This window comes from Neorhizobium sp. BT27B, assembly GCF_050455485.1.
Lineage (GTDB): Bacteria > Pseudomonadota > Alphaproteobacteria > Rhizobiales > Rhizobiaceae > Neorhizobium.
The window spans coordinates 55,254-168,893 of record NZ_JBCIYT010000010.1 but is presented as its reverse complement, the minus strand read 5'-3'; the positions used below and the strand labels follow the sequence as shown (position 1 = coordinate 168,893).

The 113,640-nt window shown below is 60.0% G+C and carries 105 protein-coding genes (2 of these 105 running past the window's edge); 48 read left to right on the top strand and 57 right to left on the bottom strand.

Annotation, left to right across the window (positions count from 1 at the left end; translation table 11 throughout):
- Nucleotides 1–258, top strand: the final stretch of a protein-coding gene (locus AAIH70_RS23895; RefSeq protein WP_132278164.1) for a Wzz/FepE/Etk N-terminal domain-containing protein. It extends 1,392 nt beyond the left edge of the window; 258 of the gene's 1,650 nt are visible here — the last part of the coding sequence; its start codon lies off the left edge, out of view; the stop codon is at nt 256–258.
- Nucleotides 259–470: 212 nt separating this feature from the next.
- Here the strand turns inward: AAIH70_RS23895 and AAIH70_RS23890 are convergent, their stop codons facing one another.
- A complete protein-coding gene (locus AAIH70_RS23890) occupies nt 471–1,913 on the bottom strand; it encodes a lipopolysaccharide biosynthesis protein (RefSeq protein WP_132278166.1) in 1,443 nt (480 codons plus the stop codon).
- 496 nt (nt 1,914–2,409) lie between these two features.
- On the opposite strand from AAIH70_RS23890, the gene AAIH70_RS23885 reads away from it, so the two are divergent.
- Together AAIH70_RS23885 and AAIH70_RS23880 are read left to right on the top strand one after the other, a co-directional pair.
- Entirely contained in the window at nt 2,410–3,393 is a 984-nt protein-coding gene (locus tag AAIH70_RS23885) for a hypothetical protein (protein ID WP_245519297.1), read from the top strand.
- A 389-nt stretch (nt 3,394–3,782) separates the two neighbouring features.
- Nucleotides 3,783–4,979, top strand: coding sequence for a glycosyltransferase family 4 protein (locus AAIH70_RS23880; protein ID WP_245519298.1), 1,197 nt, complete (start codon nt 3,783–3,785; stop codon nt 4,977–4,979).
- Between the two features lie 330 nt (nt 4,980–5,309).
- Here AAIH70_RS23880 and AAIH70_RS23875 read toward each other — a convergent pair whose 3' ends face one another.
- A complete protein-coding gene (locus AAIH70_RS23875) occupies nt 5,310–6,227 on the bottom strand; it encodes a LysR family transcriptional regulator (protein WP_132278168.1) in 918 nt (305 codons plus the stop codon).
- 120 nt (nt 6,228–6,347) lie between these two features.
- On the opposite strand from AAIH70_RS23875, the gene AAIH70_RS23870 reads away from it, so the two are divergent.
- Both AAIH70_RS23870 and AAIH70_RS23865 read left to right on the top strand, forming a co-directional pair.
- Nucleotides 6,348–6,959 (top strand): glutathione S-transferase family protein, encoded by a 612-nt coding sequence (locus AAIH70_RS23870; RefSeq protein WP_132278170.1) that lies wholly within the window; start codon nt 6,348–6,350, stop codon nt 6,957–6,959.
- 56 nt (nt 6,960–7,015) lie between these two features.
- Entirely contained in the window at nt 7,016–9,082 is a 2,067-nt protein-coding gene (locus AAIH70_RS23865) for a pyridoxamine 5'-phosphate oxidase family protein (protein WP_132278172.1), read from the top strand.
- Nucleotides 9,083–9,236: 154 nt separating this feature from the next.
- Here the strand turns inward: AAIH70_RS23865 and AAIH70_RS23860 are convergent, their stop codons facing one another.
- The 5 genes from AAIH70_RS23860 to AAIH70_RS23840 all read right to left on the bottom strand — a co-directional run bounded on the left by AAIH70_RS23860 (nt 9,237) and on the right by AAIH70_RS23840 (nt 13,408).
- Nucleotides 9,237–10,058, bottom strand: coding sequence for an alpha/beta fold hydrolase (locus AAIH70_RS23860; RefSeq protein WP_132278174.1), 822 nt, complete (start codon nt 10,056–10,058; stop codon nt 9,237–9,239).
- 260 nt (nt 10,059–10,318) lie between these two features.
- The gene (locus tag AAIH70_RS23855) at nt 10,319–10,945 is read right to left on the bottom strand and encodes a LysE family translocator (protein ID WP_132278176.1); all 627 of its coding nucleotides are present in this window, start codon (nt 10,943–10,945) and stop codon (nt 10,319–10,321) included.
- Nucleotides 10,946–11,310: 365 nt separating this feature from the next.
- Entirely contained in the window at nt 11,311–12,033 is a 723-nt protein-coding gene (locus tag AAIH70_RS23850; protein ID WP_207908296.1) for an aspartate/glutamate racemase family protein, read from the bottom strand.
- A 45-nt stretch (nt 12,034–12,078) separates the two neighbouring features.
- On the bottom strand, nt 12,079–12,885 hold the full coding sequence (locus AAIH70_RS23845; protein WP_207908297.1) for a helix-turn-helix transcriptional regulator: 807 nt from the start codon (nt 12,883–12,885) through the stop codon (nt 12,079–12,081).
- Between the two features lie 22 nt (nt 12,886–12,907).
- Nucleotides 12,908–13,408 (bottom strand): MarR family transcriptional regulator, encoded by a 501-nt coding sequence (locus tag AAIH70_RS23840; RefSeq protein WP_207908305.1) that lies wholly within the window; start codon nt 13,406–13,408, stop codon nt 12,908–12,910.
- A 55-nt stretch (nt 13,409–13,463) separates the two neighbouring features.
- Between AAIH70_RS23840 and AAIH70_RS23835 the strand changes: the two genes are divergently transcribed.
- Entirely contained in the window at nt 13,464–14,345 is an 882-nt protein-coding gene (locus AAIH70_RS23835) for an EamA family transporter (protein WP_430035856.1), read from the top strand.
- A gap of 1 nt (nt 14,346) precedes the next feature.
- Entirely contained in the window at nt 14,347–14,586 is a 240-nt protein-coding gene (locus tag AAIH70_RS23830) for an MFS transporter (RefSeq protein WP_207908298.1), read from the top strand.
- 250 nt (nt 14,587–14,836) lie between these two features.
- On the opposite strand, the gene AAIH70_RS23825 is transcribed toward AAIH70_RS23830, so the two are convergent.
- Entirely contained in the window at nt 14,837–15,445 is a 609-nt protein-coding gene (locus AAIH70_RS23825; protein ID WP_132278184.1) for a GntR family transcriptional regulator, read from the bottom strand.
- 61 nt (nt 15,446–15,506) lie between these two features.
- Between AAIH70_RS23825 and AAIH70_RS23820 the strand changes: the two genes are divergently transcribed.
- On the top strand, nt 15,507–15,971 hold the full coding sequence (locus tag AAIH70_RS23820) for an OsmC family protein (protein ID WP_132278186.1): 465 nt from the start codon (nt 15,507–15,509) through the stop codon (nt 15,969–15,971).
- Nucleotides 15,972–16,219: 248 nt separating this feature from the next.
- On the opposite strand, the gene AAIH70_RS23815 is transcribed toward AAIH70_RS23820, so the two are convergent.
- Together AAIH70_RS23815 and AAIH70_RS23810 are read right to left on the bottom strand one after the other, a co-directional pair.
- Nucleotides 16,220–16,906 (bottom strand): HAD family hydrolase, encoded by a 687-nt coding sequence (locus tag AAIH70_RS23815; RefSeq protein WP_132278188.1) that lies wholly within the window; start codon nt 16,904–16,906, stop codon nt 16,220–16,222.
- 75 nt (nt 16,907–16,981) lie between these two features.
- Nucleotides 16,982–17,665 (bottom strand): ArsR/SmtB family transcription factor, encoded by a 684-nt coding sequence (locus AAIH70_RS23810; RefSeq protein ID WP_132278190.1) that lies wholly within the window; start codon nt 17,663–17,665, stop codon nt 16,982–16,984.
- 106 nt (nt 17,666–17,771) lie between these two features.
- Here AAIH70_RS23810 and AAIH70_RS23805 point away from each other — a divergent pair, with 106 nt between their 5' ends.
- The 6 genes from AAIH70_RS23805 to AAIH70_RS23780 all read left to right on the top strand — a co-directional run bounded on the left by AAIH70_RS23805 (nt 17,772) and on the right by AAIH70_RS23780 (nt 22,452).
- A complete protein-coding gene (locus tag AAIH70_RS23805) occupies nt 17,772–18,101 on the top strand; it encodes an NIPSNAP family protein (protein ID WP_132278192.1) in 330 nt (109 codons plus the stop codon).
- On the top strand, nt 18,098–18,445 hold the full coding sequence (locus AAIH70_RS23800; protein ID WP_132278195.1) for an antibiotic biosynthesis monooxygenase family protein: 348 nt from the start codon (nt 18,098–18,100) through the stop codon (nt 18,443–18,445). The genes AAIH70_RS23805 and AAIH70_RS23800 overlap by 4 nt, the downstream gene beginning before the upstream one ends.
- Nucleotides 18,446–18,507: 62 nt before the next feature.
- Nucleotides 18,508–18,729: a hypothetical protein gene (locus tag AAIH70_RS23795; protein WP_132278197.1), complete on the top strand. Its 222-nt coding sequence runs from the start codon at nt 18,508–18,510 to the stop codon at nt 18,727–18,729.
- A 551-nt stretch (nt 18,730–19,280) separates the two neighbouring features.
- Complete coding sequence (locus tag AAIH70_RS23790; protein ID WP_132278199.1) at nt 19,281–20,414, top strand: site-specific DNA-methyltransferase; 1,134 nt, start codon at nt 19,281–19,283, stop codon at nt 20,412–20,414.
- A 281-nt stretch (nt 20,415–20,695) separates the two neighbouring features.
- A complete protein-coding gene (locus AAIH70_RS23785) occupies nt 20,696–21,622 on the top strand; it encodes a prohibitin family protein (RefSeq protein ID WP_430035851.1) in 927 nt (308 codons plus the stop codon).
- A 2-nt stretch (nt 21,623–21,624) separates the two neighbouring features.
- Nucleotides 21,625–22,452 carry a hypothetical protein gene (locus AAIH70_RS23780; RefSeq protein ID WP_132278203.1) on the top strand — a complete coding sequence of 276 codons (828 nt, stop codon included), beginning with the start codon at nt 21,625–21,627 and terminating at the stop codon, nt 22,450–22,452.
- Between the two features lie 39 nt (nt 22,453–22,491).
- Here AAIH70_RS23780 and AAIH70_RS23775 read toward each other — a convergent pair whose 3' ends face one another.
- Nucleotides 22,492–23,106: an HAD family hydrolase gene (locus tag AAIH70_RS23775; protein WP_132278205.1), complete on the bottom strand. Its 615-nt coding sequence runs from the start codon at nt 23,104–23,106 to the stop codon at nt 22,492–22,494.
- A gap of 21 nt (nt 23,107–23,127) precedes the next feature.
- Nucleotides 23,128–24,204, bottom strand: a complete 1,077-nt coding sequence (gene mutY / locus AAIH70_RS23770; RefSeq protein ID WP_132278207.1) for an A/G-specific adenine glycosylase — start codon at nt 24,202–24,204, stop codon at nt 23,128–23,130.
- A 97-nt stretch (nt 24,205–24,301) separates the two neighbouring features.
- On the opposite strand from mutY, the gene AAIH70_RS23765 reads away from it, so the two are divergent.
- The 8 genes from AAIH70_RS23765 (at nt 24,302) to AAIH70_RS23730 (ending at nt 32,349) form a co-directional block, all read left to right on the top strand.
- A complete protein-coding gene (locus AAIH70_RS23765; protein ID WP_165932102.1) occupies nt 24,302–25,528 on the top strand; it encodes an O-antigen ligase family protein in 1,227 nt (408 codons plus the stop codon).
- Nucleotides 25,525–26,046: a DUF721 domain-containing protein gene (locus AAIH70_RS23760; protein ID WP_132278211.1), complete on the top strand. Its 522-nt coding sequence runs from the start codon at nt 25,525–25,527 to the stop codon at nt 26,044–26,046. The genes AAIH70_RS23765 and AAIH70_RS23760 overlap by 4 nt, the downstream gene beginning before the upstream one ends.
- Nucleotides 26,047–26,216: 170 nt before the next feature.
- Nucleotides 26,217–26,942 (top strand): DsbA family protein, encoded by a 726-nt coding sequence (locus AAIH70_RS23755; protein WP_245519299.1) that lies wholly within the window; start codon nt 26,217–26,219, stop codon nt 26,940–26,942.
- 279 nt (nt 26,943–27,221) lie between these two features.
- Nucleotides 27,222–30,683 carry a chromosome segregation SMC family protein gene (locus AAIH70_RS23750; protein ID WP_132278213.1) on the top strand — a complete coding sequence of 1,154 codons (3,462 nt, stop codon included), beginning with the start codon at nt 27,222–27,224 and terminating at the stop codon, nt 30,681–30,683.
- Nucleotides 30,684–30,755: 72 nt separating this feature from the next.
- Nucleotides 30,756–30,956 (top strand): hypothetical protein, encoded by a 201-nt coding sequence (locus tag AAIH70_RS23745; RefSeq protein WP_132278215.1) that lies wholly within the window; start codon nt 30,756–30,758, stop codon nt 30,954–30,956.
- A gap of 94 nt (nt 30,957–31,050) precedes the next feature.
- Complete coding sequence (locus tag AAIH70_RS23740; protein WP_132278217.1) at nt 31,051–31,275, top strand: hypothetical protein; 225 nt, start codon at nt 31,051–31,053, stop codon at nt 31,273–31,275.
- Complete coding sequence (locus AAIH70_RS23735; RefSeq protein WP_132278219.1) at nt 31,272–31,835, top strand: hypothetical protein; 564 nt, start codon at nt 31,272–31,274, stop codon at nt 31,833–31,835. The genes AAIH70_RS23740 and AAIH70_RS23735 overlap by 4 nt, the downstream gene beginning before the upstream one ends.
- A 76-nt stretch (nt 31,836–31,911) precedes the next feature.
- On the top strand, nt 31,912–32,349 hold the full coding sequence (locus AAIH70_RS23730; protein WP_245519305.1) for an Ivy family c-type lysozyme inhibitor: 438 nt from the start codon (nt 31,912–31,914) through the stop codon (nt 32,347–32,349).
- A 378-nt stretch (nt 32,350–32,727) separates the two neighbouring features.
- Here AAIH70_RS23730 and AAIH70_RS23725 read toward each other — a convergent pair whose 3' ends face one another.
- A complete protein-coding gene (locus AAIH70_RS23725) occupies nt 32,728–33,711 on the bottom strand; it encodes a VOC family protein (protein WP_132278223.1) in 984 nt (327 codons plus the stop codon).
- A 206-nt stretch (nt 33,712–33,917) separates the two neighbouring features.
- Here AAIH70_RS23725 and ppdK point away from each other — a divergent pair, with 206 nt between their 5' ends.
- Nucleotides 33,918–36,593 (top strand): pyruvate, phosphate dikinase, encoded by a 2,676-nt coding sequence (gene ppdK, locus AAIH70_RS23720; RefSeq protein ID WP_430035846.1) that lies wholly within the window; start codon nt 33,918–33,920, stop codon nt 36,591–36,593.
- On the opposite strand, the gene AAIH70_RS23715 is transcribed toward ppdK, so the two are convergent.
- Entirely contained in the window at nt 36,585–36,833 is a 249-nt protein-coding gene (locus AAIH70_RS23715) for a type II toxin-antitoxin system RelE/ParE family toxin (protein WP_430035844.1), read from the bottom strand. The genes ppdK and AAIH70_RS23715 overlap by 9 nt on opposite strands.
- Between AAIH70_RS23715 and AAIH70_RS23710 the strand changes: the two genes are divergently transcribed.
- Complete coding sequence (locus tag AAIH70_RS23710) at nt 36,832–37,113, top strand: hypothetical protein (protein ID WP_430035842.1); 282 nt, start codon at nt 36,832–36,834, stop codon at nt 37,111–37,113. The two genes, AAIH70_RS23715 and AAIH70_RS23710, sit on opposite strands and share 2 nt — an antisense overlap.
- A gap of 12 nt (nt 37,114–37,125) precedes the next feature.
- On the opposite strand, the gene AAIH70_RS23705 is transcribed toward AAIH70_RS23710, so the two are convergent.
- Nucleotides 37,126–37,398, bottom strand: a complete 273-nt coding sequence (locus tag AAIH70_RS23705; protein ID WP_132278229.1) for a hypothetical protein — start codon at nt 37,396–37,398, stop codon at nt 37,126–37,128.
- Between the two features lie 94 nt (nt 37,399–37,492).
- Nucleotides 37,493–38,050 carry an NADPH-dependent FMN reductase gene (locus AAIH70_RS23700; protein ID WP_132278231.1) on the bottom strand — a complete coding sequence of 186 codons (558 nt, stop codon included), beginning with the start codon at nt 38,048–38,050 and terminating at the stop codon, nt 37,493–37,495.
- Nucleotides 38,051–38,110: 60 nt separating this feature from the next.
- On the opposite strand from AAIH70_RS23700, the gene AAIH70_RS23695 reads away from it, so the two are divergent.
- The gene (locus AAIH70_RS23695; RefSeq protein WP_132278233.1) at nt 38,111–39,697 is read left to right on the top strand and encodes a VOC family protein; all 1,587 of its coding nucleotides are present in this window, start codon (nt 38,111–38,113) and stop codon (nt 39,695–39,697) included.
- Between the two features lie 7 nt (nt 39,698–39,704).
- Here AAIH70_RS23695 and AAIH70_RS23690 read toward each other — a convergent pair whose 3' ends face one another.
- The 6 genes from AAIH70_RS23690 to AAIH70_RS23665 all read right to left on the bottom strand — a co-directional run bounded on the left by AAIH70_RS23690 (nt 39,705) and on the right by AAIH70_RS23665 (nt 44,721).
- Complete coding sequence (locus AAIH70_RS23690) at nt 39,705–40,013, bottom strand: type II toxin-antitoxin system YafQ family toxin (RefSeq protein ID WP_207908299.1); 309 nt, start codon at nt 40,011–40,013, stop codon at nt 39,705–39,707.
- 33 nt (nt 40,014–40,046) lie between these two features.
- Nucleotides 40,047–40,313, bottom strand: coding sequence for a type II toxin-antitoxin system RelB/DinJ family antitoxin (locus tag AAIH70_RS23685; protein ID WP_207908300.1), 267 nt, complete (start codon nt 40,311–40,313; stop codon nt 40,047–40,049).
- A 97-nt stretch (nt 40,314–40,410) separates the two neighbouring features.
- Nucleotides 40,411–41,796, bottom strand: a complete 1,386-nt coding sequence (locus AAIH70_RS23680) for a histidine kinase dimerization/phospho-acceptor domain-containing protein (protein WP_430035839.1) — start codon at nt 41,794–41,796, stop codon at nt 40,411–40,413.
- Nucleotides 41,793–42,455 carry a response regulator gene (locus tag AAIH70_RS23675; protein WP_132278237.1) on the bottom strand — a complete coding sequence of 221 codons (663 nt, stop codon included), beginning with the start codon at nt 42,453–42,455 and terminating at the stop codon, nt 41,793–41,795. The genes AAIH70_RS23680 and AAIH70_RS23675 overlap by 4 nt, the downstream gene beginning before the upstream one ends.
- A gap of 125 nt (nt 42,456–42,580) precedes the next feature.
- On the bottom strand, nt 42,581–43,063 hold the full coding sequence (locus AAIH70_RS23670) for a diacylglycerol kinase (RefSeq protein WP_430035837.1): 483 nt from the start codon (nt 43,061–43,063) through the stop codon (nt 42,581–42,583).
- Nucleotides 43,060–44,721 carry a phosphoethanolamine transferase gene (locus AAIH70_RS23665; RefSeq protein WP_132278241.1) on the bottom strand — a complete coding sequence of 554 codons (1,662 nt, stop codon included), beginning with the start codon at nt 44,719–44,721 and terminating at the stop codon, nt 43,060–43,062. The genes AAIH70_RS23670 and AAIH70_RS23665 overlap by 4 nt, the downstream gene beginning before the upstream one ends.
- Nucleotides 44,722–44,805: 84 nt before the next feature.
- On the opposite strand from AAIH70_RS23665, the gene AAIH70_RS23660 reads away from it, so the two are divergent.
- On the top strand, nt 44,806–45,033 hold the full coding sequence (locus AAIH70_RS23660; RefSeq protein WP_132278243.1) for a hypothetical protein: 228 nt from the start codon (nt 44,806–44,808) through the stop codon (nt 45,031–45,033).
- 101 nt (nt 45,034–45,134) lie between these two features.
- Nucleotides 45,135–46,049 (top strand): DUF1499 domain-containing protein, encoded by a 915-nt coding sequence (locus AAIH70_RS23655; protein WP_132278245.1) that lies wholly within the window; start codon nt 45,135–45,137, stop codon nt 46,047–46,049.
- A 3-nt stretch (nt 46,050–46,052) separates the two neighbouring features.
- Here the strand turns inward: AAIH70_RS23655 and AAIH70_RS23650 are convergent, their stop codons facing one another.
- Entirely contained in the window at nt 46,053–47,006 is a 954-nt protein-coding gene (locus tag AAIH70_RS23650; RefSeq protein ID WP_132278247.1) for an MBL fold metallo-hydrolase, read from the bottom strand.
- Between the two features lie 291 nt (nt 47,007–47,297).
- Here AAIH70_RS23650 and AAIH70_RS23645 point away from each other — a divergent pair, with 291 nt between their 5' ends.
- A complete protein-coding gene (locus AAIH70_RS23645) occupies nt 47,298–47,990 on the top strand; it encodes a pentapeptide repeat-containing protein (protein WP_132278251.1) in 693 nt (230 codons plus the stop codon).
- A gap of 1 nt (nt 47,991) precedes the next feature.
- On the opposite strand, the gene galE is transcribed toward AAIH70_RS23645, so the two are convergent.
- Together galE and AAIH70_RS23635 are read right to left on the bottom strand one after the other, a co-directional pair.
- Nucleotides 47,992–48,984 carry a UDP-glucose 4-epimerase GalE gene (gene galE / locus AAIH70_RS23640; protein ID WP_132278253.1) on the bottom strand — a complete coding sequence of 331 codons (993 nt, stop codon included), beginning with the start codon at nt 48,982–48,984 and terminating at the stop codon, nt 47,992–47,994.
- Nucleotides 48,985–49,090: 106 nt separating this feature from the next.
- Nucleotides 49,091–50,005 carry a LysR family transcriptional regulator gene (locus AAIH70_RS23635; RefSeq protein WP_132278255.1) on the bottom strand — a complete coding sequence of 305 codons (915 nt, stop codon included), beginning with the start codon at nt 50,003–50,005 and terminating at the stop codon, nt 49,091–49,093.
- Nucleotides 50,006–50,114: 109 nt separating this feature from the next.
- Between AAIH70_RS23635 and AAIH70_RS23630 the strand changes: the two genes are divergently transcribed.
- Nucleotides 50,115–50,942, top strand: a complete 828-nt coding sequence (locus AAIH70_RS23630; RefSeq protein ID WP_132278257.1) for an SDR family oxidoreductase — start codon at nt 50,115–50,117, stop codon at nt 50,940–50,942.
- Between the two features lie 34 nt (nt 50,943–50,976).
- On the opposite strand, the gene AAIH70_RS23625 is transcribed toward AAIH70_RS23630, so the two are convergent.
- Complete coding sequence (locus tag AAIH70_RS23625; protein ID WP_430035833.1) at nt 50,977–52,500, bottom strand: EF-hand domain-containing protein; 1,524 nt, start codon at nt 52,498–52,500, stop codon at nt 50,977–50,979.
- Between the two features lie 188 nt (nt 52,501–52,688).
- Nucleotides 52,689–53,516: a pseudouridine synthase gene (locus AAIH70_RS23620; protein WP_132278261.1), complete on the bottom strand. Its 828-nt coding sequence runs from the start codon at nt 53,514–53,516 to the stop codon at nt 52,689–52,691.
- A 389-nt stretch (nt 53,517–53,905) separates the two neighbouring features.
- Between AAIH70_RS23620 and prmB the strand changes: the two genes are divergently transcribed.
- Nucleotides 53,906–54,832 carry a 50S ribosomal protein L3 N(5)-glutamine methyltransferase gene (gene prmB, locus AAIH70_RS23615; protein ID WP_132278472.1) on the top strand — a complete coding sequence of 309 codons (927 nt, stop codon included), beginning with the start codon at nt 53,906–53,908 and terminating at the stop codon, nt 54,830–54,832.
- A 57-nt stretch (nt 54,833–54,889) separates the two neighbouring features.
- On the opposite strand, the gene msrB is transcribed toward prmB, so the two are convergent.
- Nucleotides 54,890–55,297, bottom strand: coding sequence for a peptide-methionine (R)-S-oxide reductase MsrB (gene msrB / locus AAIH70_RS23610; protein WP_132278263.1), 408 nt, complete (start codon nt 55,295–55,297; stop codon nt 54,890–54,892).
- Nucleotides 55,298–56,006: 709 nt separating this feature from the next.
- Here msrB and AAIH70_RS23605 point away from each other — a divergent pair.
- From AAIH70_RS23605 to AAIH70_RS23595, 3 genes are all read left to right on the top strand, one after another.
- Nucleotides 56,007–56,435, top strand: coding sequence for a MucR family transcriptional regulator (locus AAIH70_RS23605; protein ID WP_132278265.1), 429 nt, complete (start codon nt 56,007–56,009; stop codon nt 56,433–56,435).
- 286 nt (nt 56,436–56,721) lie between these two features.
- Entirely contained in the window at nt 56,722–57,132 is a 411-nt protein-coding gene (locus AAIH70_RS23600; RefSeq protein WP_245519302.1) for a helix-turn-helix domain-containing protein, read from the top strand.
- A complete protein-coding gene (locus AAIH70_RS23595; protein WP_430035830.1) occupies nt 57,125–57,937 on the top strand; it encodes a DUF6456 domain-containing protein in 813 nt (270 codons plus the stop codon). Before AAIH70_RS23600 ends, AAIH70_RS23595 begins: the two co-directional genes overlap by 8 nt.
- Nucleotides 57,938–58,005: 68 nt before the next feature.
- Here the strand turns inward: AAIH70_RS23595 and AAIH70_RS23590 are convergent, their stop codons facing one another.
- From AAIH70_RS23590 to AAIH70_RS23580, 3 genes are all read right to left on the bottom strand, one after another.
- On the bottom strand, nt 58,006–60,567 hold the full coding sequence (locus AAIH70_RS23590; protein ID WP_132278269.1) for a GcvT family protein: 2,562 nt from the start codon (nt 60,565–60,567) through the stop codon (nt 58,006–58,008).
- 184 nt (nt 60,568–60,751) lie between these two features.
- Complete coding sequence (locus tag AAIH70_RS23585; RefSeq protein WP_132278271.1) at nt 60,752–61,618, bottom strand: WecB/TagA/CpsF family glycosyltransferase; 867 nt, start codon at nt 61,616–61,618, stop codon at nt 60,752–60,754.
- Complete coding sequence (locus AAIH70_RS23580; RefSeq protein WP_165932104.1) at nt 61,575–62,924, bottom strand: O-antigen ligase family protein; 1,350 nt, start codon at nt 62,922–62,924, stop codon at nt 61,575–61,577. Before AAIH70_RS23580 ends, AAIH70_RS23585 begins: the two co-directional genes overlap by 44 nt.
- Before the next feature lie 205 nt (nt 62,925–63,129).
- Between AAIH70_RS23580 and AAIH70_RS23575 the strand changes: the two genes are divergently transcribed.
- A complete protein-coding gene (locus AAIH70_RS23575; RefSeq protein WP_132278275.1) occupies nt 63,130–64,191 on the top strand; it encodes a glycoside hydrolase family 5 protein in 1,062 nt (353 codons plus the stop codon).
- 6 nt (nt 64,192–64,197) lie between these two features.
- Here the strand turns inward: AAIH70_RS23575 and AAIH70_RS23570 are convergent, their stop codons facing one another.
- Together AAIH70_RS23570 and AAIH70_RS23565 are read right to left on the bottom strand one after the other, a co-directional pair.
- Nucleotides 64,198–64,956, bottom strand: a complete 759-nt coding sequence (locus AAIH70_RS23570) for a polysaccharide deacetylase family protein (protein WP_165932105.1) — start codon at nt 64,954–64,956, stop codon at nt 64,198–64,200.
- A 94-nt stretch (nt 64,957–65,050) separates the two neighbouring features.
- Nucleotides 65,051–66,211 (bottom strand): glycosyltransferase, encoded by a 1,161-nt coding sequence (locus AAIH70_RS23565; protein ID WP_165932106.1) that lies wholly within the window; start codon nt 66,209–66,211, stop codon nt 65,051–65,053.
- A 98-nt stretch (nt 66,212–66,309) separates the two neighbouring features.
- On the opposite strand from AAIH70_RS23565, the gene AAIH70_RS23560 reads away from it, so the two are divergent.
- On the top strand, nt 66,310–67,767 hold the full coding sequence (locus tag AAIH70_RS23560) for a lipopolysaccharide biosynthesis protein (RefSeq protein WP_132278281.1): 1,458 nt from the start codon (nt 66,310–66,312) through the stop codon (nt 67,765–67,767).
- On the opposite strand, the gene AAIH70_RS23555 is transcribed toward AAIH70_RS23560, so the two are convergent.
- Together AAIH70_RS23555 and AAIH70_RS23550 are read right to left on the bottom strand one after the other, a co-directional pair.
- Nucleotides 67,764–68,840, bottom strand: a complete 1,077-nt coding sequence (locus tag AAIH70_RS23555; RefSeq protein ID WP_132278283.1) for a glycosyltransferase family 4 protein — start codon at nt 68,838–68,840, stop codon at nt 67,764–67,766. The two genes, AAIH70_RS23560 and AAIH70_RS23555, sit on opposite strands and share 4 nt — an antisense overlap.
- 137 nt (nt 68,841–68,977) lie before the next feature.
- Nucleotides 68,978–69,781 carry a class I SAM-dependent methyltransferase gene (locus AAIH70_RS23550; protein ID WP_132278285.1) on the bottom strand — a complete coding sequence of 268 codons (804 nt, stop codon included), beginning with the start codon at nt 69,779–69,781 and terminating at the stop codon, nt 68,978–68,980.
- A 115-nt stretch (nt 69,782–69,896) separates the two neighbouring features.
- On the opposite strand from AAIH70_RS23550, the gene AAIH70_RS23545 reads away from it, so the two are divergent.
- The 6 genes from AAIH70_RS23545 to AAIH70_RS23520 all read left to right on the top strand — a co-directional run bounded on the left by AAIH70_RS23545 (nt 69,897) and on the right by AAIH70_RS23520 (nt 76,824).
- On the top strand, nt 69,897–71,027 hold the full coding sequence (locus tag AAIH70_RS23545; protein WP_430035826.1) for an ABC transporter substrate-binding protein: 1,131 nt from the start codon (nt 69,897–69,899) through the stop codon (nt 71,025–71,027).
- A gap of 4 nt (nt 71,028–71,031) precedes the next feature.
- On the top strand, nt 71,032–72,114 hold the full coding sequence (locus AAIH70_RS23540) for a FecCD family ABC transporter permease (RefSeq protein ID WP_132278289.1): 1,083 nt from the start codon (nt 71,032–71,034) through the stop codon (nt 72,112–72,114).
- Nucleotides 72,108–72,860, top strand: a complete 753-nt coding sequence (locus tag AAIH70_RS23535; RefSeq protein ID WP_132278291.1) for an ABC transporter ATP-binding protein — start codon at nt 72,108–72,110, stop codon at nt 72,858–72,860. The genes AAIH70_RS23540 and AAIH70_RS23535 overlap by 7 nt, the downstream gene beginning before the upstream one ends.
- A gap of 251 nt (nt 72,861–73,111) precedes the next feature.
- Complete coding sequence (locus AAIH70_RS23530; protein ID WP_132278293.1) at nt 73,112–73,432, top strand: hypothetical protein; 321 nt, start codon at nt 73,112–73,114, stop codon at nt 73,430–73,432.
- Nucleotides 73,433–73,783: 351 nt separating this feature from the next.
- On the top strand, nt 73,784–75,358 hold the full coding sequence (locus AAIH70_RS23525; protein ID WP_132278295.1) for a Re/Si-specific NAD(P)(+) transhydrogenase subunit alpha: 1,575 nt from the start codon (nt 73,784–73,786) through the stop codon (nt 75,356–75,358).
- Between the two features lie 20 nt (nt 75,359–75,378).
- Complete coding sequence (locus tag AAIH70_RS23520; protein ID WP_132278297.1) at nt 75,379–76,824, top strand: NAD(P)(+) transhydrogenase (Re/Si-specific) subunit beta; 1,446 nt, start codon at nt 75,379–75,381, stop codon at nt 76,822–76,824.
- A gap of 56 nt (nt 76,825–76,880) precedes the next feature.
- On the opposite strand, the gene AAIH70_RS23515 is transcribed toward AAIH70_RS23520, so the two are convergent.
- From AAIH70_RS23515 to AAIH70_RS23460, 12 genes are all read right to left on the bottom strand, one after another.
- Complete coding sequence (locus AAIH70_RS23515) at nt 76,881–78,461, bottom strand: SulP family inorganic anion transporter (protein ID WP_132278299.1); 1,581 nt, start codon at nt 78,459–78,461, stop codon at nt 76,881–76,883.
- A gap of 5 nt (nt 78,462–78,466) precedes the next feature.
- Entirely contained in the window at nt 78,467–79,168 is a 702-nt protein-coding gene (locus AAIH70_RS23510; protein WP_132278301.1) for a carbonic anhydrase, read from the bottom strand.
- Nucleotides 79,169–79,655: 487 nt separating this feature from the next.
- Nucleotides 79,656–81,605, bottom strand: a complete 1,950-nt coding sequence (locus tag AAIH70_RS23505; protein WP_132278303.1) for a MacB family efflux pump subunit — start codon at nt 81,603–81,605, stop codon at nt 79,656–79,658.
- A 13-nt stretch (nt 81,606–81,618) separates the two neighbouring features.
- On the bottom strand, nt 81,619–82,830 hold the full coding sequence (locus AAIH70_RS23500) for an efflux RND transporter periplasmic adaptor subunit (RefSeq protein ID WP_132278305.1): 1,212 nt from the start codon (nt 82,828–82,830) through the stop codon (nt 81,619–81,621).
- A gap of 194 nt (nt 82,831–83,024) precedes the next feature.
- Complete coding sequence (locus AAIH70_RS23495) at nt 83,025–84,761, bottom strand: M14 family metallopeptidase (RefSeq protein WP_132278307.1); 1,737 nt, start codon at nt 84,759–84,761, stop codon at nt 83,025–83,027.
- A gap of 29 nt (nt 84,762–84,790) precedes the next feature.
- Nucleotides 84,791–85,639 (bottom strand): ABC transporter permease, encoded by an 849-nt coding sequence (locus AAIH70_RS23490; RefSeq protein ID WP_132278309.1) that lies wholly within the window; start codon nt 85,637–85,639, stop codon nt 84,791–84,793.
- A gap of 6 nt (nt 85,640–85,645) precedes the next feature.
- Nucleotides 85,646–86,569 (bottom strand): ABC transporter permease, encoded by a 924-nt coding sequence (locus AAIH70_RS23485; protein WP_132278311.1) that lies wholly within the window; start codon nt 86,567–86,569, stop codon nt 85,646–85,648.
- Between the two features lie 75 nt (nt 86,570–86,644).
- Nucleotides 86,645–88,180 (bottom strand): ABC transporter substrate-binding protein, encoded by a 1,536-nt coding sequence (locus tag AAIH70_RS23480; RefSeq protein WP_132278313.1) that lies wholly within the window; start codon nt 88,178–88,180, stop codon nt 86,645–86,647.
- Between the two features lie 43 nt (nt 88,181–88,223).
- Nucleotides 88,224–90,041 (bottom strand): ABC transporter ATP-binding protein, encoded by a 1,818-nt coding sequence (locus AAIH70_RS23475; protein ID WP_132278476.1) that lies wholly within the window; start codon nt 90,039–90,041, stop codon nt 88,224–88,226.
- Between the two features lie 2 nt (nt 90,042–90,043).
- Nucleotides 90,044–91,810, bottom strand: coding sequence for an acetyl/propionyl/methylcrotonyl-CoA carboxylase subunit alpha (locus AAIH70_RS23470; protein ID WP_132278315.1), 1,767 nt, complete (start codon nt 91,808–91,810; stop codon nt 90,044–90,046).
- Complete coding sequence (locus AAIH70_RS23465) at nt 91,807–93,408, bottom strand: urea amidolyase family protein (protein WP_132278317.1); 1,602 nt, start codon at nt 93,406–93,408, stop codon at nt 91,807–91,809. The genes AAIH70_RS23470 and AAIH70_RS23465 overlap by 4 nt, the downstream gene beginning before the upstream one ends.
- A 45-nt stretch (nt 93,409–93,453) precedes the next feature.
- Nucleotides 93,454–94,221 carry a LamB/YcsF family protein gene (locus AAIH70_RS23460; protein ID WP_207908301.1) on the bottom strand — a complete coding sequence of 256 codons (768 nt, stop codon included), beginning with the start codon at nt 94,219–94,221 and terminating at the stop codon, nt 93,454–93,456.
- 304 nt (nt 94,222–94,525) lie between these two features.
- Between AAIH70_RS23460 and AAIH70_RS23455 the strand changes: the two genes are divergently transcribed.
- A complete protein-coding gene (locus tag AAIH70_RS23455) occupies nt 94,526–95,200 on the top strand; it encodes a GntR family transcriptional regulator (RefSeq protein WP_207908306.1) in 675 nt (224 codons plus the stop codon).
- Nucleotides 95,201–95,347: 147 nt separating this feature from the next.
- Here AAIH70_RS23455 and AAIH70_RS23450 read toward each other — a convergent pair whose 3' ends face one another.
- The 8 genes from AAIH70_RS23450 to AAIH70_RS23415 all read right to left on the bottom strand — a co-directional run bounded on the left by AAIH70_RS23450 (nt 95,348) and on the right by AAIH70_RS23415 (nt 105,699).
- On the bottom strand, nt 95,348–95,605 hold the full coding sequence (locus AAIH70_RS23450; RefSeq protein ID WP_132278319.1) for a transcriptional regulator: 258 nt from the start codon (nt 95,603–95,605) through the stop codon (nt 95,348–95,350).
- 99 nt (nt 95,606–95,704) lie between these two features.
- Entirely contained in the window at nt 95,705–96,613 is a 909-nt protein-coding gene (locus AAIH70_RS23445; protein ID WP_245519303.1) for a glycine betaine ABC transporter substrate-binding protein, read from the bottom strand.
- A 164-nt stretch (nt 96,614–96,777) separates the two neighbouring features.
- The gene (locus AAIH70_RS23440) at nt 96,778–97,584 is read right to left on the bottom strand and encodes a glycine betaine ABC transporter substrate-binding protein (RefSeq protein ID WP_430035864.1); all 807 of its coding nucleotides are present in this window, start codon (nt 97,582–97,584) and stop codon (nt 96,778–96,780) included.
- A 167-nt stretch (nt 97,585–97,751) separates the two neighbouring features.
- Nucleotides 97,752–98,633, bottom strand: coding sequence for an ABC transporter permease (locus tag AAIH70_RS23435; protein WP_430035819.1), 882 nt, complete (start codon nt 98,631–98,633; stop codon nt 97,752–97,754).
- Nucleotides 98,634–98,677: 44 nt separating this feature from the next.
- Nucleotides 98,678–99,910: a glycine betaine/L-proline ABC transporter ATP-binding protein ProV gene (gene proV / locus AAIH70_RS23430; protein WP_132278325.1), complete on the bottom strand. Its 1,233-nt coding sequence runs from the start codon at nt 99,908–99,910 to the stop codon at nt 98,678–98,680.
- Between the two features lie 501 nt (nt 99,911–100,411).
- The gene (locus AAIH70_RS23425; RefSeq protein ID WP_132278327.1) at nt 100,412–103,888 is read right to left on the bottom strand and encodes an ATP-binding protein; all 3,477 of its coding nucleotides are present in this window, start codon (nt 103,886–103,888) and stop codon (nt 100,412–100,414) included.
- The gene (locus tag AAIH70_RS23420) at nt 103,888–105,153 is read right to left on the bottom strand and encodes a metallophosphoesterase family protein (RefSeq protein ID WP_132278329.1); all 1,266 of its coding nucleotides are present in this window, start codon (nt 105,151–105,153) and stop codon (nt 103,888–103,890) included. Before AAIH70_RS23420 ends, AAIH70_RS23425 begins: the two co-directional genes overlap by 1 nt.
- A 57-nt stretch (nt 105,154–105,210) precedes the next feature.
- Entirely contained in the window at nt 105,211–105,699 is a 489-nt protein-coding gene (locus AAIH70_RS23415) for a gluconokinase (protein ID WP_132278484.1), read from the bottom strand.
- A 246-nt stretch (nt 105,700–105,945) separates the two neighbouring features.
- Here AAIH70_RS23415 and AAIH70_RS23410 point away from each other — a divergent pair, with 246 nt between their 5' ends.
- From AAIH70_RS23410 to kdpC, 6 genes are all read left to right on the top strand, one after another.
- Nucleotides 105,946–107,082 carry a sensor histidine kinase gene (locus AAIH70_RS23410; protein WP_132278331.1) on the top strand — a complete coding sequence of 379 codons (1,137 nt, stop codon included), beginning with the start codon at nt 105,946–105,948 and terminating at the stop codon, nt 107,080–107,082.
- A 303-nt stretch (nt 107,083–107,385) separates the two neighbouring features.
- Complete coding sequence (kdpF, locus tag AAIH70_RS23405; protein WP_132278333.1) at nt 107,386–107,475, top strand: K(+)-transporting ATPase subunit F; 90 nt, start codon at nt 107,386–107,388, stop codon at nt 107,473–107,475.
- Between the two features lie 33 nt (nt 107,476–107,508).
- Complete coding sequence (kdpA, locus tag AAIH70_RS23400; RefSeq protein WP_132278335.1) at nt 107,509–109,212, top strand: potassium-transporting ATPase subunit KdpA; 1,704 nt, start codon at nt 107,509–107,511, stop codon at nt 109,210–109,212.
- An 11-nt stretch (nt 109,213–109,223) separates the two neighbouring features.
- Entirely contained in the window at nt 109,224–109,379 is a 156-nt protein-coding gene (locus tag AAIH70_RS23395; protein ID WP_165932108.1) for a hypothetical protein, read from the top strand.
- 40 nt (nt 109,380–109,419) lie between these two features.
- Entirely contained in the window at nt 109,420–111,507 is a 2,088-nt protein-coding gene (gene kdpB, locus AAIH70_RS23390; RefSeq protein ID WP_132278337.1) for a potassium-transporting ATPase subunit KdpB, read from the top strand.
- A 12-nt stretch (nt 111,508–111,519) separates the two neighbouring features.
- The gene (gene kdpC, locus AAIH70_RS23385) at nt 111,520–112,086 is read left to right on the top strand and encodes a potassium-transporting ATPase subunit KdpC (protein ID WP_132278339.1); all 567 of its coding nucleotides are present in this window, start codon (nt 111,520–111,522) and stop codon (nt 112,084–112,086) included.
- Between the two features lie 70 nt (nt 112,087–112,156).
- On the opposite strand, the gene zigA is transcribed toward kdpC, so the two are convergent.
- Both zigA and AAIH70_RS23375 read right to left on the bottom strand, forming a co-directional pair.
- On the bottom strand, nt 112,157–113,362 hold the full coding sequence (zigA, locus tag AAIH70_RS23380) for a zinc metallochaperone GTPase ZigA (protein ID WP_132278341.1): 1,206 nt from the start codon (nt 113,360–113,362) through the stop codon (nt 112,157–112,159).
- A gap of 206 nt (nt 113,363–113,568) precedes the next feature.
- Nucleotides 113,569–113,640 carry the 3' portion of a hypothetical protein gene (locus AAIH70_RS23375; RefSeq protein WP_132278343.1) on the bottom strand. The gene runs 114 nt beyond the window's last position, so the window shows 72 of its 186 coding nt (coding positions 115–186); its start codon lies beyond the right edge, outside the window — the gene reads right to left on this strand; it ends in the stop codon at nt 113,569–113,571.

Genomic DNA, 113,640 nt, shown 5'->3' with positions numbered 1-113,640 from the left:
AATTCGGCGATTGATTTCTGCAGTCCGAAGGCTCGGGAAACAATCGACGTTGCCAGGCTCAATGGGGATGTGATCCTCGACGTCATGTCGATGGATATCTCGATGGATGCTATCGCGCTCGCAAGATATGCCGATATCGTGATCATCGTGACGCAGTTTGCCCGTACCAGCAGGGATGATGTCATTGCTGCGGAAAGCCGCCTCAAAAAGGCGGGCCTGCAGATCATGGGGTACGTGATAACCCGTAGCAAAGCTTGAGGCACTTACTTTCAAGTCCGTTGCAAGCAATCATGCTCACGGCAGGCTGGTGATTGTCGCCGTTTGAAGGGTGAGGGGCGCGCGGGCCGCGCGAACGGAAGCTCAATGAGGCTTTTGTGCCCAGCCCTTGAACGTAACACGGCAACACCGATCTCATGAACAATAGATGAAAGACAGTTTGCCGCCGGTCTTCATGAACTCAACGCCAGTGTTCAACCTATATCGGCGATCTCAAAGCGCCCGCCTGTAAGCCGAAGTCGCACGCGCAACATCAGTAGCAGGGAACAATAAGTCGCTGCACCGATCGAGGCGATTAGTCCCATTTGCAGAATGTCAGGAAATTGCAATTCACTTATGTAAAGCCGCGCGAATGACACGACGATGGCCATCAACGGGCCTGCGACTGCGATTTTCCAGAGATTTAGCAACTGCCGCATTATGCTTATGCTGAGAAGTCTTCGAACTTCATCGAGATATACCACGAACATCAATAGGGACAGCAAAAGCCGCGCATACAATACGCCCTCGATGGAAGCCAGATAGAAACCGATCGCGATGCTCGTGACCCGTAAAACCAATTCGACAATGCTGATACGAAAGACCACGGAGGGGCGATCTGTTGCAAGGCTGACGGCATTGATGGTCTGATAATATGGAGCAGGCATGACTGATATTGCGAGCAAGGCCAGATATGGAGCCGCACCAAGCCACTTTGTTCCCAGTAGCAACTGTGTCAGCAGATCGGAAGTCAACGCGATGCCGATGCTGGCGGGGACGGAGATCAGCATCACCAGTCTAACCGCCTTGAGAAAAGCGGCGGCAAGCCGGACGCGGTCGGTGCTCATCTGGGAAAAGGCAGACATCATCGGCTGATAGGCCGGTGCGATCAAACTCTGCGACGGAATGAGGGATATGTCGCTTGCAACCGTGTAGCGGCCAAGCACCGCCTTGTCCCCGGCATAGGTGCCGATCAACAAGCGATCATATTGCCAAGCCAGGGCAGAAATGACCTGAGCAGACGTGAACCAGCCCATGAAGCCAGCAAAATCTTTGATGCGGGAGAACGAAAAGACCGGTCGATAGCGCGCGAAAACATAGGACATGATCGTGGCGGCCACCGCGGCGCCAATATAATTGGTCACGATTGCCCAATAGCCTCCACCGTTGAAGACCACGAGCATCGCGCAGCCGAGACCGCATATCTTGCTGATGACTTCCAGGAGGAATGTCGGGCGGAAATCGATCATCCGTGCAAGATGCACCATCGCCGGACTGTAGAGGCCTTTGACGGCAGGCCCGATCGCCAGCACGCAGACGACGGGAACTAACGCGGGGTCATTGTTCAGCCACGCATACGGCCACGCGCAGGCCAGCGCCGCGCCGGTAATTGCAAAGCTTCTTAAAACGGCAAGCGTGAAGCCGGTATCAAGATGCTGCTTGTTGATCTCGTCCAGACGGATCAGGGCCTGCGTTACCGGTACGTCGAGGATGGTGTCGAGGAGCATGACCAGCGCCATCGCCAACGCAGTCAAGCCAAAATCGGCAGGGGAAAGCAGTCGTGCCAAGATCAGAAGATTGAGAAAATCGATTGCGCGCCCGAAAAGACGCGAGAAAATCAGCCAGCCAGTCCCTTTCAGCATTGCAAGTGCAAGCATGCACGGTCCCATCTCTTGAGCTTGCAACAATCGCTGCTTCCGACTGTCGGGACCGTTTCCGGTACGTCGGACGCCCGTTACTGAATCTTGGATGATGCAGGGTCCGGACATCGTCGATGATCAGCATGTCGACTGCGATAGAATGATCAGTATTGGTAATCCCGGCTGTAAAAGGAATAACTGTTCACATGGGCGCTGTCTCTGCCGGCTCTTATAAGAGCAGACAACACTAATTTTCTCCAATCGGCAAGACTGGTTCTATCCGATGCGTTTGGACGTGCGGCATTATTCGGAGTCTGTAATAAAAAATAAGTTCAGATATCGACACCGACAATAAAATAATTGAAACTGAAATTCAGAGAGAGTTTATATGCAAAAATAACTTCTCTATATTGAAAGCCGAATTTGACTTGGAAAGGTCAGATTATATCATCGTGTGCAGGGATTTCCGCGTAATTTTTCACATTGGTTCGCATCTATAGAGAGGTTGTACTGGATGATCGTGCCTGGCGAAATGAAACCTGATCATATCGGCGCTCGCCCGAACTTCTCTTCCGATCCTTTGATTCCTACAATTTTTCATGAGCCATGGTGGCTTGATATCGCGACAAAGGGCACCGTAGACTATGTCGAGGTCACCGATGGCGGACGGGTCGTTGGTCGCATGCCCTACATCGTCACCACCAGATTCGGCCTGTCTAGCAGCAACATGCCGACGCTCACCCATTTCCTGGGGCCAGGCATCAACGACGGCACGGGAAGTGCGCCGAACCGTTTCATCAAACGCCATTCCATTGCTCGTGAGCTGATCAAAAAATTGCCGCCGCTGTCAGCGTTTCGGCAGAAGATGCATCGCGGCGTCAATGACACGCTGTCATTCCAGGCGGAGGGGTTCAACGTCGGCGTCCAGTTCACCTTCGAGGTGCATCCTGCACCCGCGACCGTCATGTGGAAGGCGATGCGAGACAAAACGCGCAACGTCATCAGGCGAGCCGAAGAAACGTTGAATGTTGAGGTCTCGGTTGATCCCGGCATATATTTTGACCTGACCACCAAGAACCTCAAGGCGGCCAATGCCGATAGCAACGTCGATTTGGACGTATGCGAGAAAATCGTCGTCAAGGCACTCGACCTTGGCCGCGGGCGTATCTGGGTCGCACGCGATAAAAATGGCGACGCGAAATCAGCCATTTTTTGCGCCTGGGACAGCACGACCTTCTACTACATCATGTCAACAAGAGCGTCCGATAGCGGCAACGGTGCCATACCCCTGTTGCTCTGGCACGCCATGAAATCGGCGGCCTCAATGGAACTGGTTTTCGATTTCGACGGCATAGGCAGCGCCGGCGCCGTCTTGCTTTATGCCGGATTCGGCGGCAACGTTGTGCCACGTTACATCGTCGGCCGGTCATCAATGACATACAGATTGTTGAGGCAGATCCGCCGTCTCAATCCCACTCTTGAAAACAAGTTCACCTGATCACGAAGCGTCGGAAATCCACATGCAGTGGCCACAAGCGACGTGGCCGAAGATTAGGGTGACCGTTTCGACCAGGCCAGCGGACTGCTGGAATTGATACGCTTTCTGCCGCGGATGAATGATTTCCTGTCGTTTTCGAACTATTTGAAAGGGAGTGGGGCGACTTGTATAGACATGGTAGAAATTCGGAATAAGATGTATTATTGCATGGCTTGGAAACGAGTTTTGCAGATGTAACCTGGTCTTGTAACTTGCTGTAAATGCTTGTGCGCGCACTATTGGTATTGCACTCGCATCTTTACTCACTGGAATCTGCGAAGTCTGGATTTTCGTCTTAGTCCAATGCGTCCAATGGTCCAACAAGCGGTCAATTTAAATTCGCGCAACTCATGCGCGTGCACGATTTTCTGCTGGATTTAGCTCAGATCGAACGCTCTTGCTCCGTCGTGGTATCGGTTATCCGTCTCCCGACTGGTCATAAAATTCTGTCAACTCGATTCACCCGCCACAAGTATTCAAGTTCGGAACAATCGATGAAGATATTACATCTGGCCAATCATTGCCATTTTGGAAACGGCAATGTCCATGCGGCGGTCGATCTGGCATGTGCGCAGGCCAAGGAGGGGCATGAGATAGTTTATGGCAGCTCCGGCGGCGATTTCGTGGAGTTGCTTTCAGAAAATCACGTGCGCCATGTCTGTGTGCCACAGCATAGCCGAAGCCCACAGGTTTTGCTGCAAGGCCTGTTGAAACTCCGTCGGTTGATAGCCGAATTCAAGCCTGACATCGTTCATGCGCATATGATGACCGGCGCTGTCATCGCCTATCCGTTTACCCGCTTCAATCGCCCGAAACTTGTGACAACGGTGCATAACTCTTTCGACAAGCATGCCATCGTCATGGGTCTTGGTGATCGTGTTATCGCGGTGAGCGAGGCGGTTGCCACAATTATGCGCGATCGCGGCGTCTCGGCAAAAAAGATACGGACCGTTCTGAACGGCACTCTGGGTGCCGCCCGGCGAGGTCGGCAGTCGGCAAAGCCTTCGGATTTGCCCCGCCCTGCCATAACGACGGTGTGCGGACTTCATCCGCGCAAAGGTATCGATGATTTGATAGCGGGTTTCGACATCATTTCGAAACAGCATGCCACAGCCAATCTCTTCATCATTGGCGAGGGGCCTTGTGAAGATCTCTATAAGAAACAGGCGGCGGCGTTGGAGCACAGTGATCGAGTGCATTTTCTCGGCCAGTTGCGCGACCCAAATCCTTATCTTCTTTCCACCGACATATTTGTCCTGGCCTCACACTCCGAACCATTCGGACTGGTGCTGACCGAGGCGCGCGAGGCAGGCTGCGCCATTGCTGCCAGCAATGTAGACGGAATTCCGGAAGTCCTTGCCATTGGCGATGCCGGAATAATGTTTCCGCCGCATGAACCAGTCGCGATCGCCTCCGCACTTTTGTCGCTTCTGAACAATGAGAAAGCCCTCCAGGACAGTCGCATTTCATCACTCAATCGGCTGGAATTTTTTGATATTGCGCGCGTCTGTCGCGATACTCTGGATGTATATATAGGCTTGATTTAGCCCCGATTTGAATACCAATCTTGACGTTTGAGTCCTGAGCTTGCCCCGTCGAAATAATACATCTGTCCAATAGGCACCGCTGATACGCGCAGCGCCATTGCGGAATGAGGCGACGGTTACAACAATTTCAATTTCCTGTCGCACGCATGGCTCTGATACCAGCCCCGACGAACAATGTTGGGATCATTGCAGCAGCCGACATTTTGGCCTGTCAAAACCGCCGGCGCTATAATTGCAGCCGGATGATACTTCAGTGGTATCCACCCAGGCGATCGGAAAGACCTCCGAAGAGCAATCGGCCGATAACGCTCGAAATGCCAACCGCTCCGATCAATGTGACGCTGACCGAACGGTCGTTGCCATGACTGCTTTCAGCCGCGAGGCAGCAAAATCCAGAAAAGTTCGAAGCTTCAGCGGCATCAAACCTTGCGACATATATACTAATTGTACCGGAGACGGATCCGGCTCGAAATCTTCGAGCAAAGGCACAAGCAGGCCGGCATCCACCGCGCGCTTGGCCTGGTAGGCCATGAGACGGGTAATGCCCAGACCGGCAGAGGCGGCATCCACGGCTGCCTCTGCCGTGTTGACGGAAAGGCGTGTCCGGATCGGCACTGATATTTCCTGCCGTCCATTTCGGAACGTCCAGAACCGAGGCGAAAGCACTCCCTCGAAGGCGAGACAGTCATGGTCCGCCAGATCGCGCGGCTGGGTTGGAGCCGGGTTGCGCCTCAGATAATCCGGATTGGCATAAACGGTCGTGCGGACCGAACCGAGGCGAATTGTGATCAGGCTGCTGTCCGCAAGATGGCCGATCCTGACCGCCACGTCGATCTGCTCGTCGGCGAGGCTGACGGACCTGTCGCTCATGGTCAGGCGGATATTGATATCGGGAAATGCCTTCAGAAAATCGACGACGACAGGCAATACATGCAGGCGGCCGAAGACGATCGGCGCTGTCATCGTCAAATCTCCGCGCGGTGCGATGTATTCGCCCGAAGCGCGCCGCTCCGCTTCCTCGACGCGCCCGAGGATTTCCCGCGCGGCCCCCACATAGCTTTGCCCTGCTTCCGTCAGCAGAATTTTACGGCTGGTGCGCGTCATCAGGCGCACCCCGAGATGCGACTCGAGCTCGGAAATCTTGCGGCTGACGGTCGGTAGAGGCGAATGCAGGGTGCGGGACGCAGCCGAGAGACTGCCGGCCTCAACCACGGCGATGAACACGGACATGGCGTCAAGACGATCCATAGACCCTTCCAGAATTTGAGAGGATACCTTTTCTATTATCTGTCTACTACAGAAATACGGATGCAAATAGCTTCATGGACGTCACCGACGCTTTCGTTCGGCCTTTCAAGGGAGCCTTCCATGAAACTCTACAATTTCCCGCTTTCCGGTCATGCACATCGCGCTTTGCTGTTCCTTTCGCTTCTCGGCATCAAGGCAGATGTTATCGACGTGGATCTTGCCAAGGGCGCACACAAGGCAACGGATTTTTTAAAGCTCAACCCCTTCGGACAGGTGCCGGTTCTCGACGATGACGGCATCGTCATCTCCGATTCCAATGCGATCCTCGTCTATCTGGCCAGCAAGTTTGACCGCAAGGACTGGTTGCCGGATGATCTCCAGTCCGTCGCAAAAATCCAGAAGTGGCTGTCGGTTGCTGCCGGCGAAATCGCCTACGGGCCTGCCGCGGCGCGTCTGATTACGGTGTTCAAAGCCGATTTCCGTGCAGACGAGGTGATTGCTCGCGCACACCAGATCCTTGGCCTGATCAACGCCGAGCTCGAACAGCGGCGTTTCATCATCGGCGAAACGCCGACGATCGCCGATATCGCGCTCTACAGCTACATCGTCAGTGCCCCTGAAGGAAATGTCGATCTCGCGCCGCATCCGCAGGTTCGTCACTGGCTTGCTCGCATCGAGGCTCTGCCGGGTTTTGTGCCTTTCCCCAGGACGGCAGTCGGGCTGGCCGCCTGACGGGAGGATGCGGCCGTCCGTCTCCGGCCGCATCCTCGTTGCAGATGGAGGTAATCATGCCGCAAAAATCAGACGTGATCGAGGCCGCCGCATCGCCTTCCCCCTGGCATGAGGGCGAGCTGGAATTACAACGCCATACGGGCGTGGTCGAGCAGATGGATACGGTGGGCCGAAAATTCGTGCGACGTTTCCTGCTCGAACAGCATCGCGAGTTCTTTCCGCTCATCCCGTTCATTGCCGTCGGAGCCGTCGACCGTCAGGAAATTCCCTGGGCGACGATCCGCTGTGGTGAGCCCGGCTTTGTGCAGTCTCCCGACCCGCAGACCTTGATGATAAACGCAATCCGCGATCCCGAGGATCCGGCGCAGGAGGGGATGGATGACGGCGACCCTGTCGGGCTGCTCGGCATTGATCTCATCACCCGCAGACGCAACCGGATGAACGGCAGGATTGTCCGCAGCGGCAGCGATGGCTTTGCCGTCGCCGTCGATCACAGCTACGGGAACTGCCCGCGCTACATCCAGAACCGCCATTTCAGATTTGTCAGGGATCCATCCGAGTTCTCGTCATCCGTGCCGCTGATATCGGATAAGCTGAACGATCGCGCGCGGCGGATCATAAACGCGGCCGATACATTCTTCGTGGCCTCCTACCACGACCGCGACGATGAGGGTCGACAGGTCGATATATCCCATCGAGGCGGCCGGCCGGGCTTTGTGCGCATCGATGCCGATGGCGGGCTCACCATTCCGGATTTCAACGGCAACCTGTTCTTCAACACCCTCGGTAATTTTCTGGTCAATCCGCGCGCCGGCCTGCTGTTTATCGATCATGAAACAGGCGACATGCTGCAGATTGCCGGTCGAACCGACGTCATTCTCGACAGTCCGGAAATTGCGGCTTTCGAAGGCGCCGAGCGGCTCTGGAGGGTTTTTCCTGAAAAGGTGGTGCTGAGGCCGGATGCGTTGCCGCTGCGATGGACGTTTGCGGAAAACGGAATGTCGCCGAGCGTTCTGATGACAGGCACCTGGCAGGAGGCGGCGGCCCGCCTTGAGGCGGCCGCCAAGGCGAACAGATGGCGGCGGTTCCGCATCGAGCGGATCGTGGATGAAAGCGCGACGATCCGCTCGCTGCATCTGGCTCCGGTGGGCGGCGAGGCGCTCATTCCGCATCTGGCGGGGCAGCATCTGCCGATCCGGGTGGCCGACGGCGACGGTTTCATCCGCCGCAGCTACACGCTGTCGAGTGCGCCTTCCGATGGTTATTACCGGCTGAGCATCAAGCGCGAGGGTAGGGCGTCCTGCCTTCTGCACGACATGCGGGATGGTGATGAGATTGAGGCGCTGGCGCCGACCGGAGCCTTCACCATCGATGCGATGGAGCGTAGCCGGCCCGCCGTGTTGCTCGCCGCCGGCATCGGCATTACGCCGTTTCTGTCGATGATACGCCATATCGTCCATGAAGGTGACCGGACGCGTCATCGGCGTCCCGTGTGGCTGTTCAGATCATCGCGAACACTTGAAGAGAGAGGGTTCGACGTCGAAATCGCCGAATTGGTCGAGCGGGGGCAGGGGTCTGTAAGGGATATCCGTATCCTGAGCGGGGCGGCCTGCGATGACGAGGGGCGTTACGATTGGGCAGGGCGCATCGATATGAGGCTTCTCAAAGCGCATCTGCCGTTTGGCGATCATGATTTCTATCTTTGCGGGCCGGGTTCCTTCATGCAGGCGGTCTATGATGGCTTGCGGGGGCTGAATATTGCCGATAACCGGATCCATGCCGAAGCTTTCGGGCCATCCAGCCTGAAGCGTGACCTGACACCGGCCGCGATCGCAATTGCTGCCGTGCAGGCGGCCAGCGAGCCAGTCCGCGTGATATTCACACAGTCGGCAAAGGAGGCGCGCTGGAAGCCTGGTGACGATCCCTTGCTGGAACTTGCCGAGCAACGAGGGGTAACCCCGCCTTTCGGCTGCCGGGCGGGCCATTGCGGCGATTGCCGGACAAAGGTCGTGAAGGGCAAGGTCAGTTATCTGTCGGACCCCGTCTACCCGGTGGCAAAAGACGAGGCCTTGATCTGCTGCTCGGTTCCCGCGGAAGGCGGAGACCTTCATCTCGATCTTTGACCTTCGACATCAGCGGCCCTGAAATTCTCCCTGGCGGCGGGACAGGGCTCCACAATCCCGATGGAGCCCTGCAGGAGATCGCGGAATGCTGACGTTGGCCACCAAGCCTATCATCGGCATCGGCTTGCCTGAAAGCATCTGAGATGGCGACTTGTCAGCTCAACCTTTTCAAAAGAGCCGCAACGATGGCTTCCGGTCGATCTTCCTGAACGAGGTGACCGCAGGCGGTTAACATCTCGATCGAACCATCGGAGATCAAACCGGCAAGTTCGGTGCCTTTTTCATGCGGAATCCATTGGTCGTTTTCACCCCACAACATGCTGACGGGGCAGTCCAGCTTTTGATAAAGCGGTTCTATCTCGTCTGTATACCGCTGATCCATTTGTGCGATTTGCCGATAAAAAGCCGCCTGTCCAACCGCGCCTGTCCATGGCTGCGAATAGACATGCAGCGCTTCTTCCGAAAGCGGATAATGGGCGGATGTTTGAAGATAAGCCTTCAACAGTGCTCGGTGCATATAGTCCGGCATTCCGGCAAATGCGGCCTCATGACTTTTTACGTGTTGAACGAAAGGAGATCCCCATGGGGCAAGGGCAACCGCGTCGAAAATCGTGAGGGATGAATAACGCAGCCCGTCGAGGAAATAGGCCCTCAGTGCCGTCGCGCAGCCAAAATCATGCGCAAGCACATCCGGCCGTTCCAGCCCCCATTCCCGGAACAAGGTACATAACACGCTGTTCTGCACCGCAAGAGACACATCTTGCCCGTCCCGCATTTCAGACTGTCCATAGCCGACAAGATCGAAATAAAAGACAGTCCGCCGGTCTGCCACGTGAGGAATGATCTTGCGCCATACCTGCGAACAGAATGGTGTTCCATGGATCGCAACCAGAGCCGGACCGTTGCCGATCCGTCCCCATTTCACGGCATTGCCATCGATCGTCGTCGTGTAGGGAAGTTCAAGCGTTTCGGTCATTCGTCTCACGGTTCATTGAGGATTGGTGGCAAGCACGTGCCTCGGGCACGGTCTGACACGCGCCCTATCGTCCTCGTGTTCGAGAGAAAGAAGGGGCTGATGATACAGGCCTGACAAGCATGGCGTAGATCAACCGGTATGTCCTTCCAAAAGCATTCAATCATTGGTTCATTTTTTGGAACAGAAACATCAGAACAAGTTCCGCCTGTGAGCGCGCGAACCTCATGTCTGGAGGTCGGTTGGCCGATCCTCGCCGCGGCTCATGGCAGCTTCTCCACGATCAATTTCAAACCAAATGCTGCCAGCAAGGCGCCGATTGAACGCTCGATCCACCGACCGAACTTCTCATATGCCGCGCGGGCAGGGCGGCTCGACAGAAGCATGACGGTTAGACCGTACCAGACAATTTCGAGCATGAAACCGCCGCACAGGATGATCGTCTTGGCCCACAGGGCGGTTTCCGGAGGAACCGCAACGGCATAGAGACCGATAAAGAAGGCAATGCCCTTGGGGTTGGACAGGTTCACCAACGCTCCCATCCGCAGGCCGCGCGTCAGGCTGCCGGCATCGACCTGCTGGTGCGTGGTTGTTGCAGCACCGTTCGCATGCCATGCCATCACGCCAAGATAGATGAGATAAATGCCGCCGACGATCTGTACGAAGCCGGCAAGCCAGGCGACGCGCGTGAGAAGCAGCGCAAGGCCGGTCATGCTCAGGATGGCGTAAAACGTCGCGGCCAACGCAAGTCCGAACGTTGCGCCAAAGGCGGTTCTCCGCGCCCCGGAAACGGCGAGCCTGCTGATCAATGCGAAGTTGGGGCCGGGGCTTATGACAACGGCGGCATACAGGCCGAGTGTCGTCAGAATGGTGATAAGCACTGGATCCATTTTTATTTCCCAAAACGATGTTGCGGATAATTCTGAATTACAAGCCTGCCGAACGCTCCGCTTTCGTGCCTCCTGTGGTTGGTGCGCATTATCAAGGGCTTTGTCAGTTGTTGGAAAGCCTTGCGTGGTCGGCCAGGGACATGTGGATCTTCGCAACGATAACCCTGCAGTCCTCTGCCGAGGATACCGGCGCGTCATGCCAAGAGTACCCCATGCAGGCAGGTCTGTGACGCTTTTCGTTCTCCGTCTCGCTGAGGAGATGATAGATCGCATCCTGCCTTTTCGTCGAAACCATTGTCATGGCCAGAATCTCCCAATCTATCGAGCCCGGACACCCAAGCGGGCTTTGGACACGGTTGGCGCGATCATTCAGCTTCCAGCGCAAAGCGCACGGCAGCATCACAATGCAGGCTGGCAGTGTTGAACATCGGAAAGTCCGGCATGTCCGGCTGGTCGATCAACAGAAAAATCTCGGTGCATCCGAGAATCAGTCCTTCGGCCTGCTCGTCTGCCCGCATCCTCTCGGCGATTTCGATATAGCGCCGCCGGGATGCGTCGCGGAAGTCGCCCTTGACGAGTTCGTCGAAGATAATCCTGTCGATTTCCTCCTGCTCGGCGTCGGTCGGGGTGATGGTCTCGATCCCGAAGCGATCGCGCCAGCGTGCCTTGAGATAATCCAGTTGCATGACAGGCCGGGTGCCGAAGAGCGCAACGCGGTTCAGCCCCGCATCTCGGATCGCTTGCCCGGTCGGATCGGCGATATGCAGCATCGGGACATGCCTTTCCGCCATGATCGCCTCAAGCGGTTTGTGCAGCGTGTTCGACACGCACAGAATGAGATCCGCCCCGCCAGCGATCAGCCCCTCGACCTTGCTGCGCATATAGTTGGCCAGCCCGTCCCAATCGTCCTCGCGAACCATGGCCTCGATATTGCCGAAGTTCATGCCGGCGATCAGCGTCTCGGCGATATCCCAACCGCCGAGACGCGCATTCACGCCGTCATTGAGCATGCGGTAATAGTGTTCGGTGGCGACGTTCGAGCAGCCGCCCAGAAGGCCGATGGTTTTCTGTTGCAGCGGACGTGACATGATCGTTTCCCTTCAGCTTTTGCTGCTGGGTAGCGGTATCGCATCCTAAAGTCTTGAACGCATTTGACATTGGGCGAATTCGCCGGGTGTCACGCCATAGACGCGTTTGAACCAGCGTGTCAGATGGCTCTGATCGGCGAAACCTGTGGCATGGGCCGCTTCGCCGATCGGGCTCCCACCGGCCATCATGTCCTTTGCCACCCTTGCTCGTGTCACTGACAGGAACTGGAACGGCGACAGGCCATAAGCTGCGCGGAAACGGCGTGAAAGATGTTCCGGGGAAACGCCCGCAAGAACCGCGAGCTGCGGTAGCGTCGGCGTTGCTGCGGGGTCGTCGGCCAGAAGATCATGCACAATCCTGATGGACGAGAGTGTGGTGGATTTGCCATGCAAGGCGGTCGCGCCTTGCCTGAGGGGCGTTGCCGGAAAGATTTCCAGCAGAAAATCCGCCAATGCCAGCGGGTCCTCCAGTGCTTCCCGGAACCGCAGTGCAGGAGTGTCGTCGGAATACAGCCGATACCCGCCGACGCGGCGATCAACCTCCGAAAGCCCAAGGCCGGTCGCTTCCGCGATCTGCTCCATTTGCAGGTATATAGATTGATAATGCCAGCCGGCATCGTCCACCGTCGCGGCCGCATGCAGGGTCTCGGGACCGATGACCAGCAGATCGCCCGGACCGATGCCGAATTCCTGTTTCTCGCAACGCGCCAGTTTGCGGCCGGCGGTATAGGCGGCGATAACGACCTCGGCATGGCGGTGAGGTGCATATTCGAACCGCCGGACGCGGCTTTCCAGCACATCGAAGCCGCCAAATGCGTCAGCACGGGAGATCGAGACCGCGTTCATCGCCATATTAAACGACCCTGCACCGACATCATTCCGCTTCGGTCGCGGCAAGCCATGCCCGCAATCCTGCGTCCAGATGATCACGCAGTTCGGACGGCAGGCCCGCGATCAGTCGATGCTGGTTTGCGACATGCTCGGTCACGACGCGGTCTATCAGTTCGAAACCTCGTGGGGTCAACGTTACGGCCTGTCCTCGGCCATCCTCCGGATCGGGCTGGCGGGTGATCAGCGCGGCTGCCTCCAGGCGGCAGAGGCGATTGGTCATCGTTCCCGATGTCACCATCGTCGATGAGATCAGGGCCGATGGACTGAGTGTATAGGGGGCGCCCGAACGCCGCAGCGTCGCCAGAACATCGAACCCTGCGGCTGTCAGGTCATGCGCTTCATAGACGCGGCCGAGTTCGGAGGACAGATGGTCTGCCAAGCGCTTCAGCCGTCCAAACGTCCCCATTGGCCCGACATCGAGATCGGGGCGTTCGCGGTTCCACTGGGAAAGGATTCGGTCGACATGGTCCATGCCGGATTTGATACCCGGTTTTATCTTGACGTCAAGAAATCATCGGAATATCTCGACGTCAAGATAAATGGAGGGCGCCATGTCCAAAGCCGTCGATCTGCTTCTTGCCGCCATTGCGCCGGTGATCTGGGGCACGACCTATATCGTGACGTCGCAAATGTTGCCGCCGGGATATCCGCTGACCGATGCAATGTTGCGGGCGCTGCCCGCCGGTCTCCTGCTGATGGCGCTGACGCGGCAGATACCGCCGGCAGCATGGCTGGGACGTCTCGTAATTCTCGGTGCTCTGAATTTTTCTGTCTTCTGGGCCGCTCTGTTCGTTGCTGCCTACCGCTTGCCGGGCGGTGTTGCGGCAACGCTTGGCGCGATCCAGCCGCTTATCGTGCTGCTTCTGGCTCGCTTCGTACTCGCAACGCCACTGAACGCAACAAGACTGCTCACCGCCGTTGCGGGCATCGGCGGCGTCGCGCTGCTTGTGCTGGGGCCGACGGCAAAGCTCGACATGGTCGGTGTTGCGGCGGCGCTGATCGGGGCGCTGTCCATGGCCTGCGGCGTGGTCCTGACACGCAGGTGGAAACCGCCTGTTTCTGCCCTGACCTTTACCGGCTGGCAACTGACTGCGGGCGGCATCCTGCTGGTGCCCGTTGCCTCTTTGCTTGAACCGGCGCTGCCACCGCTGACGGCGTTGAATATCGCGGGTTTCGCATGGCTGGGGCTGTTCGGCGCTGCGCTGACCTATTTTCTGTGGTTTCGCGGGATTGAGCGTGTTGGCCCGCAATCGGTCACCGGGCTCGGCTTCCTCAGCCCGCTGACGGCGGTGCTGCTGGGCTGGCTGGTTCTCGGTGAGGCGCTGACGCCGTTCCAGATATTGGGGGCCGCCATCGTGCTAGTCTGCGTTGTGGCCGGAGCAAGACCGACCGGCGCAAAAACGCTCGAAAAGCTTGCCTGACATGACGATAGAGAACGCAGCGCCAGTGGCTGACCGCCTGCCGGTCGGCGGATTGCTGGCCTTGGCCATGGCAGGCTTCATCACTCTGATGACCGAAGTGATGCCGGCTGGGCTCTTGCCGCATATCAGCGCCGGACTGAAGATCGATGAAAGCATGGCCGGACAACTCGTCACGGCCTATGCTGCTGTGGCGGATTTGTCGGAGGGGTGCTGCTCACCATCTTCGGAACATGGTCTTTAGGTTGGGCAGTGCTCTTCCTGCTGATCCCTGCGTTTCTCACGGCGCGGATTGCATGGAGCGGTTTTGCCCGATGAAGAAAACGGCGGGATTGCGCGGAGAACAGGTTCTGACGGCAGCCCTGCCGCCCTCCGGCTTTTGGTCAATCGCCCGGCGAGGATTTCGAGATACGCCGACCCGGTACGGGCAATAAGGCGAAGCGCCTTGTATTGTCGATGTCGCAGCTTGCCTCGCGGTTTAGTGGTGCCGGGCGTTACATTGCGACACTGGTCAGCGCGTTTCGGGCGGCGATAATATGACTGTGAAGCAGTTTGCACGCTTCGTCGGCAGCCCCGTTTACATAGGCCTGCACCATCCGCCGATGATCCTCCAGCCATTGTTGTGTTTCCGATGCAAGGCCTGCGTAGCCCGCCGCATGGACAACGCAGCTGGTTCGCAGTTCTTCGACGATCGAAAGCTGACGCGGCCGTCCCGCTGGAAGATAAAGCGTGCGATGGAAATCCCAGTCGCCGGCATGCCAGCCAGGGCGCTCTGCTTCCAGAGATGACTTTTGCAGCATGTATTCGGCCTCGGCATGCGCCTTTGCGTCGGCGAGGGCCGTCGCGCGTCGCAGCAGGTCGCATTCCAGAAGAGTGCGAAGGTCAAAAATCTCGTCTAGCTCATCCGCGCTGAGCGTGATGACGCGCGCGCCTTTGCCCGGAAGGATTTCGACGATTTTCTCAGCGGCCAGCGCCTGCAAGGCATCGCGTACCGGTATCCGGCTCACGCCGTGGGCGGCAGCAAGGTCCGTCTGCGAGAGCACGGTTCCCGGTCCGCTTTCACCATTCAGGATGGATGCGCGGATCTGATCGACAAGGGCCATTTACAACTCCGATATATGTCGTATACGCGTATACATATTTAAGCGGAGCTTTGGCAAGATCATGGGGCACGAGTATTCATCACGCATCATCTGGACGGGAAACCGGGGCGAGGGGACCTCGAGCTATCGCGCCTATGACCGCACCTGGGACATCGCCATCGACGGCAAGGCCCCCATACATTGTTCCAATGATCCGCTTCTGGGCGGAGACAAGAGCAAGATGAATCCCGAAGACCTGCTGATTTCAGCCCTGTCCGCCTGCCATATGCTTTGGTATCTCCACTATGCGTCGGAGGCCAACATCGTTGTGACGGCCTATGACGACGCGCCGATCGGAGTTGGCGAGATATCCAGAAATGGCGCCGGAAAATTCACTGCTGCTATTTTGCGCCCGCGTATCACCGTAAAAGAAGGCGCGGATCTCACCGTTGCCCACGAAATTCACCACCGGATCCATGAGGTGTGCTTCATCGCCAGATCGGTGAATTTTCCGGTCAGCTACGAACCGGTCTTTACGACGATCTAAAGCAGTCACAGTTAAACGGGCCGCCTATTCGTTCGGCCGGCTTTGCCTCATGCTGTGACTACGACGCGCCGGCCGAACGAATATCCGACTCCGTTCAAGCCAACAGAATGGCGAAGATTAGCTGCGCCCCTATCGTCGCTGAGCCTCTGCCACTTTGATGGTCGGCAGGCCAGAGCCACTTTTTGATGTGCGATAGCAATAAGGAGCGGCGTGGTCGCTGAAGGTCGTGGCGTACCCTAAGGCCTGCCTCACACCACTTCCCATTCCGCCAATGCCGCCACCATGGCCGGCAATTCGATCATGCGGGAAATCACCGTTTCGGCGCCCGCATCGGTCAGCTTGTCGGCGTGGCTGGGATAGGTATGCGACGCGCCGGTGAAACCGATCACCCGCATGCCGGCAGCACGCGCGCCGTGCACGCCATGCGACGAATCCTCGATCACGAGGCAGCGCTCCGGCGCGACATTGAACTGCTTAGCACCATGCAGAAAGATATCCGGCTTGGGCTTCACGCGGTCGGGTCCAAGATCCTTTGCCGAATAGATGTGGTTTTCGAAATATGGCTTCAGGCCGACCTTGGTCAGCATCATCTCCAGCCGTGCCGAGGAGGAATTGGAGCAGATGCAGCGTTGCGTGGTGAGCCGCGCCAGCGCGAACTTCACGCCATCGATCACCTTGACGTCACGCGCCAGTCGCGCGTCCAGCAGCTTTTCCGACTTGTCGAGCAGCGAAGCGGACAGCGGAATATCGGCTTCCTTTTCCACCTGCAGGAGAATGTCGCGCCAGGTGAGACCGGCGAAACGTTCGCCCATCTCTTCCGTGCTGATCGGGTATCCGGCTTCAGTCAGCAGGCGGGATTCCACCTGCGCGGCGATGATTTCCGAATCGACCAGAACGCCGTCGCAGTCGAAGATGATGAGGTCGAAACCGCTCATGAGCAAAAATTCTCTCAAAACTGATGGGTAAGCCGGCTCTACACGAGGCGGGCCGGACGAACAATGCGAAACGGCTCAATCGACCGGAAAAACGGCCATAAAACGGCGTTCGCCCTCCGGTGTGAAGGTGATGACGCGACTATCGGCCACTCGTCGCGCCCAGCCCTGATCGATGAAATGGCCAAGCAGTGCCTTGCCGAGCGAGCCGGCTAGGTGCGAGCGCCGTTCGCTCCAGTCGAGGCAGGATTTGCAGAGAGGCCGACGCGGCGAATGCAGGCTTGTCACATCGATGCCAAGGGCAGAAACGCGCGCGTGGCCCGCATCCGTCAGGGTCAGTTCCTCACCATCAGCGACAATTGTCCCTTCGCACAAAAAACTGTCCAGCATGCGCACGCCAAAATCGCCGGCGAGATGATCGTAGCAGACACGCGCCTTGCGCAAAGCCGGGTCTTTTGGGCCGGGCTTGTGGCGCAGATGGCCGCGGCTGGCGGCAAAACCCATCAGGCTTTCCAGCATGGCGCCCGTCGCGGTATCAGCCAGCGCGAAATAACGATGCCGGCCCTGCTTGCGTTGTGAGAGCAGCCCGCCATCCTCCAGCTTGGAGAGGTGTGAACTGGCGGTCGGCAGCGACACGCCGGCGGCCTGCGCCAGTTCGCTTGCGGTGAGGGCTTGGCCGCCCATCAGGGCGGTCAGCATGTTGGCGCGGGCGGGGTCGCCGATCAGCATGCCCAGACGGGCGATATCCGGTCCTTCTTTCATGACCAGCCTTTTAGCACACAATTTCCGCTCATGCTTCGATCTGGACCGAAGCATCGGTGAAAACGGGCATGGCAGAAGGAGGCGTGCCAACAGAAGGAGCCGCATCATGATCACCTGCTTTATCCGCTACGAGATCGATCCGTTCAAACGTGAGGAATTCGCTGAGTATTCGAGGACATGGGGCCAGTGCATTCCGCGCAACGGCGCCGACCTCATCGGCTATTTCGGCCCGCACGAGGGCTCGGCGACCACGGCTTACGGCATCTACAATATAGAAAACCTCGCCGCCTATGAGGCCTATCGCCAGAACCTTGCGAGCGACCCACTCGGGCGGCAGAATTACGAATTCGCGAAGCGGGAACGGTTCATTCTCAAGGAAGACCGCATCTTTCTGAAAAACCTGTCGCTGCCGCATGCTTTGGGAGGAAAACCATGATCGCCGTCATTTTCGAAGTCATGCCTTTCATGGGCGAAAGACACCATTATCTCGACCTTGCGGGGGAGTTGCGCAAGGAACTGGACACGGTCGACGGGTTCATCTCGATCGAACGGTTCGAAAGCCTCACCAACCGCGGCAAGATTCTGTCGCTGTCCTTCTGGCGCGACGAGGCGGCGGTGAAGCGATGGCGCAATCTCGAAAGTCACCGCGCCGCCCAGAAGGCGGGAAGAGGCGGGGTATTCGCCGATTACCGGCTGCGGGTGGCGCATGTGCTGCGGGACTATGGGATGAACGAGAGGGAGGAGGTGCCGGAGGATAGCCGGGCGGTGCATGCGGGGTGAGGGATTGCAATGTGATGCGACGTATAGTTGCATTTGGGTTGGGGTGAACGGGCGGTCCAGATATGAAAATCAGATCGAAGCGTGATTTGGCGGTCTTTAATGAACTCAGCAAGCATCACGCCGCCTGGTGCAATCAACTGGCGACGGCAGTAGGGGCTGCGGGCGCGATCGTTCCTTTCATGGCCGCCGTCTTGAGCTTTCAACTGACGCTCACCATTTTCGTCAGTGCGCTTTTTTGGCTTCCCTCGCAATCATGCTACATTCACTTGGTGCATTTTTACTGAAAAGGATCAGGTCAGATGATGACATCGATGTCGACGTTTGAACTTCTCTAACTGATCACGCCGATCGTAGGCATCATTATTGTCGGTGCTCTGATCGCTTATCTCAAATACCGAGAAAAACGCGGCCTTCTTTAAGCGTAGTGACTTTGCAGGCCGATAACTGATGTGACGAACTACGCCCGACCCGCATTCGTTTTTTGGATACGCCGCTTTTCTTCGAAACGAGCCCGCACGAGTTCGGCGGGAATCTCTATCGATGGGTCTTTAAAAGCTCCTGAGCGCGTGCCGTCATCTCTCCTCAAGCCAACGTTCGTAATCCAAGGCGTTGCTGCAATTGGGGGTGGTGCGCAGCGTTTTCACCATGTTCGCTTTCCAATCATGCGCCGTGGCTGCCTGTTAAGAATATGCCATCGCCGGAAAACATCAATGCGGCCGGCCAGCGCGCATTCTTTTCCCGAAATCATCCGCCCGTTCAGTGTTTGGTAACCAAACTAGGTAACCATAACAGACACTAAACACGTATCCGAGTAAGCGTAGAGGCGAGTATCAAAATGGCGTTCGTATTCCCGCTGGCCGACATCACATCGACCCGCCATCAGCCGAAAAACTGGCTGAACTCCATCATCAAGGGCGATTGCGTCGCCGCGCTCAATGCTCTGCCGGATCATTCGGTCGACGCGATCTTTGCCGACCCGCCGTATAACCTGCAGCTCGGCGGCACGCTGCACCGTCCCGATCATTCCGTCGTCGATGCCGTCGATGACGAATGGGACCAGTTCGCCTCCTTCGAAATGTACGATGCCTTCACCCGCGCCTGGCTGCTCGCCTGCCGCCGCGTGTTGAAACCGAATGGCACGATCTGGGTGATCGGCTCCTACCACAACATTTTTCGCGTCGGCGCGATTATGCAGGACCTGAACTTCTGGCTGCTGAACGACATCGTCTGGCGCAAGACCAACCCGATGCCGAACTTCAAGGGACGCCGGTTCCAGAATGCCCACGAAACCATGATCTGGGCCAGCCGCGATGCCAAGTCCAAGGGCTACACGTTCAATTACGATGCCCTCAAGGCCTCCAACGACGACGTGCAGATGCGCTCCGACTGGCTGTTTCCGATCTGCTCGGGTGGCGAACGCCTGAAGGGTGACGATGGCAAGAAGGTGCATCCGACCCAGAAGCCGGAAGCGCTGCTCGCCCGCATCATCATGTCCTGCACCAAGCCGGGCGACATCATCCTCGATCCGTTCTTCGGTTCGGGCACGACCGGTGCTGTCGCAAAGCGCCTCGGCCGCAACTTTGTCGGCATCGAGCGCGAGCAGGATTATATCGACGCCGCATCCGCCCGTATCGAAGCCGTCGAGCCGCTCGGTGGCGCGGAACTGACCGTCATGACCGGCAAGAAGGCCGAACCGCGCGTCGCCTTCAACACGCTGGTCGAATCGGGCCTCATCCGTCCCGGTCAGGTTCTGACCGACGCAAAACGCAAATGGAGCGCCATCGTGCGCGCCGATGGCACGCTGGCATCCGGCGGTTCCGCCGGCTCGATCCACCGCCTCGGCGCCAAGGTGCAGGGGTTTGACGCCTGCAACGGCTGGACCTTCTGGCACTACGAGGAAGACGGTGTGCTGAAACCCATCGACGATCTTCGGACCGTCATCAGAAACGATATGGCAAAGGCAGGCTGATCCACCAGCTCAGAGGCCGCAGGATGAACCGGTGGCCGCCCTATCGCGATATTCTTCTTCCGGTCATGTACCTCTAGTCCCGGAAGAGGATCCTTGACGCCCGGTCTCCCATCGAGATCTGGCGTCTTTTATTTGTGGTTTCTACCCTCGATTTCAGAGCGCGTTGTCGTTAGTTGCGACACCGAATGCGGATTTCGGCGCAAGCCGGCTGCACCGTCGTCGCAAAATTGCGATGATGACTTATGTTCTGAGTGTTCATCCTTTTAGGATGTGGGGGAAATATGCGTTTCGTTTCGACTGTTCCAACCTTGATTTTCGGCGCCGTCGCCATTGTCGTGCTCAGCATCGTGTTCGGCTCGTGGTACACGATCGACCAGGGCGAGCGTGGCGTCGTGCTGCGTTACGGCGCGATTGCCGGCACCGCCGAACCGGGCCTCGGTTTCAAGCTGCCGATCATAGACAGCATCGTGCGCATTTCCGTGCAGTCGCAGGCCGCGATCTATTCGAACATGGATGCCTATAGCCGCGACCAACAGCCGGCAACGATGAAGCTTTCGGTCAACTACCGTATCCAAGTCGATCAGGTGGCCACCGTCTACGAACAGTTCGGTTCGGAAGCAGGCCTGTTGAGCCGTCTGGTCGAGCGTCGCGTCTTCGAGGAAAGCAAAACCGTGTTCGGCCGCTTCAACGCCGTTACCGCCATTCAGGAGCGTGGCCGCCTCAATCAGGAAATCGCCGATGCCATCCAGGCCGGCGTCAAGGGGCCGGTCATCGTCGACAGTGTGCAGATCGAAAATATCGATTTTTCTGACGCCTACGAGGCGAGTATCGAGCAGCGCATGTTGGCCGAGGTCGAGGTGCAGCGTCTGCGCCAGAATGCCGAGCGCGAAAAGGTGCAGGCGGAAATCACCGTCACCCGCGCCAATGCAAACGCCGATGCCCGCCGTGCCGATGCGCAGGCGCAGGCCGATGCGGTGCGCCTGCAGGCCCAAGCCGATGCCGAAGCCATCCGCGTGCGCGGTGAGGCGGAAGCCGACGCCATCAAGGCGCGCGGCGATGCTTTGAAGGACAATCCCGGCCTCGTGTCGCTGACCCAGGCGGAACGCTGGAACGGGCAATTGCCGACGACGATGGTGCCGAATGGTGCCGTGCCGATGATTGACGTCACCGGCGGCGCGATCCGCGGCAGTGTTTCGGCGGGGGAGTGACCATGACGCGCCGGACGGTTTTTGCTTTCGCCGTTCTTAGCGGCTTTGTCTCGACCGGCCCGGCGGCGCATGCGACGGAGGATGTGTGCGCGGCAAGACTGGCGGAGATTGTCACCAAGGCCTATCCAGAGGCCAAGGCATTACCGGACAACAAATTCGAGGTGGAGGGACGGAAGCTGACCTTGCCGGAGAGTGGCTATTTGGGCCGCAATCCGCAGGCCATGCTTTGCCGTACCTGGCCCGCCCGGCCGGAACTGACGCTGTTGGCGGTGCCGTTGATGAACGAGCCGCAGCAGGATGGCATGAACGAGGGCGATCTCGACATGCTCGTGCTCGAAAGCAAAAGTTTCGATGTGAAACAGAGGCATCGCGTCGAAGGCCTGACGAGCGATGATGCGATTTCTATCGAGGAGCTGACATTCGACACGGCGTTCTATCAGCTGGCACCTGAAAACGTTGCCTTCGGACTGCGTAAGATGACCCGCGGCAGCTCCCGTCCCAATCCCTTCAGCGACACCAGTCTATGGCTGTTTTTCGCCGAGGGAAATCAGCTGAAGCCGATCCTGGAAAACTTCACGGTCTATCAGTACCGCGGTGAGACGGACACCAATTGCAACGGTGAATTCGAGGAGAAAACGCGCACACTGTCCATGGCTCCGTCGTCAAAGGGCGCAATTGCCGATCTTCTGGTCTCGGAAAAGCGGGCCAATATCCTCCACGAAGCGGTTTGGGACGAATGCAGGGACACCGAAAAGGTGATTACGATCAAACATCGCCTGCGTTTCAAAGATAGTGCCTATCTTGTGCCGAAAGCGTTGCAGGAGTTCTAACCGTCATCACTTCGACGCGCGGAAACGCGTCGGCTGGGCCTAAAACGCCACGCCCAGTGCCGCCAGATCCGTCTTCAACGTCTCGACATCGACAAAATGCACCGCCTGCCAGCCGGCTTTCCGCGCGCCTTCGACATTCGGAAAACTGTCGTCGATGAACAGGGTGGCTTGCGGTTTCAGGCCGAAATCGCGGGCGTGTTTTTCGTAGATCGCCACATCCGGCTTGATCAGTTTTATATCGCCGGACACCGTGACGCCGCGTGGCTTTTTCAGGAACGGAAAGATCTCCTGTGCCTGCCGAAACGTGTCGGAGGCAAAGTTGGTGAGCATGGTCACGTCGCGGCCCTGCGCGATCAGGCTTTCCATGATCGCAACCGAACCGTCATAGGCATACGGCACCATTTCGTGCCAATGCTGTCGGAAGGCGCGGATCTGGTCGGTGCGGTCGGGATGTTGTGCGATCAGCAGCGCTTCTGCCTCTGCCCATGTGCGGCCACGATCCTGCTCGAGGTTCCATTCATGGGTGCAGACATTGTCGAAGAACCATTTGCGCTCGGCATCGTCGGGAATGATGCGGCTGAACGGAATGTTCGGGTCGTAATGTATCAGCACCTTGCCGATGTCGAAGACGATGTGGTCGATGTGAGCGGCCATGAAACCTTCCTGATATCAGTATTACAGTTTTGAAAACGCGAGCGGTATCGCCTGTACGATTGCCTTTTTCATGACGGTCGGCAATGCCTGTGCCTCAAGATTGGTCACCGGCTCCCACCAGCCGCCGCCATCCGTGTCGATCTTTTCGTGGCTCAGCCGGTAGACTGAAAGCCGGAGTTCGAAATGGGTGAAGACGTGGACGATCTGGCCGCAAGCCTGCCAGTCGCCGGCAAACGGCGCGTGCTCGGGCGTCGTGCCGCCGTCGATGCGTGCCGTCCAGCCGGTGGTCGGCACTTCCGTCATGCGGCCGAGCAGTCCCGTCTCAATGCGGCGCCGAAGGAGAATTTCGCCATCGGGCGTCACCGCCACGAAGGCGGCGCCATAACGCACCGGTTTCGTCTTTTTCGGCGCCTTCACCGGAAAACGCTCGGGCTCGTCATTTGCCAGCGCCAGACAGTGGCTGCTGAACGGACAGAGCGCGCAGGCGGGACGTTTTGGCGTACAGATGGTGGCACCGAGATCCATCATCGCTTGCGCGAAATCGCCGGGCCGGTCGGAAGGCGTCAGTTCCGCCACCTTTTCCTTCATCAGCGGCTTGGAGCCGGGCAGAGGGGCATCGATCGTAAAAAGGCGGGAGATCACCCGCTCGACATTGCCGTCCATCACGGCGGCCTGCCGGTTGAAGGCGATCGCGGCGACGGCTGCTGCGGTGTAATCGCCGATGCCCGGCAGGGCCTTCAGGCCAGCCTCGGTGTCGGGAAAAATGCCGCCATGATCGCGGGCCACCGCTTCGGCGCATTTTTTCAGGTTGCGGGCGCGGGCGTAATAACCGAGCCCCGCCCAAGCGGCCATGACATCATCCGTCGGGGCGGCGGCAAGGTCTTCCACCCTCGGCCACAGCGATAGAAATTTTGCAAAATAGGGTTTGACGGCCTGCACCGTGGTCTGCTGCAGCATGACTTCCGACAACCAGACATGATACGGATTCGCAAAAATGCCTGCTTTTGCTGCCACAGGGCTGACACGCCAAGGTAGCTCGCGGTGGTGGCGATCGTACCAATGCAGCAATGCGACACTGTAAAGATTGGATATTTTCATGCTGCCGTGCAAGATAGCGCTTCCCTTGGAGAATCACTCTCCTATGTATTCGGCGTAATCTACATCAATGAAAAGAGCCGGAATGAAACTGCCGTCGATGCAACGGAATAATGTGGTCTGTCTGGCCATCGTCAGCGCCGCCGCCGCAATAGCCGGTTCAATCATTACCATCCTTCTTGGCATATCCATGGTCTGGGCGCTGGTTTCACTGGCGCTGAAACGTTATCCGGCCCGTTTCCAGCGCAGTGATCTTTATGTCATCGGGCCGGCCTTGCTCTATTCCGCGACAATCCTTCTTGCGGCTTTCGTCAATTACGACCCGGCGACAGCCGACAGATTGCTCAGCCGCGGCGCGGCGCTTCTGCCCTTCATCTTTTTTCCGCTGATCCTGCCGCGCCTGCGCGTCGGGTCCAGTTCCTCGCTCATCGATGCGTTCCTGGTCGGTGCGGCCGTGTGTGGCATACTGGCCTTGCCGCTCGCTTTTGTGCAAGTTGAATTTTATCAGATCCGCGCTTCCGGCGGCATCGGCAATGCGCTGCCGTTCAGCATGGTTTGCGCCATGCTGGCGTCTGTGTCGCTGCTCAATACGGTGTCGCCGCGGCCACGTCGGCAGGCGCTTGGCTGGGCCGGATTCGTTGCCGGCATTATGTGCGTGCTGCTGTCGCAATCACGTGGTGTGCTGCCCATCCCCGCCATCGCGCTGGTCATGCTGTTTGCGCTGTTTCCGCAGAAACTGCGCCGTTTCTACAACTGGAAGGGCGCTGTACTTCTTGTCATCGGTGTCGTTGTAGTTTTTGCCATGGGGTTCAAACATTCGCAGCGGCTGATCGAAATGCTCGGGTATTTCGCCAACGATACCGGGGCCGACGAATCCTACACCGCCCGCATCGGCCTGTGGAAATATGCAAGCGGCTTGATCGCGGAAAACCCGTGGCTGGGTTATGGCGTGCAGAACCGCTCCGAGCTGATCGAGCAGGCCGGATACACCTTCACCCATTTCCACAATGGTTTTATCAGCGCCACCGTGGATGCCGGCCTGATCGGCCTGATCGCAACGCTGCTGATGCTGTTTTCGCCGGTTCTTAATGTCCTGCGCAATCCGACCACTATCGCGCGCCGCAAACGTCTGTTCATGGCGCTGCTCGTGCCCATCGGTTACTTCATCGCCGGCAGCACCAATATCCTGTTCTTCCAGGATATCTATGATAGCCTGTTCCTGTGGTTGGTGATCATCGTGGCGGTGCCACTATCACAGAAAGTGATTCTTTTGCCGCCCGGCACGACAGTCGCGCCGGCGGCGCATAAAGCCGAGCATGTTCAATGAGCCAGCCGGAAAAGAAGGAATTCCGTCGTCGCGGCGCCCACCAGATCGCCGAGGTGGCGAACCGCATCATCGATCCGGTGCTGGCCAAGCGCGCCGGTATTTCCACGGCCCTGCTCGGTTCCTGGGATGAAATCGCCGGCGAGGATTTTGCCGAATGTACGCGCCCGGAAAAAATCGCGTGGCCACGTCGCGAACCCGGTACAGATAGCGGCTATCAGGCCGGCACGCTGACAATCGCCTGCGAAGGCGCGCGCGCATTGTTCCTGAGCCATGCGCAGGGCGAGCTGATCGGCCGCATCAATGCGTTTTTCGGCTTTCCCGCCATCCGCCAGATCCGCATCGTGCAGAAACCGGTCGTTCAGGCACCGCGCCATCGCCCCAAGCCGCCGCCGCTGAAAGGCGAAGCAGCGCGCAAACTGGACGAGATGATGGAGGGCATCGACAACGATGCGCTGCGCAATGCCGTGACGCGGCTGGGGACTGCGGTGATGCAGAAAAAGCGGACGATCCGGCGCTAACCTTGCGTTCGTCCCCTGCGATCTTTCGTCCACAGGTGCGTTACAGGCTTGCCCTGTCCATTCCTCGTCACAATTGTTTGAAAAGAGTAACGAAAGCCGCGCTTGTCGGACGCCAAGCGGCAGGTTACGGAAATCGCGACAGTTTTTACTTTCTCTCAACAGGTGTCTTCATGACCATTCAGACGATGACCAACGAGACCTTTGCCGCAGCTCTCAGCCGCCGCGCGCTTCTCGCCGGATCCGCTTCCACTGCCCTCGGCCTCACGCTTGCCGCTTCCATGACCTCGGCACAGGCACAGGAAAAGCCGGAATCCTCCGGCAAGGTCGATATGGCCGAAGTACTGAAGCCCGGCCCGCTGCCGGAAATGCAGCTCGGCAAGGATGACGCGCCGGTCACCATCGTCGAATACATGTCGATGACCTGCCCGCATTGCGCCGCCTTCCACGCCAATACGTTCGATCCGATCAAGGAAAAATACGTCGACACCGGCAAGGTGCGCTTCATCGTGCGCGAATTCCCGTTCGACCCGGCCGCCACCGCCGCTTTCATGCTGGCGCGCTGCAATCCGTCCAAGCCGAGCGAGCTCGCCACTGCCGACCAGTATTTCCCGATGATCTCGATGCTGTTCAAGCAGCAGCGTGCCTGGGCGGCACCTGCAGACGGCAATGTCCGCAACGGTTTGACGCAGGCCGTCAAGATTGCCGGTTTTTCACAGGAAAGCTTCAACGCCTGCTTGACCAACCAGAAGCTTCTCGATGATGTGAACGCAACGATGCAGCGCGGCGCCAAGGACTTCGAAGTCAACTCGACGCCGACCTTCATCATCAACGGCGAGAAATATGCTGGAGACCTGTCGGTTGCACAAATGTCGGCGGTCATCGACGCCCTGCTCTAGGACCCATCGCGAAATGATCGCGGGCGGGTTTTTGCGCGTGTCCGCGGATTTGGGCCGAATAACGGCGCGGCTTGCCTCTTCTCCCCGCCTGCGGGGAGAAGGTCCGGAGCGACAGCGAGGGGATGAGGGGCGGTCGCGGGCATTGAGTTTGAGGCTTTTGCCCCTCATCCGCCTGCCGGCACCTTCTCCCCGTCATAACGGGGAGAAGAACACCCGCTGCACCGCTCTCATTCCATCGTTTAGTCACGCACTGACCCACCATGACCGGAGGCCGAACCATTGAAGTTCAATCGCCTCCGCGTCGTCGGTTTCAAATCCTTTGTCGAACCCACCGAATTCATCATCGAACCGGGCCTGACCGGCGTTGTCGGCCCGAACGGCTGCGGCAAGTCCAATCTTGTCGAAGCGCTGCGCTGGGTGATGGGGGAAAACTCCTACAAGAACATGCGTGCGTCCGGCATGGACGACGTGATCTTTTCCGGTTCCGGCAACCGCCCGGCCCGCAACACCGCCGAAGTCGGCCTTTATCTCGACAATTCAGACCGCACCGCGCCGGCCGCCTTCAACGATGCCGACGAGATCCAGGTGTCGCGCCGTATCGAGCGCGAGCAGGGCTCGGTCTACCGCATCAACGGCAAGGAAGCCCGCGCGAAAGACGTGCAGCTTCTGTTCGCCGATGCCTCCACCGGCGCGCGTTCGCCCTCGATGGTGGGGCAGGGGCGCATCGGCGAGCTGATCTCGGCCAAACCGCAGGCGCGCCGCCAGTTGCTGGAAGAGGCCGCCGGCATTTCCGGCCTGCATTCGCGCCGCCACGAAGCCGAACTGCGCCTGCGCGCCGCCGAGGGCAACCTTGAACGTCTCGAAGACGTCGTGGCGCAGCTGGAAAACCAGATCGAAAGCCTGAAACGGCAGGCGCGTCAGGCCAACCGCTTCAAGAGCCTGTCCGCCGATATCCGCGCCCGCGAGGCCATGCTCCTGCATAGCCGCTGGGTGCAGGCCAAGGAGGCCGAGGGCGAGGCTGTCAGCACGCTCAACCAGGCTACTGCCATCGTAGCCGAAAAGGCGCAGGCGCAGATGGAGGCGGCCAAGAACCAGGCGATCGTTGCCCACAAGCTGCCGGAACTGCGAGAAGCCGAAGCCGCCGCCGGTGCCGCCCTGCAGCGTATCCAGATCGCCCGTGGCCAGCTGGAGGAAGAAGCGGGCCGACTGCTGCGCCGTCGCGATGAGCTGACCCGTCGTCTTGCCCAACTGGGCGAGGATATCCGCCGCGAGGAGCGGCTGGTTTCGGAAAATGCCGAGGTGCTGGCCCGCCTTGATGCTGAAGAGGCGGAACTTGCGGAACTGCTGGCCGAATCCGGTTCGGAAGCCGAAGAACTTCGCGAAACTTTTGAGGGTGCCGCCGCCAGCCTTGCCGACAGTGAACGCGTGTTTGCCCAGATCACCGCCGAGCGCGCCGAAGCCGCCGCCGGTCGCCAGCAGTTGGAACGCGTGATCCGTGATCTGGCCGATCGTCGTGGCCGTCTGGAGCGCTCGTTTGGTGAGGCGGAAGCGGAGCTTGCCGCAATCGATGAACGCCTGTCCGGTCTGGTTGATCCATCCGAACGGCGCGAAGCGGTGGAGGCGGCGGAAATTGCCGTCGAGGATATAGCGGTCCTGATCGAGGACGTAGAGGAGGCGCTTGGTCTTGCCCGCCGCAGGGAGACGGAGGCGCGTGCGCCGGTCGTTGCAGCGCGCTCGCATCTGAACGGGCTGGAAGCGGAAAGCAAGACCATCCGTCGCATGCTGGCCGCAGGCGATACGTCCGGGGCCTATCCGCCGGTCGCAGAAGTCATCCGGGTCGATCGCGGTTACGAAACAGCCGTTGGTGCCGTTCTGGGCGATGATCTGGAAAGCGCTCTGGATGCGGCAGCACCTTCCTATTGGTCAGGTGCCGGTGATGCGGGTTCCGATCCGGCTTTGCCCGATGACGTCGAGGCGATGATTGCGCATGTCATCGCGCCGCCGCAGCTCGCCCGCCGCCTGTCGCAGATCGGCGTCGCCGATCTCGAAACCGCCAACCGCCTGATGCCGCTTCTGAAGCCCGGCCAACGGCTCGTCACCCGCGAAGGCGCTGTCTTCCGCTGGGATGGCCATGTCACCGGTTCGGAAGCGCCGAGTGCGGCCGCGCTGCGTCTTGCCCAGAAAAACCGCCTGTCGGAACTGGAAGCTGAAATCGACGAAGCCGCGATTGCGCTGTCGGAAGCCGAAACGCTGGCTGCTGCCGCCATCGATACGATCGCCACTGAGGAACTTCGCCTTCACGATGCCCGCGAGCGCAGCCGTATCGCCCAGCGCCAGCTGGCGGAGGCCCGCGATGCACTGGCCGCCGCTGAGCGCGCCTCAGGTGACCTGATGCGCCGTCGTGATGTGGCGGCCGCAGCGCTGGAACAGTTGCGCGAACAGATCACGGAAGTGTCCGAGCAGGACGAAGCCGCCCGCGCCGAGCTGGAAGACGCGCCCGAGGTCGATGAGATCGATGCCCGCCTGCGCGAACAGCAGGCAACCGTCGCCACCGATCGCGGCCTGTTGGCCGAAGCGCGTGCCCGTTACGAAGGGCTTTCCCGCGAAACCGATGCCCGCCGCCGCCGTGTCGCCGCCATCGGTCAGGAACGCGCCACGTGGCAGGGCCGAGCCGCGAGCGCCGAAGACCATATCGCCTCGCTGCGCGAACGCGAGGAAGAGGCGCGCGAGGAAATGGTCGATCTCGACCTCGCGCCGGAAGAATTCGACGACAAGCGCCGGGCGCTGCTCTCCGAACTGCAGAAGGCCGAGGATGCCCGCAAGGCCGCCTCCGACGTGCTGGTCGAGGCCGAAACCCGCCAGCGCGAGGCCGACCGCATCGCCACGATCGCGCTGTCGGAACTGGCGGAAACCCGCGAACGCCGTGGTCGCGCCGAGGAACGTCTGGTGTCCGCCGCCGAGCGCCGTAACGAGACGGAAATTCGTATTCGCGAAGCGCTGAACTGCGAACCACACGAGGCATGGCGCCTGACGGGTCTCGGCCACGAGGCGCCACCGCCGGATATTGCGCAGGTGGAGCGTGAACTGGACCGCCTGAAGATCGAGCGCGAGCGTCTCGGCGCCGTCAACCTGCGCGCCGAAGAAGAGCAGAAAGAGCTTTCCGACAAGCTCGAAGCCCTCACACGTGAGCGCGATGACGTGATCGACGCCATCAAGAAACTGCGCGGCGCCATCCAGAGCCTCAACCGTGAGGGCCGCGAACGCCTGATCGCCGCTTTCGATGTTGTCAACACCCAGTTCCAGCGACTGTTCACCCATCTCTTCAACGGCGGCACGGCCGAACTGCAACTGATCGAAAGCGATGATCCGCTCGAAGCCGGTCTCGAAATTCTAGCCCGCCCGCCGGGCAAGAAACCGCAGACGATGACGCTGCTTTCTGGCGGCGAACAGGCGCTGACGGCCATGGCGCTGATCTTTGCCGTCTTCCTCACCAATCCCGCGCCGATCTGCGTGCTGGACGAAGTGGACGCGCCGCTCGACGACCACAATGTCGAGCGCTACTGCAATCTGATGGACGAAATGGCGGCCTCGACCGCCACCCGTTTCGTCATCATCACCCACAACCCTATCACCATGGCCCGCATGAACCGCCTCTTCGGCGTCACCATGGCCGAGCAGGGTGTGAGTCAGCTTGTCTCGGTGGATCTGCAGGCGGCCGAGCAACTGGCCGAGGCGAGCTGAGGTCGGTTATTCGGCATTTGAACGCTGACGCTGACAGGCGTATAACAAGGCGGGTCAAACGGAGGATAACGCATGCAGCAGCCTCAATCGTTGCAATCCCTTCAAAACGAGGAGGAATACGAAGCTGCATTGAAGCAAGTGCGGTCGTATTTCGAGAGCGAACCGGCCCCCGAAACTCTGGAAGCAGCGCATTTCGATGCGCTTGCTATTTCCATCGAAAACTACGAGCTGAAGCATTATCCGGTGGCTGCAACCAACGCGCCGGTTCCCTGATGTCGTTGATCAATCGCAAACCGGCCCCGATGATTGGAATTGAAGGGTATCCGCGACAGGCCTGTAACAAAGACAGTCAAGCGGAGGATGCCACATGCTGAACCCACGGCCGTCGCAGCCGACAATCGAAAAGACATTGCTGGATTTTTCCGAAGGGCGCATTTCACGCCAGCGGGCGATGTTTGTGCTGGATGTCGACTATTCCGAACTTTGGGATCTGATGGTGGCGCATGATCTTTGGTTGCCGGAGTTGAGCGATCTGGAAGCCGCTTCCGAAGGCCATAGAATGGCGGATTTTCTGGCTGCAAGAGGCATATGACCCAGGTCGTTATCGTGGTGCCGGATGCCGGCCCCCTGATCAGCCTTGCAAAGGCAAAGCGTCTCGACCTGCTGATCGCATTGAGGCTTCCGGTCTATGTGATGGATCAGGTCTACTGGGAAGCGACGCGCAACAAGGATAAGCCGGATGCGCTTGCCATTATTGGCTTTGTTGAAGCGAATGCCGACCTTGTTCACATCGCCGAAACGGAGACCGGTGAAAATGCCCGGTTTGCCAGGGAGGCGGGACGCGTCGGCAAGCGGCAGTCCAGTCTGGGAGAGGCGGCCATTTCCGAGTTCCTGACCGGTTTTGAAGCGCGCTTTGCCGATACGGCCGCGTTGTTGATCTATGAGGATTCCGATTTCACGCGCAGGCGGATCATCATCCCCGACAACGTGCATGTTGTATCGACCAAAAGCTTTATCTATGGCCTTCAAAACAGGAAGCTGATCGATGATGCTGCTGCTATCTGGCAATCCATCAGGGAAGCAGGACGGCAGCCATCCGATCAGGAAGTTGACCAGCCCGGCAACGTCGGGTCGGACAGGACGCAATGGTGAGGTTCGGGTGATCAGGTTGGCGGCTGGCAATTCATGTGGACCTCATTTGCTCAGGCGAACATTTTCAGCGTTGTTTGTGATCGTTGCGACCTTGCTTCCGGCCGGCTCATTCGCTGATACGGCTTCCGGCGGCGCCCAGTCCGTGACCCCGGCCGCTCCCGCCTCCACCGGCAACCGTGCCCTCAACCATGTCATCGCCACCTCGCCCGAACACAAAAAATCTCTCGTCGCGCTTCTGCGCGGTCGCCGCGACCTGCCGGAATGGGCGCACAGCATCATCACCAACGCGCGTTATGTCACCGGCGTATCGCGTATCGTCGCATTGCCGGAGGGGGCGTTCGAACTGTTCGGCGCCTGCGATCCGCGCAATTGCCAAAACAGCCACATCCGCATCCTGTTCTCGGCGGATGGGTCAAAGGTCTGGGCGCGGTTGGTCGATCCGAAGGATGGCCAACAGGTTTTGGGCGAGCCAAGCGCCGATCAGTTGCAGGCTTTGATGACGCCCGGCATCTGAGCCATTGTTATTTATGACTTTTTGGTGACAGTGCTTAGGGCGTCAAGCGAAATCGGAAAGGTAAATCTACCCTGATTTTTCCGATATTCCCAAAAAAGGTTTTTTGATTTGCGTTGTTTCACCCATTTGTGGGAGGACGAAAACGCGTTAGCAGTTTATTAATGATTTCAACAAGGGCGGACCACCGGGGCGCGTATCGAATGCAACCGGACTTGTCTGTAAGCACCCCCCGACCGGGTTTTCCTGTCCTGGTCGGAAGGCTTTGCGGGGCCGGAGCAGGCGGCCCCGCAAAGCCTATTTTTTTGGCCGGGCGCCGATCATTTTACAATCCATTATGAGAAATATGCGCGGCCAGGGCGGCGATTCTTTCGGTGTCGCTTACACCGTCAGCAGCCGCAGGCCGGTGCCCCAGGGGTCGATGACCTCGAAACCCTTGCCATCGGCAATCGCTTTCGGGGCAAAACCCGCGGCTTCGAAACGTTCGCGCTGTGCAGCGAGCATTTTCTCATCAGCCACCTCAAGCGAAAACCACGCAAGCCCGGTCTGACCGCTTTCACGCATGCCCGCACCCTTGCTGTTCCACACATTCATCGCGACGTGGTGGTGATAACCGCCAGATGATAGGAAGGCGGCATCCTGCCGGCCCTTGCGGGTATGCACCAGCCCGGCCGATGCCACGTAGAACGCGTCGCCCTTTGTCAGATCTCCGACCTTGAGATGCATGTGGCCGATACGCATGAGATCGGGTGCGCCGGTAAACGTGTCCTTCTTGGTGTCTGCCAGCGCCAGAATGCCGTCGACATCGAGCGGTTCGGTGCCCATCGTCACCACACCGTCACTCCATTGCCAGCTTTCGCGCGGCCGGTCGGAATAGACCTCGATGCCGTTGCCTTCCGGGTCCATCATGTAGACCGCTTCGCTGACATTGTGATCGGCAAAACCGCTGACCGGTACGCCGGTCATGGCGATATGCACCAGCCAGCGGGCGAGTTCCGCGCGGTTCGGCATCAGATAGGCGACGTGGAACAGGCCGGCGCTGTTTAAGGGCTCGATCTTCGCATCGGCAACGGCAATAAGATGCAGAAGCGGCGTTTTTCCAGCACCGAGCGTGGCGCCGTCCTTGCTGCGCGACAGTTCGGAAAGCCCCAGCACTTCGCGGTAATAGGCGAACATATTGTCGAGATCACGCACCCGGATCGCCACTTCGCCGCAATGGATCGGGGTCGTCAGGGCAAAGGGCAGGGCGGATGCTGCAGGCGTCGTGCCGGCGGCAATGCCTTCGGCTGCAAGCGCACCGGGAAGGGCAGCTGCAGCGGACGTGACGCCCGCCAGCGCTAGGATGTGTCGTCTCGTCACAGGCATGGAAAGCTTCCGAATTGATTTTGCTGCTTTTGCCTAATGCTTTCCCCTGTAAGAAGCATATCACATCCTCGTATCGACGCCGCTTCCGGACATTTTTTCTATTGCGGCGCAGCAATCGATAGCGTGCCTTGCGTTTCCTTGTTGCCGGAAATGCTGTAAGTCTTTGGCAAAAGACAAGAATGGGCCGCGTCGGGTGGAGAGCAGGCATGGCGAAATGGGTATGCCGCTTCGGCGGGGGCAAGGCGGAAGGGAGAGCCGCCGATAGTGCACTTCTGGGCGGCAAGGGGGCGAACCTTGCCGAGATGGCAAGCCTTGGCCTGCCGGTACCGCCGGGGCTGACCATCGTCACCGACGTCTGCACATGGTATTACGCCAACGGTCGTTCTCTGCCCGAGGAACTGCGCACGCAGGTGCTCGAAGGCATCACCGCCATGGAAGCGGAAACCGGCCGCACATTTGGCGGCGCCACGCATCCGCTGCTGCTTTCCGTCCGCTCCGGCGCGCGCGCCTCGATGCCCGGCATGATGGATACCGTCCTCAATCTCGGCCTCAACGACGAAACCGTACAGGCTCTCGGCCATGATGCCGGCGATGCGCGGTTCGCCTGGGATACCTATCGTCGTTTCATCCAGATGTATGCCGATGTGGTGCTCGGCGTCGATCACGAGATCTTCGAGGAAATTCTCGAAGACGAAAAGGCCCAGTGCGGTCATGAATACGATACCGAAATGAGCGCCGTCGAATGGCAGCATGTCGTGTCGCTCTACAAGCAGGTGATCGAGGAGGAGTTCGGCGAGACCTTTCCGCAGGATCCGCACGAACAGCTTTGGAAGGCGATCGGCGCGGTGTTTGCCAGCTGGATGAACCCGCGCGCAGTCACCTTTCGCACACTGCATAATATTCCTGCCGAATGGGGCACGGCGGTCAGCGTACAGGCCATGGTGTTCGGCAATCTCGGCTCGACGTCTGCCACCGGCGTTGCCTTCACCCGCAATCCGTCCACCGGCGAAAAGGCGCTCTATGGCGAGTTTCTCGTCAATGCGCAGGGGGAGGATGTCGTCGCCGGCATTCGCACGCCGCAATCCATCACCGAAGAGGGGCGCATCGCCACCGGCGGCGAAAAGCCGTCGATGGAAAAGCTGATGCCGGAAGCCTTTGCCGAGTTCAAAACCGTCTGCAACAGTCTGGAAGCGCATTTCCGCGACATGCAGGATATCGAATTCACGGTGGAACGCGGCAAGCTGTTCATGCTGCAGACCCGCAACGGCAAACGCACCACCCGCGCCGCCATGAAGATCGCCGTCGATATGGTCGATGAAGGGCTGATCACCCACGAAGATGCCATCTGTCGCATCGAGCCGCCATCGCTCGACCAGCTTCTGCACCCGACCATCGATCCCAAAGTGCAGCGACGCGTGATCGGTGCCGGCCTGCCGGCCTCGCCTGGGGCCGCCAGTGGCGCGATTGTGTTTACCTCGGAAGAGGCGATCGCCGCCGAAGCCGAAGGCCGCAAGGTCATTCTGGTGCGCACCGAAACCAGCCCGGAAGACATTCACGGCATGCATGCCGCCGAAGGCATTCTGACCACCCGTGGCGGCATGACCAGCCATGCGGCCGTCGTTGCCCGCGGCATGGGCATTCCCTGCGTCGTCGGGGCAGGTTCGATCCGTGTCGATCTCCGCAACGAGACGCTGATGGGTGTCGGCGGTGTGCTGCTGAAGCGTGGCGATATCATTACGCTGGATGGATCGTCCGGCCAGGTGCTGGCCGGCACCGTGCAAATGATCCAGCCGGAGCTTTCCGGCGACTTTGGCCGCCTGATGGAATGGGCTGACCAGTGTCGGCGCATGAGCGTGCGCACCAATGCCGATACGCCGCAGGATGCCCGCGCCGCCCGCGCCTTCGGGGCCGAAGGCATCGGCCTCTGCCGTACCGAACACATGTTTTTCGAAGGCGAGCGCATCCATGTCATGCGCGAGATGATACTCGCCGAAGACGAGGGCGGCCGCCGCGCGGCGCTCGACAAGCTGCTGCCGATGCAGCGCTCCGACTTTTTCGAGCTGTTTTCGATCATGTCCGGCCTGCCGGTGACAATCCGTCTGCTCGATCCGCCACTGCACGAGTTTTTGCCGAAGACAGACGCCGAGATTGCCGATGTGGCCGAGGCGATGGGTATGGAGCCGGGCTTCCTTGCCCGCCGTATCGATGCCATCCACGAGTTCAACCCGATGATGGGCCATCGCGGCTGTCGTCTGGCGATTTCCTATCCCGAGATCGCCGAAATGCAGGCGCGCGCCATCTTCGAAGCCGCGGTGGCCGCAGCTGCCGAGACAGGTGCGCCGGTGGCGCTGGAAATCATGGTGCCGCTGGTGGGGCTTCGCGCCGAACTGGATTACGTGAAGGGCGTGATCGATTGTGTTGCCGCTGCCGTCGCCAAGGAAACGGGCAATGCAACCACCTATCTGGCCGGCACGATGATCGAACTGCCGCGTGCAGCGCTCCGCGCGCATGTGATTGCCGAAACGGCGGAGTTTTTCTCCTTCGGCACCAACGACCTCACCCAGACCACGTTTGGCATTTCGCGAGACGATGCGGCGACCTTCATCCCGACCTACCAGCGCAAGGGCATCATCGAGCACGATCCGTTCGTGTCGCTCGATTTCGAAGGGGTTGGCGAACTGATCCAGCTGGCGGCGGAGCGCGGCCGGCGCACGCGTAACGACCTGAAACTCGGGATCTGCGGCGAACACGGCGGCGACCCGGCCTCGATCAGTTTTTGCGAGGATGCAGGGCTGGATTATGTCTCGTGCTCGCCGTTTCGTGTGCCGATCGCACGGCTGGCGGCGGCGCAGGCGACGATCCGGATGCGGAATTCAGCTTAAATGCTGCGGCCAGCGCCGGGATGTATGGAATATTGCCAGAATTTCGATGCGTGAGTTGATGCGATAAAACGCAACATATGGCGTGCCGGAAATCGTCAGCTTGCGTGTTATGCCATCCGGCAGAACGCGGCCCAGTTTTGAATGCCATGACATGACGGATACTGCGCCGACAATCCTGAGTATGATTGTTTCGGCTGCCGCAGGATTCTCCCGTGCGATATGGGAACCGATGCTGTCCATGTCCCGCAAGGCTTTATCCAGCCAGACAATCTCATCCATTGGGGACGAATTTTCGAATAACGGCTTTCACCGCATCCGGGGATGCAAACCGACCTTCGTCGGCGTCCTTGTGGCGCTGCTTCAGCTGCTCCGTCTGCCACGCAACAACGTCTGGAGCCGGTTCGTCTTGAGCCGGGGAAACAGCGTCATCAAAGGAGATGGCTTCAGGTTGCGTCTTCATGGTGCGACCATAACAGCACTGAACATCGTTGTCATCGAGAGCAATACAGCCAAGGATTGATTTTCGTGGTGTTTAGCGCGGCCGCACCACGACCGGCTGCTGCACGATCACCGGACCATAGAAGCGCGGGCGGTTGTTGATTTCATCCTGCCACTGACGCAGGTCGGCGCGGCGGTCGAGATCGAGGTCGAGCAGGCAGCGCGCCATGCCTTCGGTGCCGGGCTTGAAACCGTAACCGACGCAGCGGCTCTCATCGGCCGCACGCCGCTCTTCCGGTGTCATCGTCTGGCAGGAGGCAAGCAGGCCGGCAAGGGCGGCCAGAAGCACGAGATGGTGGGGACGCATGAGTGGCACTCCATGATGATGTCGCCGGGCGACGCAGTGCTTGGAAGACTAAATCATTCAGCCTTGATGGCAAACGCCATATCGGCGCAGCAACCTACCCCTTCGCCCTCACAAACTCCGCAAATCCCGCCACGAAATCACCAAGCCGTTTGGCAATTGCTTCATCCGTAATCCTGCCATCGGCATCAAACACCTTGCCGGCATTACCCACCATCAGCCGCTTGCCCGACCACGCTTCGGCCCCCAGCGTATGCAGCACGCTCAGCCAGGCATTCTGCGAAAGCAGCGTGCCGTAATTGCCGGGCGAAGCGCCGGCGATGGCAAAGGGGCGACCCTTGAAAACGTCGGAAATCTCCGGATGCGGGCGCGAAATCCAGTCGATGGCGTTCTTGAACACACCAGGAATGGAATTGTTGTATTCCGGCGTGAACAGGATGACGCCGTCGGCCTCCGCCATCTGGCGTTTCAGCACGGTCACCGCTTCGGGAATACCCTCGGACGCTTCGAGATCGCCGTCGTAAAGCGGGATGCCAGAAATCGTGCCCTTGATGAGTGTCACGCCCTCAGGCAGATTTTCCGCAGCCGCATTCAAGAGCGAAGTGTTGAACGATCTGTTTCTGAGACTGCCCGAGATTCCAACAAGTTTGATCATGTGTCTTCGCTCCGATTGGTTATAACAACCGTCAAATAGAGACACAGGAGGCGGCGGACAATGACCCGGGGCAATACCAGTACGAAAGCAAAGAGCGGATTGCATCACATCACGGCAATCACCCGCAGCATTCAGGCGAATATCGATTTTTACGTCGGTTTTCTCGGCCTGCGGCTGGTCAAACGCACTGCCGGTTTCGAGGATGCCACCCAGCTGCATCTGTTCTATGGCGATGCCGTTGCGTCTCCCGGTTCGCTCGTGACGTTCCTGGCCTGGGAAGACGGATCGCCGGGTCGCGTCGGTCACGGTGCGCCGAACGAGATCGGTCTTGCCGTTTCATGTGATGCGATCGGCTTCTGGCTGACGCGCGCGCTGCAATTTGGCATCGCAACGCAAGGGCCGGCGCCGGAATTCGGTGAGCCGGTGCTGCGCCTGAAGGACCCGGACGGCATCATCATCAAACTGATCGGCGTCGAGGATCTTTCCGTCTTTGGCGGCAAACCGTGGGCAAGTGACGGCATCCCGGCAGAATTTGCCATTGTTGCGCTGCGCAGCGGCACCATCCTCACCGAAAAACCGGCGCAGACCATCGCCTTCCTGACGGAAAATTTCGGGCTGGAAAGCGGCCCGGTCGAAGGCAGCCAGACGCGGCTGACCTCTGCGACCGGCGGTGTCGTCGATGTGCGCGACGCCACCGGTTTCTGGACGGCGGCACCCGGAACCGGCACGATGGACCATATAGCGCTCAACGCCCCGGATATCGACACAGTGCACAGCGTTGCCGACGAGATAGCCGCCGCAGATGGCTCGGAAACAAATGCACATGACAGAAAATACTTCTATTCGCTCTATGTCCGCGAGCCGGGTGGTTCGCTGATCGAATATGCCACGGGCGAGCCGGGTTTCATGCTGGATGAAACGGAGGAGGAACTCGGCACAACCTTGTTCATCCCGCCGCACTGGCAGGGTCGGGAAGCCGATAGCCGCGCCATGCTGCCGCAGTTCAGCCTGCCGGGCGAACCACGCATCCGCTACCGCGAACTGCCCTTCGTGCACCGCATCTTTATGCCGGAAGCGCCCGACGACCAGACGCTGGTCCTGCTGCATGGCAGCGGCGGCAACGAAACCAGCCTTCTGCCGTTTGCCCGCACAGTTGCACCCGATACGATGCTGCTGGCGCTGCGTGGACGTGCCACGGAAGAGGGCGTACCGCGTTTCTTCCGTCGCTTCGAGGATGGTTCTTTCGACCAGAAGGATATCGCCTCAGAAGCGGAAGCCTTTGTCGAGATGGTCGGCCAGTTGAAACAGGCCTATGGCGTGGATCTGGAGAAAACGACCTTTGTCGGCCAGTCCAACGGTGCCAATTTTCTGGCCGCAGTGATGGTGTTGCACCCCGGTGTCATCCGCCGAGCCGTTCTGATGCGGCCAGTGTCGGTGCTGAGCGACATTCCACCGGTCGATGTTTCCAGCGCCACAGCCGAAGTGTTGATCGTTGCCGGCGACAGGGATGCGCATGCAGCGGATGCCTTGAAGCTGATGGAAATCCTGGCGGCACGTTCGGTGGAGGTGACGATGATGACGGTCGAGGCTGGGCACGACCTCGTGGAAGCAGATCGTGGTGTGGTCGGGAAATGGCTGGCGCGGTGAGGGGCAGTCAGCGTCCAAAAAGTTCCGAATGCGAACCTAGCCGGACGAATTCGACATAATCGTCATCGCAGGTGTAGACGAGCAGAAAATCGCCGCCGATATGGGCTTCGCGGGCGCCGTGCCATTCCTTGCCGGAAAGGGCATGGTCTCGCCATTCGGGACCGAGCGGCTTTTTCAGAATGATCAGCACCATCAGTTCAATGGCGCGGTTCATGTCTGCCTTGCCGGCCTTGTTGTATCGATCCCAATCTTTTCGGAAGGCCTGTGTATAATCGCAGGCGCGTGGGCGCGACACACGCCGGGCACCGCTATCCATTTTCGCATCCTTTGCCATAAGACGCAGCCAGATCTACTTGTCTTTTAGATCGGCGAAAAGCTCGTCCGCAGCGTTAAAGCGTGCGCTGCGTGCCTTCCGGATTTCCCGTGCTTCCTTAAGGGCGGCACGCGTTTCTTCGTTCGGGGCTTTCAGTTCCAGCGGAAAGCTTTGGGTCGCGGCAACACGATGCAAGAAGATCCGCACGGCATCCGACATGGTCATGCCCAGAGCATCCAGCACTTCGGAAGCGTCTTCGCGGATATCGTCATCGACGCGGACATGCAGCATTTTCGTAGCCATCGGCTTATGCTCCTAGCGTGGCATCAGTTCCGGCAAATATGTATCTCATATGAGAGGCGGTCAAGCGTAATGCACTATGGGAATGCGACGTATTTCCTCAACCTGCTTTCGGCAATTCCACCCGCGCCTCGAACCCGTCCGCACGCCCTTCCGCCGGCGACAACAACACCAGCTTGCCGCCCATTTGCCCCAGAAGTCGTTCGACGATGGAGAGGCCAAGTCCCGAACCGGCGGCTTCCGTCCTGCCGCGCGAAAAGCGTTTGCGGATGGTGGCAAGCTCGCCTTCACCCATAACCGCCGAAGCGTTGACGATGCGCACCGGGCCGCCATTGTCGAGAAACACTTCGACCGGCGTGCCCGGCCGGCCGTGCACCAGCGCGTTTTCGATCAGGTTGCGCAGCACGATGGCAAAGGCGTCCTCGCTGAACGGGCCGGTGAGTTCTGCTCCCTTAGCGTGATGCAGGATGAGGCGTTGCGGTGCGTTCATGCCGCGCCAGAAATCGGTCAGTACCATGTCGAGAACCAGGCTCAGGTCGACGGGCTTTTCACTGATGCCGATGCCGGCTTCGGCGCGCGACAGCTGCAACAGTTTTTCCGCAAGATGGCTGAGACGGGTGAGCGAGGCTTCGATCTGGCTGGCGCGGTGGCGATTGGTCGGATCGCGAAGTTCAGAGATCAGCATCTGCGTCTGGGCAAGCGCACCGGCGATCGGCGTGCGTAGCTCGTGGGCGCTGTTGGAGGTGAATTCACGTTCCGCATCCAACGCCGTGCGCAGGCGTGTCATCAGGAAGTTGACCGACGTGGCGATCGGCTGCAATTCACGCGGCAGGTTGGAAGGATCGATCGGCTCCATGTTGCCGCCGTCCTTGCTTTCGATGTCACGGCGCAGATCGCCCACCGGCTGCACGGCGCGGCGCACCACCAGCCAGATGGCGATGCCGCTGACCGGGATCAGCAAGGCGAGCGGCAAAAACAGCGCGATTGCGCCTTCGTGCAGGGCTTCCTCACGGTTTTCGAACGCGTCGGCCACCTGGATGAACACCTGCGCCTCGTCATCGGTGGCGGTGTAGAACTGGTAACTGGCATCCTTCCAGAAACCGGCTTTCAGCGGGGTTTCAAACGCCTGTTCCGGCGCGTCATGGGAGCGGATCAGCACGCGACCGGATGCGTCGCGCACCTGATAGATCAGGTATTCGCGGTCACCGCTGGAATTGCCGGTCTGCAGCTGTTGCGGGGCGGTGCTGGGGCGATTGTCGTCGGGCCCGCCGAGCATGCCGCGATGTTCTAGATCGTCGACAACAAGCGGCACCAGCCTTTCGGCGGTATCCTGCAATGTGCCGTCGAACATTTCGGCATATTCCTCCTCCATCACCACGAGGCCGAGACCGACGGCAAGCAGCCATAGCAGTGCCATCATGGCGGTGATGGAAAAGATCAGCCGGCGTGTCATCGACGGGCCGGTGGCACGCGCAAACGGGTTCATTGTTCACGTCCCAGCCGGTAACCGACGCCGCGCAGCGTGGCGATATGGTCGCGCCCGAGTTTCTTGCGCAACCGGCTGACATAGACTTCCACCGTGTTGCTCTCGATTTCCGAGCCGAAGGCGTAAAGCGCTTCCTCGATCTGGGCCTTCGAGACGACCGCATTCGGGCGGGCGGCCAGTGCATCCAGCACCGCCCATTCGCGGCCGGAGAGCGTCACCGGTTCGCTGGCCAGCGTCACCCGCCGGTCGGCGGCGTCGATCTCGAGATCACCGACCTTCACCAGCGACACCGGACGTCCGCTGTAGCGCCGGCTGACGGCCAGCATGCGGGCGGTCAGTTCGCCGAGGTTGAAGGGTTTGACGAGATAATCGTCGGCGCCGCTGTTCAGACCTTCGATACGATCGGAAATCTGGTCATGGGCGGTGAGGATGATCACCGGTGTGGTGCCGCCCTGACCGCGAAACTTTTTGAGGAGATCGATGCCGCTGCCGTCGGGCAGGCGCAGGTCGAGCAGGATCAGGGCGTAGGCGGTGGTGGCGAGCGCGGCGCCGCCGGTGTCGATCGTTTTCATCCAGTCGACAGCATGGTCGCCTGATGCCACATGGTCACGCACCGCTTCACCGAGCGTCGCATCGTCTTCGATTAGAAGAACTCTCAAGCTGCCTGCTCCATCCCAGCCCGCATTACGGCGTCCACTCGGGTACGACGATATCCTGTAACCCGTATCTAGCAGAGAAGACGGCAAAATTTCGAGTGGGGATGGAGCGTTGGCAGGGTTCATGGTCATAAAAGTCGGGAAAAAATGACGTAAGCCGCCATCAGTCCGTTGGCGACCAGGAGGCAGAACACCGCAAACGATCCGAGATCCTTGGCATTCTTGCCGGTTTTCGACCATTCCGGCGAGATGCGGTCGATGATTTCCTCGATTGCGGTGTTGAGGGCTTCCGCGGCTATGAGGGCGAGGAAAAGCACGGCCATCGAGACGTAATCGGAGAGGCTGGCGCCGACGAAGGCGAAACCGCCAAAAATGCCGGTGGCGGCCACGAGTTCATGGCGAAAAGCGGTTTCTCCGAGCAGCCTTGCGGCACCACCCAGCGAATAGCCGAGTGCTGCCGCAAGGTGCCGGCTGCCGGTCACCTTCCCGATCGGCGGGCGGGTGCCGATCGGAGGTGTAGAAGAAGCGGGTCGGCTGGGGACGGGACCGTTGCTTCTTTCGGTGACCGGTTTTCTGACCTTCCCGAAGGAGCTGCAATCGGGAAGGGTCATGAATTCGCTCCACTGGCCGGTGTGCGGCAGGCGGAGAGCACATCGAGTTGTGGCGTGTAGACCGAGGTTTTGACCGCCATCATGCCGAGCGCCGTGTGGAACAGGTTGTCATGCGAGGCTTCCTCGCCGGCGCGTTTGGTCAGGCATCCGGCATCGACGGAGGCCTTCATTTCTGCGCCCTGCCACAGGACAAAGGGCACATGTGTCTGCTGCGAGGGGGCGATGATGTAGGGCGCGCCGTGCAGGTAGAGGCCATTTTCACCAAGCGATTCGCCATGGTCCGACATGTAGATCATCGCCGGATCGATGCTGTTTTCGCGTGCCTTCAGCTTGTCGATCACCGAGGCGAGGATGTGGTCGGTATAGAGGATGGTGTTGTCATAGGTATTGACCACCGACTGGCGATCGCAGTTGCCGATTTCCGCGGTCGAGCATTCTGGCGTGAAGCGGGCGAATTCCGGCGTGTAACGCTGGTAATAAGCCGGGCCATGGCTGCCGAGCTGGTGCAAAACGAGCACGCTGTCGCCCTTGATGTTCGAGAGCCATGTGTCGAGCTGGTCGATCATGGCATCGTCAAGGCATTCATTGCTCTTGCAGAAACGCGGATCGTTGGCGTTGGAGAAAGAGCGCATCACAGTCCGGTTGGCGACGTTCTGGCTGCCGGTATTGTTTTCCCACCATTCGGTGGTGATGCCGGCATGGCCAAGCACATCGAGCAGGTTTTCGCTGGCGAGGCCGGCACGATGCGAATAGCCGCTGCGCTTCAGGTTGGAGAACATGCAGGGCACGGAGACGGCCGTCGCCGTGCCGCAGCTGGAGACCTGAGAAAAGTAGGTGATGTCGCGTTTCTTCAGTTCCGGATTGGTTTCGCGGCCATACCCGCCGAGCGAAAAGTTTTCGGCACGCGCCGTCTCTCCGGTCACGATGACGAGAACCCGCGGTTTGCCGGATGGCGTCGGCCCTGCCACCTTGGCATCGGTGCCAAGAGGGGCGGCGACGATGTTTCTGTCGGCCTCGGACGCCAAAACAAAACCGACGGCGTTGCCGATCGGCAGCAGCGGGTTGAATGTCAGAATCAGATCCTTGTGGATGCGCGTTACCGAAGCGATGCTGCGCGCGCTGCTGATGCCGCACGCAATGCCGATCAGGACAAGCGGCACGATGGCGGTGAGATTCCAGCGCAGCTTGGCGAGGAAGTTGCGGTGCTGCACCTTTACCCAGCAGACAAGAAGCGACGGCAGGATGCCAAACACAGCCATATGCAGGAGAAATGCCGGCGTGATCAGATGGCCGGCTTCCGAGGAAGTGGTTATGGCCGCATTGCGGATCATGTTGACATCGATGATCGCGCCAAACTGATCCATGAACCATGCCGCAGAGGCGGCGCTGAGGATCATCAGGATCAGCACGGGCTTGATCAGATACTTGACCGAGAAAGCGATCGCGAGTGCAGCAAACAGGCAGGTCAATCCGAACGAAAAGGCGAGGAGTGCCAGATGATTGTCGAAATACTCGAAAGCCCGCGAAAAGAACGTGCGGTTGGTGAAGGCAATCAGATAGAGCGCCGTCAGGATTGCAAGGGTGATGCTGTCGATCTTCGGGCGGGCAATGCGTCCTGACGAACGGGGAACAGATGACGATAGGCTATTTACGGACAAGGGAAAGCTCCCGGCAGTTTCGATTGCCGGCGAAATCGCATCTGATCCTGACAGTCACCTGAATGTCATGAATCGATCCGGTGAATGATCATCGTTCAGGTGCATGTCAGCTTCACCGGTCATCGATGGTATCGTCACAGCAGGAGTTGGCGCTTGGTGAATGCATTCAAAACCCGTCCCGGTATCGTGTATATCGCCATTCTCGTGATGCTTGTCGTATCGATTCCCATGTTGCGCGAGGCAAAACACATGCGTTCGCTGCAGGGCTGGCCGACGGGTGCCAGCCAGCCGCATCGCAGTTTTTCCGGCTGAGATCACGGCTTACCTCACCGTTCGCTTCTGTTGCGCGCTTGCGATTTCCTTGAGGGCCGGTCTGGCTTATAAGTCGCCAAGCCTTCAACCGGAAAGCCCGCATGACCGTCCGTTTCGTTCGTCCCGTTTCCCAGTCGGCCTTTGCATCCCGGCGCATCGGCCTGTCTGCGCTCGTGCTGTTTCTGATCGCTGTGGCGGCGCACCGGTTCGGGCCGCTGACAGGGCCGGACTTTATCGCCATCGTGCTGTTTTCCGCAGCCATTGCCCTGGTCGCTGTGCTGTTTGCGGTGATCGGTCTGGCGCGGTTGTGGCGGGTGGGCGCGCAAGGTGGTCTGGCTTCCGCTTGGGGCTTGGTTTATGCCGCGCCGCCGATCGTTCTCGTCGGTTTCGCTGCGATCCTCTATTTCACAACGCCACCGCTTTATGAGGTTGCCACCGATGTCGAGGATCCGCCGGTGTGGATCCGCCAGCCGAGCGCCGACCAGCAATGGTTGCAGCGCCCAAGCATGGTTACCCCCTCCGACCGACAGGTGCAGTTGACCGCCTATCCCGAACTCACCGGCCGCCGCTATGAAGGTGCCGTCGACCGAATTTACGAGGCGGTGGCCAAGGTTGCCAAATCGACGCGTATTTCTGTTGATCGCAAGCACGGCATGGAACTGGTGGAGCCCGACATTACCGAAAGGCCGGCGCCGAAGACGCGTGCTGAAAGCGGCGCCGTGCCAGACAATATTCCGATCCCTCTGCCGCGGCCGGAACAGTTGCGGCCCGGCAAATCTCTGGTGGAAGACATTGGCCGGCCGGGCGACGTCATCCTGCAGGGGCAGACTCGTACGCTGATTCTCGGCCTGCGTTTCGATGTGGTGATCCGGCTGCGCGAGGAAGCGGAAACCACCATGGTCGACCTGCGCGTCGCCGCGCGCTATGGCGGCCATGATCTTGGCCTCAGCGCCGATATCGCGCAAGGATTTTTGCGGTCACTGGATTCGGAATTGCTGGGGCTGGCGGTGGATTGAGGTTCACCCCGGCCGGTATTCCCCGACCAATGACGGCGGGCCATCGGTTGCCACAAAACCCTTTTCCACCAGATCCTCCAGATGTGCCAGAACCGACAGGGCTGCCGCGCCATGCAGCCGCACATCGGTGCTGGCATAGATCACCTTGACCATCTCCGGTATCAGCCGGTCGCCGCCGCGGATGCGCTCCAGAATTGCCCGTTCGCGCATGCGCCTGTGGGTGCGCAGCCCGCGTAAAAAGGACCTCGGTTCGGTGACAGGGCCGCCATGGCCCGGAAAATAGATGCGGTCGTCGCGGGTCAGCAGCTTTTCGACCGAGGCCATGAAATCGCCCATCGAACCATCCGGCGGCGCGACGATTGTCGTGGCCCAGGCCATGACGTGATCGGCGGAAAACAGGATGCCGGTGCCTTCCAACGCGAAGGCTGAATGGTTGGCGGTGTGGCCGGGTGTGTGGACCGATGTCAGCGACCAGCCGTCGCCATCGATCGTGGCGCCATCGGCAGCCACGATGTCGGGGATGAAATCAGTGTCGGCGCTTTCGGCGAACGGATTGACCTCGCCGGCATGCAGCGGCCGTGCCGCCCGGTGCGGGCCTTCCGCCACCGTCAGCGCGCCGGTTGCCTCTTTCACGCGGCGCGCCAGCGGAGAATGGTCGCGGTGGGTGTGGCTGACGAAAATATGCGAGAGTTTTCGCGGGCCAAGCGCCTGCATCAGCGCCTCGAAATGGGCATCGTCCTCCGGGCCGGGGTCGATCAGCGCCACGGTCGAGCCACTGCCTACGATATAGCTGTTGGTACCGGTAAAGGTGAAGGGCGAGGCATTGCCGCAGGTGATGCGCTCTACACCGGTTGCGATCGGCACGGCGGTGCCATGGGCGGGCACAAATGCGCGGTCGAAGGTGACGTCGTCGGCTGTCGACGGCGTGCTGTCTTCCGTCCGGGTGTCGTCGGCCATGTCCGTCTCCGAGATGCTTGTGATGGCGGTCTAGCATGGTGGGGTGGGGAGGGCGAGGGTGCAAGGCTGGAGGGCGCAGATGGAATCGGATAAGGGTGAATCTTGCTCTGGTTCTCTTCTCCCCTGCGGGGAGAAGGTGGCCCGAAGGGCCGGATGAGGGGGGGAATGCCAAGGCCGAACGTGCTTCCGTGCTGCCCCCTCATCGCCTCGCTGTCGCTCCGGCACTTCTCCCCGGCGGGGAGAAGATACCAGCCGCAGCGCCTCGTTCATCGGTAATTTACAGAGAGAAGCATGGCCGTAAAACAATCCGCCCTCGAAATCTCCGACCGAGATGTTTCCGCCGGTGACATGCGATCATGGGTGGCGGGCGGCTTCACCGTCTCGCTCAAAAACTGCAATCTCGATGGCGCCGATCTCGCCAGTCTCGACATGCCCGGCTGGACATTCGCAGACTGCAAAATGGCCAATGCGGATCTGCGCAGCGCCGGCCTGGAGGGCGCAAGATTTTCCGGTTGCCGTGGCGCGCATGCGGATTTTTCCGGGGCAGACCTCACGGATGCGACATTTTCCGGCTGCGATTTCAACAATGCCTCCTTTGTCGAAGCGAAAGCCAACGATACGGCTTTCGAGGGCTGCAAGCTGACCGGCGCCGATTTTTCGCGCGTGCGTTCGCTGGGCATTTCGTTCAGGGAAACGCTCCTGTCTGCGGCGCGATTGCGCGGCATCTCTTTCAACAATACGCGGCTGGAGAAGCTGGATTTCGGCATGGCCGATCTCACCGGCTGCGATTTCCGCAAATCGGTGTTTTCCGGCTGCAGTTTGAGGGATGCCGGCCTTGTCGATGCCCGTTTTGACGGTGCGGATTTGCGTGGCGCCGATCTCGGCGGCCTGCGGTTGATCGATGCGAAAAAGTTTCGAGGCGCGACGATTTCGAAAGATCAGGCAGGGCAGATTTTGGCAGAGCTGGGCTTGAAGGTGCGGTAGTTCACCGCTCGTTGCGTTTGCCCAGATGATCTTCCCAAGCGAGCGCGGTGCGGATGATGAAATCGAGATCGTCGTGCGCCGGTTTCCAGCCAAGTTCGCGGTTTGCCACCGATGCATCGGCGACCACGAAGGCGGCATCGCCCGGACGCCTGCCGACCTGCTCGACGGCAAAGTCGCGGCCAGACATACGGCGCACGCAATCGATCACGTCCAGAACCGAAAAACCGCGGCCGTAACCGCAGTTTGCGACAAGCGAGGTGCCGCCGGTGCGCAGGCGCTGCAGCGCTTTCAAATGGGCATCGGTGAGATCGCTCACATGGATATAGTCACGCACGCAGGTGCCGTCCGGCGTCGGATAATCGTTGCCAAAAACCTGTAGCTTTTCGCGGCGGCCCAGCGCCGTTTCGCATGCGACCTTGATCAGATGGGTGGCGCCGGCCGTCGACTGGCCGGTGCGGCCGCGCGGATCGGCGCCGGCGACGTTGAAATAGCGCAGTGCCGTATAGGTGAAGGCGTGGGCTGCGGCGGCGTCGCGCAGCATGATCTCGGTCATCAGCTTGGATGAACCATAGGGCGATTCCGGCTTCAGCGGCGCATCTTCCACCACCGGTGCCGAATCCTGCGGCGTGCCGTAGACGGCAGCCGTGGAAGAGAACACGAAATGTGGGACGCCGGCCTCGATGGCGGCCGATATCAGCGCCTGTGATTTGATGGTGTTGTTTTCGTAATAGGATAGCGGATCGCGCACCGAATCCGGCACCACGACGGAGCCGGCGAAATGGATGATGGCATCGACCGCATGTGTCTCGAAGATTCTTGTCAGCAGCGCGGGGTCGGCGATATCGCCTTCGTAGAGTTTTGCTTCCCGCGCCAATGCCCAGCGAAAGCCGGTGGACAGGCGGTCGAGCACGACCACATCCTCGCCGCTGTCGAGAAGCGACCAGACCATGTGGCTGCCGATATAACCCGCACCGCCGGTGACGAGAACCGCCATGCTTTTGATCCTTCCATTGACAGTTTCTGGCAAGAATTGACTGTGACGTTTTCTCTATACTTGCATTAGATTGACTGATTGTAAGCAAACGCTTGGCTGCAGAAAACTATCGATCTGCCGCTGTTATGCGATCGATCTCTTTCAGCATGTCGATGAATGCCCTCAGCGGCGGCGGCACGTGGCGGTGGCCGGCGTAATAGAGCATCAGTCCGTCGATCCATGGGCACCAGTCTTCCAGCACGGGCAGAAGTGCGCCGTGCTCCAGATACGGTCTTGCGACGATCTGCGGCAGATAGGCGATGCCGAGACCGTTTTGTGCCGCCTCCGCCATCGTCTCCAGATGATCGAGCGTCAAGGCGCCCGGCACATCCACCACCACTTCCTGGCCGTGGCGTTCGAATTCCCAGCGATAGAGTTTGCCGCTCGGCATGCGCAGGCGGATGCAGGCATGGGTTTTCAGGTCGTCCGGGGTTTGGGGCGTGCCGCGTTTTTCGAGGTAGTCTCGGGAGGCGACAGTGATGAAACGGGCGCGGCCACCAAACGGCACGCCGATCATATCCTGCGGCACCGCATATCCGAGCCTGATGCCGGCATCGAAACCTTCGGCAACGATATCCGTCAGCCGACCGTCGCTGACGAGGTCGAGGGCGATTTCGGGATAGCGGACGAGAAATTCCGGCACGACACTGCGCACCAGAAGCCGGATGGCCGGTTCGCCGCCATTGATGCGCAACACGCCGCTCGGCCGGCCGCGAAAATCCTCGATGGTTTCCAACGCCCGGTCGAGGCCCGACAGGGCGGGGCGCAGTTGCAGGGCCAGCCGCTCGCCGGCCTCGGTGGGGGCGACGCTGCGAGTGGTGCGGTTGAGCAGACGCACGCCGAACGTGGTTTCAAGGCTGCGCATCATGTGGCTGAGCGTGGAGGGCGACAGACCGCGTTCGTCGGCGGCCTTGCGAAAGCTGCGATGCGCAACGATAGCCAGAAAGGCGTCGAGGTCGGACAGGGATGGGCGCTCATTCATGGGTATATTTCACCGGTTCATGCAGGTTTGCACGGATTATAGCATCAATCATGCTGGTCTATCTATGCCTTCAAGGCGGCAATGATGCCGCAAAACGATGGAGTAGATCATGACTGAACAGCGCACATGGTTCATCACAGGCACGTCCTCCGGTTTTGGCCGCATCCTCACCGAAAAACTGCTGGCACGGGGTGATCGCGTCGCCGCCACCCTGCGCAAGCCGGGCGTGCTGGACGATCTCAAGCGAGAGCATGGTGACCGGCTGTGGATTGGCTCGATGGACCTGACCGATATCGCAGCGGTGAAGGCGACGGTTGATCGCGCCTTTGCGGAACTGGGCCGTATCGATGTGGTCGTGAGCAATGCGGCCTACGGCCTGTTCGGCGCCGGCGAGGAGGTCACGAGTGAACAGATCCGCCACCAGATCGATACCAACCTGATCGGCTCGATCGAACTGATCCGGGCGGTGCTGCCGCACTTTCGCGGTCAGGGCGGCGGACGCATCCTGCAGGTGTCGTCGGAAGGCGGGCAGATCGCCTATCCGAATTTTTCGCTTTATCACGCCACCAAATGGGGCATCGAGGGTTTTGTCGAGTCCGTTGCGCAGGAAGTGGCGCCTTTCGGCATCGGCATCACGCTGGTCGAGCCGGGGCCGACCAAAACCGATTTTGCCCGGGGTCTGGTGAGTGCCGAACCGATGGCGGAGTACGAGGATACGCCGGCGGGTGCCGTGCGCCGCGGCGTCGCCGATGGCAGTTTCGAGATCACGGGTGACCCGGAGAAGATGGCCGACGCAATGATCGCGGTGGCGGGGCAGGAGAAGGCGCCCAAAAGGCTGGCGCTTGGCACCAGCAGCTATTTTGCGATCCGCGAAGCCTTGCAGGAAAGGCTGGCGGAACTGGAGGCGCAGAAGGCGGTGACAATGGCGATGGAGTGAGTGGCGGCAATCGCCCTCCCGCAAATTCACCCCCCTATGGCTTGGCGCTTTCGCTTGCCGGCTGAACGATCACCGAGGAATGGCCGGGACTACCCTCAGGCAGTTTCATGTTCGACGGAAACTCGAACGAAACCGAATGGGCGCCGGCTAGTCCTGCCGGAAAACGGGGGAATTCCTTGAGGGCAACGTAGCCGGGATGGCCGGGCGGGCGTGGATCTGCTGCCTTAAGCGACCCGTTCTGCAGCAATTGAACAAGACCGGCTTCCTGCGGCAGGACCTGATATCGCTCCGCTTTCCCCGATGACACGACCTCAGCGGGATCGATATCGGCGACACCGCCGGGACTGAAGTGCCGGAGGGATTTCACAGTCGGTTCGATCTCCTTGTCGATGGTTTTCTGTGGCAGCCCGTCCAGTGTGAAATTGACTGATCGTCTCGCCATGACAGCGGCGGCGCTTTTGCTGTTTCGTTGCATGAAATCGCTCGGCAGGCTGAGATTGCCGGATGTGTAGATCGAGGAAATGCCTTCCGGCAGCCGATTGAAAAGCTGGGAAAGCTGCCGTTGCTCCATTTCCGGAGACGCGTTTTCGAGGCGCGTAAGGCATTCGCGATCACCAACCAGTGTGACCTTCTCCTTCGGAAGGCCGACCACGCCGACACCCTTGCGCGCCGCGCCGAAAAAGCGGGCGATACGTTCAGTGTGTCCGGTAATACGCCAGATCATCGGGGTGTAGGATGAGACCGCAAGATAGACGGGATCGGTACCTTCCGCGATCTCGATAGTTGATGTTTCCGTTCCCTCGTCCTGACCGGCAACTGTGGTGTTAGAGAGCGTGCCGCCTTCATAGGCGGTGACCACGTAAAGCCTCTGATCGCCCTCGATCTTGGGAAATGCGCAGCGAGCCCCCATGGATGCGGCCGGATTCGGGCGCGCGGCCATCACAGCGGCGGGGGTCGCAGCGGCACTTTCCTCCTTGCTGATGACACCGTCGCCATCCGTGTCGACCTTAGCAAAGGATTCCAGGGCAAGGGTCTCCAGCTCCGCTGCCGTGAGCTTGCCGTCCTTGTTAGGATCCAGCGCCAGAAGCTGTTCGTATATGGCGGCTATGCTCTGTGTCGTGCCGCGCGCGTCAACCTGGGTTGCAGTATGGTTGCTGGCCTCGATGAGACTAACCGTGCCGTCACCATCCGTATCCGCCGTCGATACGATGTTCCTGAAAACAGAATTGGTTTCGTCCATCTGGGGGGCGGCGAGCTCCTCCTTGTCGAGGACATTGTCGCCATTGAGATCCATCGCAAAGAAACCGTTGAGCAGCCCCGCCTTGCGGGCTCCTCTCATTTGCGCGATCTTTCGGTCGATATCGGCTCGGGTCAGCGTCTTTCTGTCGGCAGCGGCTTGCCGCAATTGCTGCAGGATCACCGACACATGTGCTTCGCGATATTGCTGATGGACGCGTAACGGATCTGCCTGAGGTCTGGCCGGAAAATTTGGTCTGGGATTGGGAGAGGTGATCTGTGTGACCGATTGTGCATCCAGTGCGCCGGTGCCAGCCAACATGATGACGCTCGCATAAGCAACATTGCGCAAAACCATATTTCTACCCGCTCATAACATGATTGATGATCCGGTCACGTTTCCATTTTTGCCGAGCAGTGTCGACATGCGGGAGCGTGAATACTCAAATCAGCCTTAACGTGTCGTTCTGCCGGATCGGGATGTTGCATGTCGATGCGTAGTGAACGGTTTTAGCGTCCACCGCTCTGCCGCTTCAACCCCGCCAGTTCCATCTCCGTCAAAGCCCGGACGCTTCCCTTTTCCAGCTCGCCCAACAAAAGCTCGCCGATCGCCACGCGCACCAGTCGCAGCGTCGTGATCTCGAGGCTTTCCAGCATGCGGCGGATCTGGCGGTTCTTGCCCTCGTCGAGTTCGATCTCCAGCCAGGCGTTTTTGTCGCCCTCGCGCAGAAGCGTGACACGGCCGGCGGACAGGAAATCGCCGTCGTGGGTGATGCCTTTGCGCAGTGCGTCCAGCATGGCTGCGTCGGGCAGGCGGTCGATCTGCACGTGATAGGTTTTCGCCACATGCGTTTTCGGGTCGAGCAGAGCGTTGGAAAACTGCGTGTCGTTGGAAAACAGCAGCAGGCCTTCGCTGGCCTTGTCCAGCCGCCCGACCGGCGAAAGGTGGGCGTTGTCGAATTCCTTCAGGCAGTCATAGACGGTCGGGCGGCCTTGCGGGTCGTTTCGGGTGGTGACGAGGCCCCGCGGTTTGTTGAGCATCAGGTAGACGAATTTTTCCGCCGTCACCGGCTGGCCATCGACGCTGATCTTTGCGGTGGCAAGGTCGATCCAGGCTTCGATATCGGTGACGGTTTTACCGCCGACCGAAACGTGGCCGGTGCGGATCAGCTCTTCGGCCTGCGTGCGTGAGCAGAATCCGAGTTTGGAGAGGGCGCGCGGAAGGGTGACGCGCTGGCCGTCTGGTTTTTGAGCAGGGGCAAGGGCTTTGGCTGCCTTGCAGAGCGGCCTCGACGACGATCTGGCAGCAGGTTTGGGGCGCTGGCGGGTGGGTTTCATTGGGAGAATGGTCCGGGGGCAAAGGCCTGCAAACTTGGAATGGTTCGGAAGCGGCCTATGCCGATTGTCTTCTCCCCTCGGGCGAGAAGGTGGCCCGAAGGGCCGGATGAGGGGGGAGCCATCGTGAACGTTATGCCTTGCGGCCCCCTCATCGCCTCGCTTTCGCTCCGGCACTTCTCCCCGCTGGGGAGAAGATGACTGCGGCGATGCCGCGATAGCTGATCCAATTCGATTGTCCTTCGGCGCGCCGGGCCGTCTTCATCTGCCCGGCAATCTTGCGTGAGTGGTTGACCTTGCGGCCCTTGCCATTCTAATGCCGGTTCCGTCCAGCCTCCAGTGGGTAGGGACGACAAAACATTTGCCACTTCCCAACGAGAGACCACGTGACCATGGCCGATATCACACCCCAAAACGTGACCGGAGAACTCGTGACCCTGCGCGACTACTGGCGTTACGCGATCTCCCGTTTCAATGCCGCCGAACTGGGTTTTGGCCATGGCACGACGACCGCCGGCGACGATGCCGCCTTCCTTCTGCTCGACAGCCTCAACCTGCCAATCGATACGCTCGATCCGTTTCTCGATGCCCGCCTGCTGCCGGCCGAGCGTCAGCTGCTGGCCGAGCGCATCGAACTGCGGGTGACGAGCCGCAAGCCAACCTCCTACATCACCAATCATGCCTATATTCAGGGCGTGCGTTTCTTCGTCGACGAGCGGGTGATCGTGCCGCGTTCGCATATCGGCGAAATCCTGTTCACCGAATATCTTGGTGAAAACGGCTCTTCCTTCCTGCCCGATCCGTTTGCCGTGACGAGTGCCGTGGATATCTGCACTGGGTCCGGTTGCTTGGCGGTTCTGGCTGCAAAGTTCTTCCCGAATGCGGAAGTCGATGCCGTCGATCTGTCCGGCGATGCGCTGGAAGTTGCGAAGATCAATGTCACCGATCACGAGGTTTCAGAACAGGTGTCGCTGTTCAAGGGCGATCTTTTTGCGCCGCTTGCCGGCAAAACCTATGACTTGATCATCACCAACCCGCCTTATGTCGATCACGCCGCGATGGCTGGTTTCCCGGCCGAGCATCGTGCAGAGCCTGCCATGGCGCATGATGGTGGTGCGGACGGTCTCGATCTGGTGCGCAAGATTCTCGATGAAGCGGCGAACTACCTGAACCCTGAGGGCGGCATGTTGTGCGAGATCGGCTCGGGCCGCGAGATTCTTGAGGAAGAATATCCGCATCTGGAGTTTTTCTGGGTGGAAACGGCAGAATCGCAAGATGCGGTGTTCTGGATTTCCGCCGAGGCTCTCGGCGTCGCGTAATCTCAACGACAACGGCTCCCGATGGGAGCCGTTGCCGCATTCTATGCCGGTACGCCTTCAGATCGCCTCGAACACCATCGAGTGGCCGTTGATGCAGTAACGCAGGCCAGTCGGCGGCGGGCCGTCCGGAAAAACGTGGCCGAGATGGCCGTTGCAGCTGGCGCAGCGGATTTCCGTGCGCACCATGCCATGCGTGTTGTCGCGCAGCTCAATCACCGCATCTTCCTTGACCGGCGCAAAGTAACTCGGCCAGCCGCAGCCGCTGTCGAACTTGGTGTCGGAGACGAACAGCGGTTCATCGCAGGCGGCGCAACGGTAGAGGCCCTTCTCCTTGCTGTCCCAGTAAGGGCCGGTGAAAGGGCGTTCGGTGCCGGCCTGGCGCAGGATGTAATATTGCTCCGGCGTCAGTTGCTCACGCCACTCGGCATCGCTTTTTTCGACTTTCGGGTTTTTGACATCGGACATGCCGGTTCCTTTCTGTTTTATCCTTAGATAGGTGCATCACGACCAATAGAAAAGTGCGCGTCTTTTGTGTGCCGGCAGCGAAAAAGCCTGTGCTGAAATGGCGCGGGTAACACCGACGGTGCGGGCAGATCAAAAAAAGGTGTGTGCTGCCTGCGAATCAGGCAATGTTCAGTGCAGCCGGAGGGGATGTTGGGGGAATGAGCACTTGTCTGAGGTGCCATCCATAGGCTGAATTTTGGGTTAATCAGGAAATTAAGCGGATTAAGCAGAGTTAAGCGCCAAGCGGTGACAGAATTTCGCCGCATTTTGGTCGTTTGCGGCCGCACGTTCCTTTTGCTCCTTCAGTAAAGGCTAAAAAAACGAAGGATAACTTCCTTTGTAGTCCAATTATGCAAAATGCAATTGGACTTCTCAAAAAACAGTGCTAATCCCTACATCAGTAGAGCGCTGAATTTGGTTTAACTCTCGCTTTCCCTCAGTATATCGCGAATATTATCGTTGTCTTTCTCGGATGGGCCGGTGATCTTCTACTCTGAGGAGAAAATGTGAGAACGTGTCAATTTCAGGTGGCATGGCTTTATTGTCTGTCGGAGATCTAGGGGTGGATCTCAGTCCTTGCGGACACGGCGGACAATGAAAAGTAGCCATCGCGTCTCTACGAAGGCAGTTCGCGGGTCGCGACTGTCTATGGATGGAACAGGAGACTAGTATGACAGAAACCCTATCCGACAAGGGCCAGGATCTTCTCGTGGAATTGACCGCGGATATCGTCTCGGCCTATGTCAGCAACCATGTAGTTCAGGTTGGTGATCTCACCGTCCTGATCTCTGACGTGCATTCCGCATTGAGCAATACTTCTTCGCCCGCACCGGTTGCTGCTGCTGTAGAAAAGCCGAAGCCGCCGGTTCCGATCAGGAAGTCGATCGAAGACGATTACCTGATTTGCCTGGAAGACGGTCAGAAGTTCAAGTCGCTTAAGCGCCACTTGATGACCCATTACAACATGACGCCGGAAGAATACCGCGAAAAGTGGGGCCTGCCGGCAGATTATCCGATGGTCGCGCCTGCCTATGCCGAAGCGCGTTCGCGCCTCGCCAAGGAAATGGGCCTCGGACAGCGCCGCAAGCGCGGCAAATAAGATCTGATCTGAGCATTGCGGGCTCGGGATCGCTGGGGTGCGATCCGGCTCGTGGTGAGCATTGTGCTCTTTTAAAAAAGCAAGATACCGGGCAGGATCGATGGATCCGGGCCCGGTTTTTTAATGTCTGCAGTTTTAAGAAAGGAAAATAATCCTTTATGTTTTGTCGATAACCGAAATATGTTCGATAAAACAACAAATCACCTCCCGCCGTATTGGTTTGCATTTTTCTGTTTGTCTGTTATGAATATGTGAATAAATTCCTATTTTATGGTGGGAGGTATTCATGCAGTCCGGATTTTCCATTCGCATCGCCGGGACATGCCCGGTTCGTCCGCAAATTCTGCCCCAGGATCCCGCCTGGATCGGCATATCGCTTTCACGCATCTGCCGCGGGGTTCGCCTGCTGGTGTGGGAAGCGCTGGTACTGGCCAATGGGCAACTGGCTGAATTGCGGGATCGACGACGCACTGCCTGCCATGTGCGCCAGATTGCCATGTATGTCTGCCACGTGGCGCTGCGCGTACCGATGGCCGATATTGCCGATGCCTGCGGGCGCGACCGCAGCACTGTCAGCCATGCCTGCCATGTGACCGAAGACAGGCGGGACGACCCGCTGTTCGATGCTTTCATTGCCTGTGTGGAGCGCATGGCGCTGGCGGCTTTCGGGCGGCAGGAGGGTTTTGAGCATGACTGAGCGCGGTGGCAAGGATCAACACAAAACCGGACGGAAGGCGCTGCTGAAGCTGCTGCGCATGCTTTTGCGCGGCGATTGCAGGATTGCAGCTTGTGACAGTGAGAATGTGCGATTTGAACGGGATGGGGAGAGCGCGAATTTCACACCCGCTATTCTTGCCTTTGCCGTATCGCGCGGGCTGGTGATGCGCAGCGGCTCGTCCGTGGCGGCAACCACGGCTGCACCGGCCTTTCTGCGTCGCATGCTGGCGGCTGGCGATGACGAATTTTCAGAGCAGCACCGCGAGATGGTGGACGATGTGGCAATGGTGGAGGAGGTGCATCAGCGGGTGCGGCGAAATCTGAAGGAATCGCCGCTGGCGCCTCTCGCAAGGCTGAAGGATCGCGCCGGCGAACCGTATCTGTCCGCGGCCGCCTTCGATGCCGGGGACAGGCTGGCCAATGATTTTACCCGCGGGCAGATGCAGCCGCGCATCACCGCCTCCTGGGAGCCACGGTTGGAAACGAGTGGGGCGGTGCGCGCCGCCGGCGGTGGCGAGATCAGCGATAGCGCCATGGCGGCCCGCGACCGCTTCGCCCGCGCGGTAGAGGCCATGGGGCCGGAATTGTCCGGTGTGGCAATGGATGTCTGCTGTTTCGGAAAAGGGCTTGAGACGGTGGAGCGTGAACGCCTGTGGCCGGCGCGTTCGGCAAAGCTCATGCTGCGGGCAGCACTTCTGGCGCTGGCCCGGCATTATGCGCCGCCGATGCGCGATGGCAGGCGGCGGCACCATTGGGGAGACGGGGATTTTCGTCCGCGCATGTGAGCGTCATAGAGCACGACAGCCACCCCTCACCCTATTTGGCAGGTGAGGGGCGTAGGCTTTCGAACAGATCAGCTGCGTGGCTTCAGGTTCTCCGGATCATAGATCGGCTTGTAACCAACGCTCACCACCTCGACCGGGTAGGTATCGGCAAAATATTCGACATTGAGCTTGCGTCCGACCTGGCAATACTCCCATGGCAGGTAGACGAGGGCGATATTCTTGCCGACCGTCGGACCATAGGCGATCGAGGTCGTGTAGGAGCGGCGGCCGAGTTCGTCGACCAGAACCGCACCCGTTTCCGGGTCCATGACCGGCAGGTTGCCGACCGGGTAGCGTTTCACACCCGATGCGTCGGTGTTTTCGGTCATGACCAGCGTGCACAGCATGGCGGGCTGATGTTCACGCGCCTTGTATTCCAGATGCTTCTGCTTGCCGCGGAAATCGGCTTCCTTGACTTTTGGTCGGGCCAGATCGGCTTCGATCAGGTTGTACTGGGTGAGCAGATCGCCGTTCTGCAGGCGCAGGCTCTTTTCCATACGGCGCGAATTGGCATAGGTCTCGACGCCGAAGGCCATCACGCCGGTGGCGCGAAGAGCGTCCCAGACGGCAAGGCCGTCCTCGTATTTCATATGCAGTTCCCAGCCCTGTTCGCCCACATATGAAATGCGGAAAGCGGAGACATGCTTGCCGGCAATCTCGATCAGCTTGATGGCCGCGAAGGCAAAATTTTCGATGTCGAGGCCTGCCGGATCCGCCACCACCTTTTTCAGCGTCTCACGGGCATTCGGGCCCCAGATGCCGATGGTGATGAATTTTTCCGAGACGTCGGTGATCGTCACGTCGAGACCGCGATCCTCGGCCACGCGCTTCATGTAATGATAATCGCGCGGGCCGGCATCGGCGCCGTTCACAAGGCGGCCGCGGTCTTCCATGCGGAACACGGTAAAGTCGGCGCGCACCATGCCCTCGTCATCGAGGAAGTGGGTATAGATGCCCTTGCCGATATTGCCGTCGCCGCCGATTTTTGCCGCGCAAAGCCATTCCAACAGCTCGACATGGTCCGGGCCTTCGATGTCGACCATGTGGAAATGCGAAAGGTTGACGATGCCGACATCCTCGCTCATCGCCAGATGTTCGGCATTCGAGACGCGCCAGAAATGGCGGCTGTCCCATTCGTTTTCGCGTTCCGGAACCTGATTGCCGTATTTTTCCAGCAGGTGCTCGTTGGCGGCGTAGCCATGGGCACGCTCCCAGCCGCCGAGTTCCATGAAGTGACCGCCGAGTTCCTTTTCGCGCTCATGGAAGGGCGACTGCTTTGCGCCGCGACCGGTCGAATAAGGCTCGCGCGGATGCACTGCCGGGAAATAGATCTTTTGCGCCGCTTCGTAGGTGCGGCCCTCGATGAATTTTTCGTCCAGCTGATGCGGATAGAAACGCGCATAATCGATGGAGTTGTGGTCCACCTCGGTGCGGCCGTCGGTCAACCAGTCGGCGATCAGCTTGCCATAGGCCGGGCCGTCCTTGACCCAGATGGCGACGCAATACCACAGGCCGCGCACCTTCTGGCTTTCGCCGCAGGAGGCACCGCCGCCGGCCGAAACCTGCAACAGGCCGTTGAAGGAATGGCCTTCGTTATAACCCAGTTCGCCGAGAATAGGCGTCAGCTCGATCGCCTTTTCCAGCGGCTCGAGGATCTGTTCCATGTCGAGATCGCGTTGCGACGGTGACAGGCGTGCCTCGTGTTTTTCGAGAATATCGCGCGGGTGGCAGAGGCGCGGATTGGTGGTCTCGTAATAACCCCACTCGATCTGGCCGCCCTCGGTGGTCTTCGGATCGCCGGTATCGCGCATATAGGCGGAATTGCCCTGGTCGCGCAGCAGCGGAAAGCCGATCTCCTTGCCGGTGCCTTCGAACTCGTTATAGGGGCCGAAAAAGGTCAGCGGATGGTCGACCGGCATGACGGGCAGGTCTTCACCCACCATCTCGGCGATCAGGCGCCCCCAGATGCCGGCGCAGACGATGACGTGATCGGCCATGATCGTGCCGCGATGAGTAACCACACCCTTGATGCGGCCGCCCTCGACGATCAGCGATGTCGCCGGCGTATTGCCGAACACTTTCAGCTTGCCAGCCTTCTCACCGGCATCGACCAGTTTTCCGGCAACCGTCTGGCTGCGCGGAATGACGAGGCCGGCATCGGGATCGAACATGCCGCCCTGAACCTGATCCTCCTCGATCAGCGGGAACATTTCCTTGATTTCGGCCGGCGTGACGAGGCGGACATTCGTACCAAAAGCCTTGCCGGACGTGACCTTGCGCTTGATTTCTTCCATCCAGCTGTCATCGCCGGTGCGGGCCACTTCCAGGCCGCCGATGCGGGCGTAATGCCCCATCTTCTCGTAGAAATCGATGGAATACTGGGTGGTCCAGACCGACAGGTAATCGTGGCTGGTCGTGTAGCAGAAGTCCGAGGCGTGGGCGGTGGAGCCGATATCGGTCGGGATGCCCGACTTGTCGATGCCGACAATGTCGTCCCAGCCGCGCTCGATCAGGTGATGGGCGATCGAGGCGCCGACGATCCCGCCGAGCCCGATGATGACGACTTTAGCCTTGCTCGGAAATTCTGCCATTGCATGCCTCGTGCTTCGAAATGTCCGGCGATCTTATGAGGAGTAACAGACGTCACCTCTTCAGATTACGACACGCACCAACGTTGATGCGCCACACCGAATGTCGCAAAGACGATGGCAAACAAAAACGGCCGGGCTTGGTGGCCCGGCCGTGTCATGTCTGTGATGTCTCGCGTGCGTTGCCTCAGGAGGCCCGCTTCTTTTCAATTTCCTGCGCAACGACGACCGGATCCTCGATGCCGGCGATCGGCTTGCCCTTCAGGTCACGCGCCACGGCAAGCAGGAAGGGCCAGGAAGAGACAAAATAGCGCTTTGCCAGCCGTTTCGGCTCGCTGGCAGCCCGCCACAGGAATTCCAGGCCCACTTTCGAGATGATGCGGGGCGCACGGTGCTTGGTGCCGGCATAAAACTGCAGGGCGGCGCCAAATGCCAGACCGTAACAATCCGGCAGCTCGTGGCGATGCTGCGCCATCCATTTTTCCGATTTCGGCGCGCCGAGGCCGAGAAACAGGTGGGTCGTCTGCTGCTTGCGGGCAAGCGTGGTCAGCCAGGTGCCAAAAGCCTCGTTCTTTTCAAAGCCCATCGGCGCGGTGATCGACAGATGGTCGGTGAAGCCGAGGGTGCGCACCCGCTCGTTCAGCTTGATCGCCGTGTCTTCGTCGGGGCAGACGAACAGAAGCCGGTGCCGGTCGGGCGACAGCCTGTCCAGCATTTTCGGAAACAGGTCTGAACCGGAGATGCGGCCGGGAATGGGGGCGCCGCGCAGCTTCGCGTAAAGCAGCACCGGCATGCCATCGACGACGGCCTTCCACGAGGAGCGATAAGCTTCGCGAAACTCGGCGTCCTTGGTCAGCCGCACGATGTGATCGACATTGGCGGTCACCAGCAGCTGCAGGCCTTCGCCGCGCGGTGCGGGAGCCATCAGCGCTGCCAGCATCACGTCTTCATTCCACGTCGTGAAATTGAAGCCCAGCAGGTTATGCTCGGCGGATGTATGGTTGTTGTCGTTATCCCATTGCGATGGGACGCCTCGGGGCAAAAGCTCGGTCATGAACTGTCCCAGACTCCGTATCTCTGACGATGCTGCAGCGAGCCTGGTAAGCCAGGCCGAACATTGCTGCCGACAGCGTGAACCAAAATGGGCCGGAGCGCGCCAAGAAGACACTCTCCAAGCAGGCCAGAAAAATACCGTAGAGCCAAATTCTTAAGAACAGCCGGGAAATATCGTTAGAATTGTTTCGATCGCTCTGAATGTTAAAACTATTTAGCGGGACGTAAAGTACAGCAAGTATCAGAATAGCAAGACCAGGTAACCCCATGTTAACCATGGCATCTACATAGGCATTGTGCGCATCGACTGCTTTTACCGCCCAGGTGAATGCGCCAAGGTCACTGTTTACCAGTGTGCTCGTGCCCCAGAAGCTGTCGAAGCCGTAACCAAAAACGGGGTTGTTTCCGATTGCCGCCAGCGCCAGGTTCCAGATGTCGGCACGCGCCGTAAACGTCGCATCGATGCCGAGTGAGGTGACGAACTCGCGCACTGCCGGCAGCGCCACGACACCGACGGTGGAGAAATTGATGAGGCCGACGCCGCCGAACACGATCAGCACGCGGGACCAGCGAAAGCGCTCGAAGATGAAGGCCAGAACCAGAATGACCGGCATCAGCGCGGTCGATGTCTTGGCGCCCGTCTTGAGCAGGAAAAATGCGCTTGCGGCGAAAATGGCAAGCCCGATGACGCGCGACCACGATTTGGTCAGATACAGTCCAAAGAAGCAGAACATCGCCATCACGCCGCCGGCTTCGTTCTTCTGCACGTACAGACCGCGCCACAGGCCGGCATGTTCCGGCTCCAGAAAGTCGTTGAGCTGATGGATGGAGAGATAGGGAACGAAGACCACACCGAAATAACATAGCCCCAGCACAATCAGCACGCTTTTGCCGAGCAGGCGGGCAAACTCCTCCTCGCTTGCCGGCAGAAGCAGAAAAATGCCGGCGCTGAGCGTCACCATGATGGCGATGATCGAGCGTTTCAGCGCGCCTGCCGGATCGACGGACAGGATTGCTGTGAAAAGCAGCCAGAAGAACAGGGTGACGAACACGATGCGCGGCTGCAGAACCAGTTTTCGTGCCTGTTCGTTTACTGCGGCATAGATCACCAGCATCAGTGTGAGCAGCACCATGATGCCCTGCGTCCAGCCCGGCGGTTTGAACGTCGACAGATCGACGCTCAGATCGGTAAACGGCGTCAACGTCACCCAGTAAAGCAGGAAAACGCCGATGAACAGCATGCGCACGCCGAGGCTGGATCTCGGTGCGGCGGGTTTGCCGGTGGCGATTTCGCTGTCTGTCGGCACTTGGGCGGGCTCCGTCTCATCGGCGCCCTCCATTGGGCACCTTCCCGTCAGGCCGATTAGATTAGCGATGTCGCATTAAGATTTTGCCAAGGCTGTTTCGCTGCGGTTTGTGGCGGCTTAACCAAGACCGGCGATGTGCCGGCGATCAGTACGGGCTTGCTGTATGCTGCGGGCATTGAATGTTGCGCCGGAAGGGTGAGAACGCTTGAGATTTTTGTCGTTGCCGCTGCACTATTGTCTCACTATCTGCCTCGTGCTGCTTGGCGGTGCGGCCAACGCCCAATCCCCGCGCACAGCCGAACAGCAGACCGCAGCCCTTGCCCGCGGCGTCAACTTCGGCGGCATTCTCGAAGCGCCTGACGCCGCAGAGCGCGCAAAACATGTCGATCGCAGCCTGTTCACGGCCGTGAAGGAGGGCGGGTTTTCCACCATCCGCTTACCCGTGCGCTTCAGCAACCACGCCGGCCTGACTGCACCCTACACGCTTGACGAAGCCTTCATGCGCCATGTCGATAACGCCGTGGCATCGGCACTGGCGGAAGGTCTCACCATCATCATCGATTTCCACCATTACCGGCAGATGGACGGTGATCCGCTCGATACAGGCGAAGCCCGCGCCGATCTTTCCGATGATGGCCTGCGCGACCGTTTCAAGCTGATCTGGCAGCAGATCGCCGAGCGTTACCGGTCGCAACCGGTCGAAAACGTCCTGTTCGAGATCTATAACGAACCGCACGGCAAGACCGATGGTGCCGTCTGGAATGATCTTGCCACTGAGACGCTGTCCGTCATCCGCAAAAGCAATCCCGATCGTTTCGTCATCGTCGATGCCGGCAACTGGGCCACCGCATGGGGTCTGGAAACGCTGAAGCTGCCGGAAACGGATCGCAATCTCATCGTCTCGGTCCACAATTACGCGCCGTTCGAGTTCACCATGCAGGGCGCCAGCTGGATCGAAAATTCCGCCGGTTGGGTCGGCACGCCATGCTGCTCGAAGGCGCAGATCGCCAAGATCAACGAACCACTCGATATCGCCGTCGAATGGGCACGCAAGAACAACCGCCCGATCTTTCTCGGCGAATTCGGGGCCAATTCCATCGCCGGTTACGAAGATCGGGTGCGTTATGCCCGCATCATGCGAGATGAAGCGGAAAAGCGCGGCTTCAGCTGGGCCTATTGGGATTTTTCGTCCGACGAATTCGGCCCGTGGGATTATCTCGCCAAAAAATGGCGCGTCGAACTGCGCGACGCGCTGACCGGCAAATAGCCCGTATCAGGCGATCCCGAGTCGGTTGATCGTATCGATCACCGTTTCCACCTTCATGCCGCGCTGGCGCACCTTTTCCACCACCTCGGCGAAAAAGCGCGGCGTGCAGCCGATATTGGTCGGGTCAGGCCTCACGTCGTGCGTATAAAAGATCAGCCACCCCTTGCGGCGCTGGGCATCGTCCAGCATGGTGTCGATCGAATGTGAATCGTTGGAACAGTCGTAAAGCTCCTGCGCCTTCAGATGGGCCAGATCGATAATGCCGTGATTGGTGCCCACCTTGATGCCGCGCAAGGCCGGATAGTGCTGCATCAGCGTCAGTTTCGACATCACCGAAACCATCCCGAACGGATAGGCAAACGATACCGGCTTCGAATGACCGACGATTTCCGAAATGATCCGGTCGTTGCGACGGACATCTTCCTTGAGATCGCCAAGCGGCGTGCGCTGCACGTTGACATGATTATGCGTGTGGCCACCGATCTCGTGGCCCTTGTCGAAAAGATCGCGCACCATGGCTTCGTCGACGATCAGCTGGCCGTTTTCGTAGCGGCCCATCAGCCCGCTTGCCAGATAGAATGAGCCGCGCATGGCCGCGTCTTCCAGCGCCGGTGCCGCGTTCTGGTAGCAGGACACGGGAAAATCGTCGAAAGTAAAAGCGACGACAGCCTCGTCCAGCTTCAGACTATACGGCCTGAAATGCACATGCCTGCCGATCTTGCGGGAAAGTCCGTAGAGAATTTCCTGCGGTGAATTCGACCGCATCCCACGGCCCGCACCATTATCCGTCATACCGCCCCCAGTAGAATGATGCCGTTGCTTTAATCCAGATTGCGGCATTGGGTAAGTATATTCCCTGTTAATGGTTACTTCGAAGCTTAAGCCCCATGCGAGAAAGCACATCTTCGAATGCCTGTGCCGCCCGTTCAACCGAAAACTGCATCGCCCTTTGCCGCAGCGCATTGATGTCGGTCTGATCATCGAGAGTTCTGGCCATTGCTTCGGCAAGGGCTCCCGCATCCCCCACTGACACCAGCGGTCCAAGCCTGCCGCCTTCAAGAATTTCACGCGGCCCATGCGGCGCATCGGTGCAGACCACAGGAATGCCGCATGCCATCGCCTCGATAATGGCATTGCCCAGCCCCTCATGGCTGGAGGAGGAGACGAACAGGGCCGCCCGTGATAGCGCTTTGATCGGGTGCGGATGGTGACCGGGCAGGTCAACATCACCGGAAACGCCAAGCTCGGCAATCTTTGCTTCGAGATTCTGCCGCTCGGCTCCTTCTCCGACAATGGTCAGCTTTACCGGCCGCTGTTTGCGCAACAGCGCAAACGCCTCGATCAGCGTCAGAAAACCCTTTTCTGGCGAAAGCCGTCCTACCGAAAAAATATGTCCGGGTTCAGGCGTGCGGATGGCGCCTTCGATTTCTGCCCGGATTTCCGGCGTGATCACCGCATTGGTGCCGAGATTGACGATCTTTTCCGCGGGCACCGAAAATTGCTGGATCAGGTCGGTGCGCGCCCCCTCGGTCAGCGTCATCACCACATCGGCCATCGGATAAAGTTTTGGCGCCAGCCGGTAAGCCAGCCGGTTCTGCCAGTAGGGATCGTTCAGCCGTGCCTGCACCGGGCTTGCCGCCTCGCGCAGGATGATCCACGGCCGGGATCTTTTCGGCACGAAGCGGGAAGCCATAGCGAGCAAGGCATTCGGTGCCGCTTCTGCCGAAACCACGCCCGTCGGCCGCCCCTTGACCAGCAATCTGCGGATGGCGGGACCGGCAAAGGCAAGCCTTACCTTGGCGCCATCGCCAAGATCGATCACCGGAACATCCGGGCTGATCAGCGCGTTCAGCGGCCCGGTGCTCTGAAGCGTCACGATCGCCGTGTCGATGCCGTTCTTCTGCAATTCATTGGCCAGAAGAATGGCGTCGCGTTGCGCGCCGCCGCCATCCAGCCCGCGAACCAGAAAACACAGCCGTTTATTAGCATTCTCGACGCCACGAGAGGGATTGGTAACCATTGACCCGCCATAGTGAGCATTGAACATTCCTCGGAGGAGAATGCCCTTCGAAGATCGCAGCCTATATACATTAGGCGGCAATCATTAATGCGAGGCGAATGGCCCACACATCAGGAAAAACGCAATCAGGCGAGAGCGATGTTCTCGTCTATCTGCTTTGCCGGGTAGCCGCTGCGATCTTCAATATCGTGGCCGTGGCGCTGTTTACCCGTTTGTCCGATGCGCATCTTTACGGCGAATACCTGATCGGGTTCTCGATCTGCTTCATCGTTTACAGCCTCACCGTTCAATGGGCGGTGTTCGCGCATTTCGGCACCTATACGCAGGAAGCCGCAGACCGTTTTGCCGGTTCGCTTCTCGTCATCTCCGCCGTCATGACCGTCCCGGCCGTACTGGTCATCGCCCTTCTTGCCGCACTCGGCACGTTGGAAATCCACATCGCCTGGGGTTCGGCCTTCCTTGCCGTCTGCTTCACCGCCTATTTCGCCTCCACGGAAATCGCCCGCGCCCGGCTGCGTCCCGGCCTTGTCGCCATCGCCACCATATTGCGCAGCGCGCTTTCCATGGTGCTCGGCTGCATCGCGCTCGTCATGTTCGACAGCCCGACGGCGTTGCTGATGGCGATCGGCATCGGTTATGCGCTGGGTGCCATCCCGATCTTCGTTTACCTGCGCCGCACCAGCTGGGCATCCGGTTTCATCTGGCCGCTGAAAAGCGATGTTCTGGGCATGCTGCGATACGGCTGGCCGCTGATTTTTGCCTTCGGGGCCTCGGCGGGCGCCATGAATATCGACCGTATCGTGCTCGAGCATTATACCAATGCCGCCTCGGTCGCCCCTTACGGCGCAGTCATGGACCTGATGAAGCAGACCTTTCTGGTTCTCGCCGAAGCGATCAGCGCCGGTTACATTGCCCATGCCCGCCGGCATATGCTGAACGCGGATGAGCACGAGGTCGGTCAGGTTCTGCGCCGCAGTTTTGTCTCGCAATTGTTCATCGTCGTGTTCGGCACCGTTTCCTTCATCGTGCTCGGCCGTCTGGTATTCGGCATCATTCTGGCGCCAAGTTATGTGGATACGGCGCTCGAAATCATGCCCTTCCTTTTGATCGGCAACGCCATCCTGATCATGCGCGCCCATTATTTCGGGCAGATCATCTATCTCGGCGCATCGTCCATGCTCGAACTGGTCGCTTCGGTCCTGATGGTCGTCTCGGCCGTTGCCGCCGCCTTTGCGCTGGTGCCGGACATGGGACCCAAGGGGGCTGCCTTCGCTTTTGCCATCGGTCAGGCCGTCGCGCTGCTCATCCTGATCATCGGCGCGCCCAAGGCGTCGCGCATGCCCATCGATTGGGTCAGCGCTGGCATGCTGCTTGCCGTCGGTTTCAGCCTCACGGTCATAGGTCTGGAACTGCCGCTCCTGATCGGAACCGTCTGGGCCAATGTCACCAATATCCTGCTGATCGGCGTGGTCAGTGCTTTCTTCGCGCTGCGCTGGAACATTTTCAATATCGGCGAGGTCGCCGGAAAGCTGATTGGCAAGCTGTCGAAGGCTTAAGCCTTCAACGGCGCCAGAAACTCGCCGTAAAGCTCCAGCATGCGTGCGCGGCCATGCCGTTCTTTCTGCATTTCCGCGTAGTTCGCACGCATTTCGGGCGAAGGATAATGGGCAGCCAGATCCTGCACGGCCAGCGCCAGTTCGTCGGCATTGCGCACTTCATGAAAACGCGTCATGGCCTGCACCCCGGCGGGCTCACCTGTGGAAAGCACTTCGCGCAGCACGGCGAGATCGGCGGCCACCACCGGCAGCCCGGCCATCGTCGCCTCCACGCCGGCAAGACCGAATGTCTCCCACACGGACGGAAACACATAGATATTGCCGGCCGCCAGCACATCGCCCAATTCCGAGCGATCCACGGGGCCGATCAGATGCAGCCGGTCGAATACGCCGAGCCGCTGCGCCCGCGTCTCAAGTGCGGCCTGATCCGGCCCGTCGCCGGCAATGATCAGATGCATGCCCGGCAGAAGCGCCAGAGCGGCGACCGCCGTGGCATGATCCTTCTGCGCCACCAGCCGCCCGGTTGCCACAAGCACCGTTGCACTTGCCGGAATTTTGCACTTCTCCCGCCAGTCGCTCCGTCCCGTGGAAACGGGCAGGGGATCGACGCCATGGATGATGTCGATGAAATGTTTCCTGTAGGCAGCCGGCCAGCTGCTGAAGGCGTCGCGGGTGGCGTTCGAATTCATCACCATATGCGTATAGACGCCGATTGTACCGAACAGCTTGTCGATTGCCCGCCATTGCGGCCTCAAGCCTTCCGGCGAGGCGGTGTGATGCGAAACCCGCATGGGCACGCGTGCCAGCCAGCCGAAAAAGTTGCCATAGATCGAGGCGGCGATCTGGTAGGTGAGGATCGCCTGATAACGACCCTTGAGAATATCGCGCGCCAGCGAAGCCATGTTCCTGACGGTTTCGGCCGCACCGCCCTGCCGCAGGCCGCGGCTCTCGACGATGAAGCCGCGCTCTTCCAGCCCCGCTGTCACCATGTCCACCAGCGTGCGCACACCACCCATCTTGTCGTGGGTCACGAGCTGCAGCACGCGCGGCTGGTTATCTTTGTGGTCCGTCATCTCTTCAAGGCCCGGCAAATCATTCGCTTGCGATCATGAAGAGCATTTTTGTGCATCGCTCACAAATGTAAGCGACGCCTATTGTCGTCATCGGACCAAGGACGTGAAGCCGGTGCGGCTTTTAGATCACAATTTCCTCACAGAGGCTTTTGGGCGCAGATCGCGTAACGATGCTGCAAGCCGCGCGCCGTTGCTTTGAAGAAACTCAGGTGCTTTGCCTGTGCCCGGTGGATCTTTTGCAGCTCAGTATCGATCGTCACGCTCTCGAAACCCGCTTGCTGCAGCATCGCCGCGACATCCCCCGCCCGCGCGCCTTGCGAAAAATGCACCTGAGACAGGATTTCCGCGTGTTTTCCGGCGAGTTCCGCCGGCGCATGCGAAATCTCCGGCCTGATCAGTCCGATCCGCTCTGCAAAGGCGGCGAGCCGCTTCACCAGCTTTTCGGCAAAACCGACATTGACGAAATCGCCATCGACGATCAGCAGTTTTCCGCCGGGTTTCAGCACCCGCATCCACTCGGCAAAACAGGCGGCCGGATCGACCAGCGTCCATACCAGATGCCGGGTGACGATGACGTCGTAAGCGCCATCCGGCTCCATGGTGTTTTCGGCATCGGCCGTGCGGAAGGTGATGTCGCGGCCGCGTTTCTTTGCCTTTGTCCGGGCCAGCGCCAGCATGGTCTCCGACCAGTCCAGCCCCGTGACCCGAAAACCGGCATCGTCCATCAGGTGGGAAACCACTGCCGTGCCGGATGCAAGGTCGAGGGCAGGGCGGCCATTGCCCGCCCCGAGATGCTTTTCGATCAGCGCCCGCCATGCCTGCCGCTCGTCTTCGGAAAAAATTTCATGCCCAGGAGACAGGTCGAAATGGGCGGCGCGGGCCGACCAATAGGCCTTTATCTCATCCCGCAGATTGTAGTTCTTGCCGTGTGTTTCGCTCATTGCAGTCTTTGGTTGTCCGCTGCTTACATAGTCAAGAATTGCTCTAAAAGATAAAACTTGACCGATCCAGTCATAAAAGAATAGAGCCCCCTCGATTTCCACGGGAGAGAGAACCATGCGCCTTCCTATCAAAGCCGCGAGCCTTTCGGCAGCCCTTCTTCTGGCCTCCGTCTGGCCGGCCCTGGCCGAAAAGGTCACCATCAAGGATGTCACTGGCCGTGACGTCGAGATCGAGACCCCGGTCAAGCACGTGATCCTCGGCGAAGGCCGCCAGATCTATTTCCTGGCCGCACTCGACAAGGAAAATCCGTTCCAGCACGTTGTCGGCTGGCGCGATGACCTGCCGAAGGCCGATCCGGAAACCTATCAGGCCTATCTGGCCAAATTTCCCGAGATCGCCAAGCTGCCCACATTCGGCGGCATGAAGGACGGCACGTTCAACATCGAGCAGGCAGTGGCGCTGAAGCCCGATGTCATCCTTATGAACATCGATGCCAAGACCGCCACCGAAGAAGCCGGTTATATCGAAAAGCTCGCCAAGGTCGGCATTCCGCTGGTTTATGTCGATTTCCGCGAAAAGCCGATGGAAAACACCGAGCCGAGCATGCGCATCATGGGCAAGCTGATGGGCAAGGAACAGGTCGCCGAAGATTTCATCAAGTTCCGCGCGGATAGCATCAAGGTCGTCACCGACAAGCTGGCTGCCGAAAAGCCAAAGATCCCGGTCGTCTTCGTCGAGCGGGCCGGCGGTTATTCCGATGATTGCTGCATGTCCTTCGGCAATGAAAACTTTGGCAAGATGGTCGAGATTGCCGGCGGCAAGAACATGGCCAATGGCATCATTCCCGGCACGTTCGGCACAGTGAACCCGGAGCAGATCATCGCCTCCAACCCGGATCAGATCATCGTTACCGGCGGCATGTGGGAAGCTTTCGTTCCCGGCGGCGCCTGGGTCGGCGTCGGTTATGGTGCGGATGTGAAGGAAGCCAAGGTCAAGCTCGAAGCGCTGACCAAGCGTCCGGCCTTCACCGGCGTCAAGGCGGTCGAGGACAAGAACGTGCACGCCATCTGGCACCAGTTCTACAACAACCCCTATCAGTTCGTGGCCATCCAGGAGATCGCCAAGTGGCTGCACCCGGATCTCTTCAAGGATCTCGATCCGGAAGCGACCTTCAAGGAATTGCATGCCCGCTTCCTGCCGCTTCCTTACAAGCAGGGCTTCTTCGTATCTCTGAAGGACGAATGATCTGATGACCAACCTGGCTTTGGAACAATCCACTGCCGCCGGTTCCAGCAAAGCAGGGCGGGAGCGCTATCGCGCTCTCGCCTTCCGGCGTATTCTCATCCTGTGTCTGCTGGTGCTGGCGCTCGCCATCAGCATCGCCGCCGACATGGCGCTCGGCCCGGCCAATTACACCATCGCGGAAGTCCTGCAGGCAATCTTTTCGCCCTCCACCGCCGGCAACCAGCTGCGCGTCGTCATCTGGGATATCCGCATGCCGATCGCCCTGATGGCGGTCACCGTCGGCGCCGCACTTTCGGTCGCCGGCGCGCAGATGCAGACCATTCTGGCCAATCCGCTGGCCAGCCCCTTCACGCTCGGCATTTCCGCCGCCGCCAGTTTTGGCGCAGCCTTGGCGCTTGTCGCCGGTGTCGCCATTTTTCCGGCTGCCGTGCAATATATGGTGCCGATCAACGCCTTCCTGATGGCGATGGCCGCCTCGCTGTTCATCTATTTCGCCTCCACCATGCGCGGCGTCAGTGTCGAAACCATCGTGCTGCTCGGCATCGCGCTGGTCTTCACTTTCAATGCCGCCCTGTCGCTGCTCGAATATCTGGCCTCCGAACAGGCGCTTGCTGCCGTTGTCTTCTGGACCATGGGCAGCCTCACAAAGGCAACGTGGTCGAAGGTGTTCGTCACCGCCGCAGTGCTGGTCGTCACCGTGCCGCTGTTCATGCGCAATGCCTGGGCATTGACCGCCCTGCGTCTGGGCGATGACAAGGCCGCCAGCATGGGCGTCAATGTCCGCTCGCTACGCCTGCAGACCATGATGATCGTCAGCCTGCTCGCCGCCATCCCGGTTTCCTTCGTAGGAACGATCGGTTTCGTCGGTCTCGTCGGCCCGCATATCGCCCGCATGGTTGTCGGCGAAGACCAGCGTTTCTTCCTGCCCGGTTCGGTCATCTGCGGCGCGCTGCTGCTCTCGGTCACGTCGGTTGTCAGCAAGGTCATCATCCCCGGCGCCATCCTGCCGATCGGCGTCATTACCGCTCTGGTCGGCGTGCCCTTCTTCTTCGCGCTTATTTTCGGAAACAGGAGGCGCTCATGGTAAGCCTCGCCCTCAGGCAGGTCGGCGCCAATTACGGTCGTGTCACGGTTCTGTCGAACATCGGCATCGACACGCTGGAAAGCGGCAGCATGACCGCTGTCATCGGCCCCAATGCCGCCGGCAAGTCGACCCTGTTCAAGCGCATCGCCTCGCTGATCTCCGGCCCCGGCCTCGTGGAGCTTTCGAACAGCGACCGTGGCGACCGCTCGATCTGCTACATGCCGCAGGATACCGGCGCCAACGCCGTCCTCACCGTCTACGAATCCGTTCTCCTGTCGGCCAAGCAGGGCGGCGGCTGGCGCGTTCAGGATGACGAACTCAACGAGATCGACGAGATCCTGAAGGCGCTGCGCATCGAGGACCTCGCGTTTCGTGGTCTTGGCGAATTGTCGGGCGGCCAGCGTCAGTTGGTCTCGTTGGCGCAGGCGCTGGTGCGCAAGCCGGAAGTGCTGTTGATGGACGAGCCCACCTCGGCGCTCGACCTGCATCGCCAGATCGAGGTACTTGCCTTTGTCGGTCAACTGGCCGCCAGAAACGGCATGATCGTGCTCATCGCGTTGCACGATCTCAACCATGCTCTGCGCTATTGCCACCACACGATCGTCATTGCGAACGGCACCATGATCGTCAGCGGCAAGACGGCCGAAGTCATCACGCCGGACATGCTGCGCGATGTCTACAAGGTCGAAGCCCGTATCGAGACATGTTCGCGTGGCGAGCCTTATCTGCTGGTGGATGGGGTGGCCTGAGGATTTTCCTCGCGGATGAAAACTGCCCCTCACTTGCGATTTCTAACACTTAGCCTTTGGCTAAGATGTTGAAATCGCTTTCTCTCCCGCAAGGGGAGAGATAAGATCGCAGCGTCTTTTCCTCTCCCCCTGCGGGAGAGGATAGCAAGTCCGCGAGAGGCTTAGCCGATCGCTGGACGCGCTTGGTGAGGGGGCTCCGCCCCCAAAACCTCGAAAATTGACAAAATTCCGTGGACGTTTCGAGACGTCGCGTGAACGATATCAATATCTTGTCTCGAATCTCATCCACGCATTTCCAGACTGTGCGACACTCATCGCGTTCTGTTTCGGCTACACCGGTCTGCATTGCCGGCGATGCGAAGGACGGGCCGGTGATCGCATGGGACGCCCTGATGCAGGTGATCCATGCGGGGCTGCGCAGAAAATGGTCTTCCTCTTGCCTGAAACAGCGGCGGGGCGTGCGTGTGTCGCACACAAACCGGTTGGTGTTCGCAAATGAAGACCAACCGCCGCAGAAGGACCGGAGTTGCGCGGAAAAACCACCGAACGGGGCACGTCGTGCGCCATTATAAAATTTAATTAGGAGGCACAGGACGTGCCCCGGCCGCATAACCCGCAAACGACAGCCGGACAAAAATGAAAAACCTCAGATCGCCAAGGCATGAGTCTGTCCTCATCTCACTCGACTGTGGAAATCCGGCGTTTCGCGGCAATACGCCGCATAATTGCGTGTCCGATCGCAGGCCTGTCGGCTTGTCGCGGCGAAAAAGAGGCAGCATGATTGATCGGTTAAAGATTCATTTCAGCCGCCGGCGGCGTTTCGTTGCTCGACGGAACCGGTCAAACGGCAGCGGTGCTTGCGGCAACAACAAAACGGCGGCAACGCCGAAACCCGCGAGGAAACGGGGAAGGGTACAGGGACTATGAAAATTGGAGCGTTGAAGGAACGCGCAGAGAACGAGGCGCGTGTCGCGATGACGCCCGACTCTGCGCTGGCATTGCAGAAGCTCGGTTATGAATGTTTGATCGAAACCGGTGCGGGCAAAGCCGCCGGCTTTTTGGACGATGCCTATCGCGCCGCCGGTGTGACGGTAACCGACACTGCCGCCGCACTGTCGTCTCAGGCTGACGTGATCGCAAAGGTCCGCCCGCCGGAAAGCGCCGAGCTCGCTGATCTCGGTCCCGGCAAGACGCTGATCTCGTTCTTCTATCCGGCACAGAATTCTGCGCTGCTGGAAGAAGCCAAAACCCGCGGCGTCAACGTCATCGCCATGGACATGGTGCCGCGCATTTCGCGTGCGCAGAAGATGGATGCGCTGTCGTCGATGGCCAACATCGCCGGTTACCGCGCCGTCATCGAGGCCGGCAACAATTTCGGTCGTTTCTTCACCGGTCAGGTCACCGCCGCCGGCAAGGTCCCGCCTGCAAAAGTTCTGGTCATCGGCGCAGGTGTGGCCGGCCTTGCCGCCATCGGCACCGCCACTTCGCTCGGCGCCATCACCTATGCTTTCGACGTTCGCCCGGAAGTGGCCGAACAGATCGAATCCATGGGTGCGCAGTTCGTTTATCTCGACTTCAAGGGCGACAGCCAGGATGGCGCCGCCACCGGTGGTTATGCCGCTCCGTCTTCGCCGGAATTCCGCGAAAAGCAGCTCGAAAAATTCCGCGAACTGGCCCCTGAGATCGACATCGTCATCACCACGGCGCTGATCCCCGGCCGCGATGCGCCAAAACTGTGGCTCGCCGATATGGTCGCCGCCATGAAGCCCGGTTCGGTCATCATCGACTTGGCGGCCGAACGCGGCGGCAATTGCGATCTGACGGTTGCCGATCAGAAGGTGGTTTCGGACAACGGCGTCACCGTCATCGGTTACACGGATTTTCCGAGCCGCATGGCTGCCCAGTCGTCGACGCTTTATTCGACCAACATCCGCCACATGATGACCGACCTGACGCCGGCCAAGGACGGTGTCGTCGTTCACAACATGGAAGACGACGTCATCCGTGGTGCGACGGTCACCAAGGAAGGCGAGATAACCTTCCCGCCGCCACCGCCGAAGATCAAGGCGATCGCTGCCCAGAAGCCGAAGGAAAAGGTCAAGGAACTGACGCCTGAAGAAAAGCGCGCCAGGGAAACGGCCGCCTTCAAGTCGCAGACCAAGACCCAGGGCATTCTGCTGGCAGCCGGCACCGCACTTCTGCTGCTCGTCGGTGCGTTTGCACCTGCCAGCTTCATGAGCCATTTCGTGGTTTTCGTGCTCGCCTGCTTCATCGGTTTCCAGGTCATCTGGAATGTGTCGCATTCGCTGCACACGCCGCTGATGGCCGTCACCAACGCCATTTCCGGCATCGTCATCCTCGGCGCCCTGTTGCAGATCGGCTCCGGCAACTGGCTCGTCGTCATCTTGGGCGCACTGTCGGTTCTGGTTGCCACCATCAACATCGTCGGCGGGTTCCTCGTCACACGGCGCATGCTCGCCATGTTCCAGAAGTCGTGATCGGGTAGGGGTATAATCATATGACGATCGGTATCGTTTCCGCCGCCTACATTTCTGCGGCTGTTCTCTTCATTCTTTCGCTCGGCGGCCTTTCCGGCCAGGAAAGCGCCAAGCGTGCCGTCTGGTACGGCATTGTCGGCATGGCGCTCGCCGTCATCGCCACCATCCTCGGCCCGCAGGTGCCGGGAACCTTCGGCAACTGGCTCATCATTCTTGTGATGATCGCCGGCGGCTCGTTCATGGGCTATACCGTCGCTGCCCGCGTGCAGATGACGGAAATGCCGCAGCTCGTGGCAGCCCTTCATTCCTTCGTAGGCCTTGCCGCCGTCTTCATCGGCTATAACGCCCATATCGAGGCATGGCGTGTTGCCGGCATGGATGAGGCGACCCGCGCAACGCTCGAAGGCTTTTCTGCCATTCTCGCCCACAAGACCCCGGTCGAACTGGCCATCATGAATGTCGAAGTTTTTCTCGGCGTCTTCATCGGTGCTGTCACCTTCACCGGCTCCGTCGTTGCCTTCGGCAAGCTGGCCGGCAAGGTCGATGGCAAGGCGAAGAAGCTTCCGGGCGGTCACTTCCTCAATGCCGGCGCGGCCATCCTGTCGCTGATCCTGCTGGTCATGTACGCCAATGGTTCGGGCGTCTGGACGCTTGTGCTGATGACGCTGCTCGCCTTCTTCATCGGTTATCACCTGATCATGGGCATCGGCGGCGCCGATATGCCGGTCGTGGTGTCGATGCTGAACAGCTATTCCGGCTGGGCGGCCGCTGCTATCGGCTTCACGCTCGGCAATGATCTGCTGATCGTCACCGGTGCGCTGGTCGGTTCTTCCGGTGCGATCCTGTCCTACATCATGTGCAAGGCGATGAACCGTTCCTTCGTCTCGGTCATTCTGGGCGGCTTCGGCGGCACCACGGGCCCTGCCATGGAAATCGAGGGCGAACAGATCGCCATCGATGCCGAAGGTGTTGCCAACGCGCTCAACGACGCCGACTCGGTGATCATCGTTCCCGGTTACGGCATGGCGGTGGCGCAGGCGCAGCAGGCTGTCTCCGAACTGACGCGCAAGCTGCGCGCGGCCGGCAAGACCGTCCGTTTCGCCATCCATCCGGTTGCCGGCCGTCTGCCGGGCCACATGAACGTGCTGCTCGCCGAAGCCAAGGTCCCCTATGACATCGTCATGGAAATGGACGAGATCAACGATGATTTCCCCACGACCGACGTCGTCATCGTCATAGGCTCCAACGACATCGTCAATCCGGCGGCCGAAGAAGACCCGAATTCGCCGATCGCCGGCATGCCGGTTCTGCAGGTGTGGAAGGCCAAGCAGGTGTTCGTGTCGAAGCGTGGTCAGGGCACCGGTTATTCCGGCATCGAGAACCCGCTCTTCTACAAGGAAAATACGCGGATGTTCTACGGCGACGCCAAGAAGTCGGTCTCCGAACTTCTGCCGATGATCAAGTAACAACAAAGGGCCGGAGCATCGCTGCTCCGGCCCTTTCGCATTCTTGAGGTGCCGCCTTACGCGGCCGCTTCGGCATAAAACCGCCGCAACTGCGGATCGACACGATGATGCCGTTCGGCGGAAGTCGCGGAAGCATATTCGACATGCACCCGGCGGCCCGCACGCGTCTCGCGCTGCACCCATTCGCTGATGGTCTCGGCGCAGGTGTGGTCGAGATAATGCAAATCGGGAGCAGTCAGGCGCACCGGCTGGCTGGCCGGCAGTTTTTCCAGCAGGTTCAGCAGTGCCGGAATGTCCTTGGCGGTCGCCGCACCCGTCAGGTTGAGATAGATCTCGTCCTCGGTCTCCGCCGTCTCGATATGCAGGCGACGGCGCAGATAAGGCACGATCTCGGCGATCGACAGCGCAAGGCCCACACTGACGCCGATCAGCAGATCCTGCGTCACCACCAGCGAGACCGTGGCGAACCAGATGCCGACCGGCACCCAGCCGTGATGGTCGAACAGGTGGCGCACATGGTGCAGGCTTACCAGACGCCAGCCGGTCACCAGCAGCACAGCCGCCAGCGCCGTCATCGGCACCACGCCGAGAAGCTGCGGCAGCAGTGCCACCAGCGCCAGAACCCATGCGCCATGCATGACCGCTGAAAGGCGGGTTTTCGCACCGGCCTGAATATTGGCCGAGGAACGCACGATCACACCGGTGATCGGCAGCGCGCCGAGCATGCCGCAGATGCCGTTGCCGATGCCCTGGGCGAAAAGCTCCTTGTTGTATTTCGTGCGCTCACCATCATGCATGCGATCCACCGCCGCTGCGGAAAGAAGCGTTTCGGCACTGGCAATCACGGCGATGACGAGGACGGTGATGAAAATGCCCGGTTCCGACAGCCGCATGAAATCGCCGACGCCGGGGATCGAGATGCCATCCAGCAGGGACGCCGGCAGATCGACGCGGGCGATCGGAAGGCTGAAGCCGACGGCCAGCAGCGTACCGAAGGCAACGCCGATCAGCGCGCCCGGTACCAGTTTCAGCTTGGCCGGACGAAATTTTTCCCAGCCGATCATGGCGAGCAGCGACGCCACGCCCACCATCAGCGCCAGTGTCTGATTGGTGATGCCGTCATGCCAGAGTTTTTCGACACTGTTTTCGATGGCGACGACATTCTGGATGCCGCCGGCCGCCGGCTTGGAATCCATCAGAACGTGGATCTGGCCGAGGATGATAAGAATGCCGATACCGGCCAGCATGCCATGAACGACTGCCGGGGAAATGGCGCGGAACCACGAGCCGATCCGCAGAAACCCGGCAAGGATCTGGATCATGCCAGCCGCAACCAGAACCGGGCCAAGCGCTGCTACGCCATATTGTTCGACAAACCCGAAAACGATGACGGCAAGACCCGCCGCAGGTCCGGAAACCTGCAACGGAGAGCCGGCTATTGCGCCGACGACAATGCCGCCGACGATTCCGGAAATCAGGCCCATGGCGACGGGCACGCCCGAAGCCACCGCAATGCCGAGGCAAAGCGGGATGGCGACGAGAAAGACCACCACCGAGGAGGCGAAATCTGCCGCGAAGGTGGATGGTGATTGCCCCGAGGAGGGCGGTATATGCTGGACAGTGCCGTCGTTCGCCATATGCGTTACTCCGCCGCTATCTGCGCTGTCGCTGGGATCACATGCGGCACGCCGCGGCCGGTCACCGCCACCGGCAGTGGCTGGCCATCCTCGATCTCGATGAAACGTTTTTCGACGCCGTCATAAACAAGTACTTCGCCGGTCTCGATGTCAAAAAACCAGCCGTGCAAGGTGACTTCGCTCTTCGCCAGTCTGGACGCGACCGAGGGATGTGTGCGCAGGTGATCGAGCTGCACGACCACGTTTTCCATGGCAACGGCGCGGATCTTTTCCTTCTCGTCCATGTTCGGCGGATAGGCCTCGCAGACGATCGAATGAGCGGCATGGCTATGTTTCAGCCAGGCGGCGACATTGGGCATCTTGCCGAGCAGGTCGGGTTGGCAAAGGCCTTTCATGGCGCCACAGTCCGAATGACCGCAGACGATGATGTCACGCACGCCCAAAGCCACGAGCGCATATTCGATGGCTGAAGACACGCCGCCATTCATGGTCTGGAATGGCGGAACGATATTGCCGGCATTGCGGCATACGAACAGTTCGCCGGGGCCGGATTGGGTGATGGTTTCCGGCATGACGCGGCTGTCGGCACAGGAGATCATTAGTGCCTGCGGCGACTGGCCTTCATGTGCGAGCTTGCGGTAAAGCGCCGAGTGATCCGGGAAAACGGCGCCGCGAAAACTGGAGATGCCCTTCAGAAGGTCGCCCATGGTCGTATCCTCTCTTGCCGGACCTGTAATGACGGAGGATTTCCCTCAGTCCGGCGGGTTAAGTGAAGCGATCATTTCGCACCGCAACATTAGCAATGCGAAAATGACAATTGGCTGACATGTGGGGAGGTGAAATATGAGGAGTAATCGCTATAAATCGATTTTACAGTAAAAATGTCATTAGTGGGCGTCCGGAAAAAATCGTTGTTTGTCAGTTCACTAGCGGGTGATCGTAGATAAAATGCTAAGGTGGACGTCAAAAATCTGTGAGGGCGTAGTATTTTTAGGTTTCCCGCAAGCAGAACATTGCATTGCAGCAACATTCGCCTTTGGGTGGCGCCTTCGTGAGCGTTCGTCAGGGAATTTTTCTCTTGAGTATGATGAGCTGTGCTTAGCTTTTGTGCATGGCGAAACCGATATGATGCGGTTTGAACGTTGCACATCCTGGAGGGGTCTTTTCAGGAAACCTGCGACCCCTCCTTTCCTGTCACGTGAGCGCCGCCACCGGATCCAGTCGAGACGCATTGCGCGCCGGCAGATATCCGAAGGCAATGCCGATCAGGCAGGAGGACAGCACGGCGAGCACGATCGGTGCGGTGGTGAACACGAGGCTGAAGCTGGAGCCGAACAGGCTGAAGGTGAAGCCGAACAGCAAGGCAAGTGCCACGCCCAGCACGCCGCCAATCATGCAGACCAGCACGGCCTCGATCAGGAACTGTTGCAGGATATCCTGACGCCTTGCACCAACCGCCATGCGCACGCCGATCTCGCTCACCCGTTCGGATACGGAAACCAGCATGATGTTCATCACGCCGATGCCGCCGACGATAAGCGAGATCACGGCAATTGCACCGATCAGAAGTGTCATCGTCTGTGTCGTGCTGGTAATGGTCTGGCGGATGTCGTCGGTGTTGAGGATGAAGAAATCCTTGGTTCCGTGGCGACCTGTCAGAAAGGTGGTCACGGCCTGCTCGGCAACACTGGTTTCCGCATCATCGCTGATCCGCAATGTCACGCTGCGCAGCGATTGGTCGCCGGTAAAGCGCGTCTGGACGCTGGTATAGGGAAGATAGATCGAAAGGTTGTCGCTGGAGCCAAAGCCGCCCTGCTGTGCGGAGATGACGCCGATCACCCGGCATGGCACGCTGCCGACCAGCACGACCTGGCCGATCGCCTGGGTCACATCCGTGCCAAACAGGGTCTTGGCGGTGTTCTCGTCTATGACGGCGTCCTGTTCCATGGCGGCAACGCCAGTATCATCGAACAGTCGACCGGCCAGCAGTTTTGATCCCTTGACCTCGAAATACCGGCTGCCGACGCCATTCACCAGCGCATTGGCTTCGGTTGCGCCAAAGCGGGCCGTGGTGTTCGTCGATACGGTCGGCGTGGCGGCGGCAACATAGGAGAGTTTGGCCAGCGCTTCCGCATCGGAGACAAGCAGGGTTTTCACCCGGCCGGAGCGCATGTCGCCAAAACCGGCGCCGGGAAACACTTCCAGCGTGTTGGTGCCGAGGCTGCTGATATTGGCCAGCACCTTCTGCTGGCTGCCGGTGCCGAGCGCCACCACCGAAATCACCGAGGCGATGCCGATGATGATGCCGAGCATGGTAAGAAAGGAGCGCATGCGGTGCGCCGTCAACGCCTTGCAGGCCATCAGGAAGGCTTCGCGGAAGCGTTCCATGCCGGCACCGACCCGGTTGGTTTTCGTCGGTGTTTCGGTTTCGGTCTTCGCGGGAGCATGCCTTGCCGTTTCGGAACGCGTGTCCGAAATGATCTCGCCATCGGATATCTCGATGATCCGTTCGGCCCGTGCCGCGACGCTGGCATCATGCGTGACGATGATGATCGTGCGGCCTTCGGCGTGCAGTTCGTCGAGAATCCGCAGCACCTCTTCGCCGCTCGTCTTGTCGAGTGCCCCGGTCGGTTCGTCCGCCAGGATCACCTCGGCATCGTTCATCAGGGCGCGAGCAATGGAGACGCGCTGCTGCTGGCCGCCGGACAGATGGCCGGGTCGGTGGTCGGTGCGATCCGCCATGCCGAGGCGACCGAGAAGTGCCGCCGCCCGCTCCCGCCGTTGACCACGGTCGCGTCCGGCATAAACGGCGGGGATCTCGACATTGGCAAGCGCCGAAATCTCGTCCAGCAGGTGGTAACGCTGAAAGATGAAGCCAAAGTGTTCGCGCCGAAGTGCAGAGCGGTCATCATTGTCGAGCGCCGACGTCTCGTGGCCGGAAATCCTGTAGGTGCCGGCTGTCGGCCGGTCGAGCAGGCCGAGTATGTTCATCAGCGTCGATTTGCCGGAGCCGGAAGCACCGATGATGGCGACCATCTCGCCCCGTTCGATGGTGAGGTCGACGTCTTTCAGCACGGTGATCGTGCCGTCACCGGAAGCATATTCACGGCGCAGGCCGGACAGTGAAATCAGAGGTTCGGTCATGAGCACACCTCCATCAGAACATCGGCGGCGGGCCGCCGCGTCTGCCGCCGCCAGAGGCCGAGGCAGCAGCCGCACCCTCGCCGATGACGACGCGCTCGCCCTGTTCCAGGCCGGATTTCACTTCCGCCGTGATCTTGTTGTTGAGGCCGATCTCCACCTTGCGGGTTTCCAGCTGGCCGTCCTTTTCGACGCGCACCTGCGAGGTGCCGGTCGCGGCCGTTTCCGGCAGGGCAGAGGATGGGATCGTCAGCGCATTCGCGGCCGAGCCGAGGATGATATTGACCTCTGCCGACATATAGGTGCGGAAACGACCGTCATCATTGGCGATGTCGAAGACCCCGATATAGTAGATTGCCGATGACGAACTGGAGGATGAGGACGAAGACGAACTCGTGGTGGATGTCGAGACACTGCTGTCCTCTGTGATCGATTCCGGTGCCGGCTCTATGGTCGTCAGTTTTGCCTCATAGGTCTTTGCACGGTCGCCGATCACGTTGAACCGCACCGCCTGGCCGGCCTTGACGCGGGTGATGTCGGCCTCGGAAATTTCGGCGCGCACCGTCATGCGGGTGAGATCACCCAGAACGACAATGGTGGGGGCAGACTGCGCGGCATTGACGGTGCGGCCCTCCTGATTGACCACGGCAAGCACCGTGCCATCCATCGGCGCGCTGATGCGGGTGTAACCGACATCGGCCTCAGCTGTCTCAACGGCCACTTCCGCTTCGGTGATCTGCGCATCCAATGCCTGGATCTGGGCCGCGATCACCTTCACCTCTGATTCCGCGGTTTGAAGATCGGCGCGTGAACCTGCCTGCTTCTCATAAATGGCCTTTTGGCGTTCCAGAGTCAGATGGGCGTTCTCCAGCTGGGCGACGCGCTCGGCGCGCTGGGCCTGCACATTTGCCAGGGCTGCTTTGGAGGTACGCAGCGCATTGTTCTGCGTGGTGGAATCGATTTCCGCGATCAGATCGCCTGCCTTGACGGTGTCACCGACGGCAACCTTCAGCGATGTCACGCGGCCGGTCGCCTGCGAACCAACTGCGACAAGGCGCGACGGTTTCAACGTACCGGTGGCAAGCACCGTCGATTCCACATTGGCCCGCATCACCGGTGCCGTCAGCGTGGTCGGCGTCGATGCCGATGACGACAGGGCAAAGGCTGCGACGCCGCCGATGGTCGCGATGGCGAGGATGATAATTGGCAGGGCCGTCTTGAGGCGCATGTGCAGTATCGACCTTATTGGAACTTGAGAGTACCGATATTGGTTCTGCCAAGCGGGTGTCAACGCGATAGCACATTAAATGATGGACAGGTTCAGGCCGGGCGGACCAGCCCGCAGCAACGCATTCGCCCCCGCATCGGTGTCGAAACCGAAGGCGAGGGCGGTAACAGAATGTCGAAAAATCAGGCTTTGAATCAGACGGTCGGTGCGTCTGCCTGCAACAGTTGCCACGCGTCGTAAGCCGAGATCACCGTCTCCATCTGCGCCGTATGGCCTGCAATGAAATCGTCGCCGTAGATCGTCTCGTCCGGATATTCGGTGATCAGCGTCAGCGGCACGGTGTGGCGGTCATCGACCGATGACAGGCATGGGAAACCGTTGATGATGCGAAAACCCGTCTCGCCGGCATGGGTTTCATAAAGCGCGATCTGCCGGTTGTTATAATCGAGAATGCCCGGAATGGCGCCGAGGTGACGGGTGACGTGGTCGAGCATGGCTTCGGCTTGGCTCGTCCAGCCTGCGTGATGGCGCATGACGAGGAAGAAACCTTTCGGCAGCGTCCACATGGCAAAATTGCGCGGCACGTAACCGGAGAGCGGGCGTGTCCATTCATGCGACGGGTAACCGTGCAGGTTCACATGCAGCTTTGCGCCGCTCAGGTCCTGCGCCGCGAAACGGATGGCCTTTTCGTTCAGGTGTTTTCCGGAGTTTTCGCGGGTGCGGTATTCGAGGTCGTCACCCAGCGCCGTGTAACGCGCGGCGTGGTGCATGTGGCGCGGGTTGTCGACGCGCAAACGCTGGTGCAGCGCGTAACCATCCGGGTTTTCCAGCGGCGAGATGGTGAAATGCGCGTTGCTGCGTTCCTTGAGGGCACGCGCGGCGCGGATGGCACCGACAATGCCTGTCGTCTCGTTCGGGTGCTGACCACCGCTGATCATCACGGCGGCATCGCTGCCCTTGACGTAACGGGCAGAGAGCGCGCGGCCGGAACGGGAATTGGCGGAAAACTCTTCACCGCCGATCTCGGCCAGCAGCTTTGCCATCTGGCTGGCTGCCGGCGGTTCGATGGCCGTATCGATCGCCTGTTCTGCGCCGTCGAGGAAACCGGTCGTCAGCGGACGGGTTTCGACACGGATGCTGATTTCACCAGTGCTCTGAACGATTTCCGGCACGATCTGGCCGGGCTTCAGGCCACGATCGCCAAGCGGACGGCCGGATTTCTTCTGAAAGAATTCCAGCAGCGAGAAATAAAAGTCTTCGTGCAGGGCCTCGCGCAGGCTCACCACCTCGTCGCCGACCGGCAGTTCCATGTCTTCGGCCGGATGCGCAACGCGGATGTTCAGTTCTTCGAAATAAGGTTCGGTCGAACCCCAGTCGTAACCGGCAATGGCATCGATTGCGCCATGAAACAGTCGCTCGTAATCTGTTTCGAGACGTTCTCCCGCCTCGTCGCCGTCTGCACGATACCAGCCTGTCGGTGAGACATTGGTTTCGCCAACGACATCTTCATGCACGCGGTTCGGCACCAGAACCTTCAGCGTTTCCGTCTGACCATTCCGCGTCAGTGCCACGTCGTAAAAGAGCTCACCATCCTCGCGGGCAATGAACGCGATTTTTGCGTCACCGACCAGCGCTGCCAGCGGATAGGCTTCGAGGCGAAAACGATTGGCCGGCGCATTGGCATGCACGGGATAACGCACCTCGATTTCCGTCACGCCGGGAAGGTCGATCTCTTCAAGGAAGGTGAAGAGAAGCGGCTTGTAGGCGCTGCGGATGCGGGCGGTGATGCCCTTGTCCTTCAGCGCCGCTTCCGTGGCGCGGCGGCTCTTCGTATCGTCGAAAGTCCAGGCTTCGAAGGAGAGGCCGGGCTTGGCACCGGTGACCAGAGTTTCAAGAGTGCGCGGAACGGAAGTCTCGAAGATCGAAGTCATGGTGCTAAGCCTTGCTGTAATCGAAGAGGTTATCTGGAGGTGCGGCCGGTCGGGTCGAGGCTGTCGCGCAGCCAGTCCCCGAGCAGGTTGAGGCCAAGCACGGTGAGCAGGATGGCGAGGCCCGGAAAGACGCTGACCCACCATGCCGTTTGCAGATAGGTGCGGCCGTCGGCCAGCATGCCGCCCCAGCTCGGGATGGTCGGATCGACGCCGAGGCCGAGGAAGGTCAGGCTGCTTTCCAGGAGGATGTTGTTGGCGACGTTCAGCGTCATCAACACGATCACCGGGCCGATCAGGTTCGGCAGCAGGTGCTGAAAGATGATGCGCCAGTCTTTGACACCGATCGCGCGCGCCGAAAGGATGAACTCGCGCTCACGCAGCGTCAGCACCGAGCCGCGCACCAGACGGGCATATTGCACCCATTGCGACACGATCAGCAGGATGATCGTGTTGGTAAGGCTACCGCCGACGATGGCGATGAAGGTGATGGCGAGCAGAATGAATGGCATGGCCAACTGCAGGTCGGCGAAACGCATGACCAGCATGTCCCAGAAGCCACGGTAATAACCTGCAATCAGGCCCATCAGCACGCCGAAAATCACGGCGCCGATGACCGAGGTGAAGCCGACCAGAAGCGAGATTTTGCCACCGGCAACGACACGGGCAAGCACGTCACGGCCGAGCGGATCGGTGCCGAACGGGAAGGCGGCGTTGGTGAAGGGTTTGACCAGACGCGCCATCAGATTGATTTTGTCGGCGCCGCCGGGAAACAGGATGTCGGAGAACAGCACGGCGAGGCAGATGACGACCGTCAGCACCGTGCCGAGGATGAATTCGAGGCTCGCGAAGCGCGACAGGCGGGAGGTTTTTGCAGCCATTGTCGTTTACTCCGTGCGGATGCGGGGATCGACGAGGCCATAGGCGATGTCGACCAGAAGGTTGATGCCGACGATCATCAGCGACAAAACGGTGATGACGGCCTGGAGAACGGGGAAATCGCGGGCGCCGACGGCGTCGAAGGCAAGCGTGCCCATGCCCGGCCAGTTGAACACGCGCTCGATGACGACGATGCCGCCGAGCAGGCCGCCGAACTGCAGGCCGAAATAGGTGATCAGCGGAATGGCGCAGTTGCGCAGCGCGTGTTTGTAGAGAACCTTGCTTTCGGAAAGTCCCTTGGCGCGCGCCACCATGATATATTGCGACTGCAGCGTTTCCAGCATCGAGGTGCGCACGAGGCGGACATTGGTCGCGGTCAAGATGACACCCATGGTGACGGCCGGCATCACATAGCTTGCAAAGCCCGACATGCCGCTCGGCGGCAGCCAGCCCAGCGTGATGGCAAACAGCAGCACCAGCATGGTGGCGAGCCAGAAATTCGGGAAGGACAGACCGATCAGCGAAAAGATGCGGATCGCCTGATCGGCGGCCTTGCCACGCGAGGTGGCGGCCTTGATGCCGAGCGGGATGGACAGCACGATCGACACGAACATCGAGATGAAGGCGAGCAGCAGCGTTGCCGGCAGGGCATGGCCGATCAGCAGGGAAACCGAGGTGCCGCCGGAAAAGCTGCGACCGAAATCGAGCGTCACCAGACCCTTGATGAAATTCCAGTACTGGACGAGGAACGGCTGATCGGTGCCGAGCGACGCACGAATGCGCGCAAGGTCATCCTCCGTCATACTGCCGCCACCCTGAAACATCGTGACGGCCGGATCGCCGGTCAGGCGAATGGCGAAAGAGACGACGAGCGTGATGGCGATGACGACGAAAATCGCCTGTAGCAATCGCTTGATGAGGAAACCGGCCACGTTCTAGTTCCTAAAAGAGAAGTCCTGCCCCGCCCGCTGATGCGGGCGAGGCGATTTGTCGGTCGTTAAGGCCGATTACTCGACGGTGACGTCGGTCAGCTTCAGGCGGTTGTCCGGGGGAGCGATGAAGCCCTTGACGCGCTTGTTGATGCCGAAGATGGCGTTGCTGTTGTACAGCGGAAGCTCAAGAGCGCGTTCCGATGCGTAGGCGGCAACTTCCTTGAGGATCTTTTCGCGCGCGGCACGGTCGGTCAGCGGACGCTGCGATTCCAGCAGCTTGTCCAGCTTTTCGTCCTTGTCGTAGGGGTTCCACTTTTCGCCGGAATGGTACATCGAATACGCCGTGTTGTCGTAATCGAAGGTCCAACCGCCCCACTTCTGCTGGAACATCGCGCCGGTCTTGCCCTGCGGGATGATGTCGTTGAGCAGAACATTGGTCTCATAGGGCTTGATGGTGGCGGTGATGCCGACCATCGACAGATAGCTGGAAATGACCTGCGCCACTTCGTTCATCGTCGCGTCATTGCCGCGGATGTCGATCTGCAGCGTCGCACCGGCCTTCACGCCGGCTTCCGCCAGCAGCTTCTTGGCACCGGCCGGATCGTAAGGAATTGCCTTGAGGTCCGGGTCGAAGCCGAAGGACAGCGCGCTCTGGAAGCTGGTGATCTCGGATGCTTGACCGGCAAGGATCGACTGAACGATCGTGGCGCGATCAACGGCCATGATGATCGCTTGGCGCACCTTCGGATCGGCAGTGATGCCGTCGCGGGTGTTGAAGCGCAGGGCATCGACGGTCGGGCCGGGAACGGAAACGATTTCCAGCTTGTCGTCGCCCTGGATGACCGGCAGCATGCCGATCGGGATGGTCGGCGGGATCACCAGATCGACGCGGCCGGCCTGCAGTTCGGCGACAGCCGTTGCCGGCTCGGCGATGAAGCGGAATTCCAGTTCCGACAGTTTTGGAGCGCCGCCCCAATAGTCGGCATTGGCTTCCAGCTTGATATCGACCTTGGGCTGGTAGGAGACGAACTTGAACGCGCCTGTGCCAACCGGGTTGAGGTTGAAATTGTCCTCACCCTTTTCCTGAATGTATTTCGGCGGCACGATCATGGCGCCATAACCGGCAAGCTTGGTCAGCAGAACCGGATCCGGGGCCTTGAGCTTGAGATCGACCGTATAGTCGTCGATCACTTCAACGCTTTCGATCGAGATGTAGTTGGAACGCTGCGGACCCTTGGCACCCTGTTCGCCGAGAAGGCGCTCGAAGGTGAATTTTACGGCCGCGGCATTGAAGGGCTCGCCGTTGTGGAACTTGACGTTCTGGCGAAGCTTGAAGCGGATGCGCTTGCCTTCGTCCAGTTCGGTCCACGATTCAGCAAGACCCGGCACCAGCTTGAGGTCGGGACCGCGATAGGTCAGGCCGTCAAAAATGTTGGTGGCAACGGCTGCCCATTGCACGAGAAACGTATCGATCGGATCCCAGCTGCCCGGATCCTGCGGGCTCGAAATCGTCATTTTGCCGGCGGCAAGAGCGGGCGTCGCCGTCATTGCCGTACCAGACAGGGCAAGCGCCATGAAGGTCGCTGCCATTCCCCGTTTGAACGTTGTCATTACCTGTTCCTCTTCAGATGCTCTGCGATTGTTTCGCGTTTATTCAGGCGCTCTTCGCGACGAAGTGGCCTGGATTGATTTCCTCGTGCACGAGGACCGGGCGCTCGTCGCCGACGCGGCGCACCGGATTGGGGATTTCGCCTTCGATCATAGCCGACTGGCGCGGCACCGTCGGATCGGCGACCGGCACGGCCGAAAGAAGGCGGCGGGTATAGTCATGGCCCGGCGTTTCAAACACCTGCCGGCGCGAACCCATTTCCATGATCTGGCCAAGATAGAGCACGGCAACGCGGTGGCTCATCTTTTCCACCACCGCCATGTCATGGCTGATGAACAGATAGGCGAGACCGCGTTCGGCCTGCAGGTCCATGAACAGGTTGATGATCTGCGCCTGAATGGAGACGTCGAGCGCGGACAGCGCTTCGTCGGCAATGATCAGCTTCGGATCGGAGGCAAGCGCGCGGGCAATGCAGACACGCTGGCGCTGGCCGCCGGAAAACTCGTGCGGATAACGCGAGGCAACGTCGGACGACAGGCCGACACGCTCCAGCAGTTCATCGACGCGGCGTTTGACTGCCTTGCTGTCGGAGATCAGCGAATGGGTGTTGATCGGCTCGGCAATGGAGAAACCGACCGTCTTGCGCGGATCGAGCGAAGCGAACGGGTCCTGAAAGATATACTGCACTTCCTGCCGCATGCGAAAGCGTTCCGCCGCCGACATCGAGGAAAAGGTGCGGCCGTTGAACGAAATCTCGCCGCCCATCGACGATTGCAGCTGCTGGATCGTGCGGCCGATCGTCGATTTGCCGGAACCGCTTTCGCCGACCAGCGCCAGCGTTTCGCCCGGATGGATATCGAAGGAAACCTTCTGCACGGCGCTGCAGCGATGCGTCGCCTTGCCGAAAATGTTCTTCTTGATGTCGAAACGGACAAACAGGTCCTTGACCGACAGAAGCGGCTTTTCGTCGTATTTGGCCGTGTCCTGAATGCGCTCTTCGCCGCCCAGCGCCGGCTCGCCGTCCTGCAAAACGGTCAGCGGCAGGCGTTTTGGAAAATCCTCGCCGGTCATGCTGCCGAGCTTCGGCACGGCGGAAAGAAGCGCCTTGGTATAGGGATGCTGCGGGTTGGCAAAAATCTCGCGAACCGGACCTTCCTCGACCTTCTTGCCCTTCCACATGACGACGACATGGTCGGCCATTTCGGCAACCACGCCCATGTCATGGGTGATGAACACCATGCCCATGCCGAGCGTCTTCTGCAGGTCGCGCATGATGTTGAGGATCTGCGCCTGAATGGTGACGTCGAGCGCCGTGGTCGGCTCGTCGGCGATCAGCAGCTTTGGCCGGCAGGCAAGCGCCATAGCGATCATCACGCGCTGGCGCATGCCGCCGGAGAGCTGATGTGGATAGCGCGTCAGAAGCTCGGCCGAGTCGGGCAGGCGCACCATGTCGAGCAGACGGCCGGCTTCCGCCATGGCAGCCGGCTTGCCCATCTTCTCGTGCAGCATCAGCACTTCGCAGATCTGGTCACCGATGGTGAAGACCGGGTTGAGCGACGTCATCGGCTCCTGGAAGATCATGGCGATCTCCTTGCCGCGGATCGAGCGCATCTCCTTCTGGGAGGCCTTCAGGAGGTCTCGGTCGTTGAACAGGATGCGGCCGCTCGCGTATTTCGCGCCCATCATGTCGGCAAGCCGCATGGTCGACAGCGATGTGACCGACTTGCCGGAACCGGATTCGCCGACAACGGCAACCGTCTGGCCGGCCGCGACCGTAAACGACAGGTCGTCGACGACACGGCTGGAGCCGAATTCGACGCTCAGATTTTCGACCGACAGAAGCGGCTTGTTGTTTTCGCTCATGGTCATGTCCGTGTCTCCGGCTTGGCCTGTTCGGTCGTTGAAATGGTGCCGCTGGCGATGCGGGCAATGACGGCGCCTGCCGTCTGTGAAGAACCGGCTTCGGCAAGGATCCTGATGGTGCCGGCAATCGGTGCGCTGACCGCTGTCTCCATCTTCATCACGTCCATCATTGCCAGCACGTCACCCTTTTCGACAGGTGCGCCATCGGAAACATTCCAGTGAACGAGCAGGCCCGGAACCGGGGCGAGAACCGCGCCGATATCGGTTTCATCATTCTTGTCGCTGTTGTTCTGTGCCGCCGAAAGCGGGCCGAGCAGGCGCAGAAAACTGTCTGGAATGCCGATCTCGACACGCTTGCCGTCGATTTCGACATGGCCGCGCAACAAGCCGGTGCCTGATTCCGGGGCAGGGCGGCTGGCTGCTTCCAGCGTCTCGGCAAAATCGGTCTCGATCCAGCGCGTGTGAACGCGGAAATCCTTGGCGAAATCGTCATGCGCGATGACGGCGCGATGGAAGGGCAGCACGGAGGGCACGCCATCTATGGCGAATTCATCCAGCGCTCGGCGCGACCGTACAATCGCCTGTTCGCGGGTTGCGCCCCAGATGATCAGCTTGGCCGACAGGGAATCGAACATCGGCGGAATGGCCGAGCCGGAGACGACGCCCGAATCCAGACGCACACCGGGGCCGGAAGGAGCGGCAAATCTGGAAATCTCACCGGCAGAGGGCAGAAAGCCACGGCCCGGATCTTCCATGTTGATGCGGAACTCGATCGCATGGCCGCGCGGTTCCGGCATCTCGGTCACGCTGACGGCCAAACCTTCGGCGATGCGGAACTGTTCGATGACGAGATCGAGACCGGTCGTTTCTTCCGTTACCGGGTGTTCCACCTGCAGGCGGGTATTGACCTCGAGGAAGGAGATGACGCCATCGGCGCTGAGCAGAAATTCCACAGTTCCGGCACCGGTATAACCGGCGGCCGCGCAGATATCGCGCGATGCCTGATGGATTTTTTCCCGCTGTGCATCGGAGAGGAAAGGCGCAGGTGCTTCCTCGACAAGTTTCTGGTTGCGACGCTGCAAAGAGCAATCGCGGGTCCCCACCACCAGAACATTGCCTAGACGGTCCGCCAGCACCTGCGCCTCGATATGCCGCGGGCGGTCGAGAAACTGCTCGACATAACATTCGCCGCGACCAAAAGCGGCGACAGCCTCGCGGGTCGCCGATGAAAACATTTCTTCGACCTCGTCCAGCTGACGGGCGATCTTCATGCCGCGTCCACCGCCGCCATGCGCCGCCTTGATGGCGATCGGCAGGCCGAATTTCTTGGCAAACGCCAGCGCTTCGGCGGGCGACGAAATCGCGCCATCGGAACCGGCCACCAGCGGCGCGCCGACCTTCTGGGCAATCGCCCGCGCCTGCAGCTTGTCGCCGAGTGCTTCGATGACCTGCGGATCAGGACCGATCCAGATCAGGCCGGCATCGATGACGGCCTGCGCAAACTCGCTGCGCTCCGACAGAAAGCCATAACCCGGATGCACGGCGTCGGCGACCGAACGTTTGGCGATGGCGATCAGCTTGTCGATATCGAGATAGCTGTCCTTGGCGGTCACGCCATCGAGCGCAAAAGCCTCGTCAGCCAGCGTTACGAATAGCGCGTCAGCGTCGGCATCGGCGTAAACGGCGACAGAAGTCAGGCCGTAATCCTTGCAGGCCCGGATGATCCGCACCGCGATCTCGCCGCGGTTTGCTATCAGAACCTTCTTCATGGGCATTTTCCTGCAATGAAACGGGGCGAAAAGTGGCTGATCGCGTTGAAGCGGATTTTTGCGCCCACGGGAATTTGGCCGGCCAGATCGAGATGGTGGCCGGCGACATTGGCAATGACCGGATAACCGCCGGTCAGCGGATGATCGGCAAGAAACAGAACAGGCTGGCCGCTGGCCGGCACCTGCAGCGCCCCACGCATGGTCGCCTCACTCGGCAGTTCGCCGGGGTTGGCGCGCTCAAGTGCTTCACCGGCAAGGCGGATGCCGACGCGGCTCGACTGCGGCGTGACCGACCATTCCTGCGAAAGGAAATTTTCGACGGCGGCATCGGTGAACCAGTCGGTACGAGGCCCCATCACCACGTCGAGCACGACGGTTTCTGTCGCGGACGGCATCGCAAAGCTCGGTTCGTCCGTGGCAACCAGCGAACCGGCTGCTGCCGGCCGAATAGCGACGACGTCACCGGCAACAGGAGCGGCGGGGCCGATCTGCGCCAGCGTATCGGTGGCGGCGCTGCCGAGAACCGGAGCAATATCAAAACCGCCGCGCAGTGCCAGATAGGAACGCATGCCGGCTTCCGGCATCCCGAGCGAAACCACATCGCCGTCATCAAGCGCGATTGCCGTGTGGTGCGGGGCCGAGATCCTGGTGCCATCGGCGCCGGTGATCGAGATCGCAGCCGTCGCGCCCGTCAGAGCCATGACGCCCTGACCGTGCATGCGAAAGCTGAACCCGCCCAGTGTGATCTCAAGCGTCGTGGTGTTTGCCGGGTTGCCGACGATACGGTTGGCGGCCTTGAAACTCGCGCGATCTGCGGCACCCGATACGCTGATACCCTGGCCGGCCTGTCCGGCGCGGCCGAGATCCTGAAAGACGGGCGGCAGGCCGAACGAGACGATTTCGATCGATGATCCGGTATCCGTCTGAACGCGTGCTGCCGGCTTTGCCGCCGGCGTGCTCAAAGCCTTGATCTCGTAGGCCGCGTCTTTCGCCATGTCACGAAACTTGATGCGGCTGCCCGGCTGCAGCAGCGAAGCCGGCACACGGTCGATATCGAACATGGCAAGCGGCGTCGTGCCGATCAGCTGCCAGCCGCCGGGGCTGGTTTTCGGATAGATACCGCTGAATTCGCCGGCAAGGCCGACAGCGCCGGCCGGAACCTGTGTGCGTGGAGATTTGCGGCGCGGCACATTGAGACGTGGATCGCCGCCGGACAGATAGGCAAAACCCGGCGCAAAACCGGTGAAGGCGGCGACATAATCGCTTTCGCCATGCCGGCGGATGATCTCATCGGCGCTCATGCCGAGAATGCCGGCAACCTCGGCCAGATCCTCGCCATCGTAGCGAACCGGAATGTCCACCAATGCGCCGGATGCGGCCTTGCGTTCGCCGCCGGCCAGCGCAGTCACGGTTTCGATCAATGCGTCGTCGGAAATGGTGTAGGGATCGAACGAAATCAGCAGCGTGCGGGCAGCCGGAATGATTTCGCTGATACCTTCGACCGGATTGTTGTTCAGGGCATCGAACAGCGCCAGCGCCTCGCCGAGATCGGCGAGCTCCACGAGAAAGCAATCGCCACGCACCGGTAGGATGCGCATCGACGTGTCTCTGGTCGCTATTGGCATGAGGGAATGCATGGTTGCTCAGGCCGCCCCGGCAAAGGCGCGGATGGCAAGGCCGGACTGTTCGAACACGTCACGCAGACGCCGGGCCATGGCAACCGCACCGGGGCTGTCGCCATGCACGCAGATCGATTGCGCATCCACCTTGGTCAGCGTGCCATCGATCGCTTCGATCACGCCCTCCTTGACCATGCGCACCATGCGGGCGGCAATCAGATCGGGATCATGCAGGACAGAGCCTTTTTCGCGACGCGAGACGAGATTGCCCTCGGCCGTATAGGCGCGGTCGGCAAAGGCTTCGGCAACGACGGTCAGGCCGGCGGCGCGCGCCTGTTCGACAAGCTGCGAACCTGCCAGCGCCATCAGCACCAGCGAAGGATCGATCGCAAGGATGGCGTCGATGACATCCTTGGCCTGCCTCGTATCGATGGCGATGGTGTTGTAGAGGGCGCCATGCGGCTTCACATAGGTGACGCGTGTGCCGGCCGCCTTGGCGAGGCCCTGCAGGGCGCCGATCTGGTAGATCACGTCGCCGATCAGTTCGTCGCTGGTGGGGTCCATATTGCGGCGGCCAAAACCGGCAAGGTCACGGTAACCGACATGCGCGCCAATGGCGACGCCACGCTCGGCGGCAGCGCGGAGAGTCCTGAGAATGCCGGCCGGGTCGCCCGCATGAAATCCGCAGGCCACGTTGGCGCTGCTGACGATATCAAGCATCGCTGAATCATCGCCCATCGCCCATGCGCCAAAACTTTCGCCCAGGTCGCTGTTGATGTCGATGTTCATCATGAACGTTTCTCTCCCGCCTTACTTTGAACAAAAGCTAACAAAGGAGAACAATGCTGTCCATAGTGTTGAACAATTTTTATCTATTGCCCTACAAAGTATCAATTGCTCGCAAAATAGGCATGATTAAAATTTTGCACGGTTTTATTCCCGCTGCCGCAGGAGTTCTGCATCATGCCTCTTGTGAAGAGGCCACGGGCATTCTACCGGAGTAATGAATCTGATCCGCGGATGAAGGGGAAACGGCTTGGCTGCACGCAAACCGCAGGTTGATGAAGCAAGGGGCTCCGTCACGGCCGATGGCCGGATACAGGCGGGTTCGCGCGCGCCGGAAGCGGTGCAGACACTGGCGGAAACCGTCGCGGAGCGTATCCGGGAACAGGTCATCTCCGGCCATCTGACGCCCGGCAGTCACCTGTCGGAACAGACGCTGAGCGACGAATTGCAGGTCTCGCGCAACACGTTGCGGGAAGTTTTCCGCATGCTGACCAAGGAAGGGCTGCTGCGCTACGAGGCCAATCGCGGTGTGTTCGTTTCCACGCCCAGCATGTCGACGATCATCGATATCTACCGTGTCCGGCGTTTCATCGAATGCCCGGCGCTGGCGCAGGCCCATCCGCGCCATCCCGGCGTTGCACGGATGCGCATGGCTGTGGAAAAGGCCCGTCGCTGCCGCGAGGAAAAGGATTGGCTCGGTGTCGGCAGTGCCGATATCGCGTTTCATGCCGCCGTCGTCGAACTGGCCGACAGCCCCAGACTTTCCGCCTTTTATGCCCAGATTTCGCTGGAATTGCGCCTCGTTTTCGGCCTGCTTCAGGATCCGGAATTCCTGCACGGACCATTCATCGACCAGAATCTCGAGATCGTCACGGAGCTTGAGGCGGGCAGGGCGGCTGCCGCCTCCGAATTGCTGGAAGCCTATCTGCTGCGCGCCGAACGTTTCATCCTCGGTGCTTACGCGCGGGTAACCGCCGAAGTCTGATTTGCACTAGCCGACATTGTCCGGCGAGTGGTCTGGAGAGCCGTGTCGGAAGCCACAAAATGCGCGCGCGAAGAAACTGAAGGCGAGTGCTGATTGCACACCTCGGATCATTCGCGGTGGCGCCTGTCTAATGTTCGAACCTGTATGTCACGCCCAGTGAGGGCCTTGACCGCGACCCGTCAGAAGCCATGACAGGCTCACTTCCAGAAGCCGGGCTATCAGAGGCAGCCGGTTTCCCAGCGGTTCGGCGCGATCATTTTCCCAGGCGGTCCATGTCTCGGAGGGCACAGTGAGGAAATCCGCTGCCTCATCGACCGTCAGGTCGATCGCGTCGCGAGCAAGCGACATGCGGCCGCCAATCGTGTCGTCGGCGGAAAAATCCGGTTCGATCTGGTCTCGGTGCATCAGGCACTCCCGTCGGCGATCCGATGTCGCCCGATAGTCAGATAGGCTTCGCCGGTCGTCCGGCGAAGCCCCAGTCGATCAATTTTTTCGAAGACAGAATTAGCCTTCGTCACCGACCCAGTTTTTGATCTGGTCCGGGTGATCCGTGATATATTTTGCCACTGCCGCGTCGTAGGAGGTCGCTTGCGCGTCCGACATGCCGGCCTCGAGATCCGCGAGCGGTATTTTCATGCGCGACAGCAATTCGGCCGCAGCCGGATTGTCGGACTTGAAATCCTTGCGGGAAAGAATGTCGACATGCTCGGTGCCGCCGATCGCCTTTTTCGGATCGTCGATGTAGCGCATCTTGTATTTGCCAAACATCCAATGTGGGCTCCAGGCGGTTGCGACGAACCACTTTTCACCGCGATACGCACGATCGACCGACGACAGCATGCCGGCCTCGCTGGATATCTGCAGCTTGTAGCCGTCGAGTGCATAGTCTTTCAGCGCCTGCTGCGACATGCGCGTCAGGCCCGCACCCGGTTCCGTGCCCTGAATGGTGCCGGACAGCTTTTCCTGAACCTCGGGCTTCTTCAGGTCTTCGAAGGAGGCGATTTCGCTTTCGGGAACATAGGCCGGCACGACCCAGCCCTGCCTTGCGCCGTCATAGATCGTGCCAAGCGTTTCGACTCTGTCTTTGACCTTGCCGTAATAGTCGGCATGCGTCACCGGCAACCATGCCATCAGGATCGCGTCGAGATCACCGCGGCTGACCCCCTGATAAAGCGGTGCCACATCGGTCTGCACCAGTTCGACCTTCTGGCCGAGCTTGTCGTTGATCACCTTGGCGGCAAGCTTGGTGACGAATTCGGCATCGGACCATGGGGCGTATCCGAGTTTCACCGTCTTGGCATCCTGCGCCATGGTCGGCAGTGCGGATGTGGCAAGGAGGGTGGCAGCAAGCCCGAGTGTGGCGCTAAGTGTCGTGCGGCGGGTAAGGCCGGTCTTGGAAAAGATATTCAGCATGTGCTCTCCTTGTGGGAGGTCGGCAAGCGCTGCATCCACGCGGTTTTGGCGTGGAGGTAGCAGATTGCCTTAAATTTCTGGCTTCCAATGTGGAAGTTAAGGACTGGTGGCCGCAAAGCGTTCACGACCGCGCCGGTGAATGGCACGGTCGTGAACGAGAAAAATCAGCCCTTCTCGCCGACCCAGGTTTTGACCTGATCCGGATGGTCCGCGATATATTTTGTCACGGCCTCGTCGTAGGAGGTTTCCTGCGCATTGAACATCGCAGCTTCAAGATCACCGAGCGGCAGCTTCATGCGCGACAGGAATGCGGCGGCCTCGGGGTTTTCGGTCTTGAAATCCTTGGAGGCGAGAATGTCGACATGTTCGGCTTCACCAAGCGACTTCTTCGGGTCGGCGATGTAACGCAGCTTGTACTTACCGAACATCCAGTGGGGGCTCCACGAGGTGGCGACGAACCATTTTTCGCCGCGCATCGCACGGTCGACAGTGGTCAGCATGCCGGCTTCACTGGAAATCTGCAGCTTGTAGTCGTCGAGCGCATAATCCTTGACCGCCTGCTGCGAAAGACGGGTCAGGCCGGCGCCAGGATCGATGCCCTGGATCGCCTTGGAAAGCTTTTCCTGCACTTCCGGCTTCTTCAGATCCTCGATCGAGGCAATCTCGCTTTCCGGAATGTAGGCGGGCACGACCCAGCCGAGCTTGGCGCCGTCGTAAACGGTACCGAGCGTTTCGACGCGGTTCTTCACCTTGTCGAAATAATCGGCATGGGTGGCCGGCAGCCAGGCCATCATCATCGCGTCGATATCGCCACGGCTCACACCCTGATAGAGCGGCGCCACGTCGGTCTGCACCAGTTGCACCTTCTGGCCAAGCTTGTCGGTCATCAGCTTGGCGGCAAGCTTGGTCACGAATTCGGCGTCGGACCATGCGGCATAACCGAGCTTAACGGTCTTGGTTTCCTGCGCCATGGTTGGCAGGGCGGAGCCTGCAACCAGAGCGGCTGCAAGACCAAGCGTTGCGCCAAGAGTGGCACGGCGGGTGGTGCCGGTGGTGAAAAGCGTCTTCAACATGCGTTCTCCTTACGGGAGGTTTGTGATCGCGGGTTCAGCACCCGCATGGGTGGCGCGGGACTGGATCAGGCGTTCGCCGTTGCCAGCTCCTCGCGCTCGGTCTTCTTGAAAAGCAGGCTCCAGAATGCGGCGCGCGGCTTTCCGAGGCTCTGGGTGATGCGGTCGAGAATGACCGCCAGAATGACGACGGCAAGGCCGCCTTCGAAACCGGTGCCGACGTCGAGGCGCTGGATGCCCGTCAGAACCGTGTTGCCGATACCGCCGGCGCCGATCATCGAGGCAATCACCACCATCGACAGCGAAAGCATGATCGTCTGGTTGATGCCGGCCATGATCGAGGGCAGGGCGTTCGGCAGTTGCACCTTGAAGAGAAGCTGCGAAGAGGTGCAGCCAAAGGCGTTGCCGGCCTCGATGAATTCCTCATGCACCTGCCGGATGCCGAGATTGGTGAGGCGCACCACCGGCGGCATGGCGAAGATGACGGTGGCGATGGCGCCCGGCACCGCGCCGAGACCAAAGAACATCGCAGCCGGGATCAGGTAGACGAAGGCCGGCATGGTCTGCATCAGGTCGAGGATAGGGCGTGCAACGGCTGCAACGGAATCGCGGCGTGCCATGGCAATGCCGAGCGGCAGGCCGATGATCATCGCCATCAGCGTCGAGGCGATGACGAGAGCAAGCGTCTCCATCATGGCGTCCCAAAGTCCCATATGGCTGACCAGCCAGAGGGCGACACCGTTCAGGACGCCGAAACCGAAGCCGACACGCCACAGGGACAGCGCTACGAAAATCGCAATGCCGACCGGCATGGGCGTCGAAAGAAGGATGTTCTGGATGCCGGTCGTCACGAAGCCGATCATGGCTGCGATGAAATCGAGGGCGGGCGAAAAGTTGTCGAGGACGTAATTGACGGCTGCATCGATGCCGTCACCAATATCGAAATTCATGTCTGTCTCCGGTTATGGGCCGGTTAAAGGAAGTGGCGGCGCGATCAGGAGGCGCGGTCGAGCGTTTCGAGCAGTGTCGATTTGCTGATGGAACCGAGATAACGCTTGTTGTCATCGATCACAGGCACGGGCCAGGGGCTGGCCGCCACCTTGCCAAGCACGTTGGACAACGGCTCGTCGGCGGCAATCGGCTCGATCTCGGACAGGAAGGCGCCGCGATAGGGGTCGGCCACTTTTTCGCGCATTTTTTCGACCAGCGAGGTCTGGCTGACGACGCCGTGATAGGTCTTGTCGCGGCCGAGGATGATCGCGTATTCTCGGTCAAAGTTCTTCATCCGCTCAAGAGCGGCGGCCGCCGTCGTGCCCTGACGCTCGATGATGGTGATCTGCGTCTTGCGGGCCACGTCGCCGGCCTTGAAGACCTGAGAGACGTCGACATTGCGGAAGAACGACCGCACATAGTCATTGGCCGGGCTCATGACGATTTCGTCCGGCGTGCCAACCTGCACGACATTGCCGTTCTGCATGATGCAGATGCGGTCGCCGATGCGCATCGCCTCGTCGAGGTCATGGCTGACGAACACGATGGTGCGGCTGTGTTCCGATTGCAGGCGGACAAGTTCGTCCTGCATTTCGGTGCGGATCAGCGGGTCGAGCGCGGAAAACGCCTCGTCCATCAGAAGCACGGTCGGTTCGCTGGCCAATGCGCGGGCAAGGCCCACACGCTGTTTCATGCCGCCGGAAAGCTGGTCCGGCTTGCTGTCGGCATAACCTTCAAGGCCAACCGCCTTCAGTGCTGCCATCGCCTTTTCGCGGCGCTCGCTCTCGCCGATGCCGGCAACTTCGAGGCCGAAAGCGGCGTTGTTCAGCACCGTGCGGTTCGGCAGAAGTGCAAACGACTGGAACACCATGCTGATCTCGCGGCGGCGCACGTCGATCAGTTCCCTGCGCGACATCTTGGTGATGTCCTTGCCATCGATCTCGATGGAGCCGGATGTCGGTTCGATCAGCCGGTTCAGAAGGCGAAGAAGAGTGGATTTGCCGGATCCCGACAGGCCCATGATGACGAAGATCTCGCCGGCCTTGATGTCGAATGTGGCATTGTTGACGCCCACCGAGCAGCCGGTCTGGGCGTGGATTTCCGATTTCGTCTTGCCGGCGCGGATCATTTCCAGCGCTTTTTCGGGACGTTCGCCGAAAATCTTGTAGACGTTGTTGATACTGATCTTGGTCGAAGCCGGCTCGGCCGACGCGTCATTTTCAGTTGTAAAAGCCATACATTTCTGGGCCCGTGCTCGATAGCACGGACATACTCCTTGATGATAAATCCTCCGAAAAGGACAGCAGCGCTAGCCTTTCCGGAAGTCTTATGTGTTTCTTTGTCGCATACGATTGTGAATTTCTCAGCAGAAATTCTGACCGTCAGAATATACATCATGTACATTCGCAAAGGCCCGGAAAGTAATTCCGCGCATGCCGTGAGATTTTCCGATCTGTCGATCAGGAAATATGTCGAAGACGAGATCTATGTAGGGCGCTATACGAAAAGTGTCCATAAAAAAATCCCATTTGACGTAATCACGGATGGGTTATGGAGCCGATCTTCTTCGCGGTGCATCGGGCGGAAGTCACTGCCCCATAGGCGTTTCCGGCCGGCGCGGCCATGCCGCGAAGCAGGCAATTTGGCGTGCGGTTTTGACGCGCCTGGAAGATGCCGGGCGCATGCGATGGCACGCATTGCGTGTGGATGGCCGTCGTTTCGGCCTACCGCGAGGCCGTCAGGGCAGCTGGTGAATCTTTACTTGCGGCACCACAGTTTTAGCAATGTCGCAAAGATGTCTGTGGTGGGTGAGATAGATCACCTGGCCGACTTTCGACATCTCGCCCAGCAGACGGAAAACCTCTTCCGAGCGTTGGTCGTCGAAGCTCTCCATGATGTCGTCGGCGATGAAGGGAACCGAGGGCCGCACCGCTGCAAACTCCTCGTAGCCTGCCAGCCGCAGCGCCAGATAAAGCTGGAATTGCGTGCCGGTGGACATGCTGTCGGCCAGTTTGGAGCTGCCGTCGCGCGCCACGCCGATGAGGATCTCCTTGTCGCGATCAACCTGCGTGGCAAGGCCGGAATAATTACCGCCGGTGATCAGGCGAAACGCTTCCGAAGCGCGGTTCATCATCGAGCTGCGGTGTTTTTCGCGGTAGATATGCAGGGCCTGTTCGGCCGCCAGAATGCCGGTCCTGAGTATCAGGTAGCGGGTTGCCAGATCCTCGATCTCCAGCAGGATCGTGCGTCTCTTGGCTTCGATCTGCGCCACCGCGTCGTCACCGCCGACAGCGTCCAGCTTGTCCTTGGCGCGGGTCATCTCAGCGTAAAGCTCGCGCGTCCTGTCGGTCAGGTCACCAATGCGGGTGGAAAGCTCTTCCGCTTCACGCTCGATGCTGCCGGCGTCGATCTCCGCCAACGCCTGAGCGGCATCCTCGAAACGCACCACCTGCATGCTCTGGGCGATCTGCGCCTTCAACTCGGCAATCCGCGTTTCGACCCGGTCGCGCTCTTTTGCCTGTTCCAGAAAGTTTTCGACGGCTGCCAGCGTATCGGTGCCGAAATAGGCGGTGATCTTTGCTTTCTGGGCCTCATGCACGGCCAGTTCGGCCGCCAGTTCGGCGCGTTCGGCCTGCAGTTTTTCAAGATTTTCATGCCGCGTGGTGCGAGCCTGCTGTTCGCGCGTTGCGGCCTTCAGCCGGTCGAGCAGCTGGCTGGCAATCACCAGCGGGTCATCGACGCTGCCGTCATCATCCAGCTTGCGCAGCAGGCTGGAAATGTCGTCTCGGAACTGCGTCTGGTCACGCTCCATGGCGGTTACCCGCTGGGCAAGGTCCTGACGGTCCTTGAGGATGACCGGCAGTTTTGACAGCACAGAGAGGATTTCACGGATCGCCGCAACGGAGTCGGCCTTGTCCGCCAGCCACGTCTTCGAAAGTGCCTGCCGCCAGGCATCCTGCCAGGCATCTGCGCTGGTCTGCGCCTCTTCCCGATCACGTTCGCGCTCGGTGATATCGCGTGCAAGATCGGTGATGGATTTTTCAAGCGCTGCCCGCGCATGCGCGCCGGCTTTGATGCGCGATATGAAATCGGCCGCACCGCGCGCCAGTTCGCTTGGGTTCAGCTGGTGAAGGCCACGCGCTCCCGCCTCGGAAAGAGCGCGCTGCAATTCGGCGCTCACTCCATCCAGTTCGTCGCGGATGTCGGCAATGTCGGTTTGCACCTGCTGAAGCTGTGTCCACGCGGACAGTGCCTCGCTGCGGCGGGTCACCCAGCTTTCGAGGGCGGCGATACGCTCCATCGCATCGGTGTCGATGTCGGATGTATCTGGCAGAAGCGCGCCGATCTTTTCCGCCAGTGCCGCATGTTCGGTTTCCGCCTCGGCCAGCAGATCGCGCTGGTGGTGGATGGCGGCCTCGTTTTCCGCCGTCTTGCGGGCCAACTGCCGCAACTCGGCCAGCTCATGGGCGCGGGACAGGCGGCCGGCCGAAACGCCGTCATCGCGGCGCATCGCCTCTTCGAACTGTTTGGCCGTCTGCCCGTCGAGGGCTGCCAGATGCGCCTGCCATGCGGCATCACGCTCGCCACGGACGGCCTGCGCCTCGCCATCATCGATCGCGCCGCCGGCATTAAAGGCGGCCAGCCGTGCCTGTGTCGTCACCTGTTCGGTTTCCGTCTCGCGCAGGCGGGTGCGGTGTTCGTTCAAACGCCGGTCGATGGCCATGGCCTGTCCGCGCCATGTCTCGATCTGGCGGGTGTCGGCCGAGCGCGTTGCGGCAAGCGCCTCCATGTCGCCGGACCATGGCGCCAGCATGCCGATGCGGTTTTCGAGATTGCGCTGCAATTGGATACGGCCGCGCTCTTCCAGCGAAAGCCGTGATGGCAGGTCGGAACCGGTCAGGCGCGCAAGGGCCGCTTCCAGCCGTTCCAGAGCGACGTCGTCGACGTCTTCTCCGGCGCCGTTCTGTGCCGATTGATTGTCCTGCAGGCGGTCCAGTGCATCGCGGCTGCGCTTCAGCTCGCGTTCGGCGGTCGACAATTGCACGTCGATGCCGGAGCGTTTTTCGATCAGGTCCCGAATGATCGCCGTCGTCGAGGCCGGCAGCAGCAGAGCCTCGGCATCGTCATGGGGCGGGCGCTCCAGATCGGCCAGCAGCCGCGCCAGTGCGCCATCCTGTTCCGCCAGCGATTGCCGGCGCCGCGGCAGGTCGCTTTCCGCGGAACGGAAGCGGGCAATGCCATCGGCCAGCATTTCGGCATGGGTGGCGATCAGCAATGCCTGTTCGTCCACCGCAATCGCTTCGATCTCGCGCTGTAGCTGCTCAAGGCCGCGATCCTTTTCCTGCAAAAGCGCCTGCAGGCGGGTTTCGTCGCGCACAAGCTGCGGCAGAAGCGCAAACCATTCGGCCGGCGGCCGCGGCAGTTCGGCCTGGGTGTTTGGATCGGTTTCAAGTCCGGCAAGCTGCAGAGACAGTGGCAGGGCCGTGAGGATGCGGTTCAGGCCGGCATGACGGGTGCGTGCCTGTGCCAGTTCGGCAGCAGCGCCATCATAATTGGTTTTCGCTGTTTCATGGCTGGCATTGAGGCTGGCATAGGCCGCCGCAAACGTGTCGATGGCATTGCGCTCTGCCTTCAGTGTTTCCAGTGCACGTTTCAGCTCGGCCATTTTCGAGGTCGAAGAGCGCTTTTTGTAAACGCTCGCCGCCTCGTCGCCGGCCGCTGCCAGCGCCTTGCTCAAGCCCGCAAGGCCGGAACTGGCGGAAAACAGCAATTCGCCCAGTTCGCCCTTGCTCTGGATGATGGCATTGCCGCCTTCCTCCAGCGATTTGTCGTCCAGCGAAAACATCGTGCGATAGGCATCGCGCGTCACGCCACCCAGCGCGCCCACCAGCAGCGCATCGTTGACCGGCGAACCGCGTCCATCGATCAGGCTGCCAGTGCGCTGTTTCAGTCGCGCCAGTTCGTGTTCGACGCCGTCGATGTCGAGCTGCGCACCGATCCGCATCGAACCGTAGGGATGCAGGAAATTGTATGGCGTCTGCGCGTGCATGCCGAACAGAAGGTCGAGATAGGCGGCAAGCGTGGTGGATTTGCCGGCTTCGTTGAGGCCGTAAACGATATGCAGGTCCGGCTGGCCGTCGGCCGCCTTGCCGAAATCGATCACATGGTCGGTGAACTTGCCGTAACGGGTGAGGTCCAGACGGTTGAGGCGCATCAGTTTTCGTCTCGCTCGGCGCCGCTCAGGCGCGCGGTGATATCGTCGGTGCCGCTGACCAGCAGGTGATCGACAAAGCGATCGAACGCCGCTTCGTCGTCACCGGCAAAATGGCGGCTTTCGGCCGGCAGGTCGGCCAACATCTCGCGCACCATGTCGCGAATGTCGTCACGAAAACCGGGGCGGGCAGTCACGTCGGAGCGCATCAGCTGGCCAAGCTCGATCACCGGATCGGCGCTCGCCTGTTCGGCCTCGCCGGGTGGCCTCACATCAAGTTCGAGCTTTTCGATCCATGTATCACCCAGCCGCTCGCCGCGCTGTTCGGCCTCTGTCAGCATCAGGTCGATATCGCGCCGCAGCCGGAAGGACAGCGGCGTTTCGCCGGTCAGCCGCAAACGCGCCACCAGATGTGTGGAGGCTGTTTTTGTCCGCTGGTCGGCAAGCGCCGTTTCGATAGCCGCCGCTGCATCCCGCCATTCGGTCAGACCGGCCAGATCGACGGGAATACGCTCGAACTGCGCAATGCTCGTCAGCCGCTCCTCGACGGTGACGCTGCGGTCATCGGCGATCGTCACCAGCGAAACGGTTTTTGCTCCGGCCTCGTTGATGTCGCGTCCCTGCGGCATGCCGGGCATGATCACCGTGCGGGTGCCGGCATGCTGGGTGCGTTGATGGATATGGCCGAGCGCCCAGTAATCGAAACCGGCCGCATGCAGGTCGGCTGTGCTGCAGGGGGCGTAGACATCATGGCCGGGCGCGCCGGCAAGGCTGGTATGCATGATGCCGATATTCACGGCGCCTGCGACCGGCGGCCTGTATTTCGGCAGAAGCGGATCGGGCGCCTGCGGTTTGGCAAAGCTCAGGCCGTGGATGGCGACGGCAAGGCCGTTCGCTTCCGTCTCGATTACCTCCGCACGCCCGCCAAAAATCTTGACGCTCGGCGGCAGAACCAGTTCCTGGGTGATGCGGGAAAGCGCGTCGTGGTTGCCACGGATGGTGTAGGTGGCAATGCCGGCCTGATGCAGCCGCTCCATCTGCCCGCCCAGAAACCGCGCCGTCTTCATCGACGTCTGGTCGCCGTCGTAGAGATCGCCGGCAATCACCAGCGCATCCACCTGTTCCTCAAGGCAGAGATCGACGATGGCGATCAGTGCCTGCCGGGTCGAATTGCCGATCAGTTCCGCAAGCTCGCCATTGCGCAAGGCCAGCGAACGAAGCGGGGAATCGAGATGGATGTCGGCGGTGTGGACGAAGCGAAAAGGCATGAAGTGACTCGCAATATGTGCCGCACTATAGGCCGGAACGCGTCGCGCGCACCAGCATCACGCCAATTTCAATTCAGCGAGGCCCTCGGCTGACGCCTGCGCAATCGCTTCCGGCGTCGCGTCGATATCGACTGTCACCACGCCGTCCTCCTTCTCGGGGCGCTCCAGCGTTGCGAGCTGGGTTTCCAGCAGGCTGATGGGCATGAAATGGCCGGTGCGGTGCCCCATGCGGTCGGTCAGCAGTTCTTTCGATCCATCGAGGAAAACGAAGGCGAGTTTTCCACCGGCAGCGTTTCTCAAGCGATCGCGATAGCTTTTCTTCAAGGCGGAGCAGGTGATGACAATGCCGGTCGAAGCGCCGTCAGTCAGCCGTTCGCCGATCAGGTCCAGCCACGGCCAGCGGTCCTCGTCGGTCAGCGGCGTGCCTTTCGACATCTTTTCGACGTTGGATTTCGGGTGCAACTCGTCACCCTCGACATAAGGAAGGTCGAGCGCTTTCGCGAGCAGGATGCCGACCGAACTTTTGCCGCTGCCCGAAACGCCCATCACGATCACCGGGCCGCGAAATGCCTTGCCTGTCTGCACTGTCGACATGGTTATGCTGATCCTTCCTTGAAACTGCGCGGAGAAAATCGCGGCGGCTTGTCAACGTCAAGTCTGCTGGCAAGATTCTGCTTACCATTCGCGCGAATGGCACTTGCCGATCGTTCAATGTTTTGTCTTGCTAATGCACGGATCTGTGCGATTCTTGGATATGTGCTTCGATCCCTGTGCGGGCAAGGGACTGGTATCATGATGGATGGGAAAAATCGGAACCGGCTTTATACACCTCTCGGTCAGCTGACCCGGGCTGTCGCTCGGCTGGCAGGAGCAAAGTCGGTTGACGAAGTCGTTGAAATCGTACGGACAACGGCGCGTGCTCTGGTGGGCTGCGAAGGGATTGCCATTATCCGTCGCGACGGCGATCTCTGCCATTATATCGAAGAGGATGCGATCGGCCCGCTCTGGAAGGGGCAGAAATTTCCGATGTCTGCCTGCATCAGCGGCTGGGCGATGCTCAACAAGCAGACGGTCGTGGTTCCCGATATCGCGCTCGATCCCCGCATTCCTTATGAACTTTACGAAGAAACTTTTGTGCGCGCCGTGCTGATGACGCCGGTGCGGCGTGACGATCCGCTCGCCGCCATCGGTGCCTATTGGGCATCGACCTATGAGCCGAGCGAGGAAGAGATCGAGGTTCTGGAAGCTTTGGCAAGCGCTACCGCCACCGCGCTTGAAAATGTCCGCCTGATTTCGGCTTTGAAGGATGCCGTGTCCGATGCCGAATTGATGCGTGACGAGCTTCGCCACCGGGTCAAGAACGCCTATATGGGGGCGCAAAGCCTTGCCCGGCTGACCCTGCCATCCGATCTCGGTGACCAGTTCAACGGTCGCATCTCGGCGCTTGCGCGGGTGCATGAACTGCTGGACGAGCAGGCGGAAGACAATGCCCGCATTGATCTGCGCAGCCTGATCGAAATCGAGATCGAACCTTACACCACACCCGATTGGCAGCCGTTTTCGCTCACTGGCCCATCCGTGCAGCTTCAGCCCATGCGCGCCACCGCCCTTGGTCTGGTGATCAACGAACTGGCAACGAATGCGCTCAAACATGGCGCGCTGTCGGTATCGAGCGGCAGGGTGGAGGTTGCCTGGCTGGTTGCCGGTTCCGAACTCACTTTGCTTTGGGCAGAAATGAATGGTCCGGCCGTTGCCGAAAGTGCCTTGGCCAATCAGGGTTCGGGCCTGATCAAACGCCTGGTCGAACGGCAGTTGCGCGGCAGGCTTGATCATGTGCTTGCCCGCTCCGGTGTCCGCTGCCAGGTAACCTTCGCCATCGATGCCGGCGTGCGGGAAGATGCGACCTCGTGGGATGACCGCGCGCAGTAACGCGGCCTTGCCGGCTTGCCGGCCAAAATTCCTATAAAAATCCTATTTCTTTGCGCGTCGGCTCGTCTCGAAAGCCTATGCACTGCGGGCTCATATTGATGGTCGGGATGCCGATAAGCATTCCCGGCCAGAAAACATGACAGGTGCCTTCCGCCCGGATGGCGCCTTTCAGGTTGTCTGACTCCATGAACCGACAGGAGTCCACACCCATGATGGATATCATTCTACTCGCCGCGGCTTTGGCCTTTTTCGGCCTGTGCTTCGCCTATACCCGCGCCTGCGACAGGCTGTGAGGAGGACGCAATGATCATCGACTATGTCCTCGCCGGCGGCGTGACCGCTTTCCTCGCGGTCTACCTGACCTATGCTCTCATTCGCCCTGAACGCTTCTAAAAGAAGTTTTGGGTTGCTCGAAAGTTTCCTCCCATGACCCTCAACGGATGGCTACAGATCCTCGTCTTCTGCGGGATCCTGATCATTCTCGTCAAACCGCTCGGCGCCTATATGACGCGGGTGTTTTCCGGCGAACGCACCTTTCTTTCGATCATTTTCGGCCCGCTTGAACGTGGCCTTTATGCGCTGGCCGGCACCAGCGAGCGTGAAGAACAGCACTGGACGGCCTACGCCTTCGCCATGCTGATGTTCAATCTCGCAGGCTTGCTGCTGCTCTACGGCCTCCTGCGTCTGCAGGATGTATTGCCGATGAACCCGGCGGGGCTGGCTTCACCCGGCCCGGAACTGTCGTTCAACACCGCCATCAGCTTTGTCGCCAACACCAACTGGCAGAGTTATGGCGGCGAAAGCACGATGTCCTATTTTAGCCAGATGGTCGGGCTGGCCGTGCAGAATTTTGTGTCCGCCGCGACCGGCATGGCGATCGCCATCGGCCTGATCCGCGCCTTTTCGCGCGCCTCGGGAAAAGCGATCGGCAATTTCTGGGTCGATATGACCCGCGCCACCCTCTATATCCTGCTGCCGATCTGCGTTGTGCTGACGCTGGTCTATGTCTGGCTCGGCGTGCCGCAAACTTTCGGCGCTTATGTCAATGCCACGACGCTCGAAGGCGTACAGCAGACCATTGCTGTCGGCCCGGTCGCCTCGCAGCTGGCGATCAAGATGCTCGGCACCAATGGCGGCGGTTTCTTCAATGCCAACTCGGCGCATCCGTTCGAAAACCCCGACAATATCTCCAACATGATCCAGATGCTGTCGATCTTCGCGATTGGCGCCGCCTTCACCAATGTCTTCGGGCGCATGGTCGGCAACCAGCGTCAGGGCTGGGCGATCCTCGCTTCGATGGGCATCCTGTTCATCGTCGGTGTCGGCATCGTTTACTGGGCGGAAGCATCCGGCAACCCGATCATGCATGCGATGGGCCTGTCCGGCGGCAACATGCAAGGCAAGGAAGTGCGCTTCGGCGTCGTCATGTCGTCGCTGTTTGCGGTCATCACCACGGCGGCCTCCTGCGGTGCGGTCAATGCCATGCACGGCTCGTTCACGGCGCTTGGCGGCCTCATTCCGCTGATCAACATGCAGCTTGGCGAAGTCATCGTCGGCGGCGTCGGTGCGGGTTTTTACGGCATCGTGCTGTTCGTCATCATCGCCATTTTCGTTGCGGGTCTGATGGTCGGTCGCACGCCGGAATATCTCGGTAAGAAGATCGAGGCGAAAGAAATGAAGATGGCCGTCCTTGCCATTCTCTGCCTGCCGCTCGCCATGCTCGGTTTTACCGCGGTCGCCAGCATTCTGCCTTCGGCAGTCGCCTCGATCGGCACGGCCGGCCCCCACGGTTTCTCGGAGATCCTCTACGCCTATACCTCGGCTGCGGCCAACAATGGCTCTGCCTTCGGTGGACTGTCGGCCAATACACCGTGGTTCAACATCACGCTCGGCATCGGCATGCTGATGGGCCGTTTCCTGGTCATCGTGCCGGCACTCGCCATCGCCGGCTCGCTGATCTCCAAGAAAACGGTTCCAGCGTCTGCCGGCACGTTCCCGACCGATGGCCCGCTCTTCGTTGGCCTGCTGGTCGGCACCATCCTGATCGTCGGGGGGCTGACCTTCCTGCCTTCGCTGGCTCTCGGGCCTGTGGTCGAACATCTGGCGATGATCGCCGGCCAGGTTTTTTGAAGGTGAACATCATGACCATTCGTCAGGCACTAAAGAAACAGTCACGCCTTGCCGCGCATCCGCGAGGCGGGGAGGTGCCCCGCTGGTGCAACGGCTCGAACGCCATTCTTGCGATGATGGCGGCGCTTTTCGCCGTCGTCTGCTTCGTCGAAATCCTGTGGGGCTGACCGCGCGTCGGTCGCCTCCTTCCAAACGCTGGGGTCTCTCATGAGCCAGTCAAATTCCGCGAGTATCATGGATAGTCGCATTCTCGTTCCGGCAATCGGCGGCGCTTTTCTGAAGCTGAACCCGAAAACGCTGGTCAAAAACCCGGTCATGTTCGTCGTGGCCACCGTGTCGGTGCTGACGACGGTTCTGTTCCTGCGCGATCTCGCCATCGGCAGCGACAGTCTCGGTTTTTCCTTCCAGATCAACCTCTGGCTCTGGTTTACCGTGCTGTTCGCAAACTTCGCCGAAGCCGTCGCTGAAGGCCGCGGCAAGGCGCAGGCGGACAGTCTGCGCAAGGCGCGCACGGAAACCCAGGCCAAGCTGCTATCGGGAGACGATCGCGGCAATTACAGTATGGTGCCGGGCACGTCGCTGAAGGTGAACGACATCGTGCTCGTCGAAGCCGGGGATATCATCCCGTCGGATGGCGAGGTTATCGAAGGCGTGGCCTCGGTCAACGAAGCGGCGATCACCGGCGAATCCGCCCCCGTCATCCGCGAATCCGGCGGCGACCGCTCGGCTGTCACAGGCGGCACGCAGGTTCTGTCCGACTGGATCCGTGTGCGCATCACGGCTGCCGCCGGCTCCACCTTCATCGACCGGATGATCTCGCTTGTCGAAGGCGCGGAGCGCCAGAAGACCCCGAACGAGATCGCCCTCAACATCCTGCTGGCCGGCATGACGCTGATTTTTGTGCTCGCCGTCGCAACGATCCCGGCCTTTGCCGCCTATGCCGGCGGTTCGATCTCGATTTTCGTTCTCGTCGCGCTGTTCGTGACGCTGATCCCGACTACGATCGGCGCGCTGCTATCGGCCATCGGCATTGCAGGCATGGACCGTCTGGTGCGCTTCAACGTGCTCGCCATGTCCGGTCGCGCCGTCGAGGCAGCCGGTGACGTCGACACGCTGCTGCTCGACAAGACCGGCACGATCACGCTCGGCAACCGTCAGGCAACTGCGTTCAGCCCCGTCAGCGGCGTGTCCGAGCAGGATCTCGCCGATGCCGCGCAACTGGCCTCGCTTGCGGATGAGACGCCGGAAGGCCGTTCCGTCGTGGTGCTTGCCAAGGAAAAATACGCGATCCGCGCCCGCGACATGAACAGCCTCAAGGCGACGTTTGTGCCGTTCACCGCCCAGACCCGTATGAGCGGTGTCGATCTCGACGGTTCGCAGATCCGCAAGGGGGCCGTGGAGGCGATCCTTGCCTATGTCGGCGGCGGTTCGCTTCCGGTCGCCGGCAATGCGGCCATCGCCGTCAGCCCACAATCGGAGACGGTGCGCGAGTTGCAGTCGATCGCCGACGAAATCGCCAAGGCCGGCGGCACGCCGCTTGCCGTCGCTCGCGATGGAAAGCTGCTCGGCGTCATCCAGCTCAAGGACATCGTCAAGGGCGGCATTCGCGAACGGTTTGCCGAACTGCGGCGCATGGGCATCCGCACGGTGATGATCACCGGCGACAACCCGATGACGGCGGCCGCAATCGCTGCCGAAGCCGGTGTGGACGATTTCCTCGCTCAGGCAACGCCGGAAAACAAGCTGCAACTGATCCGCGACGAGCAGGCCAAGGGCAAGCTGGTCGCCATGTGCGGCGACGGCACCAATGATGCGCCGGCGCTGGCGCAGGCCGATGTCGGCGTCGCCATGAACACCGGCACGGTCGCCGCCCGCGAGGCCGGCAACATGGTCGATCTCGACAGCGACCCGACCAAGCTGATCGAGATCGTCGAGATCGGCAAGCAGTTGCTGATGACCCGTGGTGCGCTGACGACGTTTTCGATCGCCAACGATATCGCCAAGTATTTCGCCATCATCCCGGCGATGTTCCTGGCGTTTTATCCGCAGCTTGGCGTGCTAAACGTCATGGGGCTGGCCACGCCGCAAAGCGCCATCCTGTCGGCGATCATCTTCAATGCGCTGATCATCGTCGCCTTGATCCCGCTTTCGCTCAAGGGCGTCAAATACCGCGCCGTCGGCGCCGGTGCGCTTCTGTCGCGCAACCTGCTGATTTACGGCCTCGGCGGCATCGTCCTTCCCTTCTTTGCCATCAAGGCGATCGACATGGTCATCACGGCCATCGGTCTTGCCTGAGGAGTTTTCAAAATGTTGAAGCAAATCCGTCCGGCTCTGGTGATGATCCTTAGCCTTACAGCCATCACCGGCCTCATCTATCCCTTCGCCATGACCGGCATCGCGCAGGCTGTCTTTCCCGCCCAGGCGAATGGCAGCCTTATCGAAAAGAACGGTCAGGTTGTCGGCTCGGCGCTGATCGGTCAGGCCTTCACCGGCGAGCAGTATTTTCACGGCCGTCCATCGGCTGCTGGTGATGGTTACAATGCCGCCTCGTCCTCCGGCTCCAATCTTGGCCCGACCAGCCAGAAGCTGATAGACCGGGTGAAGGCCGACTACGAGGCTGCCAAGGCCTCCAATCCGAATGCCGAAGTGCCGATTGATCTCGTCACCGCCTCGGGCAGTGGCCTTGATCCGCATATCTCTCCGGAAGCGGCATTGTTTCAGGTCGCTCGCGTCGCCCGCGCACGCAACATGGATGAGGCGGTGGTGAAGGCGCTGGTTGAGGACCATACCGAGGGTCGCCAGCTCGGCTTTCTCGGTGAACCCGTCGTCAACGTGCTGGCGCTCAACATGGCGCTGGATGCGGCGAAGAGCTGATCCTGAATTTTCAGCAAACACGCGGCCGTCCGGATGGGCGGCCGCGTGTCTTTTTGTTCTTCGGGTTTTCTCAGGCTGCGGCCCGGTCCCAGCTGGAAAACGGATCGGGCAGACCGCGCCACAACTCCGGCCGGAACGCGCCGCTATCTATCAGACAGGCGTCCAGTTCTGCCCGGATCGCCGTTTCATTCATGGGATCAGCCCCGATGAAGACGATTTCCTGGCGCCGATCACCCCAGACCGGATCAAGATAGGGCTTCATCATGTCCGAAAAGCCGGGGTCCTGCGGCCATTGTTGCTGCGGAACAGCTGACCACCAAAGCCCCATCTTTTGCGTGCGGACCAGTGCGCCGGCCTGGCTCATTTCCCCGACATGCTGCGGTCGGGTCGCCAGCCAGAAAAAGCCCTTGGCACGGACGACGCCCGCCCAGGACCTGTCGATAAAGGCTTTGAACAGCGTCGGGTCGAAAGGCCGTCTGGCGCGGTAGACAAAACTGCGAATGCCATATTCTTCCGTCTCCGGCACATGGTCTGCAAAACCGTGCAACTCCTTGAACCACAGCGGGTGGGTTTCGGCCTTGGCAAAGTCGAAACGGCCGGTGCCGAGTATGTTCTTGAGGTCCACATTGCCGAAATCTGTTTCGATGAGATGTGCGTCAGGGTTGAGGGCGACGATGATCTTTCGGGCCGCGTCACGCTCCGCTGGATTTGCCTGGCTGATCTTGTTGAGCACGATCACATCGGCGAATTCGATCTGTTCCACGAGCAGGTCGACAAGCGTTCTCTCGTCGCCTTCGCCCGCCGTCTCGCCGCGGTCGGACAGGAAGTCGGCGGAACCGTAGTCCTTGAGCAGGTTGGCCGCGTCGACAACCGTTACCATCGTGTCGAGACGCGCGACATCCGAGAGGCTGCGGCCTTGCTCATCGCGGAAATCGAACGTCGCGGCCACCGGCAAAGGTTCGGCGATACCGGTGGACTCGATCAGCAGATAGTCGAAACGTCCCTGTTCGGCCAGCGCCCGCACCTCTTTCAAAAGGTCGTCGCGCAATGTGCAGCAGATGCAGCCATTGGTCATCTCGACCAGTTGTTCCTGCGTGCGGGACAGGTTCGCACCACCATCGCGCACCAGCGCTGCGTCGATGTTGACCTCGCTCATATCGTTGACGATCAGCGCCACGCGCAGTCCGTCGCGGTTGCCAAGAATATGATTGAGAAGCGTTGTTTTGCCGGCGCCCAGAAAGCCGGAAAGGACTGTGACGGGAAGTTTCGAGTTCATGCCTGACACCAATATGTCGATAACGATAAAATGTTATAACATTACTAATGATGTGCGTGTCAATCCGCCTGCTGCTCCAGCCTGCATGACGGAGGACACGGGGAGCTTAATGAGTCTGGTCTGTATCAATGGATGGTGGGGATGCCCGCGAGCAGCATGAAGCAGCGGTTATCCACGTTGACAGGAGGGCTGCGATCAGAGAGGCCTCAGTTCAACTGTGGCACACCGCTCGTCATGCCGGTCTGGTCGCCGGTGATGTAAAAATACGCGAACGCGGC

Excerpts from the sequence above, each read along its gene's own strand:
- AAIH70_RS23890 (WP_132278166.1), bottom strand. The coding sequence starts at position 1,913 with ATGCTTGCACTTGCAATGCTGAAAGGGACTGGCTGGCTGATTTTCTCG.
- AAIH70_RS23885 (WP_245519297.1), top strand. The coding sequence starts at position 2,410 with ATGATCGTGCCTGGCGAAATGAAACCTGATCATATCGGCGCTCGCCCG.
- AAIH70_RS23880 (WP_245519298.1), top strand. The coding sequence starts at position 3,783 with ATGCGCGTGCACGATTTTCTGCTGGATTTAGCTCAGATCGAACGCTCT.
- AAIH70_RS23875 (WP_132278168.1), bottom strand. The coding sequence starts at position 6,227 with ATGGATCGTCTTGACGCCATGTCCGTGTTCATCGCCGTGGTTGAGGCC.
- AAIH70_RS23870 (WP_132278170.1), top strand. The coding sequence starts at position 6,348 with ATGAAACTCTACAATTTCCCGCTTTCCGGTCATGCACATCGCGCTTTG.
- AAIH70_RS23865 (WP_132278172.1), top strand. The coding sequence starts at position 7,016 with ATGCCGCAAAAATCAGACGTGATCGAGGCCGCCGCATCGCCTTCCCCC.
- AAIH70_RS23860 (WP_132278174.1), bottom strand. The coding sequence starts at position 10,058 with ATGACCGAAACGCTTGAACTTCCCTACACGACGACGATCGATGGCAAT.
- AAIH70_RS23855 (WP_132278176.1), bottom strand. The coding sequence starts at position 10,945 with ATGGATCCAGTGCTTATCACCATTCTGACGACACTCGGCCTGTATGCC.
- AAIH70_RS23850 (WP_207908296.1), bottom strand. The coding sequence starts at position 12,033 with ATGTCACGTCCGCTGCAACAGAAAACCATCGGCCTTCTGGGCGGCTGC.
- AAIH70_RS23845 (WP_207908297.1), bottom strand. The coding sequence starts at position 12,885 with ATGGCGATGAACGCGGTCTCGATCTCCCGTGCTGACGCATTTGGCGGC.
- AAIH70_RS23835 (WP_430035856.1), top strand. The coding sequence starts at position 13,464 with ATGGAGGGCGCCATGTCCAAAGCCGTCGATCTGCTTCTTGCCGCCATT.
- AAIH70_RS23830 (WP_207908298.1), top strand. The coding sequence starts at position 14,347 with ATGACGATAGAGAACGCAGCGCCAGTGGCTGACCGCCTGCCGGTCGGC.
- AAIH70_RS23825 (WP_132278184.1), bottom strand. The coding sequence starts at position 15,445 with ATGGCCCTTGTCGATCAGATCCGCGCATCCATCCTGAATGGTGAAAGC.
- AAIH70_RS23820 (WP_132278186.1), top strand. The coding sequence starts at position 15,507 with ATGGGGCACGAGTATTCATCACGCATCATCTGGACGGGAAACCGGGGC.
- AAIH70_RS23815 (WP_132278188.1), bottom strand. The coding sequence starts at position 16,906 with ATGAGCGGTTTCGACCTCATCATCTTCGACTGCGACGGCGTTCTGGTC.
- AAIH70_RS23810 (WP_132278190.1), bottom strand. The coding sequence starts at position 17,665 with ATGAAAGAAGGACCGGATATCGCCCGTCTGGGCATGCTGATCGGCGAC.
- AAIH70_RS23805 (WP_132278192.1), top strand. The coding sequence starts at position 17,772 with ATGATCACCTGCTTTATCCGCTACGAGATCGATCCGTTCAAACGTGAG.
- AAIH70_RS23800 (WP_132278195.1), top strand. The coding sequence starts at position 18,098 with ATGATCGCCGTCATTTTCGAAGTCATGCCTTTCATGGGCGAAAGACAC.
- AAIH70_RS23795 (WP_132278197.1), top strand. The coding sequence starts at position 18,508 with ATGAAAATCAGATCGAAGCGTGATTTGGCGGTCTTTAATGAACTCAGC.
- AAIH70_RS23790 (WP_132278199.1), top strand. The coding sequence starts at position 19,281 with ATGGCGTTCGTATTCCCGCTGGCCGACATCACATCGACCCGCCATCAG.
- AAIH70_RS23785 (WP_430035851.1), top strand. The coding sequence starts at position 20,696 with ATGCGTTTCGTTTCGACTGTTCCAACCTTGATTTTCGGCGCCGTCGCC.
- AAIH70_RS23780 (WP_132278203.1), top strand. The coding sequence starts at position 21,625 with ATGACGCGCCGGACGGTTTTTGCTTTCGCCGTTCTTAGCGGCTTTGTC.
- AAIH70_RS23775 (WP_132278205.1), bottom strand. The coding sequence starts at position 23,106 with ATGGCCGCTCACATCGACCACATCGTCTTCGACATCGGCAAGGTGCTG.
- mutY (WP_132278207.1), bottom strand. The coding sequence starts at position 24,204 with ATGAAAATATCCAATCTTTACAGTGTCGCATTGCTGCATTGGTACGAT.
- AAIH70_RS23765 (WP_165932102.1), top strand. The coding sequence starts at position 24,302 with ATGCAACGGAATAATGTGGTCTGTCTGGCCATCGTCAGCGCCGCCGCC.
- AAIH70_RS23760 (WP_132278211.1), top strand. The coding sequence starts at position 25,525 with ATGAGCCAGCCGGAAAAGAAGGAATTCCGTCGTCGCGGCGCCCACCAG.
- AAIH70_RS23755 (WP_245519299.1), top strand. The coding sequence starts at position 26,217 with ATGACCATTCAGACGATGACCAACGAGACCTTTGCCGCAGCTCTCAGC.
- AAIH70_RS23745 (WP_132278215.1), top strand. The coding sequence starts at position 30,756 with ATGCAGCAGCCTCAATCGTTGCAATCCCTTCAAAACGAGGAGGAATAC.
- AAIH70_RS23740 (WP_132278217.1), top strand. The coding sequence starts at position 31,051 with ATGCTGAACCCACGGCCGTCGCAGCCGACAATCGAAAAGACATTGCTG.
- AAIH70_RS23735 (WP_132278219.1), top strand. The coding sequence starts at position 31,272 with ATGACCCAGGTCGTTATCGTGGTGCCGGATGCCGGCCCCCTGATCAGC.
- AAIH70_RS23725 (WP_132278223.1), bottom strand. The coding sequence starts at position 33,711 with ATGCCTGTGACGAGACGACACATCCTAGCGCTGGCGGGCGTCACGTCC.
- ppdK (WP_430035846.1), top strand. The coding sequence starts at position 33,918 with ATGGCGAAATGGGTATGCCGCTTCGGCGGGGGCAAGGCGGAAGGGAGA.
- AAIH70_RS23710 (WP_430035842.1), top strand. The coding sequence starts at position 36,832 with ATGTCCCGCAAGGCTTTATCCAGCCAGACAATCTCATCCATTGGGGAC.
- AAIH70_RS23715 (WP_430035844.1), bottom strand. The coding sequence starts at position 36,833 with ATGGACAGCATCGGTTCCCATATCGCACGGGAGAATCCTGCGGCAGCC.
- AAIH70_RS23705 (WP_132278229.1), bottom strand. The coding sequence starts at position 37,398 with ATGCGTCCCCACCATCTCGTGCTTCTGGCCGCCCTTGCCGGCCTGCTT.
- AAIH70_RS23700 (WP_132278231.1), bottom strand. The coding sequence starts at position 38,050 with ATGATCAAACTTGTTGGAATCTCGGGCAGTCTCAGAAACAGATCGTTC.
- AAIH70_RS23695 (WP_132278233.1), top strand. The coding sequence starts at position 38,111 with ATGACCCGGGGCAATACCAGTACGAAAGCAAAGAGCGGATTGCATCAC.
- AAIH70_RS23690 (WP_207908299.1), bottom strand. The coding sequence starts at position 40,013 with ATGGATAGCGGTGCCCGGCGTGTGTCGCGCCCACGCGCCTGCGATTAT.
- AAIH70_RS23685 (WP_207908300.1), bottom strand. The coding sequence starts at position 40,313 with ATGGCTACGAAAATGCTGCATGTCCGCGTCGATGACGATATCCGCGAA.
- AAIH70_RS23680 (WP_430035839.1), bottom strand. The coding sequence starts at position 41,796 with ATGAACCCGTTTGCGCGTGCCACCGGCCCGTCGATGACACGCCGGCTG.
- AAIH70_RS23670 (WP_430035837.1), bottom strand. The coding sequence starts at position 43,063 with ATGACCCTTCCCGATTGCAGCTCCTTCGGGAAGGTCAGAAAACCGGTC.
- AAIH70_RS23660 (WP_132278243.1), top strand. The coding sequence starts at position 44,806 with ATGATCATCGTTCAGGTGCATGTCAGCTTCACCGGTCATCGATGGTAT.
- AAIH70_RS23655 (WP_132278245.1), top strand. The coding sequence starts at position 45,135 with ATGACCGTCCGTTTCGTTCGTCCCGTTTCCCAGTCGGCCTTTGCATCC.
- AAIH70_RS23650 (WP_132278247.1), bottom strand. The coding sequence starts at position 47,006 with ATGGCCGACGACACCCGGACGGAAGACAGCACGCCGTCGACAGCCGAC.
- AAIH70_RS23645 (WP_132278251.1), top strand. The coding sequence starts at position 47,298 with ATGGCCGTAAAACAATCCGCCCTCGAAATCTCCGACCGAGATGTTTCC.
- galE (WP_132278253.1), bottom strand. The coding sequence starts at position 48,984 with ATGGCGGTTCTCGTCACCGGCGGTGCGGGTTATATCGGCAGCCACATG.
- AAIH70_RS23635 (WP_132278255.1), bottom strand. The coding sequence starts at position 50,005 with ATGAATGAGCGCCCATCCCTGTCCGACCTCGACGCCTTTCTGGCTATC.
- AAIH70_RS23630 (WP_132278257.1), top strand. The coding sequence starts at position 50,115 with ATGACTGAACAGCGCACATGGTTCATCACAGGCACGTCCTCCGGTTTT.
- AAIH70_RS23625 (WP_430035833.1), bottom strand. The coding sequence starts at position 52,500 with ATGTTGGCTGGCACCGGCGCACTGGATGCACAATCGGTCACACAGATC.
- AAIH70_RS23620 (WP_132278261.1), bottom strand. The coding sequence starts at position 53,516 with ATGAAACCCACCCGCCAGCGCCCCAAACCTGCTGCCAGATCGTCGTCG.
- prmB (WP_132278472.1), top strand. The coding sequence starts at position 53,906 with ATGGCCGATATCACACCCCAAAACGTGACCGGAGAACTCGTGACCCTG.
- msrB (WP_132278263.1), bottom strand. The coding sequence starts at position 55,297 with ATGTCCGATGTCAAAAACCCGAAAGTCGAAAAAAGCGATGCCGAGTGG.
- AAIH70_RS23605 (WP_132278265.1), top strand. The coding sequence starts at position 56,007 with ATGACAGAAACCCTATCCGACAAGGGCCAGGATCTTCTCGTGGAATTG.
- AAIH70_RS23600 (WP_245519302.1), top strand. The coding sequence starts at position 56,722 with ATGCAGTCCGGATTTTCCATTCGCATCGCCGGGACATGCCCGGTTCGT.
- AAIH70_RS23595 (WP_430035830.1), top strand. The coding sequence starts at position 57,125 with ATGACTGAGCGCGGTGGCAAGGATCAACACAAAACCGGACGGAAGGCG.
- AAIH70_RS23590 (WP_132278269.1), bottom strand. The coding sequence starts at position 60,567 with ATGGCAGAATTTCCGAGCAAGGCTAAAGTCGTCATCATCGGGCTCGGC.
- AAIH70_RS23585 (WP_132278271.1), bottom strand. The coding sequence starts at position 61,618 with ATGACCGAGCTTTTGCCCCGAGGCGTCCCATCGCAATGGGATAACGAC.
- AAIH70_RS23570 (WP_165932105.1), bottom strand. The coding sequence starts at position 64,956 with ATGCGGTCGAATTCACCGCAGGAAATTCTCTACGGACTTTCCCGCAAG.
- AAIH70_RS23565 (WP_165932106.1), bottom strand. The coding sequence starts at position 66,211 with ATGGTTACCAATCCCTCTCGTGGCGTCGAGAATGCTAATAAACGGCTG.
- AAIH70_RS23560 (WP_132278281.1), top strand. The coding sequence starts at position 66,310 with ATGGCCCACACATCAGGAAAAACGCAATCAGGCGAGAGCGATGTTCTC.
- AAIH70_RS23555 (WP_132278283.1), bottom strand. The coding sequence starts at position 68,840 with ATGACGGACCACAAAGATAACCAGCCGCGCGTGCTGCAGCTCGTGACC.
- AAIH70_RS23550 (WP_132278285.1), bottom strand. The coding sequence starts at position 69,781 with ATGAGCGAAACACACGGCAAGAACTACAATCTGCGGGATGAGATAAAG.
- AAIH70_RS23545 (WP_430035826.1), top strand. The coding sequence starts at position 69,897 with ATGCGCCTTCCTATCAAAGCCGCGAGCCTTTCGGCAGCCCTTCTTCTG.
- AAIH70_RS23540 (WP_132278289.1), top strand. The coding sequence starts at position 71,032 with ATGACCAACCTGGCTTTGGAACAATCCACTGCCGCCGGTTCCAGCAAA.
- AAIH70_RS23535 (WP_132278291.1), top strand. The coding sequence starts at position 72,108 with ATGGTAAGCCTCGCCCTCAGGCAGGTCGGCGCCAATTACGGTCGTGTC.
- AAIH70_RS23525 (WP_132278295.1), top strand. The coding sequence starts at position 73,784 with ATGAAAATTGGAGCGTTGAAGGAACGCGCAGAGAACGAGGCGCGTGTC.
- AAIH70_RS23520 (WP_132278297.1), top strand. The coding sequence starts at position 75,379 with ATGACGATCGGTATCGTTTCCGCCGCCTACATTTCTGCGGCTGTTCTC.
- AAIH70_RS23515 (WP_132278299.1), bottom strand. The coding sequence starts at position 78,461 with ATGGCGAACGACGGCACTGTCCAGCATATACCGCCCTCCTCGGGGCAA.
- AAIH70_RS23510 (WP_132278301.1), bottom strand. The coding sequence starts at position 79,168 with ATGGGCGACCTTCTGAAGGGCATCTCCAGTTTTCGCGGCGCCGTTTTC.
- AAIH70_RS23505 (WP_132278303.1), bottom strand. The coding sequence starts at position 81,605 with ATGACCGAACCTCTGATTTCACTGTCCGGCCTGCGCCGTGAATATGCT.
- AAIH70_RS23500 (WP_132278305.1), bottom strand. The coding sequence starts at position 82,830 with ATGCGCCTCAAGACGGCCCTGCCAATTATCATCCTCGCCATCGCGACC.
- AAIH70_RS23495 (WP_132278307.1), bottom strand. The coding sequence starts at position 84,761 with ATGACTTCGATCTTCGAGACTTCCGTTCCGCGCACTCTTGAAACTCTG.
- AAIH70_RS23490 (WP_132278309.1), bottom strand. The coding sequence starts at position 85,639 with ATGGCTGCAAAAACCTCCCGCCTGTCGCGCTTCGCGAGCCTCGAATTC.
- AAIH70_RS23480 (WP_132278313.1), bottom strand. The coding sequence starts at position 88,180 with ATGACAACGTTCAAACGGGGAATGGCAGCGACCTTCATGGCGCTTGCC.
- AAIH70_RS23475 (WP_132278476.1), bottom strand. The coding sequence starts at position 90,041 with ATGAGCGAAAACAACAAGCCGCTTCTGTCGGTCGAAAATCTGAGCGTC.
- AAIH70_RS23470 (WP_132278315.1), bottom strand. The coding sequence starts at position 91,810 with ATGAAGAAGGTTCTGATAGCAAACCGCGGCGAGATCGCGGTGCGGATC.
- AAIH70_RS23465 (WP_132278317.1), bottom strand. The coding sequence starts at position 93,408 with ATGCGCATCCTACCGGTGCGTGGCGATTGCTTTCTCGTGGAGCTCGCC.
- AAIH70_RS23460 (WP_207908301.1), bottom strand. The coding sequence starts at position 94,221 with ATGATGAACATCGACATCAACAGCGACCTGGGCGAAAGTTTTGGCGCA.
- AAIH70_RS23450 (WP_132278319.1), bottom strand. The coding sequence starts at position 95,605 with ATGCACCGAGACCAGATCGAACCGGATTTTTCCGCCGACGACACGATT.
- AAIH70_RS23445 (WP_245519303.1), bottom strand. The coding sequence starts at position 96,613 with ATGCTGAATATCTTTTCCAAGACCGGCCTTACCCGCCGCACGACACTT.
- AAIH70_RS23440 (WP_430035864.1), bottom strand. The coding sequence starts at position 97,584 with ATGGCGCAGGAAACCAAGACCGTTAAGCTCGGTTATGCCGCATGGTCC.
- AAIH70_RS23435 (WP_430035819.1), bottom strand. The coding sequence starts at position 98,633 with ATGAATTTCGATATTGGTGACGGCATCGATGCAGCCGTCAATTACGTC.
- proV (WP_132278325.1), bottom strand. The coding sequence starts at position 99,910 with ATGGCTTTTACAACTGAAAATGACGCGTCGGCCGAGCCGGCTTCGACC.
- AAIH70_RS23425 (WP_132278327.1), bottom strand. The coding sequence starts at position 103,888 with ATGCGCCTCAACCGTCTGGACCTCACCCGTTACGGCAAGTTCACCGAC.
- AAIH70_RS23420 (WP_132278329.1), bottom strand. The coding sequence starts at position 105,153 with ATGCCTTTTCGCTTCGTCCACACCGCCGACATCCATCTCGATTCCCCG.
- AAIH70_RS23415 (WP_132278484.1), bottom strand. The coding sequence starts at position 105,699 with ATGGGCGTTTCGGGCAGCGGCAAAAGTTCGGTCGGCATCCTGCTCGCG.
- AAIH70_RS23410 (WP_132278331.1), top strand. The coding sequence starts at position 105,946 with ATGATGGATGGGAAAAATCGGAACCGGCTTTATACACCTCTCGGTCAG.
- kdpF (WP_132278333.1), top strand. The coding sequence starts at position 107,386 with ATGATCATCGACTATGTCCTCGCCGGCGGCGTGACCGCTTTCCTCGCG.
- kdpA (WP_132278335.1), top strand. The coding sequence starts at position 107,509 with ATGACCCTCAACGGATGGCTACAGATCCTCGTCTTCTGCGGGATCCTG.
- AAIH70_RS23395 (WP_165932108.1), top strand. The coding sequence starts at position 109,224 with ATGACCATTCGTCAGGCACTAAAGAAACAGTCACGCCTTGCCGCGCAT.
- kdpB (WP_132278337.1), top strand. The coding sequence starts at position 109,420 with ATGAGCCAGTCAAATTCCGCGAGTATCATGGATAGTCGCATTCTCGTT.
- kdpC (WP_132278339.1), top strand. The coding sequence starts at position 111,520 with ATGTTGAAGCAAATCCGTCCGGCTCTGGTGATGATCCTTAGCCTTACA.
- zigA (WP_132278341.1), bottom strand. The coding sequence starts at position 113,362 with ATGAACTCGAAACTTCCCGTCACAGTCCTTTCCGGCTTTCTGGGCGCC.